98 protein-coding genes, 1 tRNA gene and 1 other RNA gene (1 of these 100 running past the window's edge) are annotated in these 115343 nt (G+C 44.1%); 48 read left to right on the top strand and 52 right to left on the bottom strand.

Annotated elements, in window-relative coordinates; translation table 11 throughout:
- The 4 genes from ACKI5J_RS18185 to ACKI5J_RS18170 all read left to right on the top strand — a co-directional run.
- On the top strand, positions 1-944 hold the 3' portion of the coding sequence (locus ACKI5J_RS18185) for a PhoH family protein (RefSeq protein WP_407431057.1). 22 nt of this gene lie to the left of the window's left edge; the window shows 944 of its 966 coding nt (coding positions 23-966); the start codon falls outside the window, past its left edge; its stop codon occupies positions 942-944.
- Between the two features lie 79 nt (positions 945-1023).
- Entirely contained in the window at positions 1024-1974 is a 951-nt protein-coding gene (locus ACKI5J_RS18180; protein WP_407431055.1) for a phosphoribosylaminoimidazolesuccinocarboxamide synthase, read from the top strand.
- 30 nt (positions 1975-2004) lie between these two features.
- Positions 2005-2382, top strand: coding sequence for an anti-sigma factor antagonist (locus ACKI5J_RS18175; RefSeq protein WP_407431053.1), 378 nt, complete (start codon positions 2005-2007; stop codon positions 2380-2382).
- Positions 2383-2389: 7 nt separating this feature from the next.
- Complete coding sequence (locus tag ACKI5J_RS18170) at positions 2390-3301, top strand: ribonuclease Z (RefSeq protein ID WP_407431051.1); 912 nt, start codon at positions 2390-2392, stop codon at positions 3299-3301.
- Between the two features lie 17 nt (positions 3302-3318).
- On the opposite strand, the gene ACKI5J_RS18165 is transcribed toward ACKI5J_RS18170, so the two are convergent.
- Positions 3319-4263: an MlaD family protein gene (locus ACKI5J_RS18165; protein WP_407431049.1), complete on the bottom strand. Its 945-nt coding sequence runs from the start codon at positions 4261-4263 to the stop codon at positions 3319-3321.
- 20 nt (positions 4264-4283) lie between these two features.
- Positions 4284-5093 carry an N-acetylmuramoyl-L-alanine amidase gene (locus tag ACKI5J_RS18160; RefSeq protein ID WP_407431047.1) on the bottom strand — a complete coding sequence of 270 codons (810 nt, stop codon included), beginning with the start codon at positions 5091-5093 and terminating at the stop codon, positions 4284-4286.
- A 76-nt stretch (positions 5094-5169) separates the two neighbouring features.
- Between ACKI5J_RS18160 and ACKI5J_RS18155 the strand changes: the two genes are divergently transcribed.
- From ACKI5J_RS18155 to ACKI5J_RS18140, 4 genes are read left to right on the top strand one after another with little or no spacing between them, the layout of a single operon-like run.
- Positions 5170-7806 carry a putative LPS assembly protein LptD gene (locus ACKI5J_RS18155; RefSeq protein WP_407431045.1) on the top strand — a complete coding sequence of 879 codons (2637 nt, stop codon included), beginning with the start codon at positions 5170-5172 and terminating at the stop codon, positions 7804-7806.
- Between the two features lie 3 nt (positions 7807-7809).
- Positions 7810-9057: a competence/damage-inducible protein A gene (locus ACKI5J_RS18150; RefSeq protein WP_407431043.1), complete on the top strand. Its 1248-nt coding sequence runs from the start codon at positions 7810-7812 to the stop codon at positions 9055-9057.
- Positions 9058-9103: 46 nt separating this feature from the next.
- Positions 9104-10414 (top strand): dihydrolipoamide acetyltransferase family protein, encoded by a 1311-nt coding sequence (locus ACKI5J_RS18145; RefSeq protein ID WP_407431041.1) that lies wholly within the window; start codon positions 9104-9106, stop codon positions 10412-10414.
- 55 nt (positions 10415-10469) lie between these two features.
- A complete protein-coding gene (locus ACKI5J_RS18140) occupies positions 10470-11069 on the top strand; it encodes a hypothetical protein (protein WP_407431040.1) in 600 nt (199 codons plus the stop codon).
- A gap of 69 nt (positions 11070-11138) precedes the next feature.
- On the opposite strand, the gene ACKI5J_RS18135 is transcribed toward ACKI5J_RS18140, so the two are convergent.
- Together ACKI5J_RS18135 and ACKI5J_RS18130 are read right to left on the bottom strand one after the other, a co-directional pair.
- A complete protein-coding gene (locus tag ACKI5J_RS18135) occupies positions 11139-12221 on the bottom strand; it encodes a mannose-1-phosphate guanylyltransferase (protein WP_407431038.1) in 1083 nt (360 codons plus the stop codon).
- Between the two features lie 14 nt (positions 12222-12235).
- Positions 12236-13201, bottom strand: a complete 966-nt coding sequence (locus ACKI5J_RS18130; protein ID WP_407431036.1) for an SIS domain-containing protein — start codon at positions 13199-13201, stop codon at positions 12236-12238.
- 93 nt (positions 13202-13294) lie between these two features.
- Here ACKI5J_RS18130 and recQ point away from each other — a divergent pair, with 93 nt between their 5' ends.
- From recQ to ACKI5J_RS18100, 6 genes are all read left to right on the top strand, one after another.
- Entirely contained in the window at positions 13295-15484 is a 2190-nt protein-coding gene (gene recQ / locus ACKI5J_RS18125; RefSeq protein WP_407431034.1) for a DNA helicase RecQ, read from the top strand.
- A complete protein-coding gene (gene kdsA / locus ACKI5J_RS18120) occupies positions 15484-16293 on the top strand; it encodes a 3-deoxy-8-phosphooctulonate synthase (protein WP_407431032.1) in 810 nt (269 codons plus the stop codon). Before recQ ends, kdsA begins: the two co-directional genes overlap by 1 nt.
- 65 nt (positions 16294-16358) lie before the next feature.
- Positions 16359-17822 (top strand): Asp-tRNA(Asn)/Glu-tRNA(Gln) amidotransferase subunit GatB, encoded by a 1464-nt coding sequence (gene gatB / locus ACKI5J_RS18115; protein ID WP_407431030.1) that lies wholly within the window; start codon positions 16359-16361, stop codon positions 17820-17822.
- A complete protein-coding gene (locus ACKI5J_RS18110) occupies positions 17819-18916 on the top strand; it encodes a redoxin domain-containing protein (RefSeq protein WP_407431028.1) in 1098 nt (365 codons plus the stop codon). Before gatB ends, ACKI5J_RS18110 begins: the two co-directional genes overlap by 4 nt.
- Before the next feature lie 100 nt (positions 18917-19016).
- Complete coding sequence (locus ACKI5J_RS18105; RefSeq protein WP_407431176.1) at positions 19017-19703, top strand: response regulator transcription factor; 687 nt, start codon at positions 19017-19019, stop codon at positions 19701-19703.
- A gap of 6 nt (positions 19704-19709) precedes the next feature.
- Positions 19710-19922, top strand: a complete 213-nt coding sequence (locus tag ACKI5J_RS18100; protein ID WP_407431026.1) for a cysteine-rich CWC family protein — start codon at positions 19710-19712, stop codon at positions 19920-19922.
- A gap of 77 nt (positions 19923-19999) precedes the next feature.
- Here ACKI5J_RS18100 and ACKI5J_RS18095 read toward each other — a convergent pair whose 3' ends face one another.
- The 3 genes from ACKI5J_RS18095 to ACKI5J_RS18085 all read right to left on the bottom strand — a co-directional run bounded on the left by ACKI5J_RS18095 (position 20000) and on the right by ACKI5J_RS18085 (position 21091).
- Entirely contained in the window at positions 20000-20179 is a 180-nt protein-coding gene (locus tag ACKI5J_RS18095) for a spore protein (protein ID WP_106293454.1), read from the bottom strand.
- Positions 20180-20210: 31 nt separating this feature from the next.
- A tRNA-Cys gene (locus ACKI5J_RS18090) sits at positions 20211-20281 on the bottom strand.
- Positions 20282-20344: 63 nt separating this feature from the next.
- Positions 20345-21091 carry a TrmH family RNA methyltransferase gene (locus tag ACKI5J_RS18085; protein WP_407431024.1) on the bottom strand — a complete coding sequence of 249 codons (747 nt, stop codon included), beginning with the start codon at positions 21089-21091 and terminating at the stop codon, positions 20345-20347.
- On the opposite strand from ACKI5J_RS18085, the gene ACKI5J_RS18080 reads away from it, so the two are divergent.
- On the top strand, positions 21082-23448 hold the full coding sequence (locus ACKI5J_RS18080) for a BamA/TamA family outer membrane protein (RefSeq protein ID WP_407431022.1): 2367 nt from the start codon (positions 21082-21084) through the stop codon (positions 23446-23448). The two genes, ACKI5J_RS18085 and ACKI5J_RS18080, sit on opposite strands and share 10 nt — an antisense overlap.
- Before the next feature lie 21 nt (positions 23449-23469).
- On the opposite strand, the gene ACKI5J_RS18075 is transcribed toward ACKI5J_RS18080, so the two are convergent.
- From ACKI5J_RS18075 to ACKI5J_RS18065, 3 genes are all read right to left on the bottom strand, one after another.
- A complete protein-coding gene (locus ACKI5J_RS18075; protein ID WP_407431020.1) occupies positions 23470-24021 on the bottom strand; it encodes a hypothetical protein in 552 nt (183 codons plus the stop codon).
- A 122-nt stretch (positions 24022-24143) separates the two neighbouring features.
- A complete protein-coding gene (locus ACKI5J_RS18070; protein WP_407431018.1) occupies positions 24144-24809 on the bottom strand; it encodes an outer membrane beta-barrel protein in 666 nt (221 codons plus the stop codon).
- Positions 24810-24983: 174 nt separating this feature from the next.
- Positions 24984-25829 carry a neutral zinc metallopeptidase gene (locus tag ACKI5J_RS18065; RefSeq protein WP_407431016.1) on the bottom strand — a complete coding sequence of 282 codons (846 nt, stop codon included), beginning with the start codon at positions 25827-25829 and terminating at the stop codon, positions 24984-24986.
- Between the two features lie 219 nt (positions 25830-26048).
- On the opposite strand from ACKI5J_RS18065, the gene ACKI5J_RS18060 reads away from it, so the two are divergent.
- Positions 26049-28484 carry an LruC domain-containing protein gene (locus ACKI5J_RS18060; RefSeq protein ID WP_407431014.1) on the top strand — a complete coding sequence of 812 codons (2436 nt, stop codon included), beginning with the start codon at positions 26049-26051 and terminating at the stop codon, positions 28482-28484.
- A 212-nt stretch (positions 28485-28696) separates the two neighbouring features.
- Here the strand turns inward: ACKI5J_RS18060 and ACKI5J_RS18055 are convergent, their stop codons facing one another.
- The 4 genes from ACKI5J_RS18055 to ACKI5J_RS18040 all read right to left on the bottom strand — a co-directional run bounded on the left by ACKI5J_RS18055 (position 28697) and on the right by ACKI5J_RS18040 (position 37358).
- Positions 28697-31213, bottom strand: a complete 2517-nt coding sequence (locus tag ACKI5J_RS18055) for a cation-translocating P-type ATPase (RefSeq protein WP_407431012.1) — start codon at positions 31211-31213, stop codon at positions 28697-28699.
- A 98-nt stretch (positions 31214-31311) separates the two neighbouring features.
- On the bottom strand, positions 31312-32439 hold the full coding sequence (locus tag ACKI5J_RS18050) for an efflux RND transporter periplasmic adaptor subunit (protein ID WP_407431010.1): 1128 nt from the start codon (positions 32437-32439) through the stop codon (positions 31312-31314).
- A 7-nt stretch (positions 32440-32446) separates the two neighbouring features.
- Complete coding sequence (locus ACKI5J_RS18045) at positions 32447-36772, bottom strand: CusA/CzcA family heavy metal efflux RND transporter (RefSeq protein WP_407431008.1); 4326 nt, start codon at positions 36770-36772, stop codon at positions 32447-32449.
- A 193-nt stretch (positions 36773-36965) separates the two neighbouring features.
- Entirely contained in the window at positions 36966-37358 is a 393-nt protein-coding gene (locus tag ACKI5J_RS18040; protein ID WP_407431006.1) for a hypothetical protein, read from the bottom strand.
- Positions 37359-37763: 405 nt separating this feature from the next.
- Between ACKI5J_RS18040 and ACKI5J_RS18035 the strand changes: the two genes are divergently transcribed.
- The 3 genes from ACKI5J_RS18035 to ACKI5J_RS18025 are packed head-to-tail and all read left to right on the top strand — an operon-like array spanning position 37764 to position 40038.
- Positions 37764-38480 carry a pseudouridine synthase gene (locus ACKI5J_RS18035; RefSeq protein ID WP_407431004.1) on the top strand — a complete coding sequence of 239 codons (717 nt, stop codon included), beginning with the start codon at positions 37764-37766 and terminating at the stop codon, positions 38478-38480.
- Positions 38481-38514: 34 nt separating this feature from the next.
- Positions 38515-39804 carry a DEAD/DEAH box helicase gene (locus ACKI5J_RS18030; RefSeq protein WP_407431002.1) on the top strand — a complete coding sequence of 430 codons (1290 nt, stop codon included), beginning with the start codon at positions 38515-38517 and terminating at the stop codon, positions 39802-39804.
- 3 nt (positions 39805-39807) lie between these two features.
- Complete coding sequence (locus tag ACKI5J_RS18025) at positions 39808-40038, top strand: hypothetical protein (RefSeq protein ID WP_407431000.1); 231 nt, start codon at positions 39808-39810, stop codon at positions 40036-40038.
- A gap of 46 nt (positions 40039-40084) precedes the next feature.
- Here ACKI5J_RS18025 and ACKI5J_RS18020 read toward each other — a convergent pair whose 3' ends face one another.
- Positions 40085-40411: a multidrug efflux SMR transporter gene (locus ACKI5J_RS18020; RefSeq protein WP_106293431.1), complete on the bottom strand. Its 327-nt coding sequence runs from the start codon at positions 40409-40411 to the stop codon at positions 40085-40087.
- A 97-nt stretch (positions 40412-40508) separates the two neighbouring features.
- Positions 40509-40763, bottom strand: coding sequence for a hypothetical protein (locus ACKI5J_RS18015; protein WP_407430998.1), 255 nt, complete (start codon positions 40761-40763; stop codon positions 40509-40511).
- Between the two features lie 212 nt (positions 40764-40975).
- Between ACKI5J_RS18015 and ACKI5J_RS18010 the strand changes: the two genes are divergently transcribed.
- Positions 40976-41989, top strand: coding sequence for a hypothetical protein (locus ACKI5J_RS18010; RefSeq protein ID WP_407430996.1), 1014 nt, complete (start codon positions 40976-40978; stop codon positions 41987-41989).
- Here the strand turns inward: ACKI5J_RS18010 and ACKI5J_RS18005 are convergent.
- Together ACKI5J_RS18005 and ACKI5J_RS18000 are read right to left on the bottom strand one after the other, a co-directional pair.
- Entirely contained in the window at positions 41986-42936 is a 951-nt protein-coding gene (locus tag ACKI5J_RS18005) for a glycosyltransferase family 2 protein (RefSeq protein ID WP_407430994.1), read from the bottom strand. The two genes, ACKI5J_RS18010 and ACKI5J_RS18005, sit on opposite strands and share 4 nt — an antisense overlap.
- A 14-nt stretch (positions 42937-42950) precedes the next feature.
- Positions 42951-44387 (bottom strand): oligosaccharide flippase family protein, encoded by a 1437-nt coding sequence (locus ACKI5J_RS18000; protein ID WP_407430992.1) that lies wholly within the window; start codon positions 44385-44387, stop codon positions 42951-42953.
- Between the two features lie 113 nt (positions 44388-44500).
- Between ACKI5J_RS18000 and ACKI5J_RS17995 the strand changes: the two genes are divergently transcribed.
- From ACKI5J_RS17995 to ACKI5J_RS17985, 3 genes are all read left to right on the top strand, one after another.
- A complete protein-coding gene (locus ACKI5J_RS17995; RefSeq protein WP_407430990.1) occupies positions 44501-45397 on the top strand; it encodes a glycosyltransferase family 8 protein in 897 nt (298 codons plus the stop codon).
- Between the two features lie 79 nt (positions 45398-45476).
- Positions 45477-46247 carry a glycosyltransferase gene (locus ACKI5J_RS17990; protein WP_407430988.1) on the top strand — a complete coding sequence of 257 codons (771 nt, stop codon included), beginning with the start codon at positions 45477-45479 and terminating at the stop codon, positions 46245-46247.
- 23 nt (positions 46248-46270) lie between these two features.
- Positions 46271-47473, top strand: coding sequence for a glycosyltransferase (locus tag ACKI5J_RS17985; RefSeq protein ID WP_407430986.1), 1203 nt, complete (start codon positions 46271-46273; stop codon positions 47471-47473).
- On the opposite strand, the gene ACKI5J_RS17980 is transcribed toward ACKI5J_RS17985, so the two are convergent.
- From ACKI5J_RS17980 to ACKI5J_RS17960, 5 genes are all read right to left on the bottom strand, one after another.
- The gene (locus tag ACKI5J_RS17980; protein ID WP_407430984.1) at positions 47470-48324 is read right to left on the bottom strand and encodes a glycosyltransferase family 2 protein; all 855 of its coding nucleotides are present in this window, start codon (positions 48322-48324) and stop codon (positions 47470-47472) included. The two genes, ACKI5J_RS17985 and ACKI5J_RS17980, sit on opposite strands and share 4 nt — an antisense overlap.
- Positions 48325-48332: 8 nt before the next feature.
- Positions 48333-49841 carry an O-antigen ligase family protein gene (locus ACKI5J_RS17975; protein ID WP_407430982.1) on the bottom strand — a complete coding sequence of 503 codons (1509 nt, stop codon included), beginning with the start codon at positions 49839-49841 and terminating at the stop codon, positions 48333-48335.
- Positions 49842-49977: 136 nt separating this feature from the next.
- Positions 49978-51168 carry a glycosyltransferase gene (locus ACKI5J_RS17970; RefSeq protein WP_407430980.1) on the bottom strand — a complete coding sequence of 397 codons (1191 nt, stop codon included), beginning with the start codon at positions 51166-51168 and terminating at the stop codon, positions 49978-49980.
- A complete protein-coding gene (locus ACKI5J_RS17965; RefSeq protein ID WP_407430978.1) occupies positions 51165-53342 on the bottom strand; it encodes a GumC family protein in 2178 nt (725 codons plus the stop codon). Before ACKI5J_RS17965 ends, ACKI5J_RS17970 begins: the two co-directional genes overlap by 4 nt.
- Positions 53343-54026 (bottom strand): TolC family protein, encoded by a 684-nt coding sequence (locus ACKI5J_RS17960; protein WP_407430976.1) that lies wholly within the window; start codon positions 54024-54026, stop codon positions 53343-53345. It lies immediately after the preceding gene.
- A 398-nt stretch (positions 54027-54424) separates the two neighbouring features.
- On the opposite strand from ACKI5J_RS17960, the gene ACKI5J_RS17955 reads away from it, so the two are divergent.
- From ACKI5J_RS17955 to ACKI5J_RS17945, 3 genes are read left to right on the top strand one after another with little or no spacing between them, the layout of a single operon-like run.
- Positions 54425-56902, top strand: coding sequence for a gliding motility-associated C-terminal domain-containing protein (locus ACKI5J_RS17955; RefSeq protein ID WP_407430974.1), 2478 nt, complete (start codon positions 54425-54427; stop codon positions 56900-56902).
- On the top strand, positions 56902-57837 hold the full coding sequence (locus ACKI5J_RS17950; RefSeq protein ID WP_407430972.1) for a type IX secretion system membrane protein PorP/SprF: 936 nt from the start codon (positions 56902-56904) through the stop codon (positions 57835-57837). The genes ACKI5J_RS17955 and ACKI5J_RS17950 overlap by 1 nt, the downstream gene beginning before the upstream one ends.
- A gap of 4 nt (positions 57838-57841) precedes the next feature.
- The gene (locus ACKI5J_RS17945) at positions 57842-59971 is read left to right on the top strand and encodes an OmpA family protein (protein WP_407430970.1); all 2130 of its coding nucleotides are present in this window, start codon (positions 57842-57844) and stop codon (positions 59969-59971) included.
- Between the two features lie 14 nt (positions 59972-59985).
- On the opposite strand, the gene ACKI5J_RS17940 is transcribed toward ACKI5J_RS17945, so the two are convergent.
- On the bottom strand, positions 59986-61074 hold the full coding sequence (locus ACKI5J_RS17940) for a sugar transferase (protein ID WP_407430968.1): 1089 nt from the start codon (positions 61072-61074) through the stop codon (positions 59986-59988).
- 1 nt (position 61075) lies between these two features.
- Positions 61076-61471, bottom strand: coding sequence for a response regulator (locus ACKI5J_RS17935; protein WP_407430966.1), 396 nt, complete (start codon positions 61469-61471; stop codon positions 61076-61078).
- Positions 61472-61713: 242 nt separating this feature from the next.
- Here ACKI5J_RS17935 and ACKI5J_RS17930 point away from each other — a divergent pair, with 242 nt between their 5' ends.
- Entirely contained in the window at positions 61714-63003 is a 1290-nt protein-coding gene (locus ACKI5J_RS17930; RefSeq protein ID WP_407430964.1) for a citrate synthase, read from the top strand.
- An 81-nt stretch (positions 63004-63084) separates the two neighbouring features.
- On the opposite strand, the gene ACKI5J_RS17925 is transcribed toward ACKI5J_RS17930, so the two are convergent.
- Positions 63085-64353: a NupC/NupG family nucleoside CNT transporter gene (locus ACKI5J_RS17925; protein ID WP_407430962.1), complete on the bottom strand. Its 1269-nt coding sequence runs from the start codon at positions 64351-64353 to the stop codon at positions 63085-63087.
- A gap of 40 nt (positions 64354-64393) precedes the next feature.
- Positions 64394-64990, bottom strand: a complete 597-nt coding sequence (locus ACKI5J_RS17920; RefSeq protein ID WP_407430960.1) for a bifunctional nuclease domain-containing protein — start codon at positions 64988-64990, stop codon at positions 64394-64396.
- A 68-nt stretch (positions 64991-65058) separates the two neighbouring features.
- Here ACKI5J_RS17920 and ACKI5J_RS17915 point away from each other — a divergent pair, with 68 nt between their 5' ends.
- Both ACKI5J_RS17915 and chrA read left to right on the top strand, forming a co-directional pair.
- Positions 65059-65394: a tetratricopeptide repeat protein gene (locus ACKI5J_RS17915; protein ID WP_407430958.1), complete on the top strand. Its 336-nt coding sequence runs from the start codon at positions 65059-65061 to the stop codon at positions 65392-65394.
- Complete coding sequence (gene chrA / locus ACKI5J_RS17910) at positions 65387-66610, top strand: chromate efflux transporter (protein WP_407430956.1); 1224 nt, start codon at positions 65387-65389, stop codon at positions 66608-66610. The genes ACKI5J_RS17915 and chrA overlap by 8 nt, the downstream gene beginning before the upstream one ends.
- Here chrA and dnaB read toward each other — a convergent pair.
- Positions 66607-68175: a replicative DNA helicase gene (dnaB, locus tag ACKI5J_RS17905; RefSeq protein ID WP_407430954.1), complete on the bottom strand. Its 1569-nt coding sequence runs from the start codon at positions 68173-68175 to the stop codon at positions 66607-66609. The genes chrA and dnaB overlap by 4 nt on opposite strands.
- Before the next feature lie 253 nt (positions 68176-68428).
- Here dnaB and rlmB point away from each other — a divergent pair, with 253 nt between their 5' ends.
- The 7 genes from rlmB to ACKI5J_RS17870 all read left to right on the top strand — a co-directional run bounded on the left by rlmB (position 68429) and on the right by ACKI5J_RS17870 (position 77324).
- Complete coding sequence (gene rlmB, locus ACKI5J_RS17900) at positions 68429-69193, top strand: 23S rRNA (guanosine(2251)-2'-O)-methyltransferase RlmB (protein ID WP_407430952.1); 765 nt, start codon at positions 68429-68431, stop codon at positions 69191-69193.
- Between the two features lie 47 nt (positions 69194-69240).
- Positions 69241-69939, top strand: a complete 699-nt coding sequence (locus ACKI5J_RS17895) for an exonuclease domain-containing protein (protein ID WP_407430950.1) — start codon at positions 69241-69243, stop codon at positions 69937-69939.
- 5 nt (positions 69940-69944) lie between these two features.
- The gene (locus tag ACKI5J_RS17890) at positions 69945-71849 is read left to right on the top strand and encodes a DUF294 nucleotidyltransferase-like domain-containing protein (protein ID WP_407430948.1); all 1905 of its coding nucleotides are present in this window, start codon (positions 69945-69947) and stop codon (positions 71847-71849) included.
- 114 nt (positions 71850-71963) lie between these two features.
- Entirely contained in the window at positions 71964-74597 is a 2634-nt protein-coding gene (adhE, locus tag ACKI5J_RS17885) for a bifunctional acetaldehyde-CoA/alcohol dehydrogenase (RefSeq protein ID WP_407430947.1), read from the top strand.
- A gap of 170 nt (positions 74598-74767) precedes the next feature.
- Positions 74768-74962 carry a hypothetical protein gene (locus ACKI5J_RS17880; protein WP_407430945.1) on the top strand — a complete coding sequence of 65 codons (195 nt, stop codon included), beginning with the start codon at positions 74768-74770 and terminating at the stop codon, positions 74960-74962.
- A 24-nt stretch (positions 74963-74986) separates the two neighbouring features.
- Entirely contained in the window at positions 74987-76072 is a 1086-nt protein-coding gene (gene proB, locus ACKI5J_RS17875; protein WP_407430943.1) for a glutamate 5-kinase, read from the top strand.
- A gap of 4 nt (positions 76073-76076) precedes the next feature.
- Complete coding sequence (locus ACKI5J_RS17870; protein WP_407430941.1) at positions 76077-77324, top strand: glutamate-5-semialdehyde dehydrogenase; 1248 nt, start codon at positions 76077-76079, stop codon at positions 77322-77324.
- Here the strand turns inward: ACKI5J_RS17870 and ACKI5J_RS17865 are convergent.
- The 5 genes from ACKI5J_RS17865 to ACKI5J_RS17845 form a co-directional block, all read right to left on the bottom strand.
- Positions 77321-77854, bottom strand: a complete 534-nt coding sequence (locus ACKI5J_RS17865; protein WP_407430939.1) for a DUF6580 family putative transport protein — start codon at positions 77852-77854, stop codon at positions 77321-77323. The genes ACKI5J_RS17870 and ACKI5J_RS17865 overlap by 4 nt on opposite strands.
- A 171-nt stretch (positions 77855-78025) precedes the next feature.
- Positions 78026-79414: a sigma-54-dependent transcriptional regulator gene (locus tag ACKI5J_RS17860; RefSeq protein ID WP_407430937.1), complete on the bottom strand. Its 1389-nt coding sequence runs from the start codon at positions 79412-79414 to the stop codon at positions 78026-78028.
- A gap of 115 nt (positions 79415-79529) precedes the next feature.
- Positions 79530-79912: RNase P RNA component class A (rnpB, locus tag ACKI5J_RS17855), an RNA gene on the bottom strand.
- Positions 79913-79921: 9 nt separating this feature from the next.
- Positions 79922-80362: a c-type cytochrome gene (locus ACKI5J_RS17850; protein WP_407430935.1), complete on the bottom strand. Its 441-nt coding sequence runs from the start codon at positions 80360-80362 to the stop codon at positions 79922-79924.
- Positions 80355-80993, bottom strand: coding sequence for an SCO family protein (locus tag ACKI5J_RS17845; protein ID WP_407430933.1), 639 nt, complete (start codon positions 80991-80993; stop codon positions 80355-80357). Before ACKI5J_RS17845 ends, ACKI5J_RS17850 begins: the two co-directional genes overlap by 8 nt.
- 124 nt (positions 80994-81117) lie before the next feature.
- Here ACKI5J_RS17845 and folB point away from each other — a divergent pair, with 124 nt between their 5' ends.
- Positions 81118-81456: a dihydroneopterin aldolase gene (gene folB / locus ACKI5J_RS17840; protein ID WP_407430931.1), complete on the top strand. Its 339-nt coding sequence runs from the start codon at positions 81118-81120 to the stop codon at positions 81454-81456.
- 7 nt (positions 81457-81463) lie between these two features.
- Here folB and ACKI5J_RS17835 read toward each other — a convergent pair whose 3' ends face one another.
- On the bottom strand, positions 81464-81889 hold the full coding sequence (locus ACKI5J_RS17835; RefSeq protein WP_407430929.1) for an acyl-CoA thioesterase: 426 nt from the start codon (positions 81887-81889) through the stop codon (positions 81464-81466).
- 146 nt (positions 81890-82035) lie between these two features.
- On the opposite strand from ACKI5J_RS17835, the gene ACKI5J_RS17830 reads away from it, so the two are divergent.
- Positions 82036-83346 (top strand): nicotinamide mononucleotide adenylyltransferase, encoded by a 1311-nt coding sequence (locus ACKI5J_RS17830; RefSeq protein WP_407430927.1) that lies wholly within the window; start codon positions 82036-82038, stop codon positions 83344-83346.
- A gap of 1 nt (position 83347) precedes the next feature.
- On the opposite strand, the gene xerD is transcribed toward ACKI5J_RS17830, so the two are convergent.
- Entirely contained in the window at positions 83348-84244 is an 897-nt protein-coding gene (gene xerD / locus ACKI5J_RS17825) for a site-specific tyrosine recombinase XerD (RefSeq protein WP_407430925.1), read from the bottom strand.
- Positions 84245-84366: 122 nt separating this feature from the next.
- Here xerD and aroQ point away from each other — a divergent pair, with 122 nt between their 5' ends.
- Positions 84367-84795 (top strand): type II 3-dehydroquinate dehydratase, encoded by a 429-nt coding sequence (gene aroQ / locus ACKI5J_RS17820; protein ID WP_407430923.1) that lies wholly within the window; start codon positions 84367-84369, stop codon positions 84793-84795.
- 612 nt (positions 84796-85407) lie between these two features.
- Here the strand turns inward: aroQ and ribD are convergent.
- Entirely contained in the window at positions 85408-86481 is a 1074-nt protein-coding gene (gene ribD / locus ACKI5J_RS17815) for a bifunctional diaminohydroxyphosphoribosylaminopyrimidine deaminase/5-amino-6-(5-phosphoribosylamino)uracil reductase RibD (protein WP_407430921.1), read from the bottom strand.
- 57 nt (positions 86482-86538) lie between these two features.
- Between ribD and prmC the strand changes: the two genes are divergently transcribed.
- On the top strand, positions 86539-87405 hold the full coding sequence (prmC, locus tag ACKI5J_RS17810) for a peptide chain release factor N(5)-glutamine methyltransferase (protein WP_407430919.1): 867 nt from the start codon (positions 86539-86541) through the stop codon (positions 87403-87405).
- Between the two features lie 91 nt (positions 87406-87496).
- On the opposite strand, the gene ACKI5J_RS17805 is transcribed toward prmC, so the two are convergent.
- The 5 genes from ACKI5J_RS17805 to ACKI5J_RS17785 form a co-directional block, all read right to left on the bottom strand.
- On the bottom strand, positions 87497-88039 hold the full coding sequence (locus ACKI5J_RS17805) for a DinB family protein (RefSeq protein WP_407430917.1): 543 nt from the start codon (positions 88037-88039) through the stop codon (positions 87497-87499).
- A gap of 99 nt (positions 88040-88138) precedes the next feature.
- The gene (locus ACKI5J_RS17800; RefSeq protein ID WP_407430915.1) at positions 88139-89128 is read right to left on the bottom strand and encodes an NAD(P)H-quinone oxidoreductase; all 990 of its coding nucleotides are present in this window, start codon (positions 89126-89128) and stop codon (positions 88139-88141) included.
- 10 nt (positions 89129-89138) lie between these two features.
- Positions 89139-91166: a prolyl oligopeptidase family serine peptidase gene (locus tag ACKI5J_RS17795; protein ID WP_407430913.1), complete on the bottom strand. Its 2028-nt coding sequence runs from the start codon at positions 91164-91166 to the stop codon at positions 89139-89141.
- 9 nt (positions 91167-91175) lie between these two features.
- Entirely contained in the window at positions 91176-91565 is a 390-nt protein-coding gene (locus ACKI5J_RS17790) for a methylglyoxal synthase (RefSeq protein WP_407430911.1), read from the bottom strand.
- Between the two features lie 5 nt (positions 91566-91570).
- The gene (locus ACKI5J_RS17785) at positions 91571-92803 is read right to left on the bottom strand and encodes a nucleoside recognition domain-containing protein (protein WP_407430909.1); all 1233 of its coding nucleotides are present in this window, start codon (positions 92801-92803) and stop codon (positions 91571-91573) included.
- A 261-nt stretch (positions 92804-93064) separates the two neighbouring features.
- Between ACKI5J_RS17785 and ACKI5J_RS17780 the strand changes: the two genes are divergently transcribed.
- The 3 genes from ACKI5J_RS17780 to ACKI5J_RS17770 all read left to right on the top strand — a co-directional run bounded on the left by ACKI5J_RS17780 (position 93065) and on the right by ACKI5J_RS17770 (position 98423).
- Positions 93065-94972 (top strand): DUF4914 family protein, encoded by a 1908-nt coding sequence (locus tag ACKI5J_RS17780; protein ID WP_407430907.1) that lies wholly within the window; start codon positions 93065-93067, stop codon positions 94970-94972.
- A gap of 207 nt (positions 94973-95179) precedes the next feature.
- Positions 95180-95485, top strand: coding sequence for an RNA recognition motif domain-containing protein (locus tag ACKI5J_RS17775; protein ID WP_407430905.1), 306 nt, complete (start codon positions 95180-95182; stop codon positions 95483-95485).
- Between the two features lie 262 nt (positions 95486-95747).
- Positions 95748-98423: an outer membrane beta-barrel protein gene (locus ACKI5J_RS17770; protein WP_407430903.1), complete on the top strand. Its 2676-nt coding sequence runs from the start codon at positions 95748-95750 to the stop codon at positions 98421-98423.
- 47 nt (positions 98424-98470) lie between these two features.
- Here ACKI5J_RS17770 and ACKI5J_RS17765 read toward each other — a convergent pair whose 3' ends face one another.
- Complete coding sequence (locus tag ACKI5J_RS17765) at positions 98471-99031, bottom strand: fasciclin domain-containing protein (protein WP_407430901.1); 561 nt, start codon at positions 99029-99031, stop codon at positions 98471-98473.
- A gap of 210 nt (positions 99032-99241) precedes the next feature.
- Between ACKI5J_RS17765 and ACKI5J_RS17760 the strand changes: the two genes are divergently transcribed.
- Positions 99242-99838, top strand: a complete 597-nt coding sequence (locus tag ACKI5J_RS17760) for a hypothetical protein (RefSeq protein ID WP_407430899.1) — start codon at positions 99242-99244, stop codon at positions 99836-99838.
- A gap of 12 nt (positions 99839-99850) precedes the next feature.
- On the opposite strand, the gene ACKI5J_RS17755 is transcribed toward ACKI5J_RS17760, so the two are convergent.
- Positions 99851-100591: a class I SAM-dependent methyltransferase gene (locus ACKI5J_RS17755; RefSeq protein WP_407430897.1), complete on the bottom strand. Its 741-nt coding sequence runs from the start codon at positions 100589-100591 to the stop codon at positions 99851-99853.
- 225 nt (positions 100592-100816) lie between these two features.
- Here ACKI5J_RS17755 and serC point away from each other — a divergent pair, with 225 nt between their 5' ends.
- The 4 genes from serC to ACKI5J_RS17735 all read left to right on the top strand — a co-directional run bounded on the left by serC (position 100817) and on the right by ACKI5J_RS17735 (position 104591).
- Positions 100817-101884, top strand: coding sequence for a 3-phosphoserine/phosphohydroxythreonine transaminase (gene serC, locus ACKI5J_RS17750; RefSeq protein WP_407430895.1), 1068 nt, complete (start codon positions 100817-100819; stop codon positions 101882-101884).
- Between the two features lie 18 nt (positions 101885-101902).
- Positions 101903-102853, top strand: a complete 951-nt coding sequence (locus ACKI5J_RS17745) for a D-2-hydroxyacid dehydrogenase (protein ID WP_407430893.1) — start codon at positions 101903-101905, stop codon at positions 102851-102853.
- Between the two features lie 123 nt (positions 102854-102976).
- On the top strand, positions 102977-103903 hold the full coding sequence (locus ACKI5J_RS17740; RefSeq protein WP_407430891.1) for an L-lactate dehydrogenase: 927 nt from the start codon (positions 102977-102979) through the stop codon (positions 103901-103903).
- Positions 103904-103922: 19 nt separating this feature from the next.
- A complete protein-coding gene (locus ACKI5J_RS17735; RefSeq protein WP_407430889.1) occupies positions 103923-104591 on the top strand; it encodes a hypothetical protein in 669 nt (222 codons plus the stop codon).
- 20 nt (positions 104592-104611) lie between these two features.
- Here the strand turns inward: ACKI5J_RS17735 and ACKI5J_RS17730 are convergent, their stop codons facing one another.
- The 9 genes from ACKI5J_RS17730 to pyrR form a co-directional block, all read right to left on the bottom strand.
- Positions 104612-105916 (bottom strand): bifunctional folylpolyglutamate synthase/dihydrofolate synthase, encoded by a 1305-nt coding sequence (locus ACKI5J_RS17730; RefSeq protein ID WP_407430887.1) that lies wholly within the window; start codon positions 105914-105916, stop codon positions 104612-104614.
- A gap of 30 nt (positions 105917-105946) precedes the next feature.
- Positions 105947-106765, bottom strand: a complete 819-nt coding sequence (locus ACKI5J_RS17725) for an energy transducer TonB (protein WP_407430885.1) — start codon at positions 106763-106765, stop codon at positions 105947-105949.
- A 4-nt stretch (positions 106766-106769) separates the two neighbouring features.
- Positions 106770-107165, bottom strand: coding sequence for an ExbD/TolR family protein (locus ACKI5J_RS17720; RefSeq protein WP_407430883.1), 396 nt, complete (start codon positions 107163-107165; stop codon positions 106770-106772).
- Positions 107166-107171: 6 nt separating this feature from the next.
- Entirely contained in the window at positions 107172-107876 is a 705-nt protein-coding gene (locus ACKI5J_RS17715; protein WP_407430881.1) for a MotA/TolQ/ExbB proton channel family protein, read from the bottom strand.
- A gap of 5 nt (positions 107877-107881) precedes the next feature.
- The gene (locus tag ACKI5J_RS17710) at positions 107882-108874 is read right to left on the bottom strand and encodes an SPOR domain-containing protein (protein WP_407430879.1); all 993 of its coding nucleotides are present in this window, start codon (positions 108872-108874) and stop codon (positions 107882-107884) included.
- A 40-nt stretch (positions 108875-108914) separates the two neighbouring features.
- Positions 108915-110576, bottom strand: a complete 1662-nt coding sequence (locus tag ACKI5J_RS17705; RefSeq protein ID WP_407430877.1) for a hypothetical protein — start codon at positions 110574-110576, stop codon at positions 108915-108917.
- A gap of 6 nt (positions 110577-110582) precedes the next feature.
- Positions 110583-113612, bottom strand: coding sequence for a tetratricopeptide repeat protein (locus tag ACKI5J_RS17700; protein WP_407430875.1), 3030 nt, complete (start codon positions 113610-113612; stop codon positions 110583-110585).
- Positions 113613-113779: 167 nt separating this feature from the next.
- Complete coding sequence (locus tag ACKI5J_RS17695; protein ID WP_407430873.1) at positions 113780-114718, bottom strand: aspartate carbamoyltransferase catalytic subunit; 939 nt, start codon at positions 114716-114718, stop codon at positions 113780-113782.
- Positions 114719-114758: 40 nt separating this feature from the next.
- Positions 114759-115304 carry a bifunctional pyr operon transcriptional regulator/uracil phosphoribosyltransferase PyrR gene (gene pyrR, locus ACKI5J_RS17690; protein ID WP_407430872.1) on the bottom strand — a complete coding sequence of 182 codons (546 nt, stop codon included), beginning with the start codon at positions 115302-115304 and terminating at the stop codon, positions 114759-114761.
- Positions 115305-115343 lie beyond the last annotated feature (39 nt).

Below are 115343 nucleotides of genomic sequence, written 5' to 3'. Positions count from 1 at the left end.
TGGAGAACATAAACCCGCTTGTGCTTTGGGGGCCTAATAATGACTATTTAGAACTTATTAAGAAGCAATTTCCTAAGATCAAGATGGTTGCGCGGGGTTCAGAATTAAAAGTGCTTGGTGATGAAGCAGAACTTGTATCATTTCAAATACGCTTTCAAAAAGTGTACGACCATGTCGAGAAATTTGACAACCTTAGTCCAAACGATCTGGAAAGCTTAATCGGGGCTAAGCTGGCTTTGAATGCAGACCCTGCTTCAGGGCAGTCAGACAAGTTGGGAGGTGGATCAGAACCCATTGTTTTTGGTCCTAACGGCATTGTCGTAAAAGCGCGGACAGCCAATCAGCGCCGCATGGTGGATAGTATCAATAAAAATGATATTCTTTTTGCAATCGGGCCGGCCGGTACTGGGAAAACATACACTGCCGTTGCACTGGCAGTACGGGCTCTAAAAAACAAGGAGATTAAGCGTATCATCCTGACCCGACCCGCTGTTGAGGCGGGCGAAAACCTGGGCTTTTTGCCTGGTGATATGAAGGAGAAAATTGATCCCTATCTGCGTCCGCTGTATGATGCGCTTGATGATATGATACCGCCTGAAAAGCTTAAACACTTTCTGGAGAACCGCACCATTGAGATTGCGCCACTGGCCTTTATGAGAGGGAGGACGCTTGATAATTGTTTCGTTATATTGGATGAGGCGCAGAACGCAACGGACATGCAGCTCAAGATGTTTCTTACACGTATGGGTCCTACGGCTAAGTTTATAGTCACAGGAGATGTTACGCAGGTAGATCTTCCCAAGAAGCAACAATCGGGTTTATATACCGCACTACGAATTCTTACAGATATCAAGGGTATCGAAATAATCTATCTGAATGGTGAAGATGTGGTTCGCCATAAATTGGTGAGAAGGATACTCGAAGCTTACGGAGATATTCAATAATCTGCCTAGAAAGTGGGTATTCTGACATTATTTGATAATTTTGGACTTATTATTAAGATTAACTTGATCCATTTTCCAGATGACTGCTATCAAAGAAACTCACTTTAATTTTCCGGGACAGACGAAATTTTACAAGGGGAAGGTCCGCGACGTTTATACGATCGGCGATCACTATCTGGTAATGATCGTAAGTGACAGGATATCTGCCTTCGACGTTATTTTACCTGAGGCCATACCTTATAAGGGGCAGGTGTTGAATCAGATTGCAGCTAAGTCTCTAAGTGCTACCCAGGACATCGTGTCGAATTGGGTTATAGATATACCTGATCCCAATGTCACTATCGGTAAAATCTGTGAGCCGTTTAAAGTGGAGATGGTGATACGCGGTTACCTCGCCGGCCATGCCTGGAGGGAATATCAGGCAGGCAGACGAGCGGTTTGCGGAGTTTCACTTCCTGAAGGACTTAAGGAAAATGACAAATTACCAGCTCCTATCATAACCCCTACGACGAAGGCTGCCGTGGGTCATGATGAAGATATCTCCCGCGAGGATATACTTGAAAAGGGAATAGTATCGGAAGAAGATTACCTGCAATTAGAGCAGTATACACGTCAGCTCTTTCAACGGGGAACGGATATAGCGGCTGAACGTGGATTGATACTGGTAGATACCAAGTACGAATTCGGGAAGGCTGCTGACGGAAAGATTTATCTGATCGACGAAATTCATACACCTGATTCTTCCAGGTATTTTTATGCGGATTCATATGCGCAGCTGCAAAAGGAGTCGCAGCCTCAAAGACAATTGTCCAAAGAATTTCTAAGACAGTGGTTGATTGAGAACGGGTTTCAGGGTAAAGAGGGACAACAAGTTCCTTATATGTCACCCGAACTTGTGAAATCGATATCAGAACGCTATATTGAACTTTACGAACACATCACCGGTGAGTCGTTCCGCAAATCAGAATCTTCAGAAATAAATGATCGAATCAGAGCGAACGTTGAAGAGAGCCTGAAAAGATTAAGTTAATATAGGATATTATTTCTAACCAATAAAGTAATGAAATATTCACTAGACAGGCACGAGAAGTACGTACTTATTATACTGGAAGAAAAAAAGTTAAACTCTCTTATTTCACCCAAGTTAAAATCTGAGATGATTTTGATGAACGCAGAAGGGATAAGAAACATTATACTGGACTTGTCCCAGGTACTGTACTCAGATTCTTCCGGACTTAGCAGTTTGCTTGTGGGACACAGGTTATGTAAAAACTCGGCGGGCAGCTTTATCATTTCCGGACTAAGTGAAAATGTCGAGCGATTAATCAATATTTCGCAGCTTCAGGACGTTCTCAGTATTACCCAGTCCGTAGAAGAAGCCATCGATTTGTTATTCATGGAAGAGATTGAGAGAGATTTAAACAGATCCGAGGAATAGAAGTCGAATGAAATTTGAGGTAACGATCCTGGGAAGTAGCTCCGCAACTCCCATTTTTAATAGAAATCCGAGTGCTCAGGTGCTGAACGCTAATGAGCGTTTATTTCTTATCGACTGTGGAGAGGGTACGCAGCAACAGCTTTTGAAAAACAGCATCAAAGCACAGCGGTTGAACCATATTTTTATCAGCCATCTTCATGGCGACCATTATCTTGGTTTGGTTGGTCTCTTGTCGTCGCTTCACCTCTATGGTCGCACGCGGCCTATGAATATCTTTGGTCCGCCTGAGCTTAAGGAAATCTTGGATATCCAGTTTAAATATTCGCAGACTGACCTCCGATATCCTATTGAGTTTCATGCCACGCAGGTGCAAAGGAACGAGTTGATTTATGAGAATCCCGATATAAGGGTTGAAACCTTTCCGTTGGAACACAGAATTCCGTGCACCGGTTTTCGGTTTAACCAGAAGAAGCGACTTCCCAAAATTTTAAAAGAAAAGGTTGACGAGCTACATATCCCGATAGACATGATTCCCTTAATCAAGAGGGGTGTCGATTTTACGGATAAGCAGGGCGTTATTCACGCTGCGGCTGAGCTTACCCAGGAGGCCGATCCGCCGCGCTCGTATGCTTATTGCTCAGACACTATCTGCAACTGGAAATATATAGAGCAGATTCAGGGTGTCAGCACGCTTTATCATGAAGCGACGTTTATGCATGACATGGCGGCCAGGGCAGCAGAAACCTTCCACACCACATCACTTCAGGCAGCCCAGATTGCAGAAAAAGCAGGGGCGGAGCAATTATTACTTGGACATTTCTCTGCACGTTACCGTGAGCTCGAACCTCTTCAGGATGAAGCAAGGACGGTTTTTTCGAATTCCAGATTAGCATTAGAAGGCCACACCTTTACCGTGTAACCTTCTTTACTCATTCGTTAATCCTTTTTTCCTCCGAATACGGAGAAGCTGACATATCTTTTTGGATGTGCTTTCAGGTCGATCATCAGGTTATCAAGATTCTTGGCTGCGTTATTCAGATTGTTGTATAAACTATCGTCGTTTACGAGTTTACCAATGGAACCCTGACCGTTATTCACCTTGTTTATGGCAAGCTGCAGATCGGCAACGGCTTTGTCAGTATTCTTGATAGTTTGCTCGAAATTAGACCGTGCCACCTGGTCGGTGATGTTCTCGAGGTTCGTCATTATTCCGGTCACCTTAGCATTATTGTTTTTGAAATTGGCAGAGATTGACTCCAGGTTGGCGAATATGCTGGTCAGGCGGTTGCTCTGTTCACCTACCATGCCGTCAACTTTTTGAGTTGTAGCCTCCAGCGTCCGCAGAATATTGGCGATACTGGCGAAGCTTCTGTTGAAGTTTTGCTGAAACTCCGGATTGATGGTGCTATTAAGCGATGTAAGGATAGAATCAAGCCTTCCAACCATTGCCTCTGCCTTTTCCTGAACCGGCTTTACCTGCTGCATCAGGTTCTGCTGAATGTTTGCCTGTAGGGTGTCTCCATTTTGCGCATACTGCTTGCTGTTTCCAATATCGAACACTATCGCCTTTCCACCGAGTAGACTTGTACTTTCTAAACGTGCTATGGTGTTGATTGGGATCTGGTAATCAGGATTGATCTTCAACTGAACAACAATTTTTCCGGATTCAACCAGCGACAGTTTAGATACACGACCAATTTGATAGCCATTTACGAAGACTGGGTTTGATACGACAAGACCTTCAACATTGTCATAGGAAGCATAAAATTCTTGTTCGCTAGAAAAGACGTCGTTCCCCTTAAGAAAGCTGTAACCAATGACCAGGACAGCTATAGCAACTGTAGCCAGGATTCCAACTTTCGTTTCGTTAGTAATCTTCATAAATGTTCGGTAATATCTGTTTAATTAAGTTCCACCTGCTTCTTGTAGGCTTGAATTGCTTTTAACAAACAAGATACAATTTCGTTTTGACCATTTTCGGAGGTCATGTACTCTTCTTCCTGAGGATTGCTTATAAAGCCGATTTCCGTCAATATAGCAGGCATTCCCGCCTTAGCGAGCACTGCAAGGCTTTGTTCTTTTACCCCTCTGTTGACGCGCCCCGCTGCTTTATACTCATCCTGTACCAATGTTGCCAAACGGATGCTCTGCTCACGATATGCATTTTTTAGCAGGGAAAAGATAATGAAACTTTCAGGATCGTTTGGATCATAACCATCGTAATTGTCTTTATAATCTTTTTCCAGAAGTATGGAAGCGTTTTCCCTGATAGCAGTGTTTTGCTCTCCCAGTCTATTGAATCCGGATACGAAGGTCTCAACACCTTTGGTCGCCGTCCGGTTCCTCATATTGAAAGGCATGGAATTACAGTGTATGGATATAAAGATATCCGCCTTGACCCGGTTTGCCAGGCCTATCCGTTCGTAGAGCGGAATAAACACATCCTCTTCCCGGGTATATACCACTTTAATATCGCTGTTATTTTCTGATATCGCTTTGCCCAGACGAAGTGCTACTTGTAGGGCAACGTCTTTTTCTTTAGCGAACAAGCCTCTTGTTGCTCCGTCTCGGCCACCGTGACCAGCGTCAATTACGATTGTTTTTATACGATAAGGCGCATTTTTGGAGTTATAGTCGAATGAAACAAGGGGAAATGCCAGTATCAAAAGGAGTATAGCGTAAATCGATCTCTTCAATGGTAATATTTTCATTAATTTTGGAGTTGTAAGAATATATTTGCAAAAGTACAATTCATTGTCAGATTTAAAATTCGTCAGAAGCCTTTTTGTGAGAAACATACACATTCTCTTTTTATTGCTGTTTAGTTTCAAACTAAGCGCCCAACCAGCATTAAATCGTCCGCCAGCAAATAGAACTGATACATCAGGAACTCGTTCTGCAGTAGTTGACTCAGTCAGACCGGACTCTCTTAGAACGGATTCTGTTATCAAAAAGTCTGCTACAGGCCTTAATTCCGAGATTCAATACACTGCAGTGGATTCTATCAATTTCAGCATAGACGGGAATATCATCTATTTATATGGAAACGGGCGGATTGCCTATGAAGATTTAGAGCTTGATGCTGATTATATTCGCATTGATCAGAAGAATAAGCTGTTATTCGCGAGAGGTAGAAACGACAAATATAACGTATATCGCGGAAGGCCTATATTCAAACAAGGGGCGGATAACCCCGTGACGACGGATTCTCTGTTCTTTAATTTCGAAACCAAAAAGGGGACACTGTTTGGTACGGCTACTTCCATGGACGGCGGATTTATCCAGGCGCGGAAATCAAAGAAGAACGAATATAATGAGGTTTCCCTGAAACATGGCATTTACAGTACCTGTAACCTTCCGGAACCACATACGCATTTCGGTATCCATATTACGAAAGGACTTGTAACCGACAAACAGGTGATCAGCGGGCCTGCTTATCTGGAGATTGAACATATACCCATTCCTTTGGGGCTGCCCTTTGGGTTTTTTCCTAAGATGAACAAACGGGCATCCGGATTTCGCTTCCCTAGTTTTGGAGAAGACGCCAACAGGGGCTTCTATATGCAGGGTATAGGCTGGTATCTGGGTATCAACGATTATTGGGATGCGGATATTTTGGGCACGATATACAGTAAAGGTTCCTGGGATATTAACACTGCTGCACGATACAAGGTAAACTACAAATACAGCGGAAGTGTAAATCTTAGTTTTTCTTCGATCAAGAGTCCAAACGCGATAGAGGGAACAGCCGGTAATACAGCTTCGAAACAGTTCAATGTGCAATGGTCTCACTCACAGGATCAGTCTGCCAACCCTGGAACTACTCTGAGTGCGAATGTGAACTTCGGGACAAGCTCTTATTTTCAACAGACCGCTGCCTCGGGAACGTATGATTATAATTCCATTGTAAGGAACAGTATGTCTTCCAGTATTGCATACGGGCGTACTTTCTTTGATGGGCTATTTAACTTCACTTCGGCACTGAGGCATTCCCAGGATATCAGTGCGAAGACGGTAAATCTGACGCTTCCTTCGTTCAACCTGAGTATGACTACGATTAATCCGTTCGATAGGAAAGATCGTGTAGGGGAGCAGAAATGGTTTCAACGAATTGCTGTCGGGTATACATTGGAAGGTTCCAATACATTCAACGGCCCGGAAGAAGGGCTGTTCAAGAAAGAGAATTTACAAAAGTTCCAAAATGGGATGCAGCACAATATTCCGGTCAGCTTATCGATGAACGTCCTGAAGTTCTTACAGTTCAATACTGGGGTGAATTACTCTGAACGGTGGTCATTTCAGACGGTGAGTAAAAGTTTGGAGGGCGACTCTACAGTAACGACGGATACCATCCCCGGCTTTGCAAGAAACTATAACTACAGCCTTAATGGTGGTTTTTCTACCAAGATATATGGAATGAAGACGTTTAAAAAGGGTAATCTGGTAGCCTTGCGCCACGTCATGACACCCTCAGTCAACTTTAATTATACGCCCGATTTCAGCGATCCCCGTTTTGGCTTTTATAGAGATATTGCCACGAATGGCTTTGCGGTAAACGATTCCGTTAAAAGAGTTAGCCGCTATTCCCGCTTTGAAGGGACGATGTATGGCGGTCCCGGACGGGGCAGGAGTGCATCTATTGGCTTCTCAATAGACAATAACATAGAAGCGAAGGTAAAAGCCAAGAGCGACACCAGCAATGCGTTCGAGAAAATTCCTATTATACAAGGGCTAACATTTTCCGGAAATTATAATTTTGCGGCCGACTCCTTGAAGCTCTCGACGATAAGCTTTGGTGGGAGGACCGCATTTTTTAAACAAAAAATAGGTATCAACTTTTCCGGTAGTTTTGACCCTTATCAGGTTATGAATGAAAAAGGTTATCCGGTTAGGATCAACAAATTCCTGATTAAAGATGGGAAGCTGGCCAGATTGTCATCTTTGTCACTCTCAACCGACTTCAGCTTCAACTCTTCCGCACTAAGAGAACGGAATGAAGAACTTCGGAAACGTCAGGATGATCCCAATATCACGCCTTCGCAACAACAGGACATCCGCAATATCCTGAACAATCCGAACTACTATGTGGACTTTACGGTTCCATGGAACTTCAGCGCTGCTTATAGTTTTAACTATACAAACAACGGACTGCGTTCTTTCATCACCAACACGCTTAACTTCAATGGCGATTTAAGTGTTACGCCCAAATGGAAAGTAGTGTTCAACTCAGGTTATGATTTCCGGGCAAAAGAAATCAGTTTAACACGGTTCAGTATAAACCGTGATCTGCATTGCTGGGACATGTCGTTTGGTTGGACACCTTTCGGAAGGTACAAAAGCTACAGCTTTGACATACGCGTCAGAGCATCCATTCTTCAGGATCTCAAGCTTAGAAGACGAAGTGCCTTACCACTAAATTATTAAGTCATGTCAGCAGAAATTATCACCATTGGAGACGAAATTCTAATTGGTCAGATCGTTGATACCAACTCCGCCTGGATTGCTACGACGTTGAATGATCATGGGATCAGCGTAAAGCAAATTACTTCCGTATCCGATAGCAAAGACCATATTCTGGAGGCTCTTGGAGCGGCTTCGCAACGGGCCGAGCTGATCATCATTACCGGGGGGCTGGGACCAACGAAGGATGATATAACCAAGAAAACGCTCGCAGATTACTTTGGTGTCGGTTTCCGACGCGATGAAGGCGCCTTGGAAAACGTGAAGCGGATCTTCGCGAAATCAAACCGGCCCCTGCTGGCAATCAATGAACAACAAGCTGATGTGCCGCAGAACGCTATCGTTCTGCAAAACCAGAACGGCACGGCCCCAGGTATGTGGTTTGAAGAAGGAGGGCATATATATGTTTCTCTCCCGGGTGTTCCCTTTGAAATGAAATATCTGATTGAAGAAGAGGTATTGCCAAGAGTGAAAGTTCATTTTGATCTTTCAGCCATCGTCCATCATACCATATTAACAGCTGGTCTCGGAGAGTCCTTTCTTGCAGAGGCGATAGCTGATATCGAAGACAGCCTGCCGCCGCATATTCATCTGGCCTATTTGCCGAAACTAGGACAGGTCAGGCTTCGCCTGAGTGCTTACGGATTGGACGGAGCTGCTTTATCTACCGAGATCAGGCAGTACGTTACGAAGATCACCGCCCGGATTCCCGAATATGTTATCGTCAGTGAGGATATACCTCTTGAAATCGCTGCTATGAACCTTCTAAAGGAGAAAAATCTAACGCTCACAGTAGCTGAAAGTTGTACGGGCGGCTTCCTGTCTCATCTGTTTACTCAGCACAGCGGTGCAAGCAATGTCTTCCTAGGGGGGGCTGTTACTTACTCGAATGAGCTGAAAGAAAAGCTGCTTAATGTGCAGCATGCTACCTTGCAAACCTTCGGCGCGGTTAGCGAGGAAACAGTTCTGGAGATGGCAAAAGGAGCAGGAAAGAACTTTAACGCTGATTATGCTATCGCCATAAGTGGAGTGGCCGGACCGGGTGGTGGAACCGAGGCTAAGCCGGTTGGTACTGTGTGGGTTGCCGTTTCGGGGAAGAACAAGACCATCAGCCGTAAGTACTCCTTTTCGGGGCGCAGAACTCAAAATATTGAACGCGCAGCAATAAATTCAATCGTATTACTGCTTAAATTAGTTAAGGAAGAACACAACTAAGTGCTAAAAAGGTTTAATTTTGCAGCTATACCCAATTACAACTCGTATGGCTCAATTTGAATTAGTTCTTCCGAAAATGGGTGAGAGTGTTGCCGAAGCTACCATCATCAGATGGTTAAAGAATCCAGGTGACACGATTCATGAAGACGAAACTATAGTCGAGATCGCGACAGATAAGGTCGACTCAGAAGTTCCCTCACCGGTTTCCGGAAAGTTAATATCGCAAACCGTAAAAGTTGATGATATTGTCCATGTAGGCTCTGTGATCGCTGTAATCGAAACAGCAGATAATGTAACAAACGATAGCGAAAGTGCTCAGGCACCGTCAGTAGCGGCAATAACTGCGCCTGAGCCTCCGGGTCTTGATCTCCTGGTTGCCCCTTCGGAAGCTAAAGTCAGTTACGAAAACTCATCCCGCTTTTATTCTCCGCTTGTTAAGAGCATCGCTGCTGAAGAGGGTATATCTCTCGAAGAGCTTGATCATATTACAGGAACAGGCTCCGATGGACGTGTAACCAAGCAGGATATTCTCGATTACATAAAAGGGCATAAGAAAAAGTCAGCCCAGGCACCAGCACCGGAACCTCACAGGAATACCAGTTCCTATAAAGCCCCGTATCCTCCGCAGCAAAGCACCGTCTCCAATGGTGCCGATGAGATCATCGAAATGGACCGTATGCGCAGGCTTATCGCTGATCATATGGTCATGAGCAAGCAGGTAGCGCCACACGTTACATCGTTTATTGAGGCTGACGTTACCAATATTGTTAAATGGAGAGAAAAAATTAAGTCTTCTTTTGAGAAACGGGAAGGGCAGAAAATTACCTTTACTCCGGTATTTATTCAGGCAGTAGCAAAGGCTATAAAAGATATGCCCATGATCAATATCTCGGTTGAGGGCAACAAGATCATAAAAAAGAAGAACATTAATATCGGAATGGCTGCAGCACTTCCAAGTGGTAACTTAATCGTGCCGGTTATCCGGAACGCAGATCAGCTTAATCTGATTGGCTTGACCAGAGCCGTTAATGATCTGGCCGCCCGTGCACGTGCAAACAAGTTACTGCCCGATGAGGTCCAGGATGGGACGTTCACCCTGACCAATATCGGCTCGTTTGGTAACGTTATGGGAGTTCCTATAATCAACCAGCCGCAAGTAGCGATAATGGCTGTTGGTGCAATTCAGAAAAAACCTGCGGTATTGGAGACTGAATTTGGCGACGTAATTGCCATCAGGCACAAAATGTTTATCTCCATGTCTTATGACCACCGTGTAGTCGACGGTGCTTTAGGGGGCATGTTCATCAAACGGGTGGCTGATTATCTCGAAAACTGGGACAGCAATTGTGAAATATAATTCTCATCACTTTTATTCCGCGACAAAATTGTTCTTTTTGTAAAAAGTTCAATACATGAGATTCTATAATTTAAATTCAGCGGTAGCTTTCATCGCCTGCATTTCCTTCCTGGCCTTAAGCAAACCATCATTTGCACAACCACAGGGTCACAAGCCGATGCAGACGGAAGAAAAGGGTTACAAAATCACCCTGGCTCTTGGTCACGCACACATCCATGAAGGAGTTCAGGCCGGCGAGGAGAAATGGTTAATGATGCCGTCATGGGCCTTCAATGCCGACTACGTGATTAATAAGCATTGGGCGCTTGGTCTGCATAATGATTTGATCCTCGAAGATTTTACAGTCGAAGAGCACCTCCATCAGGTGGATCATAAAATGCTGGAACGCTCAAGACCCTTTGCTACGAAAGTTGTGGGCACTTATAAGCCCGGAAACCACCTGGGTCTGATGGTGGGAGTCGGTGATGAAATCACCAAAGAAGAAAATCTGTTTCTTTCTACTGTTGGAGTCGACTATGGCATCCATCTCCATGGTGGTTGGGAAGTTGTTGGTGAGCTCACCTACGACGTTAAATGGAAGTCTTATGACACCTGGGTTCTTGGATTTGGAGTAAGCAAATTCATAGGGGGTCGCCATTACAAGCATAAAGGCTAGATAATTGCCACGCTCATACATGAGGGAAGCGGTTCAGATATATGCAGAACCGCTTCCCTCATGCATGTCTTAAATATATAACGTTCCGAATTTTGACTTCACATCCGTTACGATCTGTTTTACGTGTTGCTCATGTGATTTCTGACATATCATAAGCGTATTATTCGATTCCACAACAATATAGTCGTCCAAGCCTTGCAAGATCACAAGTTTATCTTTGGGGACTTTCACCATACAGTTTGACGAATCATACATCATGACGTTTTGCGAAGGGATTACAGCATTCCCCACATAGTCTTTTTCGGCCAATTCATATACCGATGACCAGGTACCCAGATCAGACCATCCAAAGTCTGTTGGTAACACATAAACGTTTGACGCCTTCTCCATAATGCCATAGTCAATTGAGATATTGGTGCACTGGAAGTAGGCATGGTGAATGAACGCATTTTCAGCCTCTGTGTTTAGCTTACTGGCACCCTCCCTGAATATGTCGTTCATGTCTGGCAGGAATTCATTTAAGGCGCTTAAAATCGATCTGGCCGACCAGACAAAAATACCAGCGTTCCATAAAAAGTCTCCGCTCTGAACGAAAGTTTGCGCCAGCTCGAAATTCGGCTTCTCAGTAAAGGTCTTAACCTTGTGAAAGGAATTTCCGATGGTTTGGGTGGTATACTGAATATACCCATATCCAGTATCAGGTCTTGAAGGCTTAATCCCCAGGGTGATCAGGCAATTGTTTCCTGAAGCAGCTTCCAGTGATAAAAGGATATCCTTACTGAATGCTTCCTGGTCCAGGATCAAATGATCAGAAGGTGACACCACAATTGCTGCATCAGGGTTCAGCAAGCTGATCTTATGACTCGCATAAGCGATGCAGGGCGCTGTGTTTTTCATGATGGGTTCGCCCAGAATCTGCTCCTCGGAAATCCCTGTCAGCTGTTCCTTGACAAGCGGAATGTAAATGTCATTTGTGGCTATATATATGTTCTCAGCCGGAATTATCTTTAAAAATCGTTCGTACGTCTGTTGAATAAGTGTCTTTCCGGTACCGAGGATATCTAAAAATTGTTTAGGATGGGCGGAACGGCTTATAGGCCAGAACCTGCTGCCAATACCTCCTGCCATTATAATGGCATAAAAGTTCTTCATTTTCGCTCAATTGGTTAAATAATTCCTTCTCTTAATAAATCGTGCAAATGTATAATACCTTTGTAAATTCCAGCTTCTAAAACTATTAATTGTGTGATATTATTTGCCCGCATCATCGCAAGGGCGTTGACGGCGAGTTCTTCGCTTTCAATCGTCCTTGGTGCACTATACATAATATCCTGAGCCTGCAGATGACCCACAGAATCATATTTTTCCATCATTCTTCGAATATCACCATCTGTTATGATCCCGCAGATATCCTCTCCCCGGAGTACGGTTACAGCACCTAAACGGTTTTTAGTTATTTCTATTATAACTTCCTTAATGGAGGCGTCAGGGCGTACACTCGGCTTTTCATTATTAATGTAAAGATCGCTTACTTTCAGGTATAGCCTTTTTCCGAGGGTGCCGCCTGGGTGATAGCGTGCAAAATCCGACCTGCTGAACCCTCTGGATTCCAAAAGGCAGACAGCCATAATGTCTCCCATTACTATCTGGGCCGTCGTGCTGGATGTAGGTGCGAGGTTGAGCGGACAGGCTTCCTTTTCAACTGTAGTATCCAGTACCAGATCAGCGTTGTGCGCCAGATAGGAATTCAGGTCGCCAACCATGCCAATAAGCTTGCTGCCGGCGAGTTTTAAAAGAGGGACAAGAACTTTTATTTCGGGCGTATTGCCGCTTTTGGAGATACAAATCACCAGATCCTCATCCTGGATGATACCCAGATCACCATGTATGGCATCAGCTGCGTGCATGAACACCGATGGTGTTCCCGTAGAGTTAAATGTGGCTACGATTTTCTGTGCGATAATAGCACTTTTTCCCACTCCGGTAACAATAACGCGACCTCTCAATTGAAGTATCGTTTCTATTATCACAGTAAAGTCATTATTGAGTTTTGACAGTAATCCGGAAACTCCGTCAAGTTCAATCTGTAGTGTTCGTTTTGCTGTCTCAAGCACGTTTAGTGGAGCTTCCAAGGAGATTTATTTTAGAAATAGATACATATTAACGGCAAAAATATGTTATTTTGGGGTTAAGTTTAGGTTTTCTAAATTTTTCCGAAGAGGACGATGGAGATCAAGAAATCATTATTTGATAATTTACAGAATTTTTTTGGCTTTGATAATTTCAAAGGCGAGCAAGAAGCGATAATCACCAACATAATACAGAAAAAAGACACATTTGTAATAATGCCAACGGGCGGAGGTAAATCAATATGTTACCAATTGCCCGCGTTGATGAGTGAAGGAACGGCTATAGTTATATCGCCGCTTATCGCCCTGATGAAAAATCAGGTGGACCAATTGAGGGGGTTCGGGGGGACAGAAAGCATCGCACACTTCTTAAACTCTTCATTAAATAAATCTGAAATAGCAAAAGTTAAACATGATGTACTTAGCGGCGAAACGAAGTTACTTTACGTTGCGCCAGAGTCATTATCCAAGCAGGAGAACATCGATTTTCTCCGGCTTATCACGATATCTTTTGTGGCGGTGGATGAAGCCCACTGTATATCGGAGTGGGGGCACGATTTCAGGCCTGAGTACAGAAAAATCAGACAGGTCATCAGTAACATAGGTGACCAGATCCCGATTATTGCACTTACGGCAACTGCTACTCCAAAGGTACAGCAGGACATTATTAAAAACCTGCAAATGACTGATTCGACGCTGTTTAAGTCATCTTTCAACCGTCATAATCTTTATTATGAGGTGCGACCGAAACGGAACGTCGTTAAAGAAATTATAAGATTTATTAAGTCGCATACCGGAAAGTCGGGTATCGTGTACTGTCTCAGCCGGAAGAAGGTTGAAGAAATATCTGAGGCGTTAAAGCTTAACGGCATAAAGGCATTGCCCTATCATGCGGGCCTGGATCCAAAAACCAGGGCCGATACGCAGGACAAATTCCTGATGGAAGATGTCGATGTTATCGTTGCTACTATCGCATTTGGAATGGGTATTGACAAACCGGACGTTCGTTATGTGATCCACCACGACATACCCAAAAGTATGGAAGGTTACTATCAGGAGACTGGCAGGGCCGGCAGAGATGGTGGTGAGGGTGTCTGTGTTGCTTTCTATTCTGAAAAGGATATCGACAAGCTGGCTAAGTTTATGAAAGATAAGCCAGTCTCTGAACGGGAGATCGGTACGCAGATCCTGAAGGAGGTAATTGATTATGCGGAGTCGGCCGTGTGCCGGAGAAAGCAGATCTTGCACTATTTTGGGGAAAACTTTGATGAGGCCGGTTGCGGATCTATGTGTGACAATTGCAGGGCGGAGCGTACCCATTTTGACGCGACAGAGAAGCTTAGAAGTACGCTGATCATGATTCGTGAGTTAGGGGAGAAGTTCGATGACATTCACCTTCTGAATATTCTCATGGGTATTGATACCTCTCAGGTCAGCGCTTATCAGCATAACAAGCTTCCTTATTTCGGAAGCGGAAAGGCAGATGGCTTGCTTTTCTGGAAGTCCTTATTGCGCCAGGCACTTCTCAACAACTACTTGTCAAAAGATATAGATAACTATGGCCTGCTGCGACTGACCAAATCAGGCAGTGGCTTCATTGATAGCCCTCATTTTCTTAAGTTTGTGATGAACCGGGAACTGGGATCCATGGATGATGATTTTGATGATACCGATCAGCAAGCTGCCGGGACTATTGACACCGAGCTTTTCAAGATGCTTAAAGATCTTTGTAAGAAGGTGGGCATAGAAAAGAACCTGCCTGCGTATGTCATATTCTCAGATCCTTCATTAGAGGAAATGTGTATCCACTATCCAGTGTCTATTGAGGAGCTTAAGCAGATTCAAGGAGTAGGTGCCGGAAAAGCGGTTAGGTATGGCCCACCGTTCGTGAAACTGATCAGCAAATATGTCGAGGAAAATGAGATAGACAGGCCGGTAGACCTGATCATAAAAAGTGCTGCAAACAAGTCTGCCCTCAAAGTTTCAATCATACAAAATATAGATCGGCATATCGCCCTTGAGGATATCGCATCTTCAAAAGGTATATCCTACGAAGATATCCTGCGGGAGGTCGAGTCCATCGTCAATTCGGGCACCAAGCTTAACTTGAATTATTACATAGATGAGATGATCGATGAGGACCGGCAGGATGAGGCTTTTGACTACTTCCGGTCATCCGAAGTGGATTCAATAGACATCGCATTGAAGGAACTTGGATCCGACGACTACACTCGTGAGGAGCTGCAGCTCATGCGAATTAAATTTTTATCAGAATTAGGAAACTAATGATTAATCAAATTCCAGGTATCAAACATACCGATACCAATAACTTTTTCCTTATGGCTGGTCCCTGCGCTATTGAAGGGGAGGAGATGGCCCTGAAGATAGCTGAGCGGATTGTTAATATCACCGACAGGCTGGGCATTCCCTTTATCTTCAAAGGTTCATACAGGAAAGCAAACAGATCGAGAGTGGATTCTTTTACCGGAATAGGTGATGAGAAAGCACTCAAGATATTGGCCAAGGTGGGCAATGAGTTCGGTATTCCCACCGTTACCGACATTCATGAAAGCAATGAGGCAGCAATGGCTGCCTGCTATGTTGATGTGTTGCAGATTCCTGCGTTCCTGTGCCGTCAGACCGATCTGCTCGTTGCTGCCGCTAAAACAGGTAAGTTTATCAATATCAAGAAAGGGCAGTTCTTATCTGCAAGCTCAATGTCCTTCGCTGTAGAGAAGGTCAGGGATTCTGGCAACTCACAAGTAATTCTCACAGACAGAGGAAATACATTTGGGTACCAGGATCTCATCGTTGATTTTAGGGGGATTCCCGAAATGCGCTCTTTTGACGTCCCTGTTGTGATGGATTGTACGCATTCTCTTCAACAGCCAAACCAACCGAATGGCGTTACTGGCGGTAAGCCCGGACTGATTGAAACCATCGCTAAGGCGGCAATTGCCGTGGGAGCAGACGGGCTGTTCATTGAAACCCATCCTGATCCTCTGAACGCAAAGTCAGATGGTGCTAATATGCTCCACTTGGATTCTTTGGAGCAACTTCTCGAGAAACTTCTACGGATCAGGCAGGCACTGTAAGCCATCCTTCCCGCAAATGATAAAATATTTGATATCAGCTTTAACCTTAATAAAGTACATTACATATGACAGAGGAAATTCTGGCGAAATATGATCTGGTTATCGGACTTGAAATCCATGCGCAGCTCTTAACAAACAGCAAGATCTTCTCATCGGATCCTGCATCTTTCGGTGCCGGTCCTAATGAGCACACCAGCATTATCTCGGTTGGCTTACCCGGAACACTGCCAAAGATCAATGAAAAGGTGGTGGCCTACGCAGTAAAAATGGGATGGGCAACGAATTGCACTATTAATAAGTACAACCGCTTTGACCGCAAAAACTATTTCTATGCCGATCTTCCGAAGGGGTATCAGATTACACAGGACGAGATTCCTGTCTGTCAGCGGGGATACATAACCATCAGGTTAAAGGACGGGACGGAAAAAGACATCCGGATCAACCGGATCCACATGGAAGAGGATGCGGGTAAAAGCATGCACGACAAAGACAGTACATACTCGCTGATCGATCTGAACAGAGCTGGTGTTCCGCTTATAGAAATCGTTTCCGAACCTGATCTGAGATCTGCAGAAGAAGCAGCAGCTTATATGTCGGAAATTCGTAAGATCGTCAGGTACCTGGGCGTTTGCGATGGTAATATGGAGGAGGGGAGCTTACGCTGTGATGCCAATATCTCCGTTAGACCCAAGGGCTCTGAAGAATACGGAGCCAGATGCGAAGTCAAGAATCTTAATTCCATCCGCAACCTGCAAAGGGCCATCAACTACGAATTCAAAAGACAGGTGAAGCTGGTTGAGCGAGGAGAACATATCGACCAAAATACCCTGAATTTCGACGCAGCAACCGGAATAACGTCCGTTCTGCGTTCGAAAGAAATGGCAAACGACTACCGGTATTTTCCTGAGCCCGACCTCCCGCCTTTAGAATTATCCGAGGAATGGATCCAGCAGCTTAAAAGCGAGCTTCCGGAGCTGCCTGAACAAAGAATCAAGAGATATTCAGATGAGTTCTCGCTGTCCCATTACGACGCTTCTCTATTAACATCGGATAAGACGGTAGCCGACTTCTTTGAACAACTTGTTACGCAGACACCTTACTATAAAGCCGCTGCTAACTGGATAAACGGTCCGCTTCAGTCGTATGTTAACGAGAATGGGAAAGATTTCTCCGTTCTAGAGTCGTATGTGACACCAATCGCAGAAATATTGTCGCTTGTGGAGTCTTCCAAGATCAACAATACAGCCGCTGTCCAGCAATTGTTCCCTGCACTTGTTTCAGGAAGCGACAAGTCAGTTAGTCAGCTTGTACAGGAGCTCAACCTGATCATCGACACTGATGACAGCGAACTCATTGGATTCGTAGATGAGGCAGTTGCAAAGTATCCTGCCAAGGTGTCTGAATACCATAAAGGCAAAAAGGGCGTTTTAGGTTTATTCATGGGTGAGATCATGAAGATCTCAAAGGGTAAGATAGATCCCAAAGCTGCGAACAAACTTCTTTTAGAAAAATTAGAATCTTTAAAGTGAATAGAATAGTAGTACTCCTCGTTGCCTTAAGCCTGGTTGCATCTGCATGCCAGAATAAAACGGCCTTTACAATCGACGGTACCCTTCGGAATGCAGGAAACCTCAACAAAGTACGAATCTTCAAAGGGAATGATCTTGTCGATTCCGCCGTCGTAAATGAAAAGGGGGAGTTCCGGTTCCGCGTTCCTTCTCCGGAGCCTGATTTCTTTTATATCGTCGCTGATGCGAAAAACTATTTGCTACTTGCGCAGAATGGTGACAAGCTCAAGTTTAGTGCGGACTATGCCAGTTCTGTAGGCGATTATGAAATTGAAGGTTCCTCAGATGCTGAAAAACTCAAAGAACTTAACAAAATAAATGGCAAATACGGGAAGGTGTTTATCGATCTGAAGACTGAGTTTGACCGGCGCTCGTCCGCTAACCCAGGTGATCGCGAAGCGCTCATGCAGGAATTCAGTCCGAAGTTTGATGATAATATGAAAGCTTTTAGTATTGAGGTCCTTTCTTTTGCAGAAGAAAATAAAGATAATCTTGCGGGTTTTTATGCCATGAGTATGCTCGATCAGGTAGAATATGAGGAACCGCTTTTAGCCTATGCTCAAAATTTGAAAGATAAGTTTCCAGGCAATAAGCCGGTGCAAGACTTCATAGCCAAGATGAATAAGGTTAAACCAATCGCCAAGGGTCAGCCGGCTATTGATTTCCAGGGGACGGCACCTAGCGGGCACATCGTGAAACTGTCGGACTTTAAAGGGAAATATGTCTTGCTCGACTTTTGGGCGTCGTGGTGCGTGCCGTGCCGACAAGAGAACCCCAATATCGTCAAGCAATACCATGCTTTTAAAGACAAAAACTTTACGGTGTTTGGCGTTTCGCTGGACGGCGACAGGGCCGATTGGATAAAAGCAATCGAAGCTGATAAGCTGGATTGGCCTCACGTTTCCGAGCTTAATCAATGGAACAGCGAGGCTGCCAGGCAATATCAGGTTTCAGCTATCCCTGCCTCGTTCCTGATAGATCCTTCGGGAAAAATCATCGCCAAGAACCTGCGTGGCGGGGCACTTGAAGAATTCCTGAAAAAAACATTAAATTGAGCTCAAGAACTTGTTAAGATATCTGTCCTGTTAACAATAACTTAATATTGTATTAACTTTGAGGTATCCTATTCCTGCTACATTAGCGCTGTAATCGAAAATCATGAGTTCAAAACAAAAAATTCTAATCGTTGATGACGAGCCAGACATCCGGGAGCTAATAGAATATAATCTCAAAAAGGAAGGCTATTTGGTTTACACAGCCAGTAACGGTCAGGAGGGAATTAACGAGGCAAAGCGGGTTCATCCGGACCTTATCATCCTCGATGTGATGATGCCAAAGATGGACGGTATCGAAGCTTGCCGGATTATGCGGTCAATGAACGACTTTAAGTCTACGTTCATGGTATTTCTTACTGCCCGTAGCGAAGAATATTCAGAAATAGCAGGGTTTAACGTAGGTGCAGACGATTACATCGCTAAACCTATTAAATCCCGCGCGCTCGTTAGTCGCATAAATGCTATTCTCAGGAGAAACAATCAAACCGAAGATATCGTAGAGAATAAGATTGAAATAGGTGATCTTGTTATAGACCGCGAAACTTATCTCGTTTATCAGCGGGGAGAGCGTATTTCTCTTGCTAAAAAAGAGTTTGAACTGCTTTATTTACTTGCTTCGAAGCCCGGAAAAGTCTATACCAGAGAGGTGATTTTGAAGAATATTTGGGAAGACTCTGTAGTTGTTACAAACCGTACCATAGATGTACATATCCGCAAGGTTCGCGAGAAATTGGGTGATAACTACATATCGACAGTTAAAGGTGTAGGTTATAAATTTGATATTTAAAACGCAATGATCAAGCATGAGATCATCAGCTGTGAACGCTGTTCTGCACGGATCGAATGCAGATCGAATGCCTATACCAGGTGTCAATGCAGTGCAGTGCAGTTAACTCCTGATGAAATTGAGTTTATCGGCGAGAGCCATGAGGGATGTCTATGCGCTTCCTGTTTACTTGAGCTGAGGAAGGTCTACCAGAAGGCACAATTGGGGTTAGGAGCATAACCGTCAAAATACCTTAAAAAGAAAAGCCGGATAAAATAATTATCCGGCTTTTTGCTATCTGTAAAACAGAAAATATCTTACTTAGCCTGAGCTTCGATCTGAGCAAGAACAGCATTGTTCTTAGCAACCTGGCTAGAAGCAGATTCCTGAGAGCGGCTTCCTACCTCAATATTACGGCCAATCTTTAGAAATTGAACTTCAAGGCGTGAAACCGTTTTGTTTTTTCTATCTTTTCTCTTTAAACGTGTAACTCCCATTGTCTTTTTTTTAATTTTTTTAATTCCTGTGAGGTCGGAAGCGGATTCGAACCGCTGTAGAAGGTTTTGCAGACCTCTGCCTAGCCACTCGGCCATCCGACCCTTTTGTAGGGAGTGCAAAAATAATAATTTATTGGTACCCCACAACAATTATTTACAAAGAATTTATAAACCTCTCCTTTTTATTTCCGAACAAATTATAGATGCTGAAACCGCGACATTCAGCGATTCTGCATTGCCAAACTTGGGAATTGTGATCGTATCGGTTATCAGCTCTATGACGCCATTTGAAATTCCTTTGCCCTCATTACCCAAGACAATCAGCCCCGGCCGGTCAAATTTAGCCGTATAAACGGACTCTCCCTCTAACAACGCACCGTATACAGGCAATTGCAGCTCCTGGATGAAGGACGGAAGGTTTACATAGTGCACAGCCATCCTGGACAGAGATCCCATAGACGCCTGTACCACCTTCGGATTAAACGCCTCGACGGTATCTTCTGAGCAAACGATCTGTGAGAAGCCAAACCAGTCTGCCGTTCGTATGATCGTGCCAAGATTCCCAGGGTCTTGGATCCCATCAAGGATTAAAGTATACTTATCGAGAAAACTTTCTGATCTTATGGGGGTTTTCTCAGGAATCCTTATAATTGCAAGGGCATCCTGAGGCGTATTAAGCGTGCTGATCTTTTTAAGCTCCGGTTCGCTTATTTCATGTAGTTTAATGCTGGGGGACAAGTCGTTAAACTTTTTAAGGGATGAACCTGAGCAATAAATTGAATCTACCTGATATTTCGAATTAATGAATTCAGAAATCGATTTAATGCCTTCTACCAGAAAGAGACCCTGGTCTTTTCTGTTTTTTTTTAAGTGTAATGCATTTACAAAACTGATTTGAGATTTTGAAAGCATATAAAGATTACGTTGTTGTTTTATTGGGTGCAAGTATACTGTTTTTAACAGTTATTTTATCAGGATGTTCCGCCACCAGGTATCTGAACGATGACCAGGCACTCGTTAAGGATGTTAAGCTTAAGGGGATCAATAAGGACTTTTCCGAGGACGCATACCAGTACGTACAGCAAGAGATAAGACCCAATTCGAGAATAAACCTCGCCCTTTACAATATGTTTAACACCAGCAATGGCAGATACAGGGCTGATCGTATCAAGAACATTGGGGAAGCGCCACGGCTACTCGACAGCTCATTGGTAGACATCTCAAGTCGCGAAATACAGAAATTTCTTGCCTATAAAAGCTTTTTTAACGCAGCGGTTACCAGCGAGATAAGGGTGAAGAATAAAAAGGCCTATATCACCTTTCTGGCAGTGCCGGGTCCTTCTTTTAAGGTCCGTAATGTAAATCACGCTATATCGGATAGTGCGGTACGCGACTTGTACCTCAAAAATCGCGAAAGCTTCAGCAGGCTTCATGCCGGAAATCGTTACGATGTCGACTCCATTATGTATGAGATCAATAGCATATTTACCTTGATGAAGTCTAACGGGTATTATGACTTCTTAAAGCCGTATATACATGTTGATGCAGACAGTACGCTGCTTTCGAGTCAGGTAGATCTGAAACTGAATGTATACAATCCTCCGGGAAAGGTGGCTCATAAGGTCTATCATTTGAAGAACACCACCATTGATATCAAAAACAGCAATATCCGTTTTGGCAGAAGAGCACCGGATAGCGCTATAGTGGATTCGCAATATTACTTCAAAGATTACTCACACCGATTCAAATTCGATAAGTTGACCCGGTATATCTTTATAAATAAGGGAGAAAAGTATAGTGTAGCGAATGAAAACCTGACCTATGACCGCTTATATGAGCTGAACGTATTCCGCAATATTAAGATAGAATACGAGAAAGATCCTGATAGCAGCCATCTGAATGCGCGAATGGAGATTACTCCCTTAAAAAGAAACAGCAACAGAGTAGAAGGGGAGTATACATTTAACTCAGGCAGGAATGGATTTAATATCGGAAATACCTATACGAACCGAAACTTGTTTGGAGGGGCTGAGCGCCTCGATATTAAATTCCGTTACGGTATCCTGTTCGATTCCAGGGATAAAAAACTTTTTAGCCGCATTTTTAACCGGGACATACAGATTGGCGCCAATCTGATTATTCCCCGTATAGTTGCGCCGTTCCACGTAAGAGAAAACTACAGGGCCGGGCTCCCTCATACTACTATTTCCAGTAGTATGCAGATCTTTGATCAGCCAGGTGCATTTAGAAACAGGTTGTTCATTAATTCCATAAGTTACGACTGGACGCAGAGTAAGAGCCGATTGCACAGCTTTACACCAATCAACATCGAGTATAGGGATGGAAGGCTTGATGCGGCATTTAAAGACAGCCTGTACAAAAGTGGAAACTTGCTATACGTGCAAACGAATGACCGCCGCTTTCTCAACATCGGTTCACAGTATAATTTTACTTTGAATGCGCAGAAACTCAATACCTACGACAATTTTTTTTACTTCAGAGGTTTTTTTGACATAGGCGGCAATTCATTAGGACTGCTGGCGAACGTTTTCCGCTTTCATCAGGATGAAAATGGCTTTCGCACCTTTATGGGTCTGCCATATCTTCAATATGCAAAGACGGAAGTCGACTTAAGGTTTTATAAATCGCTTGGCGGTGAGCGGCAATTTGTCGCGAGAATCAACCCTGGAGTGGCACTGCCGTACGGTAACTCCGACGCACTGCCGTTTGAGCGCAATTTCTACGCGGGTGGATCCAGCGGAGTGAGAGCATGGCAGGCGAGAACGCTTGGTCCCGGGAACTACAACAGAAGTATTATAAAAGATGAGGAAACCAGAAAAAACCTGACTTACCTGGATCAGTTTGGCGAGATCAAATTCGAGGGAAATCTGGAATACAGATTCAAACTTATGAACAATTTCTTTGGGTCTAAGCTCAAAGGAGCAACGTTTGTGGATTATGGAAATGTTTGGAGATTAGATGATAAAGCGAATGTTCCCGGAGGACGGTTTGAGTTCGACAAGTTCTTCGATCAGCTTGCTCTCGGTGCAGGTGCAGGTTTACGCTTTGATCTTCAGTATTTTGTGTTCCGGTTCGATGTGGGAGCCAAGATTAAGGATCCACAGTTCACCGGATCAGACAATTGGGTCATCAGACACTTGTTTAGCAGCGAAGCCAGAAAAGATTTCAAGGACGAGTATATCCAAACCAATTCTCCGGATAGATACCGCTTCCTTCAGTATAATTTCGGCATCGGAATGCCCTTTTAACTCGGTCCCTCCATTTCTTGATTATAGCAGTGCATTTTTCAGTCCATCAAATATCGTCTCGAAGATGGTAGGTATTCCAAGACCCTGATTGGAATTAAACACCAACAGCAAAATCAGAATAATAACGGCGAAAACAATAAACTTCCGGAATATCCCGGCGATGACTACCAGGACGAGGGGGATGATAATCAGCATCATCCAGTTGATCTTGATAGGATTGATTCCCGCCTCCTTCTTCAGAACATAGTAAAGCTTGGCAGGAGTCGAGGTTTCATTCTTATGCTTCAGGTATACAAAGGTCGATTTCTCAATTTGCTGAGGGGCAATGGCAACCCCTTCATTAAATTTAAGTTCCTGCCTGAAACCGTTGATCGTGAAAACAAAAGTTCCGTTGACTGTTTCTTTAGGCACCTCGTTCTCGTCGGCGGCTATGATGGCCAGCTTATCATTTTTCAGGAGGTTTTCTTTAACGATGAAATTTGTTATGGAGTCGGTTCCTGACTGCGCACTGCCGTCCAAACCTGTCAAAACGAATAGTATAGAAAGTAATAGTACTTTAAATTTAGTTATCATTTGCTGCGGATAAGCCAGCGCAAATATAAACAGCCCTGTTCATAAATAAGAAGAGCCCTCAAACATATTTGAGGGCTCGTAAGAAATTAATCATTAAATTAAAAAGAGTCTATCCAGCAGGTCTAAAAAGCATAACCTACGGAGAAGGAAAGAACACGGTTTGTTGTTTTTCCATTATCACCGTCTCCGTTCGGACGAAGATCGGACAGACCAAGGCCGTAACCGGCACCAATGTTAAAACCACTGTTTAATTGAAAGCCTGCAAGGAAGTTAACACCAAAGTCAGTTCCTTTGTAGTCGTCGCCATTGTCAGATCCGAATTCAAGATCTCTCTTTGTTTCGCCTTCAGATCCGAAGAAACTTCCAGACTGCTTTCTTTCACCCGAGATGGCAAATGCCGCATAAGGGCCGGCTCCAAGGTAGAAGTTTGTACCAGTCATTCCCAATGGTATCTTACCAACCAGATTCACAGGAATTTCAGCATACATAGTATTGTCTTTTCGTTCGCCATTGACATTTGATCCGCCCCAGGTTTGCTTACCACCTTTTCCCTGTAAAGAGATACCCGGTTGGACAGACAAGCCATTGGCTACCGGAACATCAGCATAACCCGTTACGCTGAAATTGGTTGCTGACTCCGATTCGAAGTCGTCGCCATTTGAGTTATTAACATGCAACTTAGGCAAGTTAACACCCACCTTTAATCCATAGGTTACCGGAGGTAAAGACTGTGCAAATGCAGCACCTCCCATTAGGAATCCAGCTGCTAGTAAAGCTATTTTTTTCATGTTTTCTACTTTTTAATTTTTAAGTATGTGATTGGATACAGACAAATCCTACGCCCAAAAGCAATAAAAATTAAAAGTTAGTTAAGAATGAGCGTCTTAGTTAAGATATGGACTATTTGAAGCAAATACACATGTTTTGTTTGCTAGTCATTTCTGTATGGAATACGATACAGATCAAAGTGAACTGGCAGAGAACGTATCGCCCGAACGGATATCCCCTGTCTCATATCCTCGCCTGAACCACCGCATACGCTGCTCCGAAGTTCCGTGAGTAAAAGCGTCCGGGACAACATATCCTTGTGCCTGCATCTGCAGACGATCGTCACCTATCGCATTCGCCGCCTTTAAAGCTTCTTCAATATCTCCGGCCTCCAATAGGTCTTTTCGCTGCGTGTGATGTGCCCAGACGCCTGCCAGATAGTCTGCCTGTAATTCAAGGCGTACGGAAAGGGCGTTCAGTTCCTCATCGCTCACCTTACCACGCATGCGGTCAATCTTATCTGTTGTACCCAGCAAATGCTGAATATGGTGTCCCACTTCGTGCGCAATAACATAAGCCATGGCAAAGTCTCCAGGGGCACCAAAACGATTCTGTAGCTCTTGATAGAAACTTAGGTCGATATATACTTTGCTGTCAGCCGGACAATAGAAAGGACCTGTAGATGAACTCGCCGCCCCACATCCCGATCTGACCTGGCCACTAAACAGGGTGAGCACCGGCTTCTCATACTGCAGGTTTTGCGCAGCGAATACACTGTCCCAAACATCCTCTGTTTCGGCAAGCACCACAGCAACAAAGTGAGAGTTTGGGTCATCCTTGATGTCTGTATTCAGCTCGGTTCCCTGAGAGGAGGAACCCATCTGTTGGGCCATACCAATAAACTCAAGTGGATTTTGGCCGGTTAGCACTGCGAACACAACTGCGATAACAGCAGCCAGTCCTCCGCCTATAGCGAGCCCGCCTCCGCCTTTCCTTCTGTCTTCTATATTTCCGCTTTCGCGTCTACCCATCCATTTCATAGTGTTCTCTTTATATTCAGCTGAACAACAGGCTACAGTAATGGTTTGGTTCGGCAGAAAAGTGAGATTTGGCCATTGCCCGCTTGGGGAATATTTTCCCTGATTAATTCTCAGTTAAAGACTGTGAAGCTATTGGGAAGTCCAAAATCCAGAGTGTATAAGCTGAGAATAATGTTGGCACATATGTTGCCTTTATCCTTATATTCACTTAAATATTATATGAAGAGATTTTTACTACTTGCTGTTTCTGTTCTCACCTTAACAGCTGTATCATGCAAGAAGGATAGTGTGACGTCAGAGGGGGGCTCGAAATCTACCGACGAAATAATCGTGCCTTCTTCATTTGATTGGGGAACCTCCAGAGATGTTAATTTCAGCATCTCAGTGACTGACGCCCGTTTTGCAAACAAAATTCATGTCGTATCAATTTATGCAGGTAATCCGGAAGCGGGTGCTGAATTGCTCTCTAAAGGAAGCGCGACCTTGACCAGTTCTTTTAATACAAGGATTTATCTACCAACTGCGCTTTCAGAGGTTTACATTGTCAAAACAGCTCCTGACGGTTCCAAAGTCACCAGTAAGGCGGTTATAACTTCTACAGAGGTATCACTTGCAGTAGGGGCTACCTCAGCAGTTACGTCAATGAAGAAACTCTCTTCCACGGGCTTCACAGCCTCTGCGGTACCGGAAACAAGCCCTGACTGCGCATCCGGGGCAGGAGTAACTGTTATCTCCTCTTTTAGTTCAGATTTTAACGCTCAGAACAACGGGATTTACTCCATTACGGCAAGTAACGTGAACTTGAAAGTTGGCTGGGGGCCGCATAGCGGAACACTCTATATCTGCGGAAAAAACGTGACACTGTCAGGCGGTACCATGAATGGATTAAATATCATTATCACCGGTACAGGAAGTGCTACTATCAACAGCGTGCAATGGGATGCCGCAGCTTCTATTAAAAACTTCGGCGACCTCACCATTAATTCCACACAGTGGAGTACCCAGATCATCGGCAACTTCTACAACACAGGAACTGTAACCGCAGAATATCTTACACTGAAAAGCGGTACTGCAACCAATTTTGGAACAATAACCTCCAGTAAAGGAATCTGGGCAGATGTTCAAAGCATCTTCAATAATCATGGTACGGTCAATTCATTAGGTACCTTTAATGCGGAGAATGGTGCTCACGTTTCCAACTATAGTGCACTTAAAATCAACGGGGCATTCACCATCGGAGCAAATCCATCCAGGTTTGACAATTTCGGATCATTCATCAGCTCAACGGGCAAAATAACCATGAACTCCTCTGCCGTTATCAGCAATTCAGGAACTTTTATTGCAGAAAAATCACACCTCGAATTTGCGGGTCAGTTCACTAATGACGGGGAGATGAAAGTCATGAGTCTGACTGCCCAGAGCGGAACTTTCTCCAACAGATGTAAGCTTATTGTATTAACTGACTTCTTATTGAACGGAGCAACGATGAATAATGAATCCTTCATCGACGTCAAAGGTAACACAGAGATGAATTCTGCCATGTCATTAACCGCAAAGGCCATGTTCAGAACAAATAATCTGCTTGGTACTACGCAAACGGTGAGTGGTCCTGTAAACGGTACCGAATGGGCATTGTTCAGGGTGACCGGAACTTCAGCAGACGCAGTTAATAATGCTGGAGGCATCTTTACCGGTCTTGTACTGTATTGTGACAGCAAAAGAACATTAGACGCCAGACATTTCAGCAATTCAGCGAAAAACGGCTGTGATATCTATATTCCGGCGAATGAATGCAGTGAAGGATATGGCGTTGATCCTAACCCTTCATTGCCTGATACAGATGAAGATGGCGTCATAGACGTCGAAGATGACTATCCTGCAGATCCAACCAGGGCATACAAAAGCCGCCAGTTTAACTATGATCAAGGTGGTTCTACCATAGCATTCGAAGATAAATGGCCTTACCAGGGAGACTATGACATGAATGACGTTGTCATTAGCTACCGTTACGAAATAGGAACAAGTGCGTCTAACAAGGTTGTGTCTGTAGATGCCAGCTTCAAGCTGATAGCCACCGGCGGAGAATACAAAAATGGAGCAGGTATCCAATTCAATATTCCAAAGGACAATCTGGTGAGTATTTCCGGTGCTGAAGCCGAAGCAAATCAAGATAGTCTGGTTGTTATTCTCTTCAAAAACAGCCGTGAGGAGCAGGGAAACTGGAATACCTCTAAGACTACAATAGCCGACAGTAAATCATACACTGTGGCGTTCAGAATAAAGAATGGTCCAACCATCGAGCGATTTGGAGTGGGCAACTATAACCTGTTTATCTGGAATAATACAGGAGGCTTTGGTCGCGGATACGAAACGCATCTCCCGGGACGTCAGCCGACGAAACTTGCCGACCGCTCTCTGTTTGGTACTGGAGATGATAACACCTCCGCGAGCAAGCCATACTACAGCAAGACAGGAATGACATGGGCACTTGAGATACCGGTTTCAAGTTTCGCTTATCCTCTCGAAAAAACGGATATCACCCTAGCATATCGGAAGTTTGCCGACTGGGCCAGGTCTGGTGGGAAAGTAGAGACTGAGTGGTATAAAATAGCCACCGCCGATTACCTCAACCAGGAGTTGATCTTCAAAAAATAATACTTACTAAATTTTATCTCTTTGATGCCCCTCGCGATTCCGCAAGGGGCATTTTTTGTACGCAAGGCATAACGATCAGTGCTGATCTGAAAACAAAGGCCCGATTCTGCGGAGCATATATAGCTTAAATACAGAGGCCACACGCTAAAAAGGCAATCGTCTTAACCTGGAAAAACCTGGTCTTTGTCATTTAAGAAGCTGGACCAGTTTCATCATACTTCACCAGTTTTACTTTTAAATCTTTTAAAAAGTTTATAAATTTCAAACCAAAGTACCGATACAACGGCTATCAGGGATGCTGTTGCTAATTCCGATATACTTAAGTCGGTAACACCGAAGAAACCAGCTAAAGGAGTATAGAGTATAGCAAAAAGTAAAGCCACCGTCAGACCGATAACCAGCGGGAATAGTGGATTTCTGTTCTTGAAACTATCGAATATGCTGTAAAAGAAGGAACGGTTAGCCAGGCTGAGCAAGATATTGGAGATAACCAGCGTAGTAAAGACCATGGCTCTTGTTTTCTCTTCGCTTCCTCCATGGTGAATAGTCCACTGATAAGAAAACAATACGCCAGCAGTAATAAGCAGGCCCTGTACGATGCTGATGCTTAATTCCCGCAGGTTCAAAAAAGTATCTGTCATCGTCCTGGGAGGCTGCTGCATCGTGTTCTTCTCCATGGGTTCGTTCTCATAGACAATAGAACAAGTAGGCCCCATCACCAATTCGAGGAATATAACGTGCACAGGCGTAAATATCTGTGGGAACACCCATCCCAGAAATAGAGGCAAGGAAACCGTAAGAATGATCGGTATATGGATGGAAATGATATACTGTATAGCTTTTTTTATATTGGTATAGATTCTTCTTCCGGCAGCGATCCCTATGGTCAATTTTGCCAGATCATCATTGGTAAGAATCAACGAGGCGGCTGCTTTTGCTATCTCTGTACCTTTGTTGCCCATTGCTACACCTATGTGGGCAGCTTTAAGTGCGGGGCCGTCATTTACGCCGTCACCCAACATGGCTACCACTTCCCCTTTCTTCTTCAGTGCGTTCACTACAGCAAGCTTAGCTTCCGGAAACATCCGGGTAAATAGCACAGTACGCTCAGTGACCGGTATCAGTTCTTCCTCAGAATAGCGCATCACATCATTTCCGTTAAGTACTTCAGACGTATTGACGATACCAGCCTGTGTAGCAATACTACGGGTAGTCTCCGCATTATCTCCCGTGATGAGCTTGACCTTGATACCCGCTTCATAAATATGACGGAACACTGCCTGTATCCCTTCTTTCGGAGGGTCATAAAACACCACTAACCCTAAAAATTCAAAATGAAAGTCTTGCTGTTTCTCAGGAAAGTCATATCCTTCGAAGGCCGACTTGGCTACCCCAAGAACTCTGTAACCCTGGTGCCCAAACTTTGCGATAAGTCCTCTCACTTTATTCTTGTCTGAATCGGAAAGAGCAGAAACAGCCAGTATGGCTTCAGGAGCTCCCTTCGCCGCTATAATTCTGCCCTTTGTTGAGCTTTCAAAAAGATGCGTCATCATAGGAGGATTACCTTCCAACGGATATTCATGAAACAAACGGTAATCCGTCCTCTCATCGTTTTTTTGTGTCAGTTCATATACATGGTGGAGTGTTTTTTCCATCGGATCAAACGGAACCGGCTCGCTGCTCCACATCGCGTAATTTATCAGTGTTGCCAGCTCCGGATTTTCAAATTCCCCTTCATCAAAGATCCTGTCAGATGGATAATCATACAGCTGTTTAAGCTGCATCGTATTCTTTGTAATCGTTCCTGTTTTGTCGGTACATATTACCGTTGTGCTGCCGAGCGTTTCCACTATATTGCTCCTTTTTATAATGATGCCCTCTCTCATCAGCTTCCAGGCACCTAGAGCCATAAACGTGGTGAAAGCAACCGGGATCTCTTCTGGAAGCACACACATAGCCATAGTAAGACCGTTTAGCAGGCTTTTAATCAGATTCCCGGTCTGAATAAAACTGAAAATCCAAACCATCAGAAAGATGATGATACCGGCTACTGCCATCCATTTTACAAAGTTCCGAATCTGGATTTGTAACGGCGAGCTCTCCTCTTTGATAGATAATATGGATTCGCCGATTTTTCCAATTTGCGTCTGTTTTCCTATCTTCTCCACCTCAAAGACTGCCAGTCCCGAAACAGCAACTGTTCCTTTAAAGATCTGATTGTTGCCAGAATCACTGTTTTTGAATATGGAAAAGCTTTCACCGGTAAGCGATGCTTCATTGACCGAAAAATCATTGCTGTGAACAATTCTGCCATCGGCGTTAATCATCTTCCCTTCCTCCGTTATGCACAAATCACCTACCACAATTTCGTATGTAGGTATCTTAACCACCTTTGTATCTCTGATCACTGTACTTAGAGGCTCATTCAGCTTCTCTAATTCTTCCAGCGCTTTTTTACTGCGGTTATCCTGATAGAAGGAGATAGCGGAAACTGCAACTATCGCAATAAACATAAATAGCGCCTCAGCATAATCACCTACAATAACATAAATGATTGTAATTGCAAAGAGCAAAATCAGCATCGGTTCCTTTAAGATATTAATCAACATATTGAGCAAAGAACTGTTGCTGATGGTGTCCATACTGTTGTAGCCATATCGTTCTCTTGAAGCCCGCACCTCATCTTCTGTCAGACCTCTCAGATGCTTCGGTATGTTATATGTTGTCATACTTATTCGAATTGCTAGTTAAATCTAACTATTTCCAGACAGTTCTAATCTGCGGTATAGATATTGGCTGTAATTTGTCCGGAACAAGATTTGTTTGATCATTCTTCCGCTTTATTCTTTAATGCCATCAATAAAGTATATGCACCTTTTTGGACAATCCTTGCATCTTTCAGTTTCTCTGGCTCCAGGATTTCCGTCCAGCCGTTTCCGCTTAAACCTGTTTTTACATTCATCAGTTCAAACCGGCGACTATCCAGAACTTTGAATACATAATTTTTGCCTTCGAAAGTTAAAATGCTTTCTTCAGGTAATGCATACGATCTGTTATCCGGTATTTCTATCGCTGCATTCATATACAGTCCGGGAATTAGGTAAGCGTCAGCATTGTGGAAACGGACAAGTAGCTCTACTGTCCGTTGCTCTGAGATGTTTTTTCCCGTAAGCATCACTTCCCCTTTATATTTTTTATCTGGATTATGGTTGGTGTAGGCAGTGATCGACTGCCCTATATGTACTTTACCCCAATCCTTTTCAAAAACTTTTAGATTGAGATACAAGTCTTTCAAGCTTATTAATTCGAAAAGAATGTCAGCAGGCGAAACATATTTACCGGTATTGACGAAGATGCGTGAAACATATCCGTCGAAAGGGGCGTAGATCTGGGCGTTCGGCCTGATATTAGTAACCGTAACATCTGCCGGGTTGAAATGAACTAGTCTGAGTTTTCCTTCTAGAGACTGTTTGGAAATGAGAAGTGTTTCATAGTCTGCCTTTGCCTGTTGATACACTTTGTCACTGCTCGCTTTGCTCCGGTTAAGCTCTTTCTGGCGATTGTATTCTGCCAGTGCTTTTTGCAACTGAGCTTTTGCTGTAAGATAATCTTGCTGTAGTTGGATGTACTGGTTATCTTCTATAACGGCAATGACATCTCCCTTTCTGAAGTGCATACCGGGTAGCAGGCGCGTCGATCTTATATACCCTCCAAGTGCACTGCTTACAGAGACGAGATTTTGTGGAGGAACATCAATCTCTCCGCTTAGCTTCAGAGTATGCGAAATCGTATGCTCTTGTAAATTCACAAAAGAAAATGCCGAAGATTCCACTTGCTGCCGGGAGAGCCGCAAGATGTTTTCCTTTCCTTCCGATACTGTTTTTTTTGTTATGTTCTTTTCGTTTCCGCAACTTAACAAGAAGAGCGAAACAAGGATGACTACTATATTTTTCATTGTTGTTTTATCTTGAGACTAGATATTGAATGTCAATAATACCCTGGTTTAGCTGCGAAACAGCGTTGAAGTAGTCGCTCTGAATCTGCATAGACTGATTGTTCAGCATTACCCAGTCCAGATAGTTGATTTCTCCGCTATCGAACTGCTCCTGGGCTGTATTGAACATTTGCTTTGCCGCAGGGAGCAGTTTTCGGTTGTAGGCTTCAACGATCACAAGCTGAGCCTGATGCCGTTGTATAGCGGTGTTATATTTTGCCATCCATTGCGCTTTATGAACGTCCAGTTCGTTCTCGGTAAATCGGATTTTCTGCTGCTCAGCTTTAATGTGTGATTTTTGCGACTTCGAAAAGATCGGGATTCCTACACCCACTTCAATGGAGTTAAAACGACTGGAATTTATGTCCTTTAAGCTTTGGTTAAAATAGCCGAAAGATAAATTAGGAAGTAGTTTTGACTTCTCTAAGCGCACGGATGCCTTAGCCTTCCCGATTTCCCGCGCCGATAACTGGATGCTTGGATGGTGAGATAAATCGTTAAAGGTATCAGGAAAAACCTTCTCCTCCATAACTATATTGCTTCCAACCGGTTCATAACGTATTTTGGTGTTGAGCACCAGTTGCAACTGTATTTTTGCTAGTTCAATGTCATTCGCCAAACCTGTTAATTGCATGGCTATCTGCTCCCGCTGCACTTCTGCTGCTGTTTTTTCCAGCAGATTGCTTTCTCCTTTTTCTAAACGCAACAGGGCTTTTTCGAGAAAACCAACATACATAAAATCCGATTCTTTCAGAATCTTTTCTTTTTCCCGCAGAATCAGAATATGGTAGAACAGCTCTGTAGCGGTCTTCCTGATTTCAATCCTGTTGAGGTCAACCGCAATCACTGTGGAGGCCCATTCTTCATTCAGTAGCTTTTTTTGGTTACGATATACTGTTGGAAATTGGAATGACTGAGAGACTCCGAACTTGTTGTCAGCTGTCCTGCTGTTTATCTGCCCGTATTCAGTTGTGACAGTTGTTTGAGGAATATCATTGCCTGTCAATGTTAGTTTTTGATAATACTCAGCCAGTAAGGTTTTGCTCTTTTGAGACAGATTGTTGGTCAATGCGCTGTCTATGGCTTGATCCAGCGTTATCGTTTGCCCGGAAACAGGCAATTGTATAAGCAATAGTATCACGATAGCCACGGCTTTTTTACCCCATTGCATTTTCGGGAATTTTATGCTTTCCACGTGAACAAATAGAGTAGGGAGCACAAACAGGGTCAGAAAAGTAGCAAACAGTAATCCGCCGATCACTACAGAAGCGAGAGGACGCTGTACCTCTGCTCCAGCTCCGTTGCTAACGGCCATAGGTAAAAATCCCAGTGACGCTACAAACGCCGTCATCAACACGGGGCGTAGCCTCGTCTTCGTCCCTGTCAACGCGATATGAAACAAATCTGTCTCGCCGGCTTTCTTGAGGCGGTTAAATTCAGCTATAAGCACGATTCCATTCAGTACTGCCACGCCAAATAGTGCAATAAAACCGATGCCGGCGCTGATACTGAAAGGCATTCCTCGTGACGCAAGCGAAAATATGCCTCCAATAGCAGATAGCGGAATGGCCGAATAGATTAACAAACTTTCTTTGACCGAGCCAAAAGCAAAAAATAAAAGGATGAATATCAATGCCAGTGAAATAGGAACAGCTATCATCAATCTGTTCGTTGCCTGCGCCAGGTTTTCAAAGGCGCCACCGTACGTGATGTAATAGCCCGGCGAAAGCTTTAGCTGGGCATCGGCTTTTTTCTGCAACTCATTGACAACGCTCTGTACATCGCGTGACCGGACATTAAACCCGATAACGATTCTCCTTTTAGCATCCTCGCGCTGTATTTGTGCCGGACCGTTCTCTATGTTTACGTCAGCTACCTGATATAAGGGGATTTGATTGCCTTCAGGAGCCGGGATAAGCAGATGCCTTATATCTTCGATATTCTCTCTCTGTTTTTCATTCAATCGCAGTACCAGCTCGAATCGTTTTTCACCCTCATACACTTTTCCCGCACTCTGACCAGCGAAAGCGGTGTTAACAACGCTGTTTACATCGGTTATATTCAATCCGAATTGGGCCATACTTGCCCGTTTATATTTCACGATGACTTGAGGGAGACCGGTAACAGGCTCAATATAGAGATCTTGGGCACCTTGTACCGTGTTCACTATCGCAGCAAAGCGGTGAGCATAAGCAGCCAGACTGTCCAGATCTTCGCCAAATATCTTGCATACTACATCTTGTCTTGCTCCTGTCATTAGTTCATTGAAGCGCATCTGGACAGGAAACTGGAAGCCGGTACTGATACCCGGTACGGCCTCCAGCGATTTGCCCATTTTTTCAGCCATCTCCGGAAAAGTTTTGGCAGATGTCCATTCCTTTTTGTCCTTAAGAATAACCATCATATCACTGGCCTCCATGGGCATAGGGTCAGTAGGGACCTCGCCACTTCCGATCTTGGTCACGACCATTTCCACTTCAGGATATTCTGTTTTTAAGATATGGGCAGCTTTTTGGGTGTAATCGATCGTTGTTTGCAGGTTGCTCCCTGTCAAGACTCTGGTATCCACTGCGAAATCACCCTCCTCCAGTGCCGGTATAAACTCTCCACCCAATCTGGACAGAATAAAAATCGCGCATAGAAAGAGAGCAGTGACTATCCCGACAACCGTTTTTGGAAAATGCAGTACTTTCGTAAGTATGGAATGGTGAAGATTTTCCAGCTTCTTCATCATTTTGTCAGATAATGTCGGTTGATGTCTGAGCCTTTTGCTCAATACAAGCGAACTCATCATTGGAATATAGGTCAGCGAAAGAATGAATGCACCAATCAGGGCAAATATGACGGTCTGTGCCATTGGTTTAAACATTTTTCCTTCAATACCCTGCAATGTAAAAATCGGCAGGTAAACGATCAGAATGATAATTTGCCCGAAGACGGCACTTTTGACCATCCTGGTGGCAGAAGAGCCTACCTGTTTGTTCATTTCCTGCTGTGTGATTGTTTGTACCACCGCATATTTTTTGCCCTGATGTAATTGATGAAGCACCGCTTCCACTATAATAACAGCACCATCCACAATCAATCCGAAATCCAGCGCACCAAGGCTCATCAAATTTCCGCTCACGCCAAAAACGTTCATCATGATAATGGCAAAGAGCATAGAAAGTGGAATAACAGATGCTACTAAAATTCCCGCCCGGAAATTCCCAAGAAATAATACCAGTACCAGTACAACGATCAAAGCTCCTTCAGCTAGGTTCTTTTCGATAGTGCCGATAGCATTGCTGACCATCTTCGATCGGTCAAGAAACGGTTCAATGACCACTCCTTCGGGTAAGGCTTTCTGAATGGTGGCGATGCGCGCTTTGACATTCTTAATGACTTCATTGCTATTAGCTCCTTTGAGCATCATGACGACTGCTCCCGCAACTTCGCCCTGATCATTGTATGTCATCGCTCCATATCGGGTCGCGAAACCTGTCTTTACCTCTGCAACATCTCTTAAAAGGATTGGAAGGCCGTCTGCTGTGGATTTTATGGCGATATTGGCGATATCTTCCTCATTGCTAATCAGGCCTTCGCTACGGATATACAACACCGCAGGACCTTTTTCGATATACGCACCACCGGTATTTTGGTTGTTCTTTTCCAGCGCATGAAAGATGTCGTCTATGGTCAGATTTTGCGATTGCAGGATATTAGCGTTGACCGAAATCTCATAGGTTTTCAGTTTACCGCCGAAGCTGCTTACTTCTGCAACACCTTTTACGCCCAGGAGCTGCCTGCGTACAATCCAGTCCTGAATAGTTCGCAATTCGGTGACATCAAAATGATCCTCATACCCTGTTTTCGGACGAACTACATATTGGTAAATTTCACCCAGCCCCGTCGAAATAGGCCCCAGTTCAGGAACCCCGATTCCATCAGGTATTTCATTCTGTATGGATTGCAGGCGTTCTGCGACTTGTTGCCGTGCCCAGTACACATCGGTGTCGTCATCGAACACAATGGTAACCAATGACAGACCAAACCGGGAGAAGCTTCGTATTTCGGTGATACCATTGATGTTGCTGTTAGCTTGCTCTATAGGGAATGTGATCAAACGCTCGATATCCGTAGCGCCAAGTGCCGGAGCTGTTGTAATGACCTGAACCTGATTATTGGTAATATCAGGCTGAGCGTCTATGGGTAATTTTGTGGCTTCGTATAGACCGAAAAATACCAGGACAATGATAAAAAGCCCGGTAATGAGTTTGTTCCGTATGGAAAGCTCAACGATTTTATGTAACATGATTATTTGGTTATTGCTAGTTTTTTATGGAATGGCGCGTTAGAGACCATGCACGGCTGATGGCACAAAGCCTGACGACAAACATGATTAAATGGAACTAGCTAAACGTCAGCTGGCGCGAACGCAATAACAGCAGTTATGCAAACAACACCCGCTGAAGCACTAGCAGGTCCACGAAGAATCACTCAGAAAATTAACAATACTTAGGCGGCTGCCAGATAGAAGAAAGCATACGTGTCTTCACAAAGACATCATCATGCGGTTGTGCCTTTTTCAAATGTAGTGCATCGTGTATTTCTCTTGCCTCAAAAAAATAAGGTGGCGTCACTACGAAACAGAAAAACAAGAGAACGGAGCTGGAAATAAAAGGTAATTTTTGCTCCTGACCCGGATCGTCACGGTGAAGATGCCCCTTTAAATGATGGTTATAATGAAGGGCTAAAAAATGGCTTACTGTAATGTGGGGACTGTGTTCTTTATGTTGGAAATAATGCTCTATTAATACAGGAAACTTTAACAGCTGTGAAAGTTCGGTGGTCGAAACCATGTACACGGTAAGCAGAAATATTACCAGCATCCTTTTCATCGTCGCAAAATTACGAATAATAGAACTTTGCTTAATTTTTTTTGAATAATTAACAAACTACCGTTAAGATATATTGGGTTCGATCCTGACCCCGAAGTGTATTTTCTGCATCGGAACCTGCTATCCATTATTATTACTGGATTTATCTGGGCCTGTTGGTGTGAGATTATTAAATTTTGTCTCAACAGACTGATAATGACCCGTATCACTTGCTTGTTGTTACGCAGATGCTTAAATTTGGTATAAAGAGGAGGCGTTATGATTGAGTTCTTTATATTTTCCATGTGTATAATCTATTTCATGTGGGAATTTAACCATGAATAAGCATACTGCTGCTTAGCGTTGAAGAGGCCATATTCTCTAATTCGGGAGGAAAAACTTAAGTTTGCCCTTTCAATTATTTGAATGCTGGATATTTTATACAGGGACGAGTTTCTCATCGCCGTCAATAAACCCCATGGGCTGTTGGTACACAGGTCTCCCATAGCAATGGATGTACAGGAGTTTGCCCTTCAGATCCTTCGTGACCAAATTAATCACCATGTGAACCCGGTGCATCGCCTTGACAGAAAAACAGGGGGCGTGTTACTATTTGCCCTGCACAAAGAGGCGGAGATCGGAATGCACAAACAGTTCCAGGAAAACAGGGTAAAAAAGAAATACCTTGCCATAGTGAGAGGTCATACCCCTGACCAGGAAGAGATAGATTATCCTTTAAAAAAGGAAAATGGTGCCATTCAGGAAGCACTGACCTTATATAGAACGCTGGAAAGGGCTGAAATTGATGTCGCCCTGGGCGCACACCAGACCTCCAGATATTCATTAGTAGAAGCCTCTCCGCAAACCGGGCGAATGCACCAGCTCCGCAAACACTTCAGTCATATCTTCCATCCAATAATCGGCGATAGAAAGCATGGCTGCAATAAGCAAAACAAACTTTTCAAAGAGACATGGGAGATGACTACGATGTTGTTGCATGCAAGCAGTCTATCTTTCCATCACCCCATGAATCAAAAAGAAGTATTTATTGAAGCCCCCCTTCAACCCGAATTTAAACGTGTTATGGACTTAATGTCGTGGGATATTAGCTCCTATGATGTTCCCCAAGGGATAAAGTTGTAAATTTGTCGTTCCTCTTTAAAAAAAATTAATAATTGTGTGGTTAGAAAAGATTAAGCTTAGTAAGCAGCTGGTAAGGTCGGTAACGGAAGCCGGGTATCTGGTGCCTAAAGAAATGCAGCTTCGGACAATGTCCCGGATTATTGGCGGACAGGATATTATCGCCGTCGGACCCGAAGGTTGCGGTAAAACGACCACCTATATACTGGGTGTCTTGATGCGGCTTAAACAAACGCCCGAGATTGCACCCCGCGCCCTCATCCTTGTCCCTGATAAGGAACGGGTAGAAGCAGTTGTGGAGCAAATTAACTTGTTAAATAAGAACAAGTCGCTTCGCATTGTGAGTCTGACTCCCGGTTCCGGTATGGAAGCAGAGCTTGATGAACTGGCCGATGGCGCAGATATCATAGTGGCTACGCCTGATCGTGCAAGAGCCATCTACCTGAAGCTGGCTCTTGACCTGAATAAGATTCAGATGTTTGTGGTCGATGACGCAGAGCTGATCGTGAAGCAGGGCCTGCAATTGCCGGTTAATGAGCTGGCCAACAGTATTATTAGGTGTCAGCGACTGGTATTTGCTGAAGTTATGCACTCGCGGATCGAGCAGATGATCGAGCCCTTTATGCGGGATCCCAGCATAATAGAAGTAGAAGAAGAAGTTGAAGCCGTTGCGGAGATCTATCCACAGGAACTCTATAACGTTCCGAACTTCCGGACCAAGCTGAACCTGTTAAATATTCTCCTTCGCGAATCTCAACTGCCGAAGACCGTAGTTTTTGTCAATACGCGTCTCACGGCCGAGAAAGTATATAATAGCCTGTTTTCAAAAGCTAAGTCGAAGTCTGCCATCCTGAATCCGGTGTTCTTTGAGTCCAGAGGAGTAAGCTCAATAGATGAGTTTTACGATTCTGAAGAGTTGGAGACCCTAATTGTGGCTAATGAGCTTACCGCTCCGGTTAATCTTCGCGGGATAGACCGCATCATTCATTTGGAGCCTCCAGTGGAGAAGGAAACGTTTATTTCCAGAGTGATTAAGGATCAGGATGAAGAAATTGATGCGTTATCCATATTATTTTCGACGGATATCGAACTGGCCGATGTAAAGAAGGTAGAACAGGCATTAGGATATAAGTTTCCTTTAATGGCGTTACCGGATGGAGTGGTTGTAGATACCGAAAGCAAACCGAAGACAAAGGCCAGGCGCAAGACGGAAGATGAACCGGAGAGGGGCGAAGCCTTTCATGAAAAAAAAGAAAAGAACAGCAAAGATTACAACATAGGTGCTGGCAAGAAAGCCAAGTTGGACAGAAAAAGAAAACACAGTTAACACATGATGCAAGAGCCGTTTGACATAGAAGTAGGACAGGTTGAGTACGCCGTATTTCCTGAAGAGAACGATACCTATACCATCTTCAAAGATGGTGTTGAATATGTTAAAATACAGAAAGATACTGAGCAGCTATGGCTAAAGCTTGATCAGGAGACCGATCTTCCTCTTTTCTCAGAAGATGAGGAGGTTCGCCTGATTGGCCAGCAGATAAGCGCTTATCTGGGAGAATAAACAAAAGCCTGTCCCCAACTCATTGTATAGGGGACAGGCTTTTGTTTTAAGAAGAGACGTATTTCAGTCCGGCGATCGAAGCAATCAATGTGGTCAGAAAGAAAATTCTGCCCAGGGTGGCAGGCTCTTTAAAGACGATGATGCCTACCAGGACCGTACCGACCGCACCGATTCCCGTCCATACCGCGTAGGCAGTTCCTATAGGCAGCGTTTGAGTCGCCTTGATGAGGAGCAGCATGCTGATTGTCAGACATACCACAAAGCCGGTTCCCCAAAGAATAGCTGTATTACCGCTAGTTTCCTTCATCTTTCCGAGGCAAGAAGCAAAGCCAACTTCAAATAGTCCGGCTATAATGAGAATGATCCAGTTCATGTAGTTGATAATTTCCTGCAAAGATGGAAAATAATCTACCACCTTTTAACTTGTTTTATCATTTTGCTGAGTTCGCCGGCTATTTCCTGATGTTCCGCTAAGCCAGGATGCTCTCCATCGCCCTGGTATCTTCTACTGAATGTGTAGCTGTATAGCTTATCATCGCGGTGGCCTCTCCCGGAGGTTCCGCGTATTCTTCCTTCGTTATAGATGGTTGCCATTTTCTTATTGGATTGATACCAACCTTCTGCCATCCGGCCGGCTTGTCTATACTTGCGTCTATATCAGCCGCTAGTGCAGCAGTGATCGGCGCGTGTTGAGTCCGACTTACGACATGAAAAGTCGGACTCATGTGGGCTGCAAGGCTCCCTATATACGGCGGTATATAGACCTTGACCCTACACAGTTAGGGTCAGGCTTTGGGGAAATATTTGCACATAATCGATACAATGCTTTTAGAAACAGATGTTTTACGAGGGTTCATGAGGGAAATCTGTTTGGTACGTAATTAGAGTAGTTAAGTAAGAACCGCTCCTTACGGGTGAGTCCGCAATACTTGCTAAGATGAAAAATATCGTGCTTCTCTGCTATGGGAAGGAAATGGAATATAACCGTGCAATCGTATCGATACTGAGTTTGCTGGCATGGAGCAGAAGGGCCTCCGGCAATTTCAGAATCATTTGTTTCACTGACAACCCTGCTTATATGAACAAGTATCTGGCAGAAGTCAAGGTGGAGTATATCTACCTTACCCCATCGACGATGCATCGAATGCTCGGTGGCAGCACTTATATCCACCGACGGAAGATATGTGTTCTCCAGGACGTATACCTGCGTTATCCGGATGATGACATCATCTTCCTCGATTCTGACACATTTTTTATATCCGAAACTCCCCGCTTTATGGAGGGCCTGGAATCCGGTTACTCGTTGATGCACGAACGCGAGTACAAAATTGAAGAGGCCCCGGAGATTTACAGAAACTATATGAGTAAGAGGCTTGAAAATGCGGAAGCCTATCCCTTAGCATTTATCAGGCAGATCGAGAAGCAGACCTTCGCTGTCCGAGATGGGAGATTATCTTTCAAAGCCGACCAGTACGTATGGAACTCAGGAGTACTTGGTTTAAAGAATGAGATCTTGTCCTATCTGGAATCCATATTGTCACTCAGCGATGCGTTTTATAAGGAATCCAAATGGTTCATCAGCGAGCAGCTCGCATTTGGTTTACTGTTGCAAGACAAAACGCAAATCAGGGAAAGCTCAGCCTTCATCAACCATTACCATCAGAGCAAGCACCATGTTGATCCCCGCATCAACAAGCTGCTGGATGGGAAATTTCTTCAAATGAGACTAGCTGAAAAGCTGGCCTGTATTAAAAGGTTTACCGTTTATGTAAATAAACTGGTGATACTAGATAGTTCCTCTTCTATAGCAATCGGCGCTTTCAAACGAAAGAACCTCATAAAAGGCTTAAAATTTGCATTCAAAGCATTGAAGAATGTTCCCATGCATCCGATGCTGTACGCCTATACAAAAGACCGTATAGCCATGATCGCGAGTAACCGGGGCTCTTAATTTTTAAGCCAGCTTCCGCGCTTTTTGTTATGGTTCCGGTGTCTGATAATCTCCGTCATTTGAAGGAGTATGACGAAGAAAACTTTCATCTCGAGGAACGCTTCTTTTAGGCGGAGTTTGAGAAAAGCGGAGAAAAAGAACTCTATTCTTGACCTCATGAAAACCATCAGGCAGTGATAGAAACTTCGGTTGATGTTCATCAGTGTAATCAGGCAGCCTACAATCTGCCGTTTATACCTTTTATCATAAGGGAACTTCTTGACTTCAGCTAGTTCCTGCACCCTGTCATGACAGCCAAATGCTGTAGGACAGATACCCGTGTGCCCGCCATGATACATGACACGGTGCATGTAGTCATCGTCTTCACCATAGTGAGGGAAAATGGGATCAAACAGCCCGACACTCTCTAAACCTTCGCGTGAGATGAGCCAAAACGCTGCATTGACAAAGGTTGTCGTGTATACAGCCCGTTCAGTTCCATTTTTTAAGATCAGGTCGGAAACTATGTTTTTGCAATGGTATGGCGAGATATAGAGAGAAAACCCGAAATCGAGTTTCTTTTCAGTTCCATCAAGGTGCATGGGACTGAGAACATAATATTGAGGATTTGCTGCGTGAGTAGCAACAAGCGTTTCGATCGTATCGGGCATGATCCATGCATCCTGATTTAGCAGGAAGACATAATCTGCCCCTTGCTCCATAGCTTTTAGTATGCCTAAGTTGTTCGCTTTCCCGAAACCAAGGTTTTCCGGACTGTTAATAATATCCACTTCGGGATAGAACTGGCGGATTTTTGAAATACAATCATCAGTAGATTGATTATCAACAACAATGGTTTTGACGGAAATATTTGATTGCCTTAGACTGCCGAAACATTTGTCGACCCATTGGGCTCCGTTATACGTAACGATAATTACAAACACCACTGGATTCTGATCGGTACTCATATGCATGGATTTATTTAACTAGAGGTTCTTTTGGACGACGATATTCTCGATATCACGATGGATGCGGTACTCCTGATCTCATTTTTTGAGCTGACGATAAGATTGACCAGCATGATAAGAAGAAGGACCAACTTGGCATTATTATGTTCAAAATAGCATGACAGCCATATTCCCAGGGATAGCAAAATAATAGGAAGCCAAAAAATCAACAGAGGTTTGAGTTTGAACGCCAATGCATGGTGAAAGATATAGATCATATTGAACGGAAGGACGAACAGTATGAAAGATAAGGAATAGAACTGTGCAATTCCCTGTAGCGAGTAGTAAGCACCAATGACAATACCGGCGATGGTAAAGAACGCTCCAAACCAGCCGCTGATCATCAGGTCTCTTTCTTTATTCATCAGAACGAGGACATTTCCTGTTGTGGAAAGAAGCGACTGGCCGAAAATCAGCAAACCGAAATAGGGAAGGAGCGTGCTTACTTCAAGCCAGTTCTTACCCCAGAGGACAGAGACCAACTCAGTCGGGAAGATGATGAATATAAACGCAATAGGATAGACTATGATGGAGATGACTTTGAGCACAAAAGTATATTCTTTGTTTATATCACCTCCCTCTGAGTTGAGTTTCTTAAGGCTTGGGTATAAAACCGTACCCATAAGACCAGTGACCAGTGACAAGGGAAGGGTAAGCAAACTATAAGCTCTATTGTAAATACCCAGCTCGCTTACTCCATAAATCTTACCCACTATGAGATTGTCTGCGTTTCTGGACCAGTAATTAACCAGGTTGAATCCCAGTAAGTTCTGGATGCTGTTACGGGTATGCCTGAATGCGATCCTGATATAGTTGAAACCATAAAGATGGTAACCGAGGTTGGTCTTATGCTCGTAGTAAATGACGCTGATAATTGATGTAATAATCTGCGGAAGGATTATCGCCCAATGCTCCGCTCCCCAGTAGGCCAGTAGTATGGTAAGGAGAATGCTGATGACCGTGTTGATCAGTGTTATCTTTCCTATATCGTTGAAATTTAGCGACTTGGATAGAAGTGCTCCCCTCACGATCGACATACTGCGAGTGATGAATGTTAATGACAAGACAATAGCTGGCAAGATTAACGCATGGTTGTTATAAAACGATGCGATGGGCCAGGCCAGCAGGCTGGTTAGGGCAAACAGCAATATGCCAATGTAAAGGGCCAGCCCGTCCATGCCTTTATGATAAGAGTGGCGGTAGTCGCTTTTAATGACTGCCAGCGATATGCCGCTGTCAGCAAAGACCGATATGAAATTGGTGAAAACCGTGATTAAGCCTACCAGACCGTAATTTTCAGGAAGGAGAAGGCGTGCCGTAATAAAGGAGGACAGAAAGACGATGAGCTGAGAAAGATAATTGTAGCCGCCTGTAACTAAAACATTTTTAAAGAAGGTTTTCTTAAAGCTCATCGGAAAATTTTATTCCATCCATATTATCATCCCGCTTTTCATACTGAAAGTGAAAAGTGTTAAAATTGTTTAACTTGGGCGGTGTTTATTCGGGTAGCTAATATATGGAAGATATGAACAACGCGATAACTATTGTTACGGTATGTGATAATCATTATGCGGTTATGCTGGCGGCATTGCTGAAATCCATAGAGGTTAACCGCATGGGTCAAGAGCAAATCGCGCTTTACATCGTTGATGATGGCCTTAAAGCAAGCAGTAAGAGCAAAATTTCAGAATCTGTCTCCGGACAGGTGTTCGATTTAACCTGGCTTAATCTGGATGATGTCATTCCTGACCAAACGATGTTGCCTCTCGATAACTCCACATTTCCTTTAAACGTTTATATCCGCTTGTTTATTCCACATTTCATTCCTCCGTCCTTAGGGCGGGTTTTGTATCTGGATGTGGATATGATCGTGGAAACCGATATTGCGAGATTATGGGAGATGGACATGCAGGGCAGAGTGATAGCCGGCGTTGTAGACCGGTCGGAAACGGTAAGCAGCAAGTGGGGCGGAATAACAAACTACCAAGAACTAGGCTTACATCCTGAAACCAAGTACTTCAATAGTGGCCTGTTGCTGATGGATCCGATTAAGTGGCGTGAAGAGGACTTAACGAGCCGTATCCTTGCCTGCGTGAGCGAAAATAGCAGGTACGCGGGATTTCCTGATCAGTATGGACTGAATGTGGTTCTGGCCAACCAATGGCTTGAACTGGATAGCAGGTGGAATAGTTACTCTACTTCGAATAATACTGATCCATATGTTATTCATTTTATTGGAGTTAAGCCTATTTATACATCTTACGATTTAAACAATGACTACAGGACCAGGTTCTTTCATTATCTAAGGTTAACAAAATGGACTGGCTTTAAACCTATAAGCAATAACTTCAGACTAATGAAGAAGTTATATAATAAGATTGTTAAAAGGTGGCGCGGATTAGTGAGCCAGACACCCTCCTGATGAGATGTCGGGAGAACTACCTTTTAAACAATGTTAAAAACAGTAGCATAAAGCTTTACGAGAACGATAATATTTACAAATGGCCAATGAATTTCCCGGGGTAACTTTACTCGTTACTCATTATAACAGAAGCAGTTCTTTAGAAAGGTTGTTATCCAGTTTTGAGCGTCTGGATTGCCGTTTTGATGATATAGTGATTTCTGACGACGGCAGTACAGAAGATCAGCTGACCAGCTTGAAGGACCTGAAAGGCAGGTATAATTTTCACTTGGTTACTACTCCGGTAAATAAGGGCCTGGCGAACAATATTAACAAAGGGCAGGAGGCCGTGAGGACACCTTATACTTTATACGTACAAGAGGACTTTGTTCCTTCAGAGTCGTTTCCTGAACATTTTCTTGATGCGCTGGCAATCATGGAGGAGCGTAATGATCTTGATATGGTTAGATTTTACGCCTACTCGGCATATCCTTATCTTAAACCTTACAAGAAAGGTTATTCGGAGATGTTGATAAAGCCCTGGTATACGAATTACCGGAAAATTTACTATTATAGCGATCATCCCCACCTGCGCCGAAGTAGCTTTCCCGATAAATTTGGCCGTTACGCAGAGGGGATCAAAGGTGACCGGACAGAATATCGTATGTGCGTTTCGTTTATCCAAAATAACGGCAAAGGTCTGTTTTATAATGACTTCAAGAGCTTATTTACACAGGTGAATTCGGCGGATGAACCAAGTACGATGAGAAGAAAGAGCTGGACGACCAGCAAGAATCCTTTGATATCGCTTTTTAGATATGGTTACCGCCAAATCCGTTATAATTACGATCTTCTATTTACAAAGTATTAATTACACGCATCAAGAGCCTTCCCATGAATTTCGTTTTCGTCAGCTTACAACGAATCAACACAGACAGAGAGTCAACGTCTACCAGCTTAGCCAAAGAACTGTCTAAAGAACATCGGGTGCTCTATGTGAACCCGCCAATAGACAGACGTACATTGCTTTCGGCCGAAAAGGATGAGTATACACAACGACACATACAGGATATTAAAGATGGGAAAGAGGGACTTCTAAAGGTGACGGAGAACCTGGCGGTTTTAAATCCCGGAAAGGTTATCGAGTCAATAAACTGGATTCCTTCGACGTTCTTGTTTTCGTTTTTTAACCGATTGAACAACAAAAACTTCGCATCGTGCATTCAACAGGCTATAGATCAACTCCAATTTGAATCTTTCGTGTTGATCAACGATAAAGATATGTTTCGTAGCTTTTATCTGAAAGAGTTTTTGAGACCATCGCTTACCGTTTATCTGGATAGGGATTATACCCTCGGGTTCGATTATTGGAAAAAACACGGCACGAGCCTCGAGCCGAAGCTGATGAAGAAAAGTGACCTGGTAGTGTGCAACTCAATGGACTTCACAAGACGCGCTTTGAGATATAACGCAAACAGTTTTTACATCGGCAATGGGGCTGACCTTGAGGTTTTCGATGATTCTGTAAACTGGTCAAAACCTCAGGAGTTAGACGCATACAAACGTCCTTTGATTGGATACGTGGGTGCACTGAACTCCATGCGCATCGATATCAAGCTTATTGAGGATATGGCAGTGAAGAGGAGCGACTGGGATTTTGTTTTTATAGGCAGCGAAGACGATGCGTTTAGGAGCAGTATCCTGCACGAGATACCCAATATATCATTCTTATCGAAGAAGCACACGAATGAGGTTCCTGCTTACGTCAAGCATTTCGATGTGTGTATCAATCCGCAGTTGATTAACGAAATTACCATCGGCAACTTCCCGCTTAAGATCATTGAATATCTAGCGCTGGGAAGGCCTGTCGTAGCGACCGAAACCAATACCATGAAGGAAGTATTCAGTGAAGTTACTTATCTGGCCAGTGATGCGGACGGGTATATTACCGCTATCGAAAGAGCGCTTGATGAGGATAATAAGGAGAGACAGGCTTCCAGGATTGTTTTTGCCAAGCGATACAGCTGGAAGGCCGTTTCTGAAATCCTTTTAGACAATATCCAAAAGGTGGCAAATGCCAAAGGTGTGTTTATTTAATCCTCATTGCTTGAAGTCTTCGTATCGTGAGTTTTCTCCGATCGCAGCATTTTTACGGATCTTTTGATTTCCCTGATGATCCTATTGCTTAGCGCCTTGGCAAAGCTTCCGTCTCTGTCTAATGTGCGAGGGCCGGTCCATGGTCTTGCGGAGTTCGACTTTACGGGCATGATCTTACCATATTTCATCATGTCGAAAGCCAGTCGACCGTCTTCTCCTCTAATGTTGGCCATGACGTATCCGGCTTTTAATCCGAAGTCTTTTACATAGCCCATACTGATTCCATAGGTGTTGAGATAGGGACGCTTGATCTGCCTGTAGGAGGCGATAATGTCTTTCATTTTCTCCAGCATATAGAGCTGCCATCTTGGATATCCCTCTTCAGGGAGAAAAGAATATCTGCCATAAACGCAGGCGACACCTGGTTGCTGCAAGACTTTCATCATCTCGCCAACCCACACCTGTGGATACAGACAATCGGCATCAGCCAGTAATATATATTTTCCTCGTGCGTTTTCCTGTCCTAACTGCCTTGCAGGACCGCAGCCCTGGATCGCCTGGAAAACGTTCCTGACATGCAGACGCTCCAGTGTGTTCTGCGTTTTGTCGGTGGAGTTATTATTTACTACGAGGATCTCAAACGGCATATCCGTTTTCATTTTGGAAAGGGAGTATATACAGCGAAGAATATTTACTTCTTCGTTATAGGCGGCGATAAGTATTGTGATTGCTGGTTGGTTGCTGATCACCTTATCTAAGTTTGCATTTATCTCATCAAAGATGTTTTGCGGGACTTCGTCGTAAGTCTTATAGGGTAAGTTGACGTCGTTTATCCATTTTGGTATTTTCATGGGGACAGTTAGGGATTGGGGGATTGAAGTTCGTTTTGTCTCTCCAGATCTAATCGCTTTGTAACCGTGATCAGTGCTGCGAAAAGGTAGAAGTATATATTTGAAGGAAACTGAACGATTGCTTCCTGAGGGTAGTTTCCAATGGCATAAGCGAAGATGATCACAGACATAGCCAAACAGTACGACCTCAATTCAGGATCTTTGATCGAGAAGAAACTGTTGATACCCGTTATCAGTATAACCACCATCAAGGTGCAAATTAAAAGAAGGCCAACGGATCCCGTTTCGACGGCAACGCGGACGTAACCGCTGTCAGGCGGAAAATTGGCAAGAAAGGAATTTGGAGAGAACCTGGTGCCCCATACTCCCGTTGCTCCGAGGCCTCCACCAAAGGGGTGGGTTTGTATATAAGGCTGAATCCTTTTTTGGTTCTGTTTTCTTACATTAAAGGATGCGTCTTCGGAGGGGCGGAAGGCAGACTGGAAGCGCTTTATTGACGGGCTGGATGTTGGCGTGAAAATCAGTAAGACCATGCATGCTGCGGCGACTAAACTGAAGATCATCATGTTCTTGTTTAGCTTAAGAACGATCAACAGGAGAAGTCCGGCGGGGACAAGAACATATGCACCTCTAGTTCCCGAAAACAGCATAGCCTGCAAGAAGATCAGGGCCATGACTGCCAGTATAATTTTTTTTGGTCTTTTCAGGTGACTGAAAAGCATGGTGATGCAAAATAGGGCAGCCGCAACCATGTTATACGAAAAAGCAACAGGGTCAGAGAATATGGAAAACTTTCGCCAGTGACCATTTATAAAATAAAGCGCTCTGACGCGCGGGTCTTCAAGCGTTTTTAACTCAGAGGTAGAAAATCCGATGTATTCTTGTTTAAAAGCATATAAGGCCCCAAACAGCGCGAGTGCCAGCCAGATCTTCAGGATAATTTTTAAGAAACTGACGGTTCTGATGTTATGGCTAAAAATGAAATACATGAGTGTGATCACCGCTACGGCCCTGATAGTATATACCCAGGCCATACGCGACTCTGCTGCGGGATTTCCCAATTGCAAAATGTTGTAGCCTACCCAAATGAGGATAATGATCCCAACAGGCTGCTTAAACAGGCTCCAGTCTGGCTTCTGCTTCTGACTTATGAAAAAGCCCAGAATAAGAAGAGCCTGTATACCATCCATTACCGTACCTAAAGGAAAAGAAGCGACCATCCCATAAATCCACATGAGCAAATAGGCGCTAATCAATGTGATGAGGATACCGAATTTCGGAAACCTGACAATGGCGAAAACTGCCGGTAACCCCATCATCACTACGAGCATTAATATGCCGCCAGTAAGTCCCTGGCTATAGATCACGAGGGAAGACAGCAATGCGAAGAGTGAAAGCAAGATCAACCCTTCGGTATTTCGTAACTTCTCAACGAGAAATATCCGCCGGAAATACGACGCCGATTTTTGATCGTTGCGTGCCGTTTTTTTATCCAAGGTGAGTATTATATCCTTCATTATAAGAAGACCAGCTTGATAAAAAAGAAATATACGACTATGCAGACAAGGGCAATTGCAGCTCTCCGTTTGTATTCCTGCAACTTTAATTCAAGTCGGCGGTGCTTTTGTTCGTCTCTCTTTATCGGATCTACTCTCATTTCTTATTCAGCTTATCAATGGATTCCGCATGATAATGTTTTGTTGCTACAGATCGCTGATTGGCCTTTCTGCTTTTTAGAAGAGACTGTATCTGATAAAACATGAAATGCGGGATGTTTTTGAGCGATTTAAAAATACGTGGATCAGTTCCAGATTTCGAAAGAGCAAGGTAAAAGCCCGCAACAAACGACGTGAACGCCAGTAGCCACACCATACTGGTAGTAGGGCTGATCCAAAGATTGACCAGGAAACAAACGCCCGACAACAGGATGAAAATGAATAGAGGTGGTCTCAGTAGTGTTATGCCGAATAGCAGCTGATTAATGCTGGAATTCTTCAGACCCTTACCGACCAGCTTGAATCCCAGATAGAAGTACTTGAACCAGGTATTGATCCATCGGGACCTTTGCTGAACAAGCTGGTCTGATCTGGACGTTTTCTCGTCATAAACGATTGCGTGATCAGTAAACGCAATCCGATAGTTTTTTTCGACTATTGCGGCTTGCAGAACTTTGTCAAATCCAGCTCCCTCAATGTTCCGGTGTTCCAAACATTCACGGTACAAATTCACTGAGAATGCCATTCCTGATCCTGATAACGTTGCGGAGGAACCCGCTTCAAAAAGGAGCTTGCCGTCGTAATGGTGGTAATAGATGTCTCTTGCGGCGTCAAGGCAAGCATAGGTCGTGTCGAGGTTCTTTGCTTCACGAAGCCCTTGTACGGCCAGATATCCACGGCTGAATGCTCTGTTTAACTCGTTTAGAAACTCAGGATGAACCAGATTGTCACTATCCACGATAGTGAGACAGGTGTGCGGTCTTACAAAGCGTTTGATAGCGTAAAAATGCGATTTCGTGTTGCTAGCGAGCGTGACTTCAGGTCTTAACAGGGAAATCTTTGAACTGTCGAAGTTAAGGTTTGAAATATCACATTTATCGGCTACGACATAGATGTGGTAGTTGCTGTAGTTGAGCTCCAGGATAGAGGAGATGACAGCAGGGAGCGTGTGCGTTTGCTCATAGGCGGTAACAATGACAGCGTAATCCTGTTCTGCCGCACCGCCTGCTTGCTGCTGGTTGTTACTTTTGCTCCTGATCGTCCATAAAAGATACAGAATAAGAGGCCATACCAGGTAGAATCCTACCAGAACCTGAAAGATCGTCCAAATAAAGTCCAGTACAATCATACCTGGTTTTTTTTCGCCTTGCCATCAATATGCAGCGGTTCATACTTATTCAATACCCAGCCGCTGAACCCTCCTTCCAGCGATTTCAGATATTGTATATAGATTTTCTTTTCGTCGGTTATTGTTTGACCTGCTTCGAAGACGGCTATCACATTTCCTGCAAACAGAATCCATTCTTTACTTTGGTTCATCATGGATACAGGAGGTGTTTCAATAATGATAATATCAAATAGTTCTGAAAGCTGGGCAAGCTTCTCCCTAATGGTTTCAGCATCCGCGATTTCCAGCGGCGAGCGGTCCTGGCCCTTGTTGGCGAGCACGGTTACCGCGGAAGAAGGACGAAGGTGACTGATGTCGGTAATGCCTGTAAGATAATCTTCTATATAAATGTTGCTTTCAAGCGATTTGCTGATGTCAGGGTGGTCGAAGTTGCCATCGATCAGAAGGATCTTTTTGTCGGTCATCTTCCACGCATGCGCGAGGCTCAGCGCGAGAAGGGTTTTGCCTTCTGATGCACCCATACTGGTTACCGCGACGATTCCGGTATTAAGCTCATGATCGACTTCGAAGCGGATGGAACGTAGCTGATTCTTGAAAGTATCAAGACTTTGCGAGGCGGAACCTGACCATATCGCACCGAGGTCGACCATCGGCCCGCTGATTTTATTCAGGCTTCCCAGGACGGGAACGTTGGTTTTATTTGCCAGTTCCTTGGCCGTTGTGACAGAATGATCCATAAAGAACAGAATAAAAAGGACCATGAGGCAAAATACAAACGTGATTATTCCACTGAGGATCACGAGCAGCATCTTTTTTGATGGCTGGGGGAGTCCGGGCATTGCTTTTTGTACCTGGTTAAGTTTTATGGAAAATCCGGATTCCATATTACTTTGATTGAATTTGTTTAATGCATCCAGGTATTCTGTACTGGCAATTTCTACTTCGCGCTCGAGCGATTGCACCTCCGCTTCATGGGGCACCATTTGATCAAATTGGTTATTCAGGTTCCTGAGTTCCCTGTCAATGGTTGTCATGCTGTACCGGGAGAGATCGAGCTGCACCTCAAGTAAGATTTTTTGTTGAATGAGTGCTTGTTTGGTGGCAAGAGGGCTATTTACGTATTGGTCTGAGGATGTATTAATCTGATAGTTAAGTATGCGTTGGAGTGAGTCGATGGAGGTTTTATACGTGGGATCAAACTCGTTTTGTATATACAGATCGTACAGTGCTTTAAGCTCTTCTTTCGTAGAGACCAGGCTTTGATTGATCTTCGTTAGCGTAGACTCCAGATAACCCCGCTCTCCTGGTGCGAACTTGGCTTCAATTTCATTTACTGCTCCTGCATTAGCGGAGACGTCCTTCAGGATTGCCTGCTTTTTGTTGTTATAATCAAGTATCTGAGCGTATAGCTGGCTGGATTGCTCTTCCAGGTTTAGTACACGGTTCTGGATTTTATAGTTTCGAAGCGCAGCAATCCTGGAGTTCATCTGCGCTCTTTTTTCAGCAAGCAGGCTATCGAGAAACACGTTTGCCCGCCTTTGATTTGTTTTGACGAGATAGGCGTAATGTTTAATAAATTCTTCGATCAGTGTGTTGACGACAAAAGCTGACAGCTGAGGGTTTTCAGAGTTGAATTCGGCGTTGATGAAGTCGCTGTCTCCCGCTCTCCCTATCCGTAATTTCCCTTTGAGCGATTCACTGTCATAGTCGAGCGCCCGCAATACATTATGCAGTTTGCTTTGATCCTTAGCCCAAAGATTTAGTCCTTCTGATTTATGGTATTTTTCCTGAAAGGTAGCAAGTATTTGCCTGGTCTCGGCCGGACTGGATCCCTTTAGCGCAGATTGAGGGTCACGAAAGGGTTTCGTGGAATTGAGATCATGGATGATGAGTTTGTAAGACACCTGGTCCAGTATCTTTTTAAGCTTCATCATCTCGATCAGGTTGCCGAATTCCTGGTTGACCTCGGCCCAGCCCTTAGACGAACTGTTACCGGTTAAAACGGCTTGCTGAGTATTGTCGACAATCCCGGTAGCAATCTGCGATTGCGAGACGTAAGAATCGGGTAAGTTCCTGACTAAAAAGAAAGTGATAATTACGGTGAGGGCCGGTACTATAACGAGCGTGAGGCGGTGTTTTTTCAATAGCCTCAGAAACTTGTAGACTTCTTCCATTTATTTGATTTCTTCCAATTTTCTGACGAGCAATTCCTCAATTGAGGCTTTAGCTGTAATCATGTTTGTTTCTGCCTGTACACGCGCCATCTGAGCGTTCGAAAGGGCAGTCGATGCCGAGTTGTATTCTTGAAACGTGATTTCGCTTCGCTGATATTTGATTTTCAGGTCGGTAAAGGAGCTCTCCGCATCAACCGTGATCTTGTTCTGCAGCTTCAATGTGTTAAGGCTTTGCAGATAGAGCATATACCTTCTGGTGACCTCGCTTTCCAGCTGAAGGGCATATTCATTCTGCTCCAGCTGGGCAATTTTTACTTCTTCTTTGGCAGCTTTAATATGGAAAGGTTTCTTAAGGAGCGAGCCGGGATTTACCGATACACCGAACTGATAACCTGTAAGGAGCTGCGGGTTAACAATATCTACGGTATTATTATTGGATCTTAACAAGTAGGAAAACGAAAAAGGGTCTAACCAGGACGATTTTTCGCCAGATAAATTATACTTGGCGATTTTTACCTGATGTTCGTAGGCTTTCGACTTTGGATAGTTTTCTTTGGCGACCGCAATCAGCTTTTGAACATATAGAGGGGAATATTCAGATAGGATCGATTCCTGTGCGCCCGCGTGCTGAAAGATCAGTACAAGCTGGAACAGGAATAGGATGGAGGACTTCTTTGTAAACATTGACAGCTGTAAAGGGGCTAAAATTAAACAACTTCCACCATTATTTTGGTTTTACGCTAGTTATTAAAATTAAGGATGTTTTTTTACATATGGATTATTAATTTCACATGTGGGGAAAAAACTTCACATCAGATGCACACCGCGAGGTTCCTGACCTGTTGGGGAATGCCTTGTCTGAAGAGTATAAGCAAATGTTAAATGAAAGTTTGTTCATTATCAGTAAATTATAGGTAAAAATCCATAAAATTGCAGAATCAACGCTCGTGGCGTTATTTTTGTTTACGGAGATGTCGGAGTGGTTTTCTGAAATCTATCAGTTATCTTACGTTTTTGCCTGCATTTTTCAAGCATCTATTTAATCATATATGACCAAAACTTTACACTTAACCACAATCCTTGTGCTAGTTTTGCTATTTTCGAATGCTGTCAGGGCGCAATTTCCATATAATGAGAGCTTTAGAAACGCAACAGCGGAGGGGGTAGTGTTTGGAGGCAGTCCGTCAGCCTTCCTGACTGCGGCGATGGGGACCGGTGTTGGTGGTACGAGTATTGATCCGGTAGGACACGGTTATCTCCGTTTAACTAACAATACGAAGAATCAAAAGGGTTTTATATATAGTACGAGTAGTTTCCCTTCATCGCAGGGGTTGTCGGTAGACTTCGAATATTACATTTACGGCGGAACGGGTGCAGATGGAATCAGTTTGTTTTTGTTTGACGCAACAGCAAATCCTTTCGTTATCGGAGGATTTGGCGGGTCTTTGGGTTATGCTCAGATCACCACAACGACCCCGGTATCCCCAGGCGTGTCAAAGGGATACCTTGCTATTGGCCTGGACGAGTTTGGTAACTTCTCGAATCCAACAGAGGGTAGGCAGGGGGGGATTGCAGGCCTGAGGCCGGGATCCGTTACTTTGCGTGGCAAAGGTGATGGATCGGCGCTGGTGGCTGAAAATTATAGATTTCTGACATCCGTAAAAACGCAGGATTTCGGGTTTCCGCTAACTCAGGGAGGCTCAGCGAGGTTTTCGGATCCTTCATCTCCGGGTTACAGGAGAGTGTATATGGAACTGGTTCCTGACCCGCGTGGCGGGTACAATATTACTGTCAGGATAACGCGGGGAGGATCATCTCCGGTATCTTCTACCGTAATAGACAAATATTACTATCCGGATATTGCTCCGGCTAATCTTAGCTACGGTATAGCGTCGTCTACGGGTGATAAGACTAATTTTCATGAAATCCGTAATGTGGAGATTGATGTGATTAACTCCGCTCAGCTGGCTCCACCCACAGCGGCGGATGATGAAGTTAGCAGCTGTGTTGGTCAACCCTTCTTTATCGACGTAACCCGGAATGACCGCTCCAACAATGTTGGGGGAGTAATTAACAAAGGATCTGTTGATCTAGACCCTGGACAGGCTGGCACTCAGCCTTTCTTTACGATAGCAGGGCAAGGTACATTTTCTGTCAATAATGAGGGGATTGTGTCGTTTACACGGGAACCTGGGTTTACCGGAACCGCGGTGAGCAGTTATACAGTAAGAGACACCTATGGGGCTCAGTCAGCACCGGCATTTTTAAGGTTTACGATCACTCCGGCTCCCGTTCAGGCTGATGCCGGAAGAGATACATCAGTTAACGTCGGGGTCGGATCGCGTAGTTACACCTTGCGTGGGAATGAGGTAGGACAGGGTGCAGGTTTCTGGACCCAAATCAGCGGACCGGCTACGGCAGGATTTGTCAATTCTTCTTTACCGAATACTGTTGTTAACAATCTGATCGCTGGGACTTATATATTTCGCTGGACTATAACATCCACGGGCGGATGTCTGACATTCGATGACGTGGTAATCACCATTAACTCTTTGCTTTTTGAGGCTCCCGATATCCAGGTTGACGGTACCGTCGACGGGCGGATCGTTATTGATATTCCTGTTCCCGAAGGTGGATCGGTTGTAATTACAAGGCCTCCGGCTAACGGTACAGTGAGCATCGATCCGGTGACCGGTCAGGTTATATATGTACCTAATCCAGGCTATTCCGGTCCTGATGACTTTGAATACGTGATAATAGATGAAGAGGGAAACCGGTCGACACCAGGCGTGGTGACTGTTATTGTGAACCCGCCCGCAAAGATAGGACTGGCCAAAGCCCTCAGCCTGGTTGCTAAGAATCTGGACGGCAGCTATAACTTACGGTTTACCTTTACTGTTGTCAACTACAGTAACGTCAGGATTGATCGGTTGAGTCTTACTGACGATCTTGCCGCCGCCTTTCCGGGTGCGCGGGTCACAATAACCGGATTGTCTGCTACAGGGACCTTGCTGGTAAACACGGCTTACAATGGCACATCAGATACTGAATTGTTGCTTCCCGCCAGTTCTATACAGACGGAATATAAGGAGGCCGTTTATCTTGACCTGGTGGTTTACGTAAGTGCTGAAAGTACAACTTATCTCAATTCTGCTTTGATTAGCGGGATTTCGGTACGGGACGGTGCCGTGGTGACTGACCAGTCGACTAACGGAATGGCTCCTGACTCCCGGATATCAGGTGACCCTAGTCCGGCTGATCCCACTCCCGTGTCTCTGGCCAGGGAAGGTTTGTTTGTCCCGGGGGGATTTTCTCCGAATAATGACGGGATCAACGATGTGCTGATTATTCAGAACAGTCTGGGGAGGAAGGTCCACCTCGAGATTTATAACCGATGGGGTAACAGGATTTATAAGTCTGCGGACTACCAGAATGATTGGAATGGAAGGTGTACAGAAGGTATACACATTGGGGATGATGTTCCGGTGGGGACTTACTATTATGTCGTCATATTGGACGGAAAGGACAAGATGTCGGGTTATATCACAATCAACAGATAATGAAAATTAACATAACGATTATACTGGTTACGCTTATGCTGGCGATTTCCTTCGGTTCCATGGCCCAGCAGAATGCGATGTACTCTCAATACATGTTCAATACGATGGCTGTTAATCCAGCTTATGCCGGCAGCCGGAATGTGGTCTCGGCTACGGCTCTGCACCGGAATCAATGGTCGGGAATGGAGGGAGCTCCAAAAACCACCACACTGACGATTGATGCGCCTGTCAGGAATAAGCGGGTAGGGCTTGGTCTTCAATTGATCAATGATCAGCTGGGAATCTCCAAAACCACCGGAGCGGTGCTGAGTTATGCGTACCGGATAAGGATGGATAAGGGATCACTCGCTTTTGGTGTGCAGGGAAGCGGAGTTCAATACCGGGCGGACTATACGGGCGTTGACCTGGGAAGTGGTGGTGCGTATGACCCGGCCTTTGCTGAAAATGTAAATAAGATGCTGTTTAACTTCGGGACCGGAGTTTACTATAATTCGGATAAGTTTTATATCGGGTTGTCGGCCCAGGATTTATTAAACACCAGAATCACTGAGTATGAGGCGCCCGATGATGCCGCGGGTGGAAGTTTCAAGAACCTCCATTTGTTCTTTGCTGCAGGATACGTGTTTGCGCTCGATGAGACATTTAAGCTTAAGCCTTCTGTATTGGTTAAAGGAGTAAAGGGGGCGCCGGTTGAAGCGGATATTAATGCCATGTTATGGGTAAACGATATCATAGCGGTGGGTGGGCAGTACCGTACAAGTGCTGACGTCGCGGGAATTCTTGAGATTCAGGCGACTCCGCAGATTCGCATAGGTTATAGCTATGATTACAGTATAACACGATTACGCAACTTTAATTCGGGTAGTCACGAAATTATGCTTCGGTACGAATTTGGATTTGAACGGGGAAAGATTTTGTCGCCGAGATACTTTTAAGTCTATGAAATACTTTTTACAACGATTGTCGTTCATCTGTTGTCTGATGGTTATGTGCCTTGGCAGGGAAGGATATGCTCAATTGTCTTTGCGGTCTAAATCGTTTAAGGCAGGAGAGTCTGCCTTTCGTTCTTACAGGTACATGGATGCTATCTGGCACCTTAACCGGGTTCTGGCGGCCGATTCAGGGAATATTGCAGCCGCTGAAATGCTTGCATACAGTTACCGGCAAACCAAAAAGTATGATCTGGCCTTACATGGGTATGGGAAGCTGAGCAGACATCAGCCCCTTAAAGCGGAATGGGCGCTTTACTATGCTGAAGCGCTGGCTGTGGATCAGCAGTATGAAAAATCAGAGAACTGGTACAGGGCGTATATGAGGATGATGCCCTCTGACCGTCGGGCGTCGGCTTTCTCACGTGCAGATCCGGGTGCTTTCTCAAAAGATGCAACCTTTTGGAGAGTGTCACTAACCGACTTGAATACTTCAGCCTCTGAATATTCACCGGTTTTTTATAAAGAGGGGCTGCTATTCGCCAGTAACAGGTTGACTGATCGTCCGGTGAAGCGTGTCTTTCTCTGGGATAAGACTCCTTTTACGAGCTTGTATTATATCAAGAATCTTAAGGATATTAAAAGTGCGAACGACCATTCTCTTGGGTCGGTGCTTGGGGCTCGTAATACCGGAATGCGGTCCAACGATGATGATACTGCTCCTACATCCAACGATTCGAGGACACTGGGTCAGTATGATCCTTCGGTAATTACTGACTCGAGCGGTACCGGCGATGTTTTAAATGCGGGCGTTCAGTTGCTTCATGGTAGCGTGAACTCGAAGTACCATGAAGGGCCCGCAGCGGCTTTTCCAGACGGCTCGCTTATTTTTACCCGTAATAATTATTTTAAGGGAAAGACGAGGGTTAGTGAGGACGGTGTAAATAAGCTGAAGTTGTATATAGCGACGGGGAACAACCTTTCGGTGATATCGGAGTTTCCTTACAACAATGATGAATATTCGGTGGGGCATCCGGCATTGACGGCGGACGGTAATATTCTGGTTTTTGCTTCGGATATGCCGGGAGGCTATGGTGGAACGGATCTTTATTATTCCGTCAGGTCGGGAACGCAATGGAGCCGCCCGATTAATATGGGAAAACAAGTCAACACAGAGGGTAGTGAACAGTTCCCATCCTTGTCAGCCGATGGTTCTTTATTTTTTTCGTCAACAGGACATCCCGGACTGGGAGGCCTTGACGTATTTGAGGTGCCGCTTACCAATATGAGACCAATACGGTCGCCTGTTAATCTGGGCGCCCCTATTAACTCATCCAGAGATGATTTTGGTTTCATAAGGGCCCGAGATGGAAAAAGTGGATTCTTTTCATCCAATCGGCGCGGGAATGATGACATATACAGTTTTGAGCAAGCATCTTACAGAGTAATTCTGGCGGGTCAGGTGACGGATGGGCGAACACGCCTTCCTTTGGGTGGCAGTAGATTATTATTGAGGACCCTCGATGGTGTGGATACGGTTATGACCAACGGAAGGGGTGAATTCAGACTGGAAATGCGAAAGGAAACTGACTACGAAATCACAGCTCAAAAACTGGGTTATGTCAGTCAGCTTGTTTTTAAAACCTCTATCGGGGTTGATAAGGATTCTTTAATAAGAACAGACATGCAGCTGTTTAAAACAGAGAGCCGGCAACAGTATGTGATCTCTAATTGCGATTCTTTGAAACGTGTTTTTGCGGTAGAGAACATTTTTTATGACCTCGACCGGGATGAGATTCGTCCTGATGCAAGGCGCGCACTTGACCATCTTGCGTCGCTTATGAAACGATATCCGGAAATGAGCGTGGTCACAGCGAGCCATTGTGATAGTCGTGCTTCGGAGGAATATAACCGCGACCTGTCGCTGAGAAGAGGTACGGCGGCTAAGAATTATCTCGTTGCGAAAGGGATCAACGGCAGTCGTATCAAAGTGGAATACTATGGAAAGACGCGATTACTTAACCGCTGCTATGATGGTGTTGTCTGCTCGGAAGCGGATCAGCAGCTGAACCGCAGGACGGAATTTGATGTTATTCTGAATGGAGTGAACCTGACGCAGTTGAATTGCAGTGAGTTGTAGCAAAAGGAAAAGTGTTAAACCTTTTCCTTTTGCAGCAGTGCCGGGAACGTCTTTAGCAATATCTTAAGGTCAAGCCAGAAAGAGTATTTGGAAGCGTAAAAGTTGTCCAGCTTTTTGCGTTCTCTTTCAGACATATCTTCTTTTCCACGCCTGCTGATCTGCCATAATCCAGTTAATCCGGCAGGTCCGAGAAACCTGGTGGTCCATTCGTTTGAAGTAAGCATTTCGGCTTCATACAAAGGAAGTGGGCGGTTTCCGACCATTGACATGTCTCCCATCAAAACATTCAACAATTGAGGAAGCTCATCAATACTGGTCATTCTGATAAATTTACCAATTCTGGTAATTCTTGGATCACCTTTGATTTTTATAAAAGTTGATTTGCCTTTCTCTGCATCCGTATACTGGTTGAGAGAGGAAAGGAGGTTGATCTCTTTGTCGGCATTAACCCGCATGGACCGGAACTTATAAAAGTCAAAAATCTTGTAGCCTGTGCCAACGCGTTTGCTTTTGTAAATTATCGGTCCTCTGGATTCCAGTGCTATACATGCTCCTACGATAAGGAAAAGCGGAGCGAGAATGATGAGGGCAGAGCCGGACGCTACGATATCGAATGCGCGTTTATAAGCAGGAAGCCTGTAACGTACGTCCACCTTTCCCGACAAATCTGTCAGGGTCGGTTTAATTAATTTAAACTTCACCAGAAATGACAATCGTTCGCAGAGGTCTTCTGTAGGGAAGGGGTAATTGTAATAATCGTGTACCTTGAGGGAGAGCGCTTTCTTTTTCCACTGCTTGTTAACAAATGCGGACAAGACTACGATGATCATTCCTCCAAGCAATGGATTTTTCTTGATTTTGGATACTATTTGAATCCACTCTCCCTTGAAATCCGCTTCCATCAGGAGGATGTCGGGGAGCGTGAGCAAAGACTGGTCATTGAGAAAAGTCTCTATATTGTGAATGGTGAGCTCGGCTTTGTGAAGCTCGTAATTGGCATTAAGGTCTTTAAACAGGTAGTCCTTGAGTTCACTTCCGGCATAAACAATACGAGCGTTGACACCTGAACGGTTGAAAGTGCTTAAGGTTGGTTCGAATAACATCTTAATGATCTGATTTTGAAGGTATATGGGATTGTGAGAGAAGCTTGGTGATCTCCGCTTTGAGGGCCTCCGGATTGAAAGGTTTGTGTATGTATGCTTCCGCTTTGCGGGCCATACTATTCGCTACACTGGTGAGGTCGTCGTTTCCGGATAGAAGAATAACAGGTATGTCCCTATAGAATCCGCTTACTTTAAGATTGTGAATAAAAGAAGTGCCATCGAAATAGGGCATGTGCAGGTCTGATATGATGAGTGCAGGGTCGTTGCCCTCTTCCAGCCAGCTAATCGCTTCAACGCCACTGTTTTTTATGACTAGTTTGTACTCTTTGGAGAGTACAAAGTTGAGAAGCTTCAGTATGCTTACTTCGTCGTCAACTATCAGAATTTCTTTTTTCATAGAGCAATGTGAACCAACCTTTCCCATAAATGTACGAGTTCTACGCCTGGGATGTGAAAAGGTTTGAAATGATTACATAAATATACACATAAATGGTATATTGTGGGTTGAAAATTAATGGAGATGTAATTTTAAAAGCGTAAATTCATCGTTTGGGCTTACAAAAAAATTACATTGCTATTCCATAATTAACTTTCAGGATTTACATATTTAATTAATTTTGCGTTGCAACATCCAAATATATGTCAGATAAAGCTATTTTAAACCTAGGAGATAAAACGTACGAGTTACCAGTTACTAGTGGTACAGAGAATGAGAAAGCTATAGATATTTCAAAGCTTAGAGATCAAACCGGTTACATTACGTTAGATAGTGGGTTTAAAAACACGGGAAGTACCAAAAGTGCTATCACCTATTTAGATGGTGAACACGGCATACTGAAGTACCGTGGGTACAAGATCGAAGATCTTGCAGAAAGATCCAGTTTCATTGAGGTTGCATACTTATTGATTTACGGAAATTTGCCTACTCAGGCGGAGATTGACAACTTTAAGCACCAGATCAGCAAGCACATGCTTTTGCATGAAGATATGAAGAAATTCTATGACGGATTTCCTCCTAAAGCACACCCAATGGGACAGCTTTGCTCACTGGTAAGTTCATTATCCGCATTTTCTCCCGAAAGCCTCAACGCAAACCCTTCACCGGAGGATATCAATTTAAGCATCATCAAGCTGTTTGCTAAAATGCCGACTATCGTATCCTGGATATATAAAGGTTCTTTAGGAGAGCCGTTCATCTATCCGAAGCATAGTTTAAGCTATGTAGCGAATTTTATGAACATGACCTTCGGCCAGGTTACTGAAGAGATTGAGATTGACCCTGTTGTGGTTGATGCGCTTGATAAGCTGTTGATTCTTCATGCAGATCATGAGCAGAACTGTTCTACATCAACCGTTCGTATCGTAGGTTCATCAGGATGTAACCTTCCTGCTTCTATTTCGGCCGGTATTTCAGCACTTTGGGGCCCGTTACATGGTGGAGCCAACCAGGCTGTAATTGAAATGCTTGAACTCATCAAGAATGATGGTGGAGATACGGAGAAATGGATCAACAAGGCAAAGGATAAGGATGATAACTTCCGTTTAATGGGATTTGGTCACCGTGTTTATAAAAACTTTGATCCGAGAGCCAATATTATAAAATCTGCTTGTGACAAAATTCTCGATAAGTTGGGAATTAACGACCCGATTCTTGAGATCGCCAAGAAGCTGGAAGAGGCTGCGTTAAACGATCCTTACTTCGTAGAGCGCAAGTTGTATCCGAATGTAGATTTCTATTCAGGAATCATTTACAGAGCGCTTGGCTTCCCTACGGATATGTTTACGGTTCTGTTTGCTTTGGGACGTCTGCCGGGATGGATAGCTCAATGGAAAGAGATGAGAGAAAATAAGGAGCCAATAGGCAGACCAAGACAGGTATATGTGGGCGGAGTTGACAAGCAATATGTTGACATAGCTGACAGGGGCTAGTTCATTAACCCCCATCATAAAAAAAGGTGTCCGGAAAGTTCCGGACACCTTTTTTTATGATGGGGGTTATCAGCTTTACATTTAAATAAGAATCCCGGCTATCGTTGCGGAAAGATAGGAAGCCAGGGTGCCGCAAATAAGGGCTTTCACTCCCAGCTTTGCAAGGTCTGACCGTCTTTCGGGAGCTAGTTCGCCGATACCGCCTACTTGTATGGCTATAGAACTGAAGTTGGCAAATCCGCAAAGGGCGAAGCTGGTGATAACCAGCGTTTTCGGGTCGATGGTGTCTTTGATTTTAGCCAGATCCAGATAGGCGACGAACTCGTTGATCACCATCTTGGTACCCATTAGAGAACCTGCGGCGTGAATATCTTTATATGGAACGCCCATAGCCCAGGCGAACAAAGAAAACAGGGAACCCAGGATTTGGTTCAGGCTCAGATGATGGATATCAATACCGACAAATGCCAGAGAAAGCCCCCAGCCTCCAAGTACTGAGCCTATGCCTGCGAGAACGTAATCGACCAGTGCGATAATGGCAATAAAGCCGATCAGCATCGCAATGACGTTTAGTCCCACCTTCAGGCCGTCGCTAGCTCCATGTGAGATAGAATCCACAAGATTTGCGCTGGTCTTTTGCACTTCCAGGGATACTTCACCTTTAGTTTCAGAAACCTGCGTTTCGGGCCATACGATTTTAGAGATGACTAATGCTGCCGGTGCAGCCATTATGCTGGCGGCCAGTAAGTATTCAGCGGGAACACCGAAAGAGATGTAGATAGCCATGACGCCGCCTGCAATACATGCCATGCTGCCTGTCATGGAGGCGAGCAGCTCGGACATGGTCATTCCCTTCAGGTAAGGTTTGATCATGATCTGTGCCTCCACCTGACCGACAAATGCGCTTGCAATGTTCGAGAGTGCCTCTGCCCCTGAAACTCCCATAAGTTTGTATACGCCATACGCAAAGACTTTTACAATACGCTGCATGATACCCAAATAATAAGCAACACTCACGAGTACTGCTACGAAGATAATAGTGGGAATAATGTTGAAGAAGAAGATGGTGTCGACGCCAAAAGCGGTGTTGAGGGCAATTTTGTTTGCCAGAGGGCCGAATACGAAGTTGGCGCCTGCGTGGGAGAAGTCGAGAACCTTGGTGACTCCTGCACCTAACCAGGCGAATATCATTTTACCTGCCGGGACTTTAAGAATGAATACGGCTAGAACGAGTTGAATAGCTAATCCGGAGAAAACGAGACGGTAGTTGATTGCCTTACGGTTGTTAGACATCAAAAAAGCAATGGCGAAAATCAGTATGATACCGATTATGCCGGTGAATCTTTCCATTTATTAAGTTGCTGTAATTTTGTGTGTTGCTTTTAGAGGCCTATGAAGACTTTCTTTTAGATAGTTCGTCGCGGATCTTCACCGCCTTTTCGTAAGCTTCTTCTGCTAATGCCTGCTGTAATTTTTCTTTAAGTTCGTCATCGCTTAAAGAGCTATAACCTGCTGTTGCTTCGGATTTTTCATCTCCTGGAGCTGCATCAATGTTTTCAAGGAAGACAAAGTCATTGCCTTCAATCATAATTCCTGCGGAGGCGAGTATGAACTCATAAGTGTGGATGGGACAGCCAAAGCGTACTGCTAAAGCAACCGCATCTGAAGTTCTTGCGTCTATTTCTTGCACCTGGGTACCATCGCTGCAGATCAATTTTGCGAAGAATATTCCGTCTACCAGATTGTAGATGATCACTTCCTGAATATTGATCTGAAAGGCGACTGCGAATGATTTGAATAAGTCGTGAGTAAGAGGACGGGTTGGTGTCATTTTCTCGATTTCAACGGCTATGGCCTGCGCTTCTGAGCCACCGATAATGATAGGTAATCGGCGTCTTCCGTTTACTTCACCCAATACCAGGGCATATGCGCCGGATTGTGTTTGACTATATGACAAGCCTACAATTTCCAATTTGATTTTTTTCATTCCGTTTACCCTTAATCGCCTGTTTTGTTTTATTTTGCAAAAATAGATTAAAAAAGCATTTTTTTATAATGAACGACGACCGATTGCAAAAGCTTTTCGCTTTTTTAGAAAATGATCCCTCCGATCCATTCATTAAATACGCTCTGGCAACTGAATATACGAAAAGACTGGAGCTTCAGAAAGCGTTATCTTACTTTGAAGACCTGATGTCCAATAATGAAGATTATGTTGGAACTTACTATCATGCAGGAAAACTGTATGAGAAGCTGGGGCGACAGGAGGAGGCGGTAAGAACCTATCAGAAGGGAATGTCTGTGGCAAAAGCCGTACGTGATATGCATGCTTTTTCAGAGTTGCAAACCGTATACCTGTCTGCGACAGGTCAGGATTACGAAGATGATTAAACTTAACGCCAAAAAGCTGTTGTTTCTTAAAGATGTAATGATCTTTACATTGACGGCTTTTGGCGGTGCGCAGGCGCATCTTGCGATGATGCTGAAGGAGTTTGTTTTGAAAAGAAGGTACATCAGCGAGGACGAACTTCTTGAGCTGAATGCGATGACGATGGTTCTGCCCGGGCCGTCTTCTACCCAAACGCTCGTGGGAATTGCTTACAAGGTGGGCGGAGTTTATTTATCTCTTATTACCTTTCTTATCTGGATATTTCCGTCGGCAGCTTTTTTGTGCTTTATTGGCGTTATTTATTCCTTTCTGGGGGAGAAATCGGAGTTCCACCATGTGATGGATTATATTCAGCCAATCGCAGTCGGTATTGTCGGTTACGCTGCGATTACGCTGTCTAGAAGTCAGCTGAAGACCAGGTTGTCGTTATGGCTCGCATTCGGAGCGGTGATCGTAACGCTTATTCTGAAGAACGCGTTTGTATTTCCCATACTCATCTTAATTGGTGGGGTTATTTCCGCGGCGTTGGAGAGTTCTTCGAAGGAGCAAGGTCTCCATACGGGTATTTTCAGGAATATAAATCAGAAAAAGGTGTTGTACTTTATCGGGATCCTGTTGCTGTTTGCATCGTTGGGTGCTATCATCAATCAGACTTCACCTTTTAGTCTTCCCATCCGTTTATTTGAGAATTTCTATCGGAACGGAGTGATCATTTTCGGCGGAGGCCAGGTACTTGTTCCGCTAATGTTTACGGAATTCGTGGAGATGAAGGGATATCTGACTGCCGACCAGTTCTTAAGCGGCTATGCGTTTCAGCAGATTTTGCCAGGGCCCACGTTCTCTTTCACTTCTTTTGTAGGTACGATGGCGATGAAAAACGCAGGAAACGGCATTCTTGGCCAAATAGCGGGTAGCCTGGTAGCAACTTTAGGTATCAATCTGCCGGGTGTAATATTGGTACTTTTCTTCGTTCCTTTTTGGGACGACCTAAAAAAGGTAAGCAGAATAAGGAAATCACTGTCGGGAATTAATGCTGTTGCCGTGGGGTTTGTTATTGCCGCTTTTCTTTTTCTCCTGGATCCAATGCTTAAGAAAAGTATGGGTTCTTCTTTTTTTGAGTTCGGAATTATCGCTGTGACAATCTGCATTTTATGTTTCACCAGGATCAGAACCCCCTGGTTGATTCTAACCGGGGTTCTGGTGGGTCTGATATTTTAGAAAGGTGCCTCATCATCCATGTCATCCATGCGGGATGGTCTGGTGATAAAGGTATTGGGTTTGTCGAAGTCGGTTGATGGGGCCATTCCTGCAAAAGGATCTGTGCTTACCGCAGCGGAGTTGACACTGAAATCATCTTCCAGGTCGGCAAATTTTACATACTTTCCGATGAACCGAAGCGGGATGGTACCTGTTTCACCATTACGGTGCTTTGCAATGATTACTTCACCAATACCTACGGTTGAACGTCCTTCTTCGTCTTCCGTAAGGCCATAATATTCTGGCCTGTAAAGGAAGAGTACCATGTCGGCGTCCTGCTCAATTGAACCCGACTCACGTAAGTCGGAAAGCATTGGTTTCTTATTTCCTCCCGGACGGCTTTCTACTGCCCGGCTCAACTGCGAAAGGGCGATTACCGGGACGTTGAGTTCTTTAGCAACGGATTTTAATGCGCGGGATATACTACCGATTTCCTGTTCACGATTACCGCCTTTTCCTTCACCTTTTCCATGCATGAGCTGTAAGTAGTCAATGATGATCATCTGGATATCGTATTGCGCTTTCAGGCGCCTGCACTTGGCCCTGAACTCAAAGATGTTCAAAGCAGGGGTGTCGTCTATGAAAAGAGGTGCTTCCGTTAATGTCCCGATTTTGGAGTGAAGCTGCTGCCACTCCCATTCAGCCAGATTACCTTTACGGATTTTTTCCTGCTCTATTTCCGTTTCCCCGGAAATTAACCTGTTGACAAGTTGAACAGATGACATCTCCAAAGAGAATACAACGACGGGCTTATTGAATTGAACAGCTGCATTTCTTGCACAGCTGAGCACGAAAGCGGTTTTACCCATTGCCGGACGTGCCGCAATGATTACCAGGTCGGAAGGCTGCCAACCTGAGGTCATTCTATCCAATGCTGTAAATCCGGAGGGTACACCGGTAAGGCCGTCTACACGGTCGCGCAATTTTTCGAGTGAGTCTAAAGACTCGCGGATGATATCATCCATCTTCCGGGAATCACGACGAAGGTTGTTCTGAGCGATATCAAAAAGGTTCTTTTCTGCATGATCCAGAAGGTCGAATATATCGGTAGTGTCCTCATATGCGTTCTGGATGATCTCCGTAGAGATGCGGATAAGTTCTCTTTGAATAAATTTTTGAGAAATAATACGTGCGTGATATTCGATATTTGCGGCGGATACCACACGGTTTGTAAGTTCAGTGATATAGTATGCGCCTCCGACCATTTCCAGGTCTCCCTGTTGTCTGAGCTGGGATGTAACCGTCAGGATGTCGATAGGGGACGACTTTTGGAAAAGCGTTGCTATAGAAGCGAATATCTTCTGGTGTGTTTCTTTATAGAAGAGCTCAGGTTTCAGAATGTCAATAACAGCAGAGAGAGCATCTTTTTCCAACATAAGTGCACCCAATACTGCTTCTTCCAGATCGATTGCCTGAGGAGGTAATTTTCCAAGTCCGCTCACCATATTTGTAAGACGAGTTCGCCTGTCTGTACCCGCGGATTTTCTGTCCGGGTTAAATCCTCCGTTTTCCATTTCTAAACTCATTATGCAAAAATACATAATCGCTTTGTCTAGTTCTGCACAACTATTGAAAGGAGGCTGATTTTTACAACGAGACTATTTCTAGATATCCACATCGGGATGTGGATAAGATGTTAATCAAGGCGGCTTATCAGGGGATTAACAGCCGCTGAGCGATGTTGAAAACTTTCAAAGATGTTAAAAACGGAAGTTGCAGGGATTTTATTATATATAATATGAGCAAAAAAACAGTAATTTGTCAGATAAAATTTTATGAATGAATACGAATTCCGATAGAGTCCGCAGAGAGCATAATCAAATGATTTTCGGCATCCGAGCTTTGATTGAGGCGATTAAGAGCGGGCAGGATATTGAAGCAGTGTATGTACAGCGAGGCCTTACAGGTGCTTTATTCAACGAATTAAGGGTGTTATTGAAGGAGGCTGAGATAACCTATCAGCAGGTGCCCGTTGAGAAGCTGAACCGGATAACGCAAAAAAACCATCAGGGTGTTATCGGAATGGTTTCGCCGATCACGTATCAGAAAATTGAAGATATTGTTCCTCAGATTTATGAAAAAGGTGAGGTGCCGCTATTGTTGATCCTGGACGGGATCACCGACGTGAGAAATATGGGTGCCATTGCAAGAACCGCAGAATGCTCTGGCGTGCATGCGATCATCGTGCCGGTAAAGGGGTCTGCGCAGATCAATCCGGATACGATAAAGACGTCTGCAGGCGCGTTGTTTAATATTCCAGTTTGCCGCCATGAGAGTCTGAGTAAGGTTGTTCGTTATCTTCAGGAGTCTGGTATACAAATTGTTGCGTGTACAGAGAAAACTAATGATTACTTGTATAAGGTTGATTTTAAAGGACCAACAGCTATCGTGATGGGTTCTGAAGAAGATGGGATATCTTCGGAAATTATTCGTGTAGCTGACCACTTATCTAAAATTCCGATGAGTGGTACGATTGGTTCGCTTAACGTGTCAGTCTCTGCGGGGGTGATTCTTTATGAAGCAGTGAGACAAAGAACCGTTTAACGGTCTTGTAGTTTATTGAAAGGACATTAAACTAACCAGTGATTAACGTGGATGAGTATTATTTATTTATAGACACTGAAACATCAGGCTTGCCCAAACGCTGGGACAAGCCTTACTCCAAGGAAGGGAACTGGCCGCATATTGTCCAAATTTCATGGGTGGTTTATACGAAGAAGGGCGAAGAGCTCATTCAGAAGGACCACTTCATTAATGATGAAGACTTTGTTGTGTCGCCGGGCTCCTTTAAGATTCATGGGTTTTCAGACGAATACCGGAAAGAGTATGGGAAGCCTCGGGTGGTGGTAATGAAAGACTTGTCGGAAGATCTGTCGCGTTACAAACCCATGATTGTGGGTCACTTTACCGAGTTGGATCTGCATATGATCGGAGCGGACTATTACAGAGCCGGACTTCCCAACCTGGCTCTTTGTTGCCCGGCCTTCTGTACCATGATGGCAACGGTAAAGTTAGTAAGAAATCCGAGTGCAAGTTTTTTGAGGCTCGGACAACTATATGATCTTCTGTTCAATGAAGGTCTGCGAAATCCGCATAATGCGTTGGATGACTCTATTGCGACGGCCAGGTGTTTCTTTGAGCTTGAAAGGCAGGGGCTCATAACCGACGAAGTTGTAGCGTCTCAACAAGGGCCTTTAAATAAAGTAAAGTATAATGCGAAGAAATTCTCGTCTGCTCTGCCCGTACTTTTTCTTTGTGTGCTTACGATACTTATCTCATTTCTTTTTTAAACACCATGACACGTGCCGAGTTTCTAAAAAATGTTATCCCATTCAACGTCTTGCCTGAAGAAGTGCTCCGGGGAGTAGCTGACCTTTTTCATGAAGTGAGGTATGTTAAGGATACTGTCATTTACCAACAGGAAGTGACTAAAATGAAGGGTATCGACGTTATTGTAGAAGGGAAATACGAGGCGTTTTTTTATGATAGCTCACAGGCCAGGCGGCTTGAAGAGCACCATGAGCCTGGCTTCTGCTATGGGGGAGTCTCTGTTCTGCTGAACAGGAAACGCTCGTTGAGGACCGTTATCGCAAAAAAAGGGACTGTTGTATACTTCCTTCCCAGAAAGGACTTCAGGGCACTGTGTAATGCTTACGATGAGTTCTTCCATCATTTTACTGCGGATTTTGGCCGCAGGATGCTGAATGAAGAATTTGCTCACTTTGCTAAGAAACCAACCTCGTTTGAGGAAAGTTACCTCGCTTCTGAACAGCTTTACTCACGCCGGATTGAAAGTATCGGTTATCGCGATATTGTGTACTGCTATCCGGATACGCCGATTTATAAGGCTGCAGGTATCATGGCGGATAACAAAACAAGCTGTATGATTATCCGGAGCCATGAGGGTGTAGTTGAAGGTTTTGTTACGGATATCACTTTAAGGGACAAGGTTATTGCTAGGAGGGGAGACGTTAATGCACCGGTTATCGAGGTGGTTGACAACCCTGTGGTGACCATCAGCAGTCAGGCCTTTGTATACGAAGCTGTGCTGATGATGTTTTCTACCAAGACCAAATATCTGCTGGTCGAAGACCAGGGTGTATATAAGGGGATAATTAGCCGTAACAGGTTATTAAGCGAACAGGCGCAATCACCGTTGGTATATGTGCAGTCGGTTAAGCTTGCTGTGTCGGTTGAAGAGCTTAGATCGAAATGGCAGCAGGTGCCGCAGATGATAACACAGCTTCTGGGCCGCGGGGTCAATGCAGAGATCATTAACCAGATCATTTCGACTATTGCCGATACAATTGCCCAAAAGGTCATTGAAGAGGTTATTAAGCGCGTCGGCGAGCCACCTGCAAAGTTCGTTTTTATGGTCTTGGGTAGCGAGGGCCGTAAGGAGCAGACGCTGAAGACAGATCAGGACAATGCGATCATATACGAAGATAAGGCGAATGAGCAACGCGAGTTGGTGAGGGATTACTTTCTGAACTTCGCAAAGATTGTTTCGGAGAAGCTTAACTATATAGGCTTTAGTTATTGTACCGGTGGATTCATGGCGAGCAATCCTAACTGGACCCATTCTCTTTCCCATTGGAAACGGAATTACGAAAGCTGGATGGAAGAGTCTCTTCCTGAGACGGTTATCAAGTTTTCTACTTTCTTTGACTGCAGGTATATCTACGGCGATAAAACTATTATTTCTGAACTCCATCAGTTTCTCGATGAAAAGCTTCATGAGCCGATGGAGAAGCTGTTTTTCCATATGGCGAATAATGCCGTTCAGTATGAACCACCTTTGACGTTCTTTAAAAATATCCGGACGATTACCATAGGTGAACAGGAAGTATTCGATATAAAGAAAGCAATGACTCCTATAGTTGATCTGGTTCGGCTGTATTGCCTCAGAAACCGGATTTTTAAAACCAACACGGGCGAGCGCCTTAAGGCCCTGAAGGATATAAAGGTATTTTCTGAATCGGAATTTCACGAATTGAATCAGTCTTACTATTATTTGATGGCTATGCGATTAAAAAAGCAAGCTAGCCAGATTATACACGATAAGGCCCTTCCGGAAAACTATATTGATCCAAACAGTCTTACCAAAATTGAGCAGGTAACGCTGAAAGAGATTTTCAGAACGATAGAGTCGTTTCAGTCAAGGCTGCGGCGTGAGTATACCAGTAATTTGTTTGGTTAAACGCCTGAGGTTTAATGATTGTCATCATTTGGCAGGTTGATAGCTGTCATTGGTTTCAAGAGGATATGAGTATACCTTTATACCATTGAATCACATAGATTAAACGTAATCGTTATGAAACCCACAAATGCGGAAAAGCTTGTTCAAAAAATAGAAAGGGTCCGAGAAGCTCAGCGGTTGTACTCAACCTATAGCCAGGACCAGGTTGATGAAATTTTTCGTCAATCGGCCATGGCTGCAAACAATGCCAGAATATTGCTGGCTAAGCTGGCGGTTGAAGAAACAGGAATGGGTCTTGTGGAAGATAAAGTGATTAAAAACCACTTCGCTTCAGAATATATTTATAACCAATATAAAGATTCAAAGACATGCGGTGTCATAGAAACCGATGAGGCCTTTGGTATTACGAAGATTGCTGAGCCGATTGGTGTGATCGCCGCGGTTGTTCCAACAACCAACCCAACTTCAACAGCGATTTTCAAAGCTCTTATCGCTCTGAAAACAAGAAACGGAATCATTTTTTCACCACATCCGAGGGCAAAGAAGTCAACAATCGCAGCTGCGAAGATCGTGTTGGAAGCAGCTATCGCAGCAGGGGCACCCAAAGATATTATTGCCTGGATTGACGAGCCTTCCGTAGAGTTATCGCAGATCGTTATGTCTGAGTGTGATCTCACTTTGGCTACAGGTGGACCGGGGATGGTTAAGTCCGCTTATTCATCAGGCAAGCCAGCCATTGGAGTGGGAGCAGGAAATACACCGGCAATTATTGATGAAACAGCTCATCTGAAGATGGCGGTAAACTCCATTCTCTTATCAAAGACATTTGATAACGGGATGATATGCGCGTCTGAACAGTCTGTCATTGTAATTGACCGCATTTATGAGGAGGTTAAACATGAGTTTGAAGACCGGGGTGCTTATATTCTGAATGACGAAGAAACAGAAAAGGTCAGAAAAGTGATTTTGGTAAACGGCGTTTTAAATGCCGAAATAGTAGGCCAATCTGCTTTCAAAATTGCCCAGTTGGCAGGCTTTACTGTACCTGAATACACTAAGGTACTCATCGGAGAGGTCGAATCTGTAGAAAGGGATGAAGCCTTCTCTCATGAGAAGCTTTCTCCGCTATTGGCGATGTATAAGGCCGGCACGTTTGAGGAAGCTTTGGAGAAGTCTGTCCGGCTGGTTAAATTGGGCGGCTTCGGACATACATCGGTCCTTTACACGGACGAGGTCAAGTCGCACGACAGAATCGAAGCTTTCGGAACTAAGATGAAGACAGGGCGGACGATTGTAAACATGCCATCTTCCCAGGGAGCGATAGGCGACATCTTCAATTTTAAACTATCTCCTTCTCTAACTTTGGGATGTGGAAGCTGGGGAGGAAATTCTGTTTCTGAGAATGTAGGCGTTAAACATTTATTAAATATAAAAAGCGTGGCAAGCAGAAGGGAAAATATGCTATGGTTCAGAGTACCTGAAAAGGTTTATTTTAAATACGGTTGTATGCCTGTTGCTCTTCGCGAGCTTAAAGAGCTTGGGCGGAAAAGGGCTTTTATTGTAACGGACAAGGTGCTATATAAGTTAGGCTTTTTGGATCCGGTGGTGAAGGTGCTGGAGGAGTTAGGCATTGAGCATACTGTATATTTCGACGTTGAGCCAGATCCAACGTTGGATACGGCAAGACGGGGAGCGGCTGAAATGATCAGCTTCCAGCCAGATACGATTATCGCGCTAGGTGGTGGCTCTCCGATGGATGCAGCGAAGATCATGTGGGTTTTATATGAGCACCCGGAAGTTCGGTTTGAAGATCTGGCCATGCGCTTTATGGACATCCGCAAGCGTGTTTACCGCTTCCCGACAATGGGGGGAAAAGCGATGATGGTTGCGATTCCGACGTCTGCCGGAACAGGATCTGAAGTTACGCCGTTCGCTGTTATTACGGATGAGGTATCAGGCTTAAAATATCCACTTGCTGATTATGAGCTGACGCCTGACATGGCCATCGTAGATGCTGAGCTGATGATGAAGATGCCTAAAGGGCTCACATCTGCTTCTGGTATAGATGCACTGACACATGCTCTCGAAGCATATGTTTCCGTCCTCGCTTCTGAGTATACTAACGGGCTTGCACTGGAAGCGATCCGGTTGATTTTCAAGTATCTTCCAGATGCATATAATGAAGGGGAAACAAATGTTAAGGCACGCGAAAAAATGGCGCATGCGGCAACAGTGGCGGGCATGGCTTTTGCCAATGCTTTCTTAGGAATATGCCACTCGCTTGCTCACAAATTGGGAGCCACTCACCACGTACCACATGGCGTGGCCAACGGAATGCTTATCACTGAGGTGATCAGGTTTAACGCTGTTGACAATCCACGTAAACAGGCTGCTTTTCCTCAGTATAAATATCCAAACGCAAAATGGAGATATGCAAGGGTGGCAGATTACCTGAACCTGGGCGGAGAAACGGATTCCGAGAAGATCGACCTGCTGATTGCTGCAATAGACGATCTGAAAGCCAAAGTAGGTATCCCTGCTTCAATAAAAGAATACGGTGTCTCTGAAAAGGCCTTTTATCCGACCCTTGACGCGATGTCTGAACAGGCTTTCGATGACCAATGTACCGGAGCAAATCCGAGATATCCGTTGATAAGCGAATTAAAACAATTATATATAAACGCCTTTGAAGGAAAACCGAAGGTGGAAAAAGATGAGCTCAAGCTTGACGAAGAGGCAGTAGCCTAAATTTATTATTATTGAAGGGAAGAGACCCGGGAGCGCCAGCTTCTGGGTTTTTTTGTAAATTCAAAGTGCATCTTTGATAGTTTTAATCTCTGGGTGAACATTTCGTTATCTTGATTGCTTATAGTCAGAAGGCGACATATCGTCTAATGGTCTATTTTAACTTTAACACTATGTCCAGTAACTTTTTCATGGTCCTGATTGATGGCGTTCCTACCCGATTTGAAAAGAGCAGAATAATTGAAATCGAGCCCTCCGGAGATGGGGGATCGAAAATTACTATGGTTGCATCCCATGAGGCCGAAGAACCTATCATATATTTCACTTCGGAGGCGTACGAGGAAGTAATGAAGTCATTTTTGTCTTAAAATTTAGTAGTTTTATGCTGTCTTATGAGCTTAAACTACAAACGTATTGTAATCAAAGTAGGATCAAATGTCCTGACAAAAGCAAATGGCTTACCGGATCTTGAAAGGATCGAACATTTGGTTGATCAAATTTCAAGAATAAAGGAGCAAAATAAGGAGGTTATTCTCGTTTCTTCAGGAGCTGTTGCCTCAGGTAAGAGTCTTCTTTCTGTGTCTGATAAGTTTGATGCGGTTGCTACGCGGCAATTATTTGCGTCGATAGGCCAGGTAAAGTTAATAAACAAATATTCTGAGCTGTTTGAAGAAAGGGGGCTGGTATGCGCACAAGTACTTGTTACTAAAGAGGATTTTAGGGACAGGCTTCACTATCTTAATATGAAGAACTGTTTCAACATTCTTTTGCAGCATAATGTGGTACCCGTTGTTAATGAAAATGACGTCATTTCTGTGACTGAACTGATGTTTACAGACAACGATGAGTTGGCAGGTTTGATCGCCTCTCAACTGAATGCGGACGCTCTAATTATTCTGACAAACGTCGATGGTATTTTTGACGGCGATCCGAAAGCTGTCGGTTCTAAAGTTATTGAACGTATCGACCAGGATTTTAAGGGGTTTTCGGGAATTATATCAGCTAAGAAATCAGAGTTCGGCAGGGGGGGAATGATGACGAAATCTAATATGGCCCATAAAGTCTCAAGGTTAGGTATCGCCGTGCATATCGCAAACGGAACTACTGCGAATATCATTCCACGACTACTGGAGCGAGAGGTTTTGAATACTTACTTTGTGCCCCAGAAAATTGCTTCAGGAAAAAAGAAGTGGATTGCACACTCGGAGAACTACGCAACCGGGGTTGTTCGGATTAATGACGGTGCGAAAGTAGCATTGACATCGGCTAAGGCCAGCAGTCTTCTTCCTGTAGGGCTGGTAAGTGTTGAAAAGGACTTCAAAAAAGGCGACATTATCCGGCTTATTGACGAGGCCGGTTTCTATATCGGGCTTGGAATTGCTGAATATGGCTCTGAGAAAGCAAGAGAGCGTCTGGGAGTTAAGAAGCAGAAGGCTTTGGTACATTATGATTATCTTTTTTTAAATCCGCAAAATTGACAATATGAGTCTTAATAGTGTTTTTGAGGGGGCGAGGTCTGCTGCCAGATCCCTAAGCTTGATTACCTCTGAAAAAGTGTCCGGATTGCTGAATGAACTCGCTGATGAACTTGTGGCGAATCAGGAGTTTATTATCAGGGAGAACGAGAAGGACTTAAACAGGATGAGCGTGGATGATCCTAAGTACGATCGGTTGAAGCTGTCAGCGTCGCGACTTCAAGACATCGCTTCGGATTTAAGGAGTGTTTCGGGACTTGACAGCCCGGTCGGTGGGGTTTTAAGTGAAAAGGAGCTTCCAAACGGACTTCAATTAAGAAAGGTGCGCGTTCCTCTGGGAGTTGTCGGCGTAATTTATGAGGCGCGGCCAAATGTGACCGTTGACGTATTTTCGTTATGTTTTAAGACCGGTAATGTAGCGGTTCTGAAAGGGGGGAGTGATGCTTCTTTCTCTAACGAAGCATTAATTTCCATTATTCATAGGGTGCTGGAGGCGAATGCTATTGATAAGAATGTGGTGGTTCTGCTACCACCGGATCGGAGTGCCACAGAGGCGCTGTTAAACGCAGTTGACTATGTAGATGTAATTATTCCTCGAGGAAGTCAGCATTTAATTACTTACGTCAGAGACAACGCTAAGGTTCCTGTTATAGAAACAGGCGCAGGTATAGTACATACATTTGTAGATGCATCTGCTGATCTGGATAAGAGCAGGGCAATAATACTAAATGCGAAGACCAGAAGAGTGAGCGTGTGTAATTCTCTCGACTGTTTGTTGGTGCATAAGCAGACTATTAAGAACCTTGTTTTTTTGGTAGAGGAACTGCGCAATTCAGACGTTGTTATTTATGCAGATCAAGAGGCATTTAAAGAATTAAAAGGACATTATCCTGATCATCTTCTCCTCCCCGCGAAGGATGAGCATTTCGGTATTGAGTTTCTGGACTATAAATTGGCTATTAAAACAGTTGAAAACCTCAGTGAGGCCCTGGATCACATAGCCCGGTATAGCTCAAAACATAGTGAAGCAATACTTTCTGAAGATGATGTAAATATCGATGCTTTTCTTACTCAGGTTGACGCGGCAGCGGTTTACTCCAATGCATCTACAGGATTCACTGATGGGGCTCAATTTGGGTTAGGTGCTGAGATAGGGATAAGCACTCAGAAGTTACATGCCCGTGGGCCTATGGGTCTGGAGGAGTTAACGAGCTACAAATGGATAGTGAGAGGGAATGGACAGGTGAGAGCTTAAGCTCTCACCCTCGCTAATTTTGGAAAGCCTTTCTCAAGAAGATAAAAACCACCGAATAAAATAGTCCCGTAAATCGCGTCAGCGATGATCATATTTCTCAGAAACGGAAGCCCCATGATGTATGATTGGATTACACCTCCCATATTGTGAGGGTACCAGGGGTATAGAAAAGCGAAATTCGTTATAAGGAAAAAGAATACTGCTCCTGCTACAGAAGACAAAGCGATCGATGTAGGGTTTACCTTGCCCCGGATAGCCATACCACATGCTACCATAACGATAAAGCCAATATATACCGGGAGATTGAACCCGTTTCCAAGGAATGAGTCAGACACGGCCATAGCCATTAAGGGAATCAAAAAAGCCAATGTCTTGTTCTGAAATTGCGCGCCTGCGAAAACCGCCAGAGCACCAACTGCTGTAAAGTTCCAGATGTGTGGAACATAGAGAGGTAAAGCTCTTGTACAGGCAGCCAATAAAATTAAGCCGGTTAGCACCAGATATCTGGAGGAGAGTACCATTTTTGTCATAATTCCAAAGTTAAAAGGAAAAATTGAAAGCGGAAAGCTTTTATCTGCTTTTAGTCGATATGGAAAAGTATATGAAAGCCGATGTATCCGCAGGTTCAATTCCAAAAATTGAGAATTCGTGTTATACCCTTTGTTACTGGCGCAACAAAGGGTATAATAGCTAGATTGCTGTTATTCTGATCTTTTCAGGCCATACTTTTCTATCTTGCTATAAAGATGGCTTCTCTGGATGTCAATATCGTCTGCCGTCTTGGAAACGTTCCAATTGTTCTTCTGCAATTTATACTTGATATACTCCTTTTCCGATTGGTCTTTGTACTCCTGGAAGCTTGCGAACTGATCAAAGTTTACCTGAGGATTTTGCGAAGTTGCCGTGTTAGCAGATACCGGTTGCTCAGTTCCTGATGGATTGGCAAAAGTTCGAACATCATTCTCGGTGATTGTTTTCTCGCTGAGGATAATCAACCTCTCGATCATATTTCGCAGTTCGCGGATATTTCCTGTCCATGGAAGCGCTTTAAGTGCATCAATAGCACCATCACTGAACTTTTTAACCGGCATGCCGTATTCCGAGCAGATTTCGTTGCAGAAGCTTTCGGCTAGTATGGGGATGTCGTCTTTTCGGTCTGAAAGCGGTGGTACGTGTATCAGAATAACGCTCAACCTATGGTAAAGGTCCATTCTGAAGTTGTTCATTTCAATTTCTTTTTGCAGGTCTTTGTTGGTAGCAGCGACGACTCTCACGTTCACTTCGATTTCTTTTTCGCCGCCCACACGGGTTATTTTATTCTCCTGCAGCGCCCGGAGAACCTTGGCTTGCGCCGAATGACTCATATCCCCAATCTCGTCAAGGAACAGCGTGCCTCCGTTGGCTTGTTCGAATTTGCCGATGCGCTGTTTAACGGCCGAAGTAAATGAGCCTTTCTCGTGACCAAAAAGCTCACTTTCTATCAGTTCTGAGGGAATTGCTGCACAATTAACTTCTATAATAGGTCCGTTGGCCCGGCTGGATTTTTCATGCAGCCATCTCGCCACAAGCTCTTTTCCACTTCCGTTAGCACCGGTTATCAAAACGCGTGCCTCTGTAGGTGCGACCCGGTCAATGGTATCTTTAATCTTTGAGATGGCCGGAGAATTTCCGAGAATTTCTCTGACCTTACTGACTCTTCGTTTTAAAACTTTTGTTTCCGTTACCAGATTCCCTCTTTCCAGGGCATTTCGAACAGTAATCAGCAATCGGTTCAGGTCGGGTGGTTTGGAAATGAAGTCATACGCGCCCTTCTTGCTAGCTTCTACGGCTGTCTCGATCGTGCCGTGACCTGATATCATGATAAAGGGGAGGTCTGGTTTGATAGCTAGCCCTTCTGAGAGGACTTCCATTCCATCCATTTTGTTCATCTTGATGTCGCAAAGAACGAGATCAAAGTTTTGCTTTTGTATAAGAGCTAAGCCGTCAATGCCGTTATCGACGTCTTCAACTTCATAATCTTCATATTCGAGTATCTCACGTAATGTGTTACGTATAGCACGCTCGTCGTCAACAATTAGAATTTTAGCCATAATGTTCTATTTTTTGAACGTAGGAATGAAGGTTTTGTTTTTACTAATGTATACAATTATATACAGTTTCGATTTGCTGTGGTCGGAAAAGCACAAAGCCGTCTGTTTAGACGGCTTTGTAATAAGGTCTGTAAGCCGGGTTCTGTCTCCCATAAAGGGCTTCCATCATTTATCTAGCCAAGTTATTACTAACATGGTCAAACGACCTACCCGCTGGCGCATTTGCGAAGCAAAACTAAGACGAGCAGCCTTCAGTCGCCAGCATATTTGGTCTTTCAACTCCTGGGGTTTACCGCGGTGTATGTTACCATACAAAGCCGTGAGCTCTTACCTCACGTTTTCACCTTTTCCCAAATCGCAAGCAATTCAGGTAGTTTGTTTTCTGTGGCACTTTCCGTACACATCCAAGATGTGCCCTTCCCGTTAGGAAGCAAGACGCTCTGTGTTGCCCGGACTTTCCTCCTGATATAAATATCCGGCGATGGAACAACCTTTGCAAAGGTAGCTTTATTTACTGATAATGCACTGCTTTTTAAGATCAGCAGACGCTTCATTGGCATCATATAAGCCTTGATTGTTTCCGAAAGTATTGGTGATGTAGGTTATTAGGGCTGCAATATCTATATCTGGGAGGTTCGCATTAGCAGGCATCTCCGAGGCATAAAGTACCTGGTTAACAAGCATGCTGTCGCTTACGCCATGCTTAATCCAACAGGCTAGCTCTGACTTATGCTTTTTGAGGAAAGTTGTGTCATTAAGGGGCGGGATCAGCTTACCTAATCCCTGACCGTCAGATCCGTGGCAGTTCTGACAGTGAACGTCATACAGTTTTTTTCCATTGGTGTAATACCGGGCGTAATTGAGGTCGTTCTCTGATTGACAAGAATAAATGACCGAACATACAGCTGTTATCAAGGAAAGGAAGCAGACGATTTTGTATTTACTCATCAGTTTCTTTTAGCAGAGTTTCCATGTCGTCCATGAGCTTCGAAACCTGATCTTCCTTGGTGCCGTCGTATGCGCCTCTTAATCGTCCTTGCTTATCGACCAGGATGAACCACCCCTGGTGAATATACCCTCCGGGAGCATTTGCATCCTCATTCACTGCAACGAGATAGCTCCGCTCAGCCAGCGTATAAACCGAGTCACGAGAGCCTCTTAAGAATTCCCATTGGTTACCTTCAATCCCCAGTTTTGTAGCATACTCCTTTAGTTTCTCGGGAGTGTCATATTTATAGTCAATTGTATGGGAAGCAATTTTAACATCCTCGTTGTTTTTAAACTTGTCATACACATTAAGCATGTTTCGATGCATAACCGGGCAGATTGAAGGACATGAAGTAAAAAAGAAGTCGGCTACGTAGATTTTGTTTTTAAAATCCTTCTCTGATACGACCTGCTTATCCTGATTTACAAAATTGAAAGAAGGAATAGTTTGATATATTGTGTCCGTGATGGTTATTCCATCAACCACGCGTGTGACTGCTTCCCTGTTGCCCAGTATAGGTAGTCTCTCGGACTTTTGGTTGCAGGATAAAAACAGAAAACAAGATACAGGAATTATTAAGCGAAGATTCATACGGGCAAATTTACCTCTTACTCAACTGGAATACAAGAAATTGATTTAATACCATTGTTTATGTTACCCTTACCTCGTGATAAGCTATATTTGTTAGATGGCTGGAATTGTTAAAAGGATAAGCTTGGAAGGAGTGAAAATCTTTGCTTATCACGGTTATTTTCCTGAAGAGCAGACTATCGGAACACCTTTTTCTGTCGACGTCTTCACGGAAATGGAGAGTATACATGATGAATCCGACGATCTGGAGCTAACAGTGGATTATGGACGCTTATTTGAAATCGTATCGGAAGAGATGAAGATCACCCGTAAATTACTTGAAAAGGTAGCTCATGCTATCCTTATCAGGATTAAAAACGAATTCCCGTCAGTAAGCAAGATAACGGTAAGTATCTCAAAACTATCCCTTCCGATCAAAGGAGAGGTTAGAAATTCAAAAGTGGAGCTTGCTTACGAGCGTTAGCCTTGTGCTAACAAGCCAGAGCTTCAAAATCTATCATTTTTTGACGCTGAATCTCAGGGATTCTTTCAGGCCGGTTCTTCTCATAGTTGAAGAATATGCATACTGTTTTCCCTGTGGTACAAATGTCTTCACCACCATGCGTTTTTATGGTTAGGAGATATTCTACCGTGAAACTGCAGTTTGCTATCTTCGATATCCTAACGTAGGCATACAGCTCGTCATTAAATCGGACCGGCTTTTTGTAACTCACTTCAGCTTTGCCTATAATGATACCTCGTGTGTTACTCTTCCAGTTTACGATTTGCTTCCAATAGCCTGAATGGGCGATTTCGAAATAAGTAAGAAAAACATCGTTATTGACTACTCCATAGGCATTCAGATCGCCGAAGCGAATAGGGATGTACGTTTTAAAGTTATAAGAATCAATGTTCATTTAGCGGAATTTTTGATGCAGGGTGGTTGGTTCTGCAGATGTATTTCGATAAACTATATTCAGAAGGGTTTTGTTTGGACGGAGATGCAGAAGCATAAAACGAACCGTTTTTTTGCTTCTACTGAATCAAAAAGCTAGTTTTGTACATGCTCAGAGAAATACCCGAAACCAAGAGGAAGGCGCTAAAGATTAATTTAAACCCTAATATTTACGGCACGTTTGCTGAGATTGGTGCAGGGCAAGAAGTTGCACGTAATTTCTTTACAGCAGGTGCTGCTTCAGGAACGATAGCCAAGACGATGTCGGCCTATGACATGGTCTTCAGTAACGAAATTTATGGAGCCGAGGAATCAGGACGATATGTTAGTAAGTCGAGATTGATCAAGATGCTGGCTCATGAGTTTGATCTGCTAACCGAAAGACTTGAAGGTCTTGCTTACGATAACAGGTGTTTTTTTTCCTTTGCAAATACAGTAACAACATTAAATTATAATAAGACGAATGAGCCGCATGGTTGGGTAGGAATTCGTTTTCAATCAGAACCGCATGGTAAAGCGAATGAAATTATCTTGCATATACGTCTGTTAGACAGCGATGCCAGTTTACAGCAAAATGTGCTGGGTGTAATTGGAGTGAACCTGGTTTACGCAGCGTTTTTCCTGAACGGCAATGTACAAACAATGATCGAATCGCTGGTTGATAACCTTTCGATAGGATCTGTTGAGATTGATTTGATCAATCTTAGGGGGCCGGTTTTTCAGCATGCAAATGATCGTCTTGTTAATCTCTATCTCATTGCTAAGGGCTTCTCCAGCGCAGCGATATTTGATAAGTCCGCTGAAGTACAACAGTCTAAAGACCTGCTTTACAAGAAGAATATCATGATTCTCCGAACGAAGTACAGGCAAAAGTCGACCCCTAACTTTGATCTCTTCAACCGGGCTGTTGAGCAGTTTAAGCGGACCCAGGGAATCGACGATTCTAACCTGATCGTCCTGATTGAAGTGCTGATGTCAAATATGTTCGACGAAAAAGATGACATCAATAAAGAGGATCTGGAAGAGTTTGCAAAACGTGCCGAGGAACTGTGCGCAACAGGTAACCACGTTATTGTATCTCACTTTTCGCGGAACCACAAGCTTGCTCAATACCTTGCCAAATGCAGGCCTAGCAGCGTAGGGATATCGACTAATATCGCCAACCTGAAGCGGATATTTGACTCCGCAAAGTACGGCGAAAACTATACAGACGAACTTCTCAGCTATGTTAGCGACTTGTTTAGTAAGAACGTCAAGCTGTATGCTTATCCATATCTAAACAAAGTTACGAACGAAATTATCACTACTCAGAACATGCCCGTGAGTTATCAGGCGAAGCCGCTTTATGATTTTTTAATCCTAAATAACTATATCACAGACATTGAGAGCTACGACAAGAAAGACGTGAAGACTATCTAGTCTAACTTCTTGGATGATATTGACGGATCATATCTTTTAGATACGCTTTGTCGAGATGAGTATAAATTTCTGTTGTTGTAATACTTTCATGCCCCAGCATGTCTTGCACTGCACGTAGATCTGCGCCTCCTTCAATAAGGTGGGTCGCGAAGGAATGTCTGAAAGTATGCGGACTGATATCTTTCTTCAAATTGACCTTTTCTGCGAGGTCTTTGACGATCAAAAAGATCATTACGCGGCTCAGTGCAGCACCTCGTCTGTTCAAAAAAACATAGTCCTCGAAACCTGGCTTAACAGGGTGATGAATTCTGGACTCGTTTAAATAGATCTTCAGGAATTTGATAGCCTCGCCGCCTATAGGCACCAAACGCTGTTTGTCTCCCTTTCCGATCACCTTAATGTACTCAATATCCAGAAACAGATCAGAACGCTTTAGGTTTATCAGCTCCGAAACTCGCAGTCCGCATCCATATAAGACTTCGATTATAGCCTTATTGCGCATCCCTTCCGGTTTAGAAAGATCAATCGCATTGATGAGCTCCTGTATTTCGAGGATATTAAGTGTGTCTGGCAAGTTTCGGCTTAGCCGGGGACCTTCCATCAGAGCCGCGGGATTAGCTTCCAGACCCGCTTCTAAAACCAGATAATGGTAAAATGTTTTTATAGCAGATAGAACTCTTGCCTGTGAGGAAGGAAGCATTCCTAACTCATTCAACCATCCCAGAAATATACGCAAATCATCGGTACTCACTGAATGAGGCTCTTGGGCGCGGGAGCTCTCGCAGAAAGTTTGCAGCTTACCAATGTCTCTCATATATGCCTCAATGGTGTTCTGGGCCATTGCCCTTTCAAGCAGGAGATAAGATTTAAAGCCCTTTATGGAAGTAGTCCAGTTCATATTTTTTATATGACATTTTCAATTAAACTAGTATGTTTGAATAATCTCAGGCTATGCCTGGAAAACATCAAAGATGCTCAATTCAATCAAAGCGATTACAATTAACTGGAAATACATCGGTAATGAAATTACAAATCATTAATGGGCCCAACCTCAATCTACTTGGGAAACGAGAAAAGTCAATTTACGGAGATTTAAGCTTCGAGCCATTTTTCGACAGCCTGAGAGATCAGTTTCCTCAGATCCAGTTAGAATATTTTCAAAATAATTCAGAAGGAGCAATTATCGATAAGATCCACGAGATAGGATATGAATACGACGGCATTATTATCAATGCAGGCGCATATACGCATACATCTTTAGCCATCGCAGATGCGATTGCTGCCGTTACTACGCCGGTTGTAGAGGTGCATATTTCTAACGTCCATGCCAGGGAAGCCTATCGTCACCATTCGTTTCTGGCGAAGAACTGCGTTGGCGTAATAGCGGGCTTCGGCCTGAATAGTTATAAGCTGGCTATTGAAAGCTTTATTCCGGAAGGGACTCAGTAAGTGATTTAGCCTGGTCGGGACGTTTGAATTGGAAGACTTTTCCGTGTATCTGTCCCGACGGTCTTCAAGGTTTTCTTGTTGCGTTTGCTGATCTGTGCTTTTTCCCCGGGTTCTTTGAGGGAGTTGATGATTGTGAACACGGATAAAGCGTAATGAGCGTGGGTCTGCTTCATTAACTGACGGGCAGGGCTGCAGTCATCTTCCTTTTTCAATTGCTTGTTATCCGTTTTATATGAAGCCCCCCTGAGCCGTACCCAGCGGCTGCATCAGCAGAAAAGGCGGTGAATGATCGGAGATTCATGCCAAAAGGAATTGTTCGTTGCCTTTCTCCAGCAGATTGTTTCCCACATTAAGATACTTTGCGCCAGATAAGGCCAGATGATATATAGTAGGAAAGATATCCTTGTGCGAGCCAAACCGGCGGGTATCAATACTACCGCCAGGCTGGTATCGGTCAGGAACATACATATAAAGCGGTACAGCTCTCTGATCAGCCTGTCTTGACTCGTCAAAGCGAACAGCATTAAGTTATTAAAATGAGGTTGTCAGACCATATAGACACCAATAACAGCCTTGGTATCATCTTCTGGATTGTTCTACACAAAACGGGTATCACGGGTTGGTATGGAACAAGATATGAAGGCGATCTTTTCCTATGGTAAACACTTCCTCTTTTCCCACACGGAGGGTCGGTGCGTTTAATCCTTGTCCCCAGTGCTGGTCACTTATAAATATTCTGGCTTCGTCCCATAAATCCGCTTTGATAAAGAGGTCGAGGGTAGCGGCTCCACCTTCGATTATGACCGACTGAATATCCAGAATATAAAGTTGGTAAGCGATCATTTGAGGCAGATAATGATCAAAGTTTTCGATTTCCAAGTACTTTATCAGGCCATTATACGCTGTCTTGTGAGCGTTGAAGACAATGGTAGACTGAGACTGGTCCAACAGATTCGAAGAAAGAGGCAATTCGAGGTTCTTGTCTATGACTATGCGGACCGGATCGCGACCAAACCATTGCCGGACATTTAATTGTGGGTTGTCTGATACTGCTGTTGTCTTACCGACTAGGATTGCATCTTCTTCCGTTCGCCATTTATGCGTGAGCACTTTTGCTTCTGGTCCGGTAATCCATTTTTGAGAGCGATCAGCGGGAGCAAAGTATCCGTCGGCAGTTTGTGCCCATTTTAAGATGATATAGGGACGCTGCTTGGTAATTCTGGTGAAAAAGCGGCGGTTGATAAAGTTCGACTGTTCTAAGCAAAAATTTTCCGTTACGGTTATGCCGGCATTCCTTAATTTCAATATGCCCTTGCCGTTGACGGAATCGAAGGGATCGGGAGATCCGATAACCACATGCGGAATTCCATATTTGATGATGAGGTCTGAACAGGGCGGGGTCTTGCCAAAATGCGAGCATGGCTCCAGGTTTACATAAATGGCCGATTGGCGTAAAATCTCTTCAAAGTTGTTCGGATAGCGTCGAATGACGTCATTAATGGCATTCACCTCCGCGTGCGCTTTTCCATATTGTTGGTGGTATCCTTCTCCTGCAATTTTTCCGTTATGCACCACTACAGATCCGACCAGAGGGTTTGGGCTTACCGATCCCATACCAAGTTCCGCCAGTTCGAAACAGCGGGTCATATATTTTACTTCAGGGGCTATTAGATTATTCCGCGTCATGTCCACAGCAACAAATTTAGTTAATCATTTATAGAATAATTTTTAATTTGCCCGAATATGACGATAGGAGAGATGGACCAACGGTTCGTAACGGAGCTTACCGGGCAGTATGGTGAAGGCGAATCGGTGAGCCTGGCAAATGTGGCAATGGAGGATGTTTGTGATCTTAGGAATGGCAGATCTTTTTCAAACAGTAGTAAAGATCTGTCGCTAGAGCAAGAACAGCGTCTTTTAAAGGTCCTTGACGGCCTTAAAAAGGAGATCCCTATTCAATATCTGCTGGGAAGGGCGGATTTCTTTGGCTTAAAATTTAAAGTTGCCCCGGGTGCGCTCATTCCCAGACCTGAAACAGAGGAGCTGGTTGATTGGATACTGAAGGATGTAGCAAAGGAGTGGCTTGTCCAAAGTTCGCGTCTGATACTTGATATTGGCACAGGCAGCGGCTGTATACCCATTACGCTTAAAAAGAAACTGCCGGAGGTGGAAGTTATTTCGGTCGATGTCTCAGACGATGCGCTCAGGATAGCGTCGACAAATGTCTTGTTCCACGAAGTCGACGTGAAGCTCATGAAGGGTGATGTCCTTGCCGGTCTGCCGTATTTTGCACCGGATTCTGTAGATATAATTGTCAGCAATCCTCCGTACATCACCCGCTCTGAGATGAAGGAAATGCAGGGTAATGTGTTAAATAACGAACCAGAACTGGCGTTGTTCGTGCCGGATAATGATCCGCTGTTGTTTTATCGCAATATACTGGAGCTTGCTCAACACTGTCTCGTTCCGGCCGGTACAGTGTACTTTGAAATCAATTCCCTGATGGGCAATCAAATGCTCGGGCTGTTGGATCAGTATAATTTCCGGGGAGAATTAAGAAAAGATATCTCTGGAAAGGATAGAATGGTCAAAGCCCGAAGGGATTTATAAAGGCAGACCACAAGAAATCCTGTATGATAATTCATACATGTATCAATTATCATACAGGGTTTATATACAGTAATGTTGGGTAAGACGGGTCTTAGACTGCGAGTTCGTCGAGGTAATTTGTTAATCTCGGAAGGTGAATAACGTTGCTGTGTTGCTCGGTTTTCATAGACCAAAAGCTTCCGGCCAGCTTGAAGATCTTAAAAAGCTGCGTTGACTCATGGAGAAGGAAAAATTCTGTCCATTGGCTGATCGTCATTCGCCCCAACACCGCATGTGTTCCAATCCTGGAAGCGCATTCGTCATCAGCTTTTTCCAAAAGCGTGCAGATCTCTTCTCTGAGCCGGTACATCTCATGTAAGAGTGAGCCGGTAGATTTCGCACAGCTGAAGCCAAATTCAGGGTCGTAATCTGGTTTATAAACCTCAAAAAATGGATTTATTTCTTTTATAATTGATTTTAACCGATACATGAAAACGTGATGGTATCGGGTTAAATAGGCAATTGTTTCATGTATGGAAAACCTGTCAGCTATAAGCCTGCTGTAGATTGCCTCAGGAGGAAGATCGTCGATATACGATTTAATCGTCTTGTGCTGATTCAAAAATCGTTCAGTAGTATGATCTTGTAAATTCATATTGAATAATTCAGGTGTGGTTGTGATTGTCGTCATACATAATGTGTGCCAGTTTCTGTAAAGCTAGCATCTGTACATTAAAACAATATGAACTCCCTATTACCTGATTGCGAGCGTATCATCTACGGACAGTACAAGTTTTCCAATATGACTGCTTTCTTCCATGAGGGAGTGAGCGGAAGCAGCGTCAGAGAGCGGAAAGGTCTTGTAGACAAGTGGCTTAAGCCGGTTTCGTTCGAGAAGCGGCCAGACGTTCTCCAGAATGTCTTGAGCCAGTGCAGACTTAAATCGAAGGTCTCTGGCTCTTAAGGTGCTCCCTGTAATCGTGAGCCGTCTTCGCATAATCTCGGAGATATCTATTTGTACCTTGCTCCCCCTTATCGCGTTGATGTGGACAAGTCTTCCTTCTTCTTTTAAAAGCCTGATATTCCTATCGGTATAGTCGCCGCCGATCATATCAAGAATAACGTCGATTCCAACAGATCGAAGCTCGTTGTAAAAGTCCGCTTTTTTATAATTGACACACTTTACAGCGCCAAGATTCTCGGCGGCTTTGCATTTTTCGTTAGTTCCCGCGGTTGCATAAACTGCAGATCCAAGAGCTGTAGCTAATTGGATGGCAGTGGTTCCGATACCGCTGCTGCCACCGTGGACGAGCAGGGATTCTCCTTTCTTTAATTTTCCTCTCTGGAAGACATTATGCCAAACAGTAAATACGGTTTCCGGAAGGGCTGCCGCTTCTATGAAGCTCAGTCCATTTGGAACAGGCAGGCATACACTGGCATGGGCAGTAACATATTGTGAATAGCCTCCGCCAGCGATCAGGACGCATACTGCGTCTCCAGGCTGCCAGCGGGTAACTCCCTCACCGCATGTCTCGATAATTCCTGAAACTTCGAGGCCGGGGATGTCTTCAGGTGCACCCGGAGGGGCGGGATAATGGCCTTTCCTTTGAAATACGTCGGGACGGTTGACGCCCGCCGCTGCAACTTTTATAAGGACTTCATCGGGTCCGCAGAAAGGAATGGTCCTTTCTGCGAGTTGAAGAACCTCGGGTTCGCCTGGCCTGGAGATCACAATTGCTTTCATAGGTGATTGTTTATAAGGTTTCCTTCAGCCACTTGAAGAACTCGCGCTGCCAGACTTGTGCGTTTTGAGCACCTACCACCCAATGGTTCTCATTGGGAAGATATAGCAGACGGCTTTTTATTCCTTTAAGTTGCGCAGCCTGGAATGCTTCGAGTCCTTGTTCAATGGGCACCCTGTAGTCTGTTCCTCCCTGAATGATCAGGATAGGGGTGTCCCAGTGATCCACCAACTCAATCGGGCTAAACTTTTTGTAGCCCGGGGCCGGGTTGCTTCCCCAATAGGGGCCGCCAATGTCTTTATTTGCGAACCACAGCTCTTCGGTGGTGCCGTACCAGCTGCGCAGGTCGAATAAACCATCGTGGGCGATGAACGTTTTGAATCTATTCTGATGCATCCCGGCAAGCATGAACACGGAATATCCACCGTAGCTTGCACCGATTGCTCCTAATCTTTCTTTATCGACATAGGGCTCTTTCGCGATATCGTCTATAGCAGACAAATAATCCTGGATGGGCTGGCCGCCCCAATCGCCGCTGATGGCCTCGTTCCATTTCACACCATGTCCGGGCATTCCCCGCCTGTTGGGAGCGATAATGATATACCCGTTAGCAGCCATTAGCTGAAAGTTCCAACGGTAGGAGTAGAACTGGCTAAGTGCGGATTGTGGGCCTCCCTGGCAGTATAACAACGTCGGATATTTTTTCTTGGGATCAAAATCGGGGGGATATATGACCCATGCAAGCATATCCTGGTTGTCTGTAGTACGTATTTGTCTTTCGGATACTTTTCCAAGTGAAAGTTTACTGAAGGTTGCAGCATTTACCTGCGTTAAAGCTGTAAGCCTGCCTGTGGTCAGGGTTATTTTATAAAGCTCAGCAGCATGGTTCATGTCTTCCTTCTTTACAATAAGCTCGGCACCAGACTGCCCTACGATGGCGTTGATATCATGCTGTCCCTGCGTTACCTGCCTGATGGGTTTCCTGAGGGACTTGTCGTTTATCTTGCTAATCTCAAAAAGTTGCTCCGTTCCTTTAACTGCTGCCAGGAAATAAATTTTCGCATCATCTTTGTCCCATTTGAAAGAGGCAACGGTGCCATCCCACTCTTTAGTCAGGTTGGTAATTGCCCCCGATCTGAAATCGAATATCAGCAGATCGTTCTTGTCTGACTCATAACCATCTTCAGCCATGCTCAGCCAGGCGATTTTGGATCCTGTTTTATTAAACTCCGGACTAGTGTCATAGCCGTTGTAGTTTTCGGTTAGATTTATAGTCTTTTTAGATTCCAGGGAATAGACGAATAGGTCAGTGTCGGTGCTTACTGCATATTCTTTTCCGAACTTCTTTTTCGTTACATAAACGATGGATTTGCTGTCGGGGCTCCATATTGCATCTTCCGAACCACCAAAGGGCATTTGTGGGCAGTCGAACGGTTCATCAGGCATCAGATCTACCTCATTCACGATATTGCCGTCGATATAATCCGCTACAAAGATATGCTGGAACTTGCCATCTTCCCAAGTGTCCCAATGCCGGTAATTCAGATCGTCATAAACGTATGCGTCTGACTTGTCGAGTTCTGGATGGCGGTCTTTGCTATGAAGTTTTAAGATTTGTACCTCCCTGGAGAACAGGATCCGTTTGCCGTCAGGCGAGATTCGAACATTGCTCAAGGGCGTCTTAAAATGGCTGGCCTGTTGTTTATTTGCTCCATCCTTGTCCATGGTCCATATCTGTCCGCTTTGCAGATAAGTGATCTTGCCCGATTTGCCGTCGGTGCTAAGAACGCTTTTTCCGCCTTCTTCAGATGTCAGCTGGTGCGCCTGGCCTCCGTTTAAGGGCACAGAATATAGATTTCTCGTATTTTTGTTCTCTTTAAGATCGTAAGTCGTTACCCCATAAATGGCGTTTTTGCCATCGGCAGTAACCACTTCACCAGTTACCCTACCCAGCTGCCATAAAAGTTCAGGAGTCATCTTCTCTTGTGCGTTTAAAGCGGTGACAGCCATGATAAGACTCATTCCAAATATTCTTCTCATTATGTACGTTTAATAATTCCCTTCTTTTTCTTCTATTAGGCCAAGCAGAAGGTATTTTGCTGAGGCCATATTGGTCGCCAAAGGAACGTTGTGGACATCGCAGACACGAAGGAGCATTTGAACGTCCGGTTCATGCGGATGCTTTCCCAGGGGATCCCTGAAAAATACAATAGCGCTAAGGCTGCCTTCAGCTGCCATGGCCGCTATCTGAGCGTCGCCACCAGCGGGTCCGCTTAGCTTTCTGGTAACCTTCAAACCCGTTTCCTGAATTTTTGATCCTGTTGTCCCGGTTGCAATCAAATTCATAGGCGCCAGAATATCGTGATATGTTTTGACGAAAGCTACCATTTCATCTTTTTTTCCATCATGAGCGATGAGGGCAATTGTTTTCTGTACCATCGTTTTTATTTAAAAAATATATAAGCAATAAATATAGCTGCAACTAGGCCTACCAGATCGGCTATTAATCCACAAGTTAGCGCGTATCTCGGCCGCTTTATATTCACCGATCCGAAGTAAACAGCCAATACATAAAATGTCGTTTCTGTAGATCCCTGAATAATACTGGCAAGTCGTCCCTGAAATGAATCTGGTCCGTAAGTGGTCATTACGTCGACCATCAGTCCTCTTGCGCCGCTTCCGCTAAGGGTTTTCATTATACCAACGGGCAAGGCAGGCACAAAGGAGGTGTCGAGCCCACAAGCAGCTACAACGGATCCGATGCCGTTTACCAGATAGTCCATACAGCCCGTCGCCCTGAATGCGCTGATTGCCACCAGTATGGCAATCAGAAATGGAATGATCATAACCGAAGTTTTAAATCCTTCCTTTGCACCGTCAATAAACGCTTCGTAGACATTGATCTTTTTAATGGCGCCGTATCCTACAAACAAGGTTATTATAGAGAAAATGATAATTCCTCCCAAGAGGCTGGTATATATCTCGATCTGTTGAGGAGGCATCCCTCCGAGCCAGGAATAAAGGCCAAACATCAATGCTACAAAGCCCCCGATAAATATGAGTATCGGCAATTTAAACAAGTTGATCTTTTGATAGAGTGCCACAGCTATCATCCCGGAAACAAAAGATATAAATGTGCCGATAAGGGAAGGTATAAAGATATCTGCCGGATTAGCCGCGCCATTGGCCATCCGCAGAGCGATGACAGAGGTAGGGATTATCGTTAAGCCAGCTGTGTTCAGCACAAGAAACATGATCTGAGAATCACTGGCGGTATCCTTGACGGGGTTCAAGTCCTGCAAATCTTTCATGGCCTTAAGTCCCATTGGCGTAGCGGCATTGTCAAGCCCCAGCATATTAGCCGAAAAGTTCATGATAACAGACCCTGAAGCCGGGTGTCCTTTAGGGATACCTGGAAATAGTTTGCTAAAGAATGGATTAACGGCCCTGGCAAACATCGCAATCATGCCTGCATTCTCGCCGACCTTGAGGATACCCAGCCAGAAGGTCATGATTCCGATTAGTCCTAATGAAATTTCAGCTCCCGTTTTCGCGCTATCGAACATTCCGTTCATCACTGCTGTAAAAACCAAGGTATCTCCAAAAAAGATCAGCTTTATGAGCGCTACGATAAACGATATTATGAAAAAGCTGATCCAGACATAATTTAGAGCCATATACTACTGTTGTTCGCGATTTAATCGGCTAAATCTACAAAAAATCGCTACAAAACCCGGGATACGTAAAATATGAATCACATGCGGCAATTTCATACTAGCCACATAGAAATAATGCAAAATATTTAATACAAAGTAGAAATTTCTTCCAAAATTAACGCCATGTTACACTAAACTATGACGGTCGTCATTTCAGAATCAGACCAAGATGATTACCATTGCATTGTATACCATTGGGGTTTGCAATCTCAGATTAGCATTATGGAAAAATCCTTATTTAAAAAGTTTGTTCTTCCTCTGGAACTGGAACGGATAGTCGAAACAAAAGAAATAATCCTTGCCGAAAGCAGGGAAGATCTCAGCGATTTAGCTCTGGGCAGAATCCAGGGTCATACCTACGAAGTATCATATGACACCCCGGGACTTGGAAAGGTCGTAGAGGCAACTGTAGTCAGATGTAAAAACGGCGTATCGGTCAATTACACAGATCCATATCTTAGAAGGAGGGATCCTGATTGTATGGTGATTGCAGATAGTAATCCAACTGATAAGCCAAAGTTTACAGATAAATATGGTACTGATTTCTCTGATTTGCGGACAGCCACTTTCGAATGGCTGGAGCAGCAAGAAGAGCTGATCCTTGTCCCGTTTATGGCTGGTGGTGATGATACGGGATATCCATCGCTGCTCGTTGCACCCGCAAACGCTGGTTTTTTCGCGGCTGCCCTTGCAGATTTGCAGGGCTTCATTCCAAGGAGTAAGATACCACATGACTTTAAGCCCCGGGCGGTGATCTATCTTGCACCGCCGTTCAGACATACACACTTTGGAGGGAAGCAAGTGGTCGTTCACAACCGGCTGAACAAAATGCATGAGATGTTTGCCTATAATCTGTACCCCGGTCCGAGTGCTAAAAAAGGTATTTATGCAGTGTTGCTGGATATCGGTGAGGAGGAAGGATGGACATGCCTGCACGCCTCGGCGGTCAAAATTACGACTCCCTACGAGAATGAATTCACCATCATGCATGAAGGTGCCAGTGGTGGCGGCAAAAGTGAGATGACAGGCGCCATTCAAAGAGAACCGGACGGGCGTCTGCTCCTGGGCACCAATTTGAAAAGTAAAGAAAAGTATTATCTTGATATTAAAGATTCCTCAGAGCTTCAGCCAGTAACGGATGATATGGCTCTTGCCTTGCCGAGCTTTCAAAACGGCAAAAAACTTGTAATAAAAGATGCAGAATATGGGTGGTTTCTCAGAATCAACCATATCGATCAATACGGTACGGATCCTGATATTGAACGAGCTACTATTCATCCGCAGGAACCTCTCGTTTTCCTGAGCATAGATGGTAAGCCTGATGCTACATGTCTTATTTGGGAACATACCCTTGATAGTCCCGGAAAACCGTGTACCAACCCAAGGGTAATACTGCCGAGGAGATTCGTACGCAACACGGTTGACGTACCTGTGGAGATTGATATCAGAAGCTTTGGAATAAGAACTCCGCCTAGTACACGGGAAAACCCGAATTATGGCATTATCGGGATCTTCCACATTCTTCCACCCGCATTGGCGTGGTTGTGGAGGCTGGTCGCCCCGAGAGGCCATGCAAACCCGAGTATAATGAGCACGGAGGGCATGAGCAGTGAGGGTGTGGGCTCGTATTGGCCGTTTGCTACCGGCAGACGCGTCGATCAGGCAAATCTATTGCTTGAGCAGGTGCTGAATACGCCTTTGACACGTTACATACTCATCCCCAATCAGCATATAGGTGCATACGAGGTTGGTTTTATGGGGCAATGGATTGCCAGAGAATATCTATCACGCAGGGGAAACGTGAGTTTCAAGAAAGAACCGTTGGTTCCTTCAAGAACGCCGTTGCTTGGTTATGCACTTGAATCATTAAAGATAGACGGTCAGGTGATACCAAAACACTTCCTTCAGGTAGAATTACAGAAAGACAACGGAACGGAAGGATATGACGCAGGAGCGGCTATTTTAACTGACTTTTTCAAAAGAGAGCTGCAGAAGTACCTGGTGCCAGACCTGCACCCGCTAGGAAGAAAAATAATTGAAACTTGCTTGAATGATGGAGCACTGTCAGATTATGTAGATTTAATACAGTATCCTTTGGAAAGCAAGATAATCGAAGCTACTATCACATAAGAACGTTATTGTTACGTTTACAAGAGCTGTGCGGTCCGGGTGCCCCTGGTGGCGTCCGGGCAGCCTTCCAAACGGTGCTTGCTGATTTAGCCGAAATCGAGAGGCTCAAAAAACGAAGGTAATGTAGTGAAAAACAAGTTATGTGTCATTAGAATTACAGTTTCTTAAATTAAAAAGCCGTACATTTGAATAAATTTTAAAGTTTTAATGAAGATATTTATTGCAGGCCTTCCTTTCGAAGTAGAGGAAGCAGAATTAAGAGCGGTCTTTGGTGATTTCGGCGTAGTTAAATCACTAAGAATTATTAAAGATCGTGAGACAGGCAAAAGCAGAGGCTTTGGTTTTGTCGAAATGCCGAACGATGATGAGGCTAAAGAGGCTATCAAGAACATGAATGGCGGAGATTACAATGGAAGTAAGATCACCGTGAAGGTAGCTGAAGATAAACCAAATGACGGTCAGAGCCGCGGTTTCAGCCGTGGCGGCGGCGGAAGAGGCGGCTACAACCGATAAAATATAGAAAAGGGCTGTTTACGGCCCTTTTGCTATTTTAATACGACTTAATATTCTCATAATGCTAAGGGCAGCCCTGCTTCGGTACGATATTTCGAATCCCGCTAATTCCTCTTTTGCGATTTCCTTAAAAGAAAGAGTACAGATATTATAAAGGCGCAACCCCCGTTTAAAGTTCATGCCCGCTACTCTTATTCCCACGACACTTTAACGATTAATTAGTTTGCTTTACTCGGGGCATATTCTTTATAATTGCATATAGATGAAAGTATTTGTAATCCTGTTTGCACTATTACTGTCTTCTCCATGTTTGACCGCTCAAAGTATAAAGTATTTTGTAAGAGGGACATTGCAGGATACCACAGGTACAGGAATTTCGGGTGCAACAGTTTTGCTAACCTCGGATGCTGATTCAATTAGTGTTCGTACAAATGAAAAGGGATTTTATTCGTTTAAGGATGTTACTTCATCAACCTTTAAGTTATCCCTGTCTAACCTTGGGTACCAGTCTCTGGAAAAAGGGTATGAACTAAATCCAGATAATTTTTACATTGAGCTTGAACCCCTGCAGCTGCAAGCCCAGTCATATGAGCTGAACCAGATCCTGATCACGGGCAAGCAACTCCTGGTAATTAAAAAGGATACAATAGAGTACCATTCCCGGAATTATAAATTACGCGAGAATGCGTATACCGAAGACCTTATGAGGTTGTTACCTGGAATTATCCTTAACCGTGACGGCAACATCATAGCTCAGGGCCGGCAAATTTCTAAAATAACTGTAAATGGAAGAGACTTTTTTGGCGGTGATGTTGAAACGGTAATAAAGAACATTCCCGCAAATCTCATAGAGAAAATACAGGTGATTAATGACTATGGTGACAAAGGCAGGCTAACGGGCAGTGGTGACGGGCGTGCACAAAAGATTATCAATATCAAAACATGGGCAAATCTGCGAAAAGGTTATTTCGGGAACGCAAATGCAGGAATTGGAACAGAAGGCAGATATCAACTTTCTGCGCTGGCGAATTATTTTAACAACAACCGAGAAACTGGAGTTTACGGTAATCTCAACAATAACAACTCTAACTTGAGTGGCTCGGGCTACACTTTGAAGAATGGGGGCGAGAACGGACTAACTACTCTCAACGCTTTCGGGCTTAACCATCGGGAAAAGCACAATAAAAACCTTACTTCATTTGGTAGTTATAACTTTTCTAATGCGCAGAATGAGTTGCTGTCAGAGACCTTTCGGCAAAATATTTATCCTGATAATACTAGAATTACAAATAATGATACCACTAGTGCTGGAAGCAATGCCTACGACCACTTTTTTCAGTGGAATATCGAATATGACAGAAATAAAGTAGATTACATTCAGATCACCCCTTCAATTTCATATAACAGGAAGAAAACAGCCCGGGAGGTCAACCTCTCTCAGAATAAATTACTCAATTCCTTCCTTGCTGATAGTCTGAGGCAGATTACGGATGAAGACATTTTTAATTCGAGTCCTCTTTTAGGCCTAAAAGTCGTTGCCAATCACCGGTTTGGGAAGCCCGGGCGTAATATATATGCCGAAGTGAATGTTAAGGACGGCGAAAATACGTCTCGCCAAAGTTTGAACGCCCGCTTGAATTATTTTGATAGAAGAGGAAATCTCAGTCTGGATTCCGTTCAGAGAACTTTTCATAGAAATGCAAACGAAAACCTTTCTGTAACTGGGCGCGTCTCTTATATGGAACCTGTGGGCAACGGATCCCGCGTCGAACTCAGCTATATATATGATTATTCTGAGTTTTTGAACGATCGTGAGACGACGCGTGCCGACCAGAGAAAACGTATAGACTCGCTGAGCGACAAATACGAGTATTCTTTTATGACAAACATGGTAAGCCTTTCTTTCAGGCATAATGGTCAAAAACATTCTTATGCGCTTGGTCTTAGTGTACAGCCTACGCAGTTATCGGGGGAATCCATCAACCGGAACATATATGTGAATCGAAACGGACTCAATATTGTTCCTGAACTTAACTATACCTATACATTTTCTTCAGAAAAATCCTTCGCATTTAATTACGCCGCGACAAGTAACCCCCCTTCATATCTGCAGCTTCAGCCTGTTAGGGATGTAACTAATCCTCAATATCCGGTTACGGGTAACCCGACATTGAAATCCGAGCTCTGGCACACCGTCGATTTTTCTTATAACAGTTTTAATTTTGATACCGGAAATACCCTGTTTACAAACGTAAACGCATCCTTGGTTCAGGACCAGGTTGTATCTAATACAGTGCTTGTTTATCAGGAAGGCAACGTAGTAACTCAGGAAACGTTTTTCGAAAATGTGAATGGTGGTTTTCAAGTAGGAGGGATCTACAATGCTTCTCTTCCTCTCGTAGGACGCAAGCTGATACTGGATGTAAATGGTAGCGTCAATTACAATAATAATGTCTCCTTAAGCAACTATACACGCATCAGCGGAAAAAACCTTGTTGCCTCGCAGAATTTCAGAATGCAGGTTAATCCCGGTGGTAGATTTGAGTTGAATCCATCTGTTACTTACACTTTCAACAAAACATCTTATTCGATTGATGAGTATGAAAAGAATAAACTTTCCTCCTGGGCACTCAGTGCGTCTGGCCGCTGGAATATAACACCTTCTTTCGTTGTAGGTTCAGCATTCGATAAGAACTTTTACAATGGATTGGCAGGCTCAGTGAAGACTAACCCGTTGATCTTAAATACCTACCTGGAACTTCAGTTTCTGAGAGCTAAAAGGGGAGCATTGAGATTTACAGGTTTCGATCTCTTTAATCAAAATGCAAACGTCCAGCGTATGGTACTTAATAATTCAATACTCGATAATAGGAGTAATAAGCTGGGCAGATACTTTATGCTGTTGTTTACACTGAACGTAAACAAGTTTGAAACATAGGAAAGGTCCTGACTAAAGAAGTCAGGACCTCCATTTAGATAGATGAATTACTGTTTCGGTATGAGTACATTGTTGATGACATGGACGGTCCCGTTCGTCCCCTCAACGTCAAAAACAGTGACAAGCGCCTTGTTTCCAAAAGCGTCTGAAAGCTCGAGGTTTTTATTTTCGTTAACCTTTAGTGTTACTGTCCCTCCCTCAATAGTATTTAGTGTAGCAACACCTTTACCGGCCGTTAATGCTTTAATGATATCATCCTTTGTGTATTTTCCGCTGACGATATGGTTCTTAAGCGCCGCTGTTAGTTTTGGCTGTTGAGTAAGCAGACTATCTCCCGCAGGTACTGACGCAAAAGCCTGGTCGGAAGGTGCAAAGACGGTGAAAGGACCCGCACCTTTGAGAGTCTCTTCCAGGCCTGTGGTCTTTATTGCAGTAGCCAGACTTGCATTATACCCGGAAGCCCCGATAGCTTGAGTTACATCACCCGCGGGTGCAGCTTGTGTAGGTTGAGCTGTTGTGTTTGCCTGAGTAGAATCGGCAGTTTGTGCCTGAGCCGTCGTTAGACTTATTAATGCTGCGAATGCAGCTGATAACATTACTTTTTTCATATGTTTAGTTGTTAATGTCAGCTATATTGAAAATACTTTGCCAATCAATTGCAGCGCCTCTATTTTGTTGAATATCTGTAGTATATGATTAAAAACGAGGGGTTTTTGGTATTATTTGTTGATGGATGCTTCAACGAAATGTGGGATAAAGCACCGCGTACCTTGGCTTATTGATAACATTATAGCGGTAATAAACGTTAGACTTGTCGTATGAAAAATCTAATTTATCTTTGTCTCCTGGCTGTAGTCGTTTCTGCTTGTGGTGTGAATAAACAGTTTAAACAGACTAAAGCATTCGAGAAGTGCAAATATGAGATCAAGTCTGCAGATAGCCTTTACCTCGCCAATATTAATGTCCTTGAGGCTTTTAGATCGGGAAATTTTGATATTGTCAAGTCTCCAAGACTTGTTCTTGCGCTGCTGCGGAAAAATGTTCCTTTAGAGGGAAACATCCATCTGGAAATTAAAAACCCTAGCCCCGATCTGGCAGCGATACGCCAGTTTGAGTATAAGCTGCTAATTAAAGATCAGGAAATTGCAAATGGATTTATTGACCAGACGATCAGTGTGCCACCAAACGGAGGGCAGACGGTAGTACCGATAAAGATTAATTCAAATATATATGGCTTTTTATCAGACAACGGAACACAAAGGGCTATTCTTGATTTTCTAGATGGCAATTCCAGTAACAAGAAAAGTATTCTCACCATTAAGATAAGACCAACGATAGGCTTAGGGAACAAAGAGATAAAATATCCTGGCTATATTACTATTAATAAAGAGATTACAAGAAGTATTTTGTTGTAGGAAGAAGCGTTTCTACGCTAGAGTGAGCTTCACAAGATATTGGTCTGTAGCCTCCATCAAAAGAAGCTCAAAGTTCCAGCCTTCTTCTTCGGCGACTTCCCTCAGGGTATATTGGTCCACATAGAGCCACTGAAACCACTCCCCGAGCTGATCTTTGTATTGGTACTGGTATCCTATTTCGCCATAATAGTGGTCTTTGGGGAAAGGCTGTGTTTGATACAAATAGCTGAGATCAGAAGAATCGAAAATCAGGGAGCCGTTCGGTTCCAGCAGTTGCCGTGCGTGTCTTAGAAATGTGTTTAAATTGGAAAGACTGGAACACAGCCCAATACCGTTCATCAGAAGAAGGATGGTATCGAATTTTCCGGTGTTAAATGTGAAAAAGTCCTGATTGACGACTTTTCTTACGCCTCGTTCCTTCATAATAGCACAGGCCGCCGTAGAAATCTCTAAAGCTGTTACATCCATGCCTTTATTTTGCAAAAGCAAAGCATGCGAACCCACGCCAGCTCCAACATCCAGAATTTTCCCTTTACAATATTTTAGAGCAAGCCGTTCTATTTCCGGCATGTCGTCTATATCTCTAAAAAAAATGTCTACCGGCATCTCTTCCGGCTCTCCATAGGTGTTGTAGAGCCACAGAGTCGAAACCGGCTTGTTTTCGAAATAATCTAGCAGTGCCTTACCAAATACGTCCATCCTTGCAAAGAAAGGAAAATCCTTTGAAACTTGATCCTGATTCTGCAAGTGCATAATCTGAGGAAACGATGCGATATTATTCAGGCGTAAATATGGATAGCGAAACGAGCTGTTAAATGCTGAGCTTTAACGTGCAGCATGAGCATATGTGTCACCATGAGGCAGCCAAACCAGAGACAGATGACCAAAATCTACAAATATTACACTGATATTTCATTTTCTCTTATAATTACTTAATAAAACTTATAAATTTGGCGCTTTACTAACACGAGCTATACCATGAAATATAATTTCGGCGCTGGACCCTGTATTTTGCCACAGGAAGTTTTTAAACAAGCATCAGAGGCAGTATTAAATTTTAACAATACCGGACTTTCCATTCTTGAGATTTCCCATCGTGCTCCAGAATTTGAAGCTGTCGTAGATGAAACGTTATCGTTAATAAAAGAGTTGCTGAACGTTCCCGAAGGCTACTCCGTGCTTTTGCTTCAGGGAGGTGCAAGTTTGCAGTTCACTATGGTTCCTATGAACCTTTTGGCGGAAGGACAGACTGCTGCATACCTTGATTCCGGAGCTTGGTCAAGCAAGGCGCTTAAGGAGGCGAAGCTTTTCGGAAACGTCAATGTCGTAGCATCATCTAAAGACGCCAACTATACATTCGTTCCCAAGAATTTTGAGATCCCTGCTGACGCGGCCTACTTCCACTGTACATCAAACAATACGATCTTTGGAACAGAACTTTTCACCTTCCCTAAGACTTCCGTTCCTATCGTGTCTGATATGTCTTCAGACATTTTCAGCCGTGAGATCAATGTAGCTGATTTTGGTGTCATCTACGCTGGTGCTCAGAAAAACATGGGGCCTGCTGGTCTTACCTTGGTCATCGTCAAAGACGAGCTCATGGGTAAATCTGGTCGCAAGCTTCCTTCTATGCTCGATTATAAAGTGCATGCAGATAACAAGTCGCTGTATAACACCCCTGCGGTTTTCTCTATCTACGCTTCGTTGCTAAACTTAAGATGGCTGAAGGCTAAGGGTGGCGTATCGGCCATTGAAAAGGAAAACATCGAAAAGTCTAATGCTCTTTACGCAGAGATTGACCGTAATCCACTATTCAAAGGGCCTTGTAATAAAGAAGACAGATCTCGAATGAATGTTTGTTTTGTAATGGAAAACCCTGAACTTGAAAAGCCGTTCCTTAAGTTCGCACAAGAGCGTGGAATGGTCGGAATCAAGGGGCACCGTAGTGTTGGAGGCTTCAGAGCTTCTATTTACAATGCTCTTCCTCTTTCTTCCGTTCAGGCACTCATTGACACAATGAAAGAGTTCGCAGAAAATAACGCATAGATAAACAAATACAACGTAATGATAAGAATACTTGCAAATGATGGTATAGACGCTGTTGGTAAGAGATTACTTGAAGAAGCTGGCTTTACCGTCGAAACTCAAAATATTCCTCAGGAGCAGCTTCCAGAAGCTTTGAAAAACTTCGACGCCATCACTGTCCGCAGTGCAACTAAAGTTAGAAAGGAGCTGATCGATGCTTGCCCAAATCTGCGCCTGATTGGTCGCGGTGGAGTAGGGATGGATAACATTGATGTGGAATATGCACGTGAAAAAGGCCTTGCGGTGGTAAATACGCCTGCAGCGTCCTCACCCTCTGTTGCAGAATTAGTATTTGCTCACCTCTTTACCGGAATTCGTTTCCTGCACGATTCCAATCGTAAGATGCCTGTGGAAGGCGGTACTAAATTCAATGCACTTAAGAAAGCATATGGTAGCGGTATTGAATTAAAAGGTAAAAAGATCGGTATCATCGGGTTCGGTCGTATAGGAAGGGAAACGGCTAAGATTGCTCTGGGCCTGGGCATGGAAGTTCTTGCATATGACCTGTATGATGTTCCGGCTACTCTTCAGTTAAATTTAACTGGCGGAATCAACGTGGACGTTCCTGTAACGAAAGTTGAGTTTAATGAACTCATCACCGATAGCGATTTCATTAGTCTTCATATTCCGTTTCTTGACAAGCCTATCCTTGGAAAAAACGAATTTGACCGGATGAAAACAGGGGTGGGTATTGTAAATTGTTCTCGTGGCGGTACAATAGACGAGGAGGCTTTGATTCAAGCGTTAGATAACGGTACAGTAGGTTTTGCCGGACTGGACGTATTTGATAATGAACCAACACCTCGTCAGGAGATTTTGACCCATGCGAAGATTTCTCTTACACCTCATATTGGAGCTGCAACTAATGAAGCTCAAGAGCGCATCGGTGTCGAGCTGGCCAGTCTGATTATCGACTTTTTTAAGAAATAGAGGAATTAACACTTTTCCGATACTGAAAAGGCTGCATTCATTTTATGCGGCCTTTTTTATGAACTGTTTTTGGCATTTAGTGTTGTCATCTTTAAGTATCTTGTCAAAGTAAACAATCGACCGATGTCATTAACAAATAAAAAAAACCGTATCGTAATAATAGGCGCTGGAGCAGTTGGTTCTACTACCGCTTATACACTTCTCTTGAGAGAACGCATGGATGAGTTGGTGCTTATTGATGCAAACAAGGAGAAGGCTATTGGAGACGCTTTGGATATGAGTCACGGTCTGCCTTTTCTTGGGAAAGCCGAGATTTGGGCCGGTACGTATGAAGATTGCAAAGGAGCAGATATTATCATTATAACGGCAGGCGCTGCACAGCGGGAGGGAGAATCGCGTATAGATTTATTGAAGCGTAACGTAGCTATATTTGAGAGTATCACCACAGAAGTGCTAAAGTATAACACGGACGGAATTTTACTGATCGCGTCGAACCCGGTCGATGTAATGAGCTATTTTACCTGGAAGAAATCGGGCTGGCCTATAAACAGGATCATCGGATCGGGAACTTTGCTCGACAGTGCACGCTTTCGTTATCTTATTGGCGAGAAGTTGAATATAGACTCCAGAAGTGTACATGCTCACATCATCGGAGAGCATGGGGATTCAGAACTTCCTCTATGGAGTCTGGCAAATGTCGCCGGTTCTGGTCTGTCGCTTTCCGGTCAGGATAAAGAAGAAATTTTTTTAAACACCAGGAACGCAGCTTATCAGATAATCAAAGCTAAAGGAGCCACATTTTATGCGATAGCTTTGGCGCTCGATAGGATCTGCACGGCAATTCTTCATAATGAAGCTTCCGTTTTAAATGTTTCTACCCTGCTTCAGGACTACCATGGTGTATCAGACGTATTTCTGGGTGTTCCCTGTGTTGTTGACAGGAACGGAATCAGAGAAGTGCTCAAGCTGGAGATCAGTGCCGAAGAAAAGAGCTTACTTGAGCAATCAGCAAAAAAATTGAAAGATGTGATTGGCACGGTTAGCATGTAGGGTTTAACGAATGCAGAAAATGAATATTTTACTAAGATCAGCACTTCTACTGCTGGTCTTATTCTCTACGACCAAGTCATCTATTGGTCAACAAAGTTTCAGGAAATTCGCTATAGGTATTGGAGGCGGACTTACGGATTCCCATACAGACAGAAGCCAGTCCGAAGGAGGGTACCTGGCTTCCGGTACATTTGATTATTTTTTCACGCCCTATTTAAACGCGGGGTTAGAGCTGCAGGGAGGTACCATGTCGGGATTTAGCGAGAATACTCAAAGTGGTGAGAGATATGGCTTCGATGGGGAGTTCATCACTCTGCAATTTCGGGGTAAGGTTCATGCCGGTGAATTTTTCGCCCGTCCACGCCGATACAAGCTCGTATCCGATTCTTTCGTTAGCCGGGCTTTGAAAGGACTGTATCTCGGCTCTGGGGGAGGAGTGGTCAGCGTTAAAAGCCGGGCTGGTTCACAAACCAACTACCACAATAAAGAACTCTACCTTCCTGCCATGGCGGGCATTGACCTCTATTTGCGGCAGGATTCGCGCCTATTGCTAAATCTTCATTATCAAACGAATTTTGTATTAGGGGATAAGATAGACGGCGTTGCCGTGCCAGGATCAAAAAATGATGTGTTCAGCTCGCTAACGATTGGCTTCGCATATACATTTGGCAAACTGTCTTACCTTTAACAAATGCCCTTTAAAAGCATTTAGATGACTTCTGCCACCACGAATGTGCTGCCGCCGACCAATACCAGATCTGCTGCCGTTGCGTTCTTCTGAGCGGCTAATAAAGCTTCGCGCACGCTTTTATACGCACTGCCATTAAGTCCCACTTCCAAAGCTTCTTCTCTTAACGAGACAGCAGATTTAGCGCGTTCAATATCCGGTGCGCAGAAATAGTATATTGCTTGATCAGGCAATATACTAAGAACCTTACTAATGTCCTTATCCTTTACCATCCCGATTACAAAGTGAAGCTGTTGATATTGGAGCCGCTTAAGGTTGCTCAGTACTTCCCTGATACCATCCTCGTTGTGTCCGGTATCACATATAGTCCTGGGGTTATGGGAGATAGTCTGCCATCTGCCCATCAGACCTGTAAGTTTAGTAACTTGCCTGAGGCCTGAATAAAGGTGCTGACGGGTGATATTAAAGCCATTATTCCTTATCAGATCAATGGCAGACAACACCGTTTTAACATTCTTTATCTGGTAGGAGCCGGTAAGATCAAGACACAAATGAAAGTTGGGTTCCTCTGTTGAAGCCGAAGGGCTAATTCCGGCAATTCGAAGTTGAAGCAACTCCTCATTAGGTTGCTCCTCCGTATCTACGACCCAATCCTCGGAGGCAAAGCATATGGTAGACTGTTCCAAGGCCGCCTTTTCAAGGAAAACTTGTTTGACCTCGCCCGTAGCTTCGCCAACAACTACCGGTATGCCCGGCTTTATAATTCCAGCCTTTTCACTGGCAATCAGCGGCAGTGTGTCTCCTAAGATAGCCACGTGATCAAAGCCGATATTCGTAATAACAGACAGTATTGGCCTGATGATATTTGTAGAGTCAAGGCGTCCGCCAAGTCCGGTTTCTATAATCGCGATATCAACGTTCTGGCGTGCGAAGAAATCAAAAGCCATGGCCACGGTCACTTCAAAAAACGAGGGATCAACCTCTTCGATCAGCCCCTGCTGTTCCTGAACGAACGACACCACCGTTTCTTCGGGTATCATTTCACCATTTATTCGGATCCTTTCTCGGAAGTCACGGAGGTGGGGGGAAGTATAGAGTCCGGTTTTATAACCCGCCAGTTGAAGTACGGCAGCGAGCATATGAGATACTGAGCCCTTGCCATTCGTGCCTGCAACATGTATTGTTTTAAACAGGTTATGTGGGTTACCCAGCTTCTCACATAGAACCACGGTATTGTGAAGGTCTTTCTTAATGGCCGCAGCACCCTGTCTGGAAAACATGGGCAAGCGTGAATACAAGTATTCAACAGTCTGGGTATAGTCCATTTTTTCTGAGCGTTATCGTAGCGATAGCAGCTACTTCACTTTGAAGTTAAAAACCACAACACCTATCTGAACGTCTGGGGCTGATTCTAGCTGATTCAAACTGGCACCCAGAACAGCTTGCTCACACTTCCTCCAAAGAGCCTGATCTGAAAGGGTAGTACCTTTTACACCGGCTCTGGCAAATACTACTTTTCCGAGTTTATCCACACGGATTTCTACGTGAATACGTCCTGAAAGCTGCCCTTCATCAGTAATTTTCGGCAGGTTCATGAATCTTCTGCTAGCAAGATCTAGTTTGACATTACCAAATCCCGAACCGCCGCTGCCATAGTTGGGAGCAAGAGGATCGCCGTCCACATCACCCTGATTTCCGGGGGTACTGCCCGTACCATCGCCCAGGCCGGAACCTTTGCTCTTTTTGCCCTTATAGAGTGCATTCTGATTCACCACTGGTGCGGCAGGCTTGGTTTCTTTAGCAGTTGATGGAGTGGCCGTTGTCGTCTTTTTAGGAGTCGCCTTGACTACAGGTGCATCTTCGTTCTCCTGGGTAACCACTGTCTTGTCGCTGGTTTCCGCAGCCGGGGCGGTTTCTGGTTGAGATTCCTCAATGACCTTATCCGGGGGGGTGTTATTGGCATTAGGATCCATAGAAGGCTCCTCAATGCTCATGTAATCGTCGCCCATTCCTTCTTCCACAGTACCGTAATTTACAATGATACCGCCGGTGCCGACTTCCTGAGGAGTATTCATTCCGAAGCGCAGAATATAGCATAGGATTAAGAATGCAGCCATTAAAGCCCCTGCAATCATAATGGCCTTCGGATAATTATTTTCTTCCTGGTACTGCATACCTTTACTTTGGTTCTGTTGCTAAAACGAGTTTAATAGCCATTCTGTTAGCGATATCCATAATCTGGACAACGTCCTGAATCGCTACCGTACGGTCTACATATAACACAATAGTCAGCTCGTCGGTCTGCTGCTTCAAAGCCCGAAGTCTAGCCTCAAGTTCCGTAACGGGAACTTGTTGTTTATCCAAAAAATATTCCAGATCCTCTGTTACTGATATAGTAACGGTTTTCTTGGATACAGATTGTCCCGTATCCGATTTCGGAAGCAAGAGTTTAATGACGTTCGGATTGGTCACAGTAGAGGCGATCAGGAAGAACAGCATCAGAAAGAACATGATGTCGTTCATGGCCGACGTGTTCACTTCCGCGGCGGGCCTATTTCTTTTTCTTAAGTTCATGCCTGTTTATCTCCCTGGTTCGTCCAACAGATCAATGAATTCGATAGCATCTGTTTCCATTCTTAATATTACTCTGTCCACCATGATGTTCAGGATATGATAACCCACATATGCCAGGATACCAATCGCAAGACCGGTCGCAGACGTGATCATCTTTTCATACAAACCACCGGCAATAAGACCAATGCTGATATTATCAGCTAATGAAATATTATAAAAGATTCTAATTACACCGAGAATAGTTCCCACGAATCCAAGCATAGGAGCGATACCCGCTACGATTCCAAGAATACTGATATTTTTCTCAAGCTTAGATACTTCCAGCTTTCCGAGATTTTCAATCGCTCCTTCAATTTCTTTAATCGGGCGGCCAATACGTAAAAGCCCTTTCTGAAGCATCCGGCCAAGTGGAGAATTACTATTTCTGCACAGGGCAATCGCAGAATCAAGGTGGCCGGTAAGTACACTCTGCTTAACCTGCGACATCAGGTTAGACTCATTTTTCGAAGCCTTTCTAATCGTGATATATCTCTCGATAAAAATCACCAGTCCGAGGAAGAAAAGAAGCGCCAGAGGAAGCATTACCCAACCACCCTTCAAAAGGAGGTCGAAAAAGCTCAGTTCCTGAACTTCCTGGGCAGCCTGTGCGGCGGCAGTAGCAACGGTGTCGGGGGTAACAGTGTTAAAGGAATCGATTTGTAATAAAAACATGTGTGTTATTTTTTAGCTTTATCGTTTAAGGTTAAGATCCAGGCCTCTTTGTTAAATGTACTTTGCACCCGCCGTTTTTCCATATTTGCAGCTTCATAGGTGGTAAATGAACCCAAACTGATCTTATATTTTGGTTTTCTTTTGTCTTCTATCACCTTGGCATTAATACCGCGGCTTTTCATGAGCTTTACATAAGTCTCCGCTTCCGAAGGGAGAGCGAAGGAGGCCCCTATTACCTCAAAAGACGGTACCGGAGCTGGCACTTCTGGTGAAGCGGCGGTCGTATTTTCTTTGAACGTATCCTGAGCTGCAGGCAGGGGCGCAGTACTATTCTTAGTTACTGGCGCAGTGCCTGTACCAGTCGTTTTTTTCGCTGGCGAATCAACCCTTACTTTATTCCTTTCCGTTATCGGCTTGTCGGCAGACAAGTTAAACATGGAAGGGTTAAACACATATAAAATACCCGCTGTAATGAGCAGAACAATGAATATGATCAACGCTACTTTTCCTGTAGCGGAAGATCCTGAGGACTCCTGTTCCATCTCCGAACTCACCGCTTCATCTACGGCCGCAACACTCAACGGCCGAACACGTGATGAGAAAGTCGGATCATGGACAGCCTGCAAACCAAAATATCCGGGGGATTCATTGTTTGCAATTAGCTGGAGTCCTGAAGGGCTTTTCTTAAGGACGCCGATAGGCTGAAGATCAACTTCGTTGTCAGTCGATAGACCCTGCTGTATACCGTTTATAAACTTATTAATGAAATATCGCGAAGAAGCTTCTGAAATCTTCTTAACCTGACTGATGTATTTAACAAGAACATCATCACCATCCGCCTTCGGTCTGAACCGCACCTTATCGTATGGTGCGTTAAACACACCCAGCGCTTCGTTAAATGACGCCGGAGTACGTTCCTTATAGAAAGTGCCTATATCGGAAAGACATACCTCATCATAATCCCGTAGCAATTCCGATATATATAGCGAAATATTCATTCCCGTAAAATTACACTAAAAAGTCAATCGAGCAAAGATATCAGAACGAATAGTTGATGCCTCCAAGCACGTTCATGCCCAGCTGTGGATAGTATAAAAACCTTTGATATTTATTACCAACGATATTGTTAACTCTTAAGAAGATACCCACTTTCTCCTGGTAGAGGTATTCCGCGCCGGCGCTTACGTCCGCATAGCTCTTAACCTTTACAATGCTCGGTGTCGGAGTAGACAAGAATGCAGATGTAGCATCATTGAATACGAGCTCCCCGTCAAGCGTCAATTCTTTACTGATCTTCACACGGGCATTAGTAAAGAGCTTAAAGTCCGGTTTAAACCAGGCTTTCTCCTGCACATCCATGTTATAGTTATTGATGGATACACGTCCCAGCCAGCTAAATGCTTCAGAAACCTTCACATTGATTTCTCCCTCAAGCCCCGTAACATTTGCATCATCATAAATCACGTCAAAACGCTCAGGGTTAACAGGATTATTGATGAACAGCGGCATATTTTCAAGTTTCTTGTAAGATAGTGTAGCCTTATAGCCGAATCCAGAACCGGCATTTCCTTTTATACCACCGTAAAAGTTAGCAGACTCATTGATGTTGCGGATATTGATATTCCTGTTCAGATAAGGGTTCTCATTCGAGAAATCTCTCAGCGTAGACTTATTTACATCACCTGTAAATCCGGCGAAAATAGTGGCAAACTCAGGCACAATAGGCATTTCAGCCGTAATAGCAGGGTAGAGGTTGAAGCCCGAATTCGTGCCAAACTCCTGCACCAGATTTGCACCAAGGGTCAGCTTAAAATTAGCTCCCTGTAGCTTGATGTAGGGATTAGCTCTGAAAATATGATTGCCGAGCGATACAGAATCTTTCGTCTGCGTGAAATCCAGAGAAGTGTTCACACCGACGTTGAACTTATCCCATACTTTGTTCACAAAACCGCTTAACACAAAAGCATTCTCTTTCGCATTGAACTTGTCAGAAAGAAAATACGCATCTGCTTTTAGTGCATAATCAATCTCGTCCTCTTCGCGGTAGTTCTTTAACATTTCACCTTTCAGAGTGAAGGTGTTATAGCGCTGTTTTTCCGGATCAGCGCTGAACTGCTGGTCAGTAAGCGGATCAACACCGTAGAACGAAGTACCGAACTTATCAAATCCCAGTTCTCCAAATAGTGATACTTTCTCCTGGATACTCTTGCCAAATATACCTGCATTCTGACGGGAAAATTTCTGCCCCTCGTAGTCGCCCTTCTGATTCAGGTGTTTCAGGAAGAAACCGGCTTGTAAGGCCTCGTCACTCCCGGTATTTAAATAGAGCTCTGCTAAACCGGTACTGAAGTTGCCCAGTCCGAACTTGGCGTAGTTGTTCTTCAGTGGCGGGCGGTCCCCCTGAACGACTTCCTGTGCCTGCAATTGCCTGATATCGCTGTTGATTTCAAGTTTTTTATCAAATATGGAATACGTCAGCGGACGTCTGTAAACGCTGTTGCTGTTCAAGTCCGGACTTCTTCTTATTTTGGCAGCATCTGCCAGAACAGGTTTGTAAGGTCGTTCAACGACGATCTCTTCAGTTAATGAACTTTTTGCAGGTTCAGCTTTCTTCGGATCTTCAGGTGTTTGTGCATAAGAAACCGATGAGATCAAAAGTGCGCAGATTGCTGTTGTATATGGAATATGATTCAGTTTCATTCTAGCCTATTTGTTCTTAGTATTCAGTTGTTCTAGCTTTGACTTCGCTGTTGGTAACACGTCATCCTTGCCTTCATAATTATCCAGGACACTCTGTAGCGTAGCTTTTGCCTGGAAGTTGTCTTTAAGAGCAACGTAGTTGTCGGCCAGCAATATATATGCTTTGGCAACCCAATAGTCTTGTGACTCCATTCGCTTTACCAGATCAAGAATGTTCTTCTGGGATGTCTTATAATCCTTCTTCAGGTACTGAACGTTGGCAACAGTGTAAAGCGCCTCAGCACCGATAGCGGTAGTGGTTTGGGCAGCTACTGCTGTTAGTTCCTTCACCGCTGTGGTGGTATCTCCCTTCATCAGATAAGCTTTTCCGCCATATAAACCAGCTCTGTTTTTGTCATCTTCAGATGAACGGTCAAATAACCTGACAAGCTTTACATACTTAAGGACGTCATCAGGCATATTCATGTTACTGTAAGCTTGCATGAGGTTGTTCACAGCAAAGCTGTAGTTCGCTTTATACTCTGAGGTTGTTTCCAGCTTCTTCAAGTATACAACGGCTTCATTATACTTCTTTTGATTAAGATAAAGTCTGGATATGCTGATCAGCGCACGCTCCGTGTAATCACTCGTCCAGTCATTCAGAATAAAGGTATAGTCTGGAATAGCCTCATCCGGACGGTTCAGTTTAACCAGGCTTTCCGCACGGATAAACTTCGCATGTTTTTCATAGATCGGTTTAGGAAACTTGTCAAAGTACGCATTGATCGCATCGTAAGCACCCTGCGAATCACCCTTTAAAAACAGGTTGTTAGCCGCCTGGAAGGTGATGTTGTCTTGTTCAGACGTCGATAAATTGCCAATGCTGGTTGTGTTAGCATAGGCGAGGAAGCCATTCGCGTCTGCCTTATCCAGATAGATATTTTTAATCGATTCCAAGGCCAGCTTCGCCTCATCGGTTGTTGAATAATCCTGCACAACGCGTTGGAAGGTCGTCAGAGCAGCATCATTCTCATCATTGTTATACTGTACCAGCCCGATCGTAACCAATGCTCTTGGTACATAGCTGCTTCTCGGATATTTCTCGATAAGCGACAGAAGATCCGTCTTCGACTTCTCATTATCGCCTTTAACAAAGTAGGTATAGGCAATCTCAAATCCCGCGTCATCAGAATAATTCGAGTTCGGGAACTTACTGAGGAGCGACTCATGGGTTGCTATCTTCACGTCATTCTGACCTTGAAGGCCCTGGATCATCCCTTTTTGGAATAGGGCATAGTCTTCGCCCGGACTGTTCCACGCAATGATCTTATTGTACTGCTGCATTGCCGCATCATAGCTTTTCAACACAAAGTAAGAATCCGCAAGTCTCAGTGTAGCGTCTACAATCGTGTTTTGGTCCTTGTCGTTTCCATTTAGAAAGCGCTGGAAGTAGTTAGAAGCCTTGCTATAGCTTTCATGCTGAAACGCCGAATACCCCAATGCATAGTTCGCATAATTGTAGACGTCTGTTTTCTTTGCAGCCGACATGGCCAGGAACTTTTCAAACTGAGCAACAGACTCGCCATACTTACGAACTTCAAACATCGCCTCTGCAAGCCAGTAGGTCGCAAGTGCCGTAATTTCCGGATCGATGGGGTTGTTCTGAGAACGCATGAACATCGAAATGCTATTTTCAAAGGCACGCTCGTTATAGAACTCCAGTCCGCGGAAATAAGTAACCCTCTGGTAAACCATCTGAGACTCTTCATTTTTGTTCTGAATCGTTTCAAGAATGTTTACCGCTTCTTTAAAGTTCCGGGTTGAAAGAAGTACTTCTCCCAGAAGAGTTTTTGCTTCATTGATTCGGGTAGAACGAGGGTAAGTCTTAATGAATTCCTGAACGGCATCCAATGCCACCGTATGAAATTCGAGCTCCTGCGAAAGCTTCGCGTAGTTTAACAAACCTTCTTCTTTCAGTTTTGGGTCGAAATCCAGACGTGAGGCTCGGAAAAACGCATTCCGGGCACTCTGCTTATTGTTTGTTTTAATCAGTGCATTTCCCAGCACGATCATACCATTCTGATAATGAACGTCGGGCGTACTCATTTTCTCCAGCTCTGTTATAGCCTTTTGATATTCCTTCTGCTGTACATAGATATAACCGAGCTGGTAATTGTCCTGATTGTTTTGCGTCTTGCCCTGATCAAGGTTCTGAAACTTCAAATAATAGTTAAGAGACGACTTGAAGTCTGACTTTGCGAAATAGGTGGCCGCCACAATACGGTACATTTCTGCCTTGTACTGCTGGTCAATCGTTTCGATAGCGGGAATGGTATAGGCTAGCACCTCGTCATAACGCTTGTCAAGGAAGTACAAGGCCGATATATAATACGGATAGCTCGCCTGATAGCGGGTGGAATTTTTCAGGCGTTCAAATTCTCTGAGAGCTGTCTGATAGTCGGCGCTCAGATAATTCAGATAAGCGTAGTAATAGATTGACGATTCAGCATATTCACTCTTACCGTCTTTAAGCTCTGCAAACAGGGGCTCTGCAGCGTTATAATTCTTCCCAACAAAATAGGAATAACCTAATTTAAAGCGATATTCATCAGCCTCTCTGCCGGCGAGGTTTCCAGCTTCGGTTTTGCTGAACCACTCGACAGCTTTTTCGTAATTTTTACGATCAAAATATGACTTTCCGATCTGGAAGTATGCCGATTTGGTATTTGCGCTGGCCGGATTTTCTTTGATGAAGTTTAAAAACAGACTTTCAGCATTGTCGTTACCCAGTTCGAGAGCACAAACCGCCTGATAGAACTGGGCGTTTTCTTTCAGAAGTGAAATCTGCTCATTTTCAGGAAGAGCTTGTGAAGAGGGGCTAAGGCGGGATTGCTCAACGCGACTGAACTGTTCACTTGCAGCCACATATTTCTTTTTCTCAAAAAGCTCTAATCCACTTTTGTAAGCCTGGTTAATATTAAACCATTCCGATTGCTGGGCTTCTGCTAAATGAAAAAAGCATACAAATGACGTAGCAAGTATATATTTTCTAAGCATATCAAATTTTAAAATCGCTAAATAACAAGTTATAAACCACAGTTGCGCACAATAGATGTTAACAAATGTGGAAATCTGCCAAAATTAACGTTTAAGCAGCGAATAGTAGTATATATTTAAGAAAAGTATTTTCCCGGAAATTGGTAACCTTTAATAACCAGTTCATTTTAAGGCTTTTGCCCTGCCAGCAAGTACAAAACTGCCATACGAATAGCCACTCCGTTTTCAACCTGATCAAGGATAATAGACTGTTTGCTATCCGCCACATCACTGGTTATTTCAACGCCCCTGTTAATCGGCCCAGGGTGCATGATCACAATCTCCTTATCGAGAGAGTCCAGGATCTGCTTATTGACCCCGTACATCATGGAGTATTCCCTTAATGAAGGGAAGTATTTGATGTCCTGCCTTTCCATCTGAATGCGAAGCATGTTGGCTACATCACACCAGTTCAGGGCTTTCATTAAATCAAATTCCACTTTAACGCCGAGACTTTTTATGTACTTTGGGATCAGTGTTGTCGGCCCGCAAACCATAACCTCGGCACCCAGCATCTGCAGACATAAAATATTCGATAAAGCAACACGAGAATGAAGAATATCGCCTATGATGGCGACCTTCTTTCCGGCCACATCACCAAACTTCTCACGTATAGAAAAAGCATCCAGCAGTGCCTGGGTAGGGTGTTCATGGGCGCCGTCTCCGGCATTTACAATCTGTGCATTCACCTTTTTGCTCAGAAATATTCCGGCTCCGGGGTATGGATGACGCATGACGATCATGTCGACTTTCATGGCCAGGATATTGTTTACTGTGTCAATGAGCGTTTCACCTTTGCTTACCGAAGATGATGATGCCGCAAAGTTGACCGTGTCTGCAGACAGTCTTTTCTGAGCGAGCTCAAAGGAGAGACGCGTGCGGGTAGAATTTTCAAAAAAGACATTGGCTATAGTGACATCCCGGAGTGACGGCACCTTTTTAATAGGCCTGTTTAAAACATCTTTAAAGGTATCAGCGGTTTCAAATATCAGCTGGATATCGCGCTCATTCAGATCTTTAATCCCCAGAAGATGTTTTGTACTTAAGCCCTTATAATTGTCTGCCATGGATATGGTATGTTTTATCTGAATTGTACTTAAAAAATCATTAGTCTTTATCAGACAGGAGGATAATGGTGTCTTCCTGATCTGTCTCTTTCCAGGAAACGATCACTCGCTGAGAGTTTATCGAGTCTACCTGAATCCCGATATAGTCAGGTTCTATAGGCAGATCGCGCGAAAACCGCCGGTCTACGAGCACAAGCAGCTCCACTTTTTTAGGCCGTCCAAACGCCAGCATGGCATCCATAGCCGAGCGTATAGTACGTCCCGTCCATAGCACGTCGTCTACGAGGATAACCTTCTTTCCTTCAATAATAAAATCAATACTGGTGGCATTAGGCAGGAGCGGAGCTTCTCTTCTGCGGAAATCGTCGCGGAAGAACGTGATATCCAGGTTCCCGTTCAGAATATTTGCCTGAGGAAGGATCTGCTGCAATTCGTAAGCAATCCTGTTCGCCAGATAAATGCCCCGGGGTTGAATTCCAAGAATCACGGAATCTGAAAAGTCGTCATGATTTTCAATCAGCTGATGACACAGCCGCTTAATCGTAATCTGGAACTTTTGGCCGTCAAGCAGAGTTAGATTTTGCATGTTTTGATTTGGGCAAAAATAAAAAAAATAAACTATACT

It is taken from the genome of Arcticibacter sp. (assembly GCF_045629565.1).
GTDB lineage: Bacteria > Bacteroidota > Bacteroidia > Sphingobacteriales > Sphingobacteriaceae > Arcticibacter.
Note: the sequence above shows the minus strand (reverse complement) of the source record. Positions and strands in the feature narration are given on the sequence as shown.

Excerpts from the sequence above, each read along its gene's own strand:
- ACKI5J_RS18180 (WP_407431055.1), top strand. The coding sequence starts at position 1,024 with ATGACTGCTATCAAAGAAACTCACTTTAATTTTCCGGGACAGACGAAA.
- ACKI5J_RS18175 (WP_407431053.1), top strand. The coding sequence starts at position 2,005 with ATGAAATATTCACTAGACAGGCACGAGAAGTACGTACTTATTATACTG.
- ACKI5J_RS18170 (WP_407431051.1), top strand. The coding sequence starts at position 2,390 with ATGAAATTTGAGGTAACGATCCTGGGAAGTAGCTCCGCAACTCCCATT.
- ACKI5J_RS18165 (WP_407431049.1), bottom strand. The coding sequence starts at position 4,263 with ATGAAGATTACTAACGAAACGAAAGTTGGAATCCTGGCTACAGTTGCT.
- ACKI5J_RS18160 (WP_407431047.1), bottom strand. The coding sequence starts at position 5,093 with ATGAAAATATTACCATTGAAGAGATCGATTTACGCTATACTCCTTTTG.
- ACKI5J_RS18150 (WP_407431043.1), top strand. The coding sequence starts at position 7,810 with ATGTCAGCAGAAATTATCACCATTGGAGACGAAATTCTAATTGGTCAG.
- ACKI5J_RS18145 (WP_407431041.1), top strand. The coding sequence starts at position 9,104 with ATGGCTCAATTTGAATTAGTTCTTCCGAAAATGGGTGAGAGTGTTGCC.
- ACKI5J_RS18140 (WP_407431040.1), top strand. The coding sequence starts at position 10,470 with ATGAGATTCTATAATTTAAATTCAGCGGTAGCTTTCATCGCCTGCATT.
- ACKI5J_RS18135 (WP_407431038.1), bottom strand. The coding sequence starts at position 12,221 with ATGAAGAACTTTTATGCCATTATAATGGCAGGAGGTATTGGCAGCAGG.
- recQ (WP_407431034.1), top strand. The coding sequence starts at position 13,295 with ATGGAGATCAAGAAATCATTATTTGATAATTTACAGAATTTTTTTGGC.
- kdsA (WP_407431032.1), top strand. The coding sequence starts at position 15,484 with ATGATTAATCAAATTCCAGGTATCAAACATACCGATACCAATAACTTT.
- gatB (WP_407431030.1), top strand. The coding sequence starts at position 16,359 with ATGACAGAGGAAATTCTGGCGAAATATGATCTGGTTATCGGACTTGAA.
- ACKI5J_RS18100 (WP_407431026.1), top strand. The coding sequence starts at position 19,710 with ATGATCAAGCATGAGATCATCAGCTGTGAACGCTGTTCTGCACGGATC.
- ACKI5J_RS18095 (WP_106293454.1), bottom strand. The coding sequence starts at position 20,179 with ATGGGAGTTACACGTTTAAAGAGAAAAGATAGAAAAAACAAAACGGTT.
- ACKI5J_RS18085 (WP_407431024.1), bottom strand. The coding sequence starts at position 21,091 with ATGCTTTCAAAATCTCAAATCAGTTTTGTAAATGCATTACACTTAAAA.
- ACKI5J_RS18075 (WP_407431020.1), bottom strand. The coding sequence starts at position 24,021 with ATGATAACTAAATTTAAAGTACTATTACTTTCTATACTATTCGTTTTG.
- ACKI5J_RS18070 (WP_407431018.1), bottom strand. The coding sequence starts at position 24,809 with ATGAAAAAAATAGCTTTACTAGCAGCTGGATTCCTAATGGGAGGTGCT.
- ACKI5J_RS18065 (WP_407431016.1), bottom strand. The coding sequence starts at position 25,829 with ATGAAATGGATGGGTAGACGCGAAAGCGGAAATATAGAAGACAGAAGG.
- ACKI5J_RS18060 (WP_407431014.1), top strand. The coding sequence starts at position 26,049 with ATGAAGAGATTTTTACTACTTGCTGTTTCTGTTCTCACCTTAACAGCT.
- ACKI5J_RS18055 (WP_407431012.1), bottom strand. The coding sequence starts at position 31,213 with ATGACAACATATAACATACCGAAGCATCTGAGAGGTCTGACAGAAGAT.
- ACKI5J_RS18050 (WP_407431010.1), bottom strand. The coding sequence starts at position 32,439 with ATGAAAAATATAGTAGTCATCCTTGTTTCGCTCTTCTTGTTAAGTTGC.
- ACKI5J_RS18045 (WP_407431008.1), bottom strand. The coding sequence starts at position 36,772 with ATGTTACATAAAATCGTTGAGCTTTCCATACGGAACAAACTCATTACC.
- ACKI5J_RS18040 (WP_407431006.1), bottom strand. The coding sequence starts at position 37,358 with ATGAAAAGGATGCTGGTAATATTTCTGCTTACCGTGTACATGGTTTCG.
- ACKI5J_RS18035 (WP_407431004.1), top strand. The coding sequence starts at position 37,764 with ATGCTGGATATTTTATACAGGGACGAGTTTCTCATCGCCGTCAATAAA.
- ACKI5J_RS18025 (WP_407431000.1), top strand. The coding sequence starts at position 39,808 with ATGATGCAAGAGCCGTTTGACATAGAAGTAGGACAGGTTGAGTACGCC.
- ACKI5J_RS18020 (WP_106293431.1), bottom strand. The coding sequence starts at position 40,411 with ATGAACTGGATCATTCTCATTATAGCCGGACTATTTGAAGTTGGCTTT.
- ACKI5J_RS18015 (WP_407430998.1), bottom strand. The coding sequence starts at position 40,763 with ATGAGTCCGACTTTTCATGTCGTAAGTCGGACTCAACACGCGCCGATC.
- ACKI5J_RS18010 (WP_407430996.1), top strand. The coding sequence starts at position 40,976 with ATGAAAAATATCGTGCTTCTCTGCTATGGGAAGGAAATGGAATATAAC.
- ACKI5J_RS18005 (WP_407430994.1), bottom strand. The coding sequence starts at position 42,936 with ATGAGTACCGATCAGAATCCAGTGGTGTTTGTAATTATCGTTACGTAT.
- ACKI5J_RS18000 (WP_407430992.1), bottom strand. The coding sequence starts at position 44,387 with ATGAGCTTTAAGAAAACCTTCTTTAAAAATGTTTTAGTTACAGGCGGC.
- ACKI5J_RS17995 (WP_407430990.1), top strand. The coding sequence starts at position 44,501 with ATGAACAACGCGATAACTATTGTTACGGTATGTGATAATCATTATGCG.
- ACKI5J_RS17990 (WP_407430988.1), top strand. The coding sequence starts at position 45,477 with ATGGCCAATGAATTTCCCGGGGTAACTTTACTCGTTACTCATTATAAC.
- ACKI5J_RS17985 (WP_407430986.1), top strand. The coding sequence starts at position 46,271 with ATGAATTTCGTTTTCGTCAGCTTACAACGAATCAACACAGACAGAGAG.
- ACKI5J_RS17980 (WP_407430984.1), bottom strand. The coding sequence starts at position 48,324 with ATGAAAATACCAAAATGGATAAACGACGTCAACTTACCCTATAAGACT.
- ACKI5J_RS17975 (WP_407430982.1), bottom strand. The coding sequence starts at position 49,841 with ATGAAGGATATAATACTCACCTTGGATAAAAAAACGGCACGCAACGAT.
- ACKI5J_RS17970 (WP_407430980.1), bottom strand. The coding sequence starts at position 51,168 with ATGATTGTACTGGACTTTATTTGGACGATCTTTCAGGTTCTGGTAGGA.
- ACKI5J_RS17965 (WP_407430978.1), bottom strand. The coding sequence starts at position 53,342 with ATGGAAGAAGTCTACAAGTTTCTGAGGCTATTGAAAAAACACCGCCTC.
- ACKI5J_RS17960 (WP_407430976.1), bottom strand. The coding sequence starts at position 54,026 with ATGTTTACAAAGAAGTCCTCCATCCTATTCCTGTTCCAGCTTGTACTG.
- ACKI5J_RS17950 (WP_407430972.1), top strand. The coding sequence starts at position 56,902 with ATGAAAATTAACATAACGATTATACTGGTTACGCTTATGCTGGCGATT.
- ACKI5J_RS17945 (WP_407430970.1), top strand. The coding sequence starts at position 57,842 with ATGAAATACTTTTTACAACGATTGTCGTTCATCTGTTGTCTGATGGTT.
- ACKI5J_RS17940 (WP_407430968.1), bottom strand. The coding sequence starts at position 61,074 with ATGTTATTCGAACCAACCTTAAGCACTTTCAACCGTTCAGGTGTCAAC.
- ACKI5J_RS17935 (WP_407430966.1), bottom strand. The coding sequence starts at position 61,471 with ATGAAAAAAGAAATTCTGATAGTTGACGACGAAGTAAGCATACTGAAG.
- ACKI5J_RS17930 (WP_407430964.1), top strand. The coding sequence starts at position 61,714 with ATGTCAGATAAAGCTATTTTAAACCTAGGAGATAAAACGTACGAGTTA.
- ACKI5J_RS17925 (WP_407430962.1), bottom strand. The coding sequence starts at position 64,353 with ATGGAAAGATTCACCGGCATAATCGGTATCATACTGATTTTCGCCATT.
- ACKI5J_RS17920 (WP_407430960.1), bottom strand. The coding sequence starts at position 64,990 with ATGAAAAAAATCAAATTGGAAATTGTAGGCTTGTCATATAGTCAAACA.
- ACKI5J_RS17915 (WP_407430958.1), top strand. The coding sequence starts at position 65,059 with ATGAACGACGACCGATTGCAAAAGCTTTTCGCTTTTTTAGAAAATGAT.
- chrA (WP_407430956.1), top strand. The coding sequence starts at position 65,387 with ATGATTAAACTTAACGCCAAAAAGCTGTTGTTTCTTAAAGATGTAATG.
- dnaB (WP_407430954.1), bottom strand. The coding sequence starts at position 68,175 with ATGAGTTTAGAAATGGAAAACGGAGGATTTAACCCGGACAGAAAATCC.
- rlmB (WP_407430952.1), top strand. The coding sequence starts at position 68,429 with ATGAATACGAATTCCGATAGAGTCCGCAGAGAGCATAATCAAATGATT.
- ACKI5J_RS17890 (WP_407430948.1), top strand. The coding sequence starts at position 69,945 with ATGACACGTGCCGAGTTTCTAAAAAATGTTATCCCATTCAACGTCTTG.
- adhE (WP_407430947.1), top strand. The coding sequence starts at position 71,964 with ATGAAACCCACAAATGCGGAAAAGCTTGTTCAAAAAATAGAAAGGGTC.
- ACKI5J_RS17880 (WP_407430945.1), top strand. The coding sequence starts at position 74,768 with ATGTCCAGTAACTTTTTCATGGTCCTGATTGATGGCGTTCCTACCCGA.
- proB (WP_407430943.1), top strand. The coding sequence starts at position 74,987 with ATGAGCTTAAACTACAAACGTATTGTAATCAAAGTAGGATCAAATGTC.
- ACKI5J_RS17870 (WP_407430941.1), top strand. The coding sequence starts at position 76,077 with ATGAGTCTTAATAGTGTTTTTGAGGGGGCGAGGTCTGCTGCCAGATCC.
- ACKI5J_RS17865 (WP_407430939.1), bottom strand. The coding sequence starts at position 77,854 with ATGACAAAAATGGTACTCTCCTCCAGATATCTGGTGCTAACCGGCTTA.
- ACKI5J_RS17860 (WP_407430937.1), bottom strand. The coding sequence starts at position 79,414 with ATGGCTAAAATTCTAATTGTTGACGACGAGCGTGCTATACGTAACACA.
- ACKI5J_RS17850 (WP_407430935.1), bottom strand. The coding sequence starts at position 80,362 with ATGAGTAAATACAAAATCGTCTGCTTCCTTTCCTTGATAACAGCTGTA.
- ACKI5J_RS17845 (WP_407430933.1), bottom strand. The coding sequence starts at position 80,993 with ATGAATCTTCGCTTAATAATTCCTGTATCTTGTTTTCTGTTTTTATCC.
- ACKI5J_RS17835 (WP_407430929.1), bottom strand. The coding sequence starts at position 81,889 with ATGAACATTGATTCTTATAACTTTAAAACGTACATCCCTATTCGCTTC.
- ACKI5J_RS17830 (WP_407430927.1), top strand. The coding sequence starts at position 82,036 with ATGCTCAGAGAAATACCCGAAACCAAGAGGAAGGCGCTAAAGATTAAT.
- xerD (WP_407430925.1), bottom strand. The coding sequence starts at position 84,244 with ATGAACTGGACTACTTCCATAAAGGGCTTTAAATCTTATCTCCTGCTT.
- aroQ (WP_407430923.1), top strand. The coding sequence starts at position 84,367 with ATGAAATTACAAATCATTAATGGGCCCAACCTCAATCTACTTGGGAAA.
- ribD (WP_407430921.1), bottom strand. The coding sequence starts at position 86,481 with ATGACGCGGAATAATCTAATAGCCCCTGAAGTAAAATATATGACCCGC.
- prmC (WP_407430919.1), top strand. The coding sequence starts at position 86,539 with ATGACGATAGGAGAGATGGACCAACGGTTCGTAACGGAGCTTACCGGG.
- ACKI5J_RS17805 (WP_407430917.1), bottom strand. The coding sequence starts at position 88,039 with ATGAATTTACAAGATCATACTACTGAACGATTTTTGAATCAGCACAAG.
- ACKI5J_RS17800 (WP_407430915.1), bottom strand. The coding sequence starts at position 89,128 with ATGAAAGCAATTGTGATCTCCAGGCCAGGCGAACCCGAGGTTCTTCAA.
- ACKI5J_RS17795 (WP_407430913.1), bottom strand. The coding sequence starts at position 91,166 with ATGAGAAGAATATTTGGAATGAGTCTTATCATGGCTGTCACCGCTTTA.
- ACKI5J_RS17790 (WP_407430911.1), bottom strand. The coding sequence starts at position 91,565 with ATGGTACAGAAAACAATTGCCCTCATCGCTCATGATGGAAAAAAAGAT.
- ACKI5J_RS17785 (WP_407430909.1), bottom strand. The coding sequence starts at position 92,803 with ATGGCTCTAAATTATGTCTGGATCAGCTTTTTCATAATATCGTTTATC.
- ACKI5J_RS17780 (WP_407430907.1), top strand. The coding sequence starts at position 93,065 with ATGGAAAAATCCTTATTTAAAAAGTTTGTTCTTCCTCTGGAACTGGAA.
- ACKI5J_RS17775 (WP_407430905.1), top strand. The coding sequence starts at position 95,180 with ATGAAGATATTTATTGCAGGCCTTCCTTTCGAAGTAGAGGAAGCAGAA.
- ACKI5J_RS17770 (WP_407430903.1), top strand. The coding sequence starts at position 95,748 with ATGAAAGTATTTGTAATCCTGTTTGCACTATTACTGTCTTCTCCATGT.
- ACKI5J_RS17765 (WP_407430901.1), bottom strand. The coding sequence starts at position 99,031 with ATGAAAAAAGTAATGTTATCAGCTGCATTCGCAGCATTAATAAGTCTA.
- ACKI5J_RS17760 (WP_407430899.1), top strand. The coding sequence starts at position 99,242 with ATGAAAAATCTAATTTATCTTTGTCTCCTGGCTGTAGTCGTTTCTGCT.
- ACKI5J_RS17755 (WP_407430897.1), bottom strand. The coding sequence starts at position 100,591 with ATGCACTTGCAGAATCAGGATCAAGTTTCAAAGGATTTTCCTTTCTTT.
- serC (WP_407430895.1), top strand. The coding sequence starts at position 100,817 with ATGAAATATAATTTCGGCGCTGGACCCTGTATTTTGCCACAGGAAGTT.
- ACKI5J_RS17745 (WP_407430893.1), top strand. The coding sequence starts at position 101,903 with ATGATAAGAATACTTGCAAATGATGGTATAGACGCTGTTGGTAAGAGA.
- ACKI5J_RS17740 (WP_407430891.1), top strand. The coding sequence starts at position 102,977 with ATGTCATTAACAAATAAAAAAAACCGTATCGTAATAATAGGCGCTGGA.
- ACKI5J_RS17735 (WP_407430889.1), top strand. The coding sequence starts at position 103,923 with ATGAATATTTTACTAAGATCAGCACTTCTACTGCTGGTCTTATTCTCT.
- ACKI5J_RS17730 (WP_407430887.1), bottom strand. The coding sequence starts at position 105,916 with ATGGACTATACCCAGACTGTTGAATACTTGTATTCACGCTTGCCCATG.
- ACKI5J_RS17725 (WP_407430885.1), bottom strand. The coding sequence starts at position 106,765 with ATGCAGTACCAGGAAGAAAATAATTATCCGAAGGCCATTATGATTGCA.
- ACKI5J_RS17720 (WP_407430883.1), bottom strand. The coding sequence starts at position 107,165 with ATGAACTTAAGAAAAAGAAATAGGCCCGCCGCGGAAGTGAACACGTCG.
- ACKI5J_RS17715 (WP_407430881.1), bottom strand. The coding sequence starts at position 107,876 with ATGTTTTTATTACAAATCGATTCCTTTAACACTGTTACCCCCGACACC.
- ACKI5J_RS17710 (WP_407430879.1), bottom strand. The coding sequence starts at position 108,874 with ATGAATATTTCGCTATATATATCGGAATTGCTACGGGATTATGATGAG.
- ACKI5J_RS17705 (WP_407430877.1), bottom strand. The coding sequence starts at position 110,576 with ATGAAACTGAATCATATTCCATATACAACAGCAATCTGCGCACTTTTG.
- ACKI5J_RS17700 (WP_407430875.1), bottom strand. The coding sequence starts at position 113,612 with ATGCTTAGAAAATATATACTTGCTACGTCATTTGTATGCTTTTTTCAT.
- ACKI5J_RS17695 (WP_407430873.1), bottom strand. The coding sequence starts at position 114,718 with ATGGCAGACAATTATAAGGGCTTAAGTACAAAACATCTTCTGGGGATT.
- pyrR (WP_407430872.1), bottom strand. The coding sequence starts at position 115,304 with ATGCAAAATCTAACTCTGCTTGACGGCCAAAAGTTCCAGATTACGATT.